The sequence below is a fragment of the Nocardia sp. NPDC050712 genome (genome assembly GCF_040654295.1).
Lineage (GTDB): Bacteria > Actinomycetota > Actinomycetes > Mycobacteriales > Mycobacteriaceae > Nocardia.
On record NZ_JBFAHT010000001.1, the window covers coordinates 1633712 to 1747022 of the forward strand.

The 113311-nt window shown below is 69.3% G+C and carries 113 protein-coding genes and 1 pseudogene (2 of these 114 cut by a window edge); 74 read left to right on the plus strand and 40 right to left on the minus strand.

The genetic code is table 11. The features are described 5' to 3' along the window. The 5 genes from AB0H76_RS07860 to AB0H76_RS07880 form a co-directional block, all read left to right on the plus strand. Nucleotides 1-2795 carry the end of a TIR domain-containing protein gene (locus tag AB0H76_RS07860; protein WP_357318907.1) on the plus strand. Its footprint begins 2941 nt before the window's first position, so 2795 of the gene's 5736 nt are visible here — the last part of the coding sequence; its start codon lies beyond the left edge, outside the window; the stop codon is at nucleotides 2793-2795. Between the two features lie 45 nt (nucleotides 2796-2840). After that, entirely contained in the window at nucleotides 2841-3275 is a 435-nt protein-coding gene (locus AB0H76_RS07865) for an HIT domain-containing protein (protein WP_357318910.1), read from the plus strand. Between the two features lie 57 nt (nucleotides 3276-3332). Continuing rightward, entirely contained in the window at nucleotides 3333-3962 is a 630-nt protein-coding gene (locus AB0H76_RS07870; protein ID WP_357318913.1) for an alpha-ketoglutarate-dependent dioxygenase AlkB, read from the plus strand. Between the two features lie 66 nt (nucleotides 3963-4028). Then, nucleotides 4029-4478: an SgcJ/EcaC family oxidoreductase gene (locus AB0H76_RS07875; RefSeq protein ID WP_357318916.1), complete on the plus strand. Its 450-nt coding sequence runs from the start codon at nucleotides 4029-4031 to the stop codon at nucleotides 4476-4478. A 72-nt stretch (nucleotides 4479-4550) separates the two neighbouring features. Continuing rightward, entirely contained in the window at nucleotides 4551-5420 is an 870-nt protein-coding gene (locus tag AB0H76_RS07880; RefSeq protein WP_357318919.1) for an aldo/keto reductase, read from the plus strand. Between the two features lie 28 nt (nucleotides 5421-5448). Here the strand turns inward: AB0H76_RS07880 and AB0H76_RS07885 are convergent, their stop codons facing one another. Further along, nucleotides 5449-6288, minus strand: coding sequence for a hypothetical protein (locus tag AB0H76_RS07885; RefSeq protein ID WP_357318922.1), 840 nt, complete (start codon nucleotides 6286-6288; stop codon nucleotides 5449-5451). A gap of 143 nt (nucleotides 6289-6431) precedes the next feature. Here AB0H76_RS07885 and AB0H76_RS07890 point away from each other — a divergent pair, with 143 nt between their 5' ends. Further along, nucleotides 6432-7145: an HD domain-containing protein gene (locus AB0H76_RS07890; RefSeq protein WP_357318924.1), complete on the plus strand. Its 714-nt coding sequence runs from the start codon at nucleotides 6432-6434 to the stop codon at nucleotides 7143-7145. Nucleotides 7146-7179: 34 nt separating this feature from the next. On the opposite strand, the gene AB0H76_RS07895 is transcribed toward AB0H76_RS07890, so the two are convergent. Then, nucleotides 7180-8874 (minus strand): ABC transporter ATP-binding protein, encoded by a 1695-nt coding sequence (locus AB0H76_RS07895; RefSeq protein ID WP_357318927.1) that lies wholly within the window; start codon nucleotides 8872-8874, stop codon nucleotides 7180-7182. A gap of 324 nt (nucleotides 8875-9198) precedes the next feature. Here AB0H76_RS07895 and AB0H76_RS07900 point away from each other — a divergent pair, with 324 nt between their 5' ends. Next, the gene (locus AB0H76_RS07900; protein ID WP_357318930.1) at nucleotides 9199-10050 is read left to right on the plus strand and encodes an SAM-dependent methyltransferase; all 852 of its coding nucleotides are present in this window, start codon (nucleotides 9199-9201) and stop codon (nucleotides 10048-10050) included. Nucleotides 10051-10126: 76 nt separating this feature from the next. Here AB0H76_RS07900 and AB0H76_RS07905 read toward each other — a convergent pair whose 3' ends face one another. Continuing rightward, a complete protein-coding gene (locus AB0H76_RS07905) occupies nucleotides 10127-11095 on the minus strand; it encodes a zinc-binding dehydrogenase (RefSeq protein ID WP_357318933.1) in 969 nt (322 codons plus the stop codon). A 108-nt stretch (nucleotides 11096-11203) separates the two neighbouring features. On the opposite strand from AB0H76_RS07905, the gene AB0H76_RS07910 reads away from it, so the two are divergent. From AB0H76_RS07910 to AB0H76_RS07975, 14 genes are all read left to right on the plus strand, one after another. Then, entirely contained in the window at nucleotides 11204-11782 is a 579-nt protein-coding gene (locus AB0H76_RS07910; RefSeq protein WP_357318936.1) for a helix-turn-helix domain-containing protein, read from the plus strand. 466 nt (nucleotides 11783-12248) lie between these two features. Further along, the gene (gene pyrR / locus AB0H76_RS07915) at nucleotides 12249-12878 is read left to right on the plus strand and encodes a bifunctional pyr operon transcriptional regulator/uracil phosphoribosyltransferase PyrR (protein ID WP_357318939.1); all 630 of its coding nucleotides are present in this window, start codon (nucleotides 12249-12251) and stop codon (nucleotides 12876-12878) included. Continuing rightward, nucleotides 12875-13831 (plus strand): aspartate carbamoyltransferase catalytic subunit, encoded by a 957-nt coding sequence (locus AB0H76_RS07920; RefSeq protein ID WP_357318941.1) that lies wholly within the window; start codon nucleotides 12875-12877, stop codon nucleotides 13829-13831. Before pyrR ends, AB0H76_RS07920 begins: the two co-directional genes overlap by 4 nt. Next, a complete protein-coding gene (locus AB0H76_RS07925) occupies nucleotides 13828-15141 on the plus strand; it encodes a dihydroorotase (protein WP_357318944.1) in 1314 nt (437 codons plus the stop codon). The genes AB0H76_RS07920 and AB0H76_RS07925 overlap by 4 nt, the downstream gene beginning before the upstream one ends. Further along, nucleotides 15142-15636 (plus strand): transporter, encoded by a 495-nt coding sequence (locus AB0H76_RS07930; RefSeq protein WP_357318946.1) that lies wholly within the window; start codon nucleotides 15142-15144, stop codon nucleotides 15634-15636. It begins immediately after the preceding gene. After that, nucleotides 15633-16751 (plus strand): glutamine-hydrolyzing carbamoyl-phosphate synthase small subunit, encoded by a 1119-nt coding sequence (gene carA / locus AB0H76_RS07935; protein ID WP_357318949.1) that lies wholly within the window; start codon nucleotides 15633-15635, stop codon nucleotides 16749-16751. The genes AB0H76_RS07930 and carA overlap by 4 nt, the downstream gene beginning before the upstream one ends. Beyond that, entirely contained in the window at nucleotides 16751-20083 is a 3333-nt protein-coding gene (gene carB / locus AB0H76_RS07940) for a carbamoyl-phosphate synthase large subunit (RefSeq protein WP_357318952.1), read from the plus strand. The genes carA and carB overlap by 1 nt, the downstream gene beginning before the upstream one ends. Before the next feature lie 120 nt (nucleotides 20084-20203). Next, nucleotides 20204-21028 carry an orotidine-5'-phosphate decarboxylase gene (gene pyrF / locus AB0H76_RS07945; RefSeq protein WP_357318955.1) on the plus strand — a complete coding sequence of 275 codons (825 nt, stop codon included), beginning with the start codon at nucleotides 20204-20206 and terminating at the stop codon, nucleotides 21026-21028. A gap of 507 nt (nucleotides 21029-21535) precedes the next feature. Further along, complete coding sequence (gene mihF, locus AB0H76_RS07950) at nucleotides 21536-21859, plus strand: integration host factor, actinobacterial type (RefSeq protein WP_194813993.1); 324 nt, start codon at nucleotides 21536-21538, stop codon at nucleotides 21857-21859. 8 nt (nucleotides 21860-21867) lie between these two features. Then, a complete protein-coding gene (gene gmk / locus AB0H76_RS07955) occupies nucleotides 21868-22449 on the plus strand; it encodes a guanylate kinase (RefSeq protein ID WP_357318958.1) in 582 nt (193 codons plus the stop codon). A 78-nt stretch (nucleotides 22450-22527) separates the two neighbouring features. Continuing rightward, on the plus strand, nucleotides 22528-22803 hold the full coding sequence (gene rpoZ / locus AB0H76_RS07960) for a DNA-directed RNA polymerase subunit omega (protein WP_357318961.1): 276 nt from the start codon (nucleotides 22528-22530) through the stop codon (nucleotides 22801-22803). A gap of 44 nt (nucleotides 22804-22847) precedes the next feature. Beyond that, a complete protein-coding gene (gene coaBC, locus AB0H76_RS07965; protein ID WP_357318964.1) occupies nucleotides 22848-24074 on the plus strand; it encodes a bifunctional phosphopantothenoylcysteine decarboxylase/phosphopantothenate--cysteine ligase CoaBC in 1227 nt (408 codons plus the stop codon). Between the two features lie 313 nt (nucleotides 24075-24387). Continuing rightward, the gene (metK, locus tag AB0H76_RS07970; RefSeq protein ID WP_357318967.1) at nucleotides 24388-25602 is read left to right on the plus strand and encodes a methionine adenosyltransferase; all 1215 of its coding nucleotides are present in this window, start codon (nucleotides 24388-24390) and stop codon (nucleotides 25600-25602) included. A gap of 14 nt (nucleotides 25603-25616) precedes the next feature. Next, on the plus strand, nucleotides 25617-28019 hold the full coding sequence (locus AB0H76_RS07975; protein WP_357318970.1) for a primosomal protein N': 2403 nt from the start codon (nucleotides 25617-25619) through the stop codon (nucleotides 28017-28019). A 134-nt stretch (nucleotides 28020-28153) separates the two neighbouring features. Here AB0H76_RS07975 and AB0H76_RS07980 read toward each other — a convergent pair whose 3' ends face one another. After that, a complete protein-coding gene (locus AB0H76_RS07980) occupies nucleotides 28154-28966 on the minus strand; it encodes a GNAT family N-acetyltransferase (RefSeq protein WP_357318973.1) in 813 nt (270 codons plus the stop codon). A 63-nt stretch (nucleotides 28967-29029) separates the two neighbouring features. On the opposite strand from AB0H76_RS07980, the gene AB0H76_RS07985 reads away from it, so the two are divergent. The 3 genes from AB0H76_RS07985 to AB0H76_RS07995 all read left to right on the plus strand — a co-directional run bounded on the left by AB0H76_RS07985 (nucleotide 29030) and on the right by AB0H76_RS07995 (nucleotide 34550). Then, nucleotides 29030-30616, plus strand: a complete 1587-nt coding sequence (locus AB0H76_RS07985) for an amidohydrolase family protein (RefSeq protein WP_357318976.1) — start codon at nucleotides 29030-29032, stop codon at nucleotides 30614-30616. A 96-nt stretch (nucleotides 30617-30712) separates the two neighbouring features. Then, nucleotides 30713-31942, plus strand: a complete 1230-nt coding sequence (locus tag AB0H76_RS07990; protein ID WP_357318979.1) for a helix-turn-helix domain-containing protein — start codon at nucleotides 30713-30715, stop codon at nucleotides 31940-31942. A gap of 193 nt (nucleotides 31943-32135) precedes the next feature. Further along, the gene (locus AB0H76_RS07995; protein WP_357318982.1) at nucleotides 32136-34550 is read left to right on the plus strand and encodes a KR domain-containing protein; all 2415 of its coding nucleotides are present in this window, start codon (nucleotides 32136-32138) and stop codon (nucleotides 34548-34550) included. A gap of 9 nt (nucleotides 34551-34559) precedes the next feature. Here AB0H76_RS07995 and AB0H76_RS08000 read toward each other — a convergent pair whose 3' ends face one another. Next, on the minus strand, nucleotides 34560-34958 hold the full coding sequence (locus AB0H76_RS08000; RefSeq protein WP_357318985.1) for a hypothetical protein: 399 nt from the start codon (nucleotides 34956-34958) through the stop codon (nucleotides 34560-34562). 52 nt (nucleotides 34959-35010) lie between these two features. Then, nucleotides 35011-35844 carry an NAD(P)H-binding protein gene (locus AB0H76_RS08005; protein WP_357318987.1) on the minus strand — a complete coding sequence of 278 codons (834 nt, stop codon included), beginning with the start codon at nucleotides 35842-35844 and terminating at the stop codon, nucleotides 35011-35013. A gap of 76 nt (nucleotides 35845-35920) precedes the next feature. On the opposite strand from AB0H76_RS08005, the gene AB0H76_RS08010 reads away from it, so the two are divergent. From AB0H76_RS08010 to AB0H76_RS08040, 7 genes are all read left to right on the plus strand, one after another. Further along, entirely contained in the window at nucleotides 35921-36493 is a 573-nt protein-coding gene (locus AB0H76_RS08010; protein WP_357318990.1) for a TetR/AcrR family transcriptional regulator, read from the plus strand. A gap of 144 nt (nucleotides 36494-36637) precedes the next feature. Further along, nucleotides 36638-37291 (plus strand): PadR family transcriptional regulator, encoded by a 654-nt coding sequence (locus AB0H76_RS08015; RefSeq protein ID WP_357318992.1) that lies wholly within the window; start codon nucleotides 36638-36640, stop codon nucleotides 37289-37291. Nucleotides 37292-37348: 57 nt separating this feature from the next. Continuing rightward, entirely contained in the window at nucleotides 37349-38377 is a 1029-nt protein-coding gene (locus tag AB0H76_RS08020; RefSeq protein WP_357318995.1) for an alpha/beta fold hydrolase, read from the plus strand. Nucleotides 38378-38577: 200 nt separating this feature from the next. Beyond that, complete coding sequence (gene def / locus AB0H76_RS08025) at nucleotides 38578-39144, plus strand: peptide deformylase (RefSeq protein ID WP_357318998.1); 567 nt, start codon at nucleotides 38578-38580, stop codon at nucleotides 39142-39144. Then, nucleotides 39144-40067 carry a methionyl-tRNA formyltransferase gene (gene fmt, locus AB0H76_RS08030; RefSeq protein WP_357319001.1) on the plus strand — a complete coding sequence of 308 codons (924 nt, stop codon included), beginning with the start codon at nucleotides 39144-39146 and terminating at the stop codon, nucleotides 40065-40067. The genes def and fmt overlap by 1 nt, the downstream gene beginning before the upstream one ends. A 703-nt stretch (nucleotides 40068-40770) precedes the next feature. Beyond that, nucleotides 40771-42315, plus strand: coding sequence for a transcription antitermination factor NusB (locus AB0H76_RS08035; RefSeq protein ID WP_357320507.1), 1545 nt, complete (start codon nucleotides 40771-40773; stop codon nucleotides 42313-42315). 185 nt (nucleotides 42316-42500) lie between these two features. Continuing rightward, nucleotides 42501-42851 (plus strand): MmcQ/YjbR family DNA-binding protein, encoded by a 351-nt coding sequence (locus AB0H76_RS08040; protein ID WP_357319004.1) that lies wholly within the window; start codon nucleotides 42501-42503, stop codon nucleotides 42849-42851. On the opposite strand, the gene AB0H76_RS08045 is transcribed toward AB0H76_RS08040, so the two are convergent. Beyond that, nucleotides 42852-43766 carry an RNA polymerase sigma factor SigF gene (locus tag AB0H76_RS08045; protein WP_357319007.1) on the minus strand — a complete coding sequence of 305 codons (915 nt, stop codon included), beginning with the start codon at nucleotides 43764-43766 and terminating at the stop codon, nucleotides 42852-42854. Beyond that, nucleotides 43766-44185 carry an anti-sigma factor gene (locus AB0H76_RS08050; RefSeq protein ID WP_357319010.1) on the minus strand — a complete coding sequence of 140 codons (420 nt, stop codon included), beginning with the start codon at nucleotides 44183-44185 and terminating at the stop codon, nucleotides 43766-43768. The genes AB0H76_RS08045 and AB0H76_RS08050 overlap by 1 nt, the downstream gene beginning before the upstream one ends. A gap of 135 nt (nucleotides 44186-44320) precedes the next feature. Here AB0H76_RS08050 and rpe point away from each other — a divergent pair, with 135 nt between their 5' ends. Continuing rightward, entirely contained in the window at nucleotides 44321-44974 is a 654-nt protein-coding gene (gene rpe, locus AB0H76_RS08055; protein ID WP_357320510.1) for a ribulose-phosphate 3-epimerase, read from the plus strand. 43 nt (nucleotides 44975-45017) lie between these two features. Here rpe and AB0H76_RS08060 read toward each other — a convergent pair whose 3' ends face one another. Next, nucleotides 45018-45482 (minus strand): hypothetical protein, encoded by a 465-nt coding sequence (locus AB0H76_RS08060; protein WP_357319013.1) that lies wholly within the window; start codon nucleotides 45480-45482, stop codon nucleotides 45018-45020. A 473-nt stretch (nucleotides 45483-45955) separates the two neighbouring features. Between AB0H76_RS08060 and AB0H76_RS08065 the strand changes: the two genes are divergently transcribed. The 4 genes from AB0H76_RS08065 to AB0H76_RS08080 all read left to right on the plus strand — a co-directional run bounded on the left by AB0H76_RS08065 (nucleotide 45956) and on the right by AB0H76_RS08080 (nucleotide 48926). Beyond that, the gene (locus AB0H76_RS08065; protein ID WP_357319016.1) at nucleotides 45956-46579 is read left to right on the plus strand and encodes a riboflavin synthase; all 624 of its coding nucleotides are present in this window, start codon (nucleotides 45956-45958) and stop codon (nucleotides 46577-46579) included. 99 nt (nucleotides 46580-46678) lie between these two features. Continuing rightward, a complete protein-coding gene (locus AB0H76_RS08070) occupies nucleotides 46679-47923 on the plus strand; it encodes a bifunctional 3,4-dihydroxy-2-butanone-4-phosphate synthase/GTP cyclohydrolase II (protein ID WP_357319019.1) in 1245 nt (414 codons plus the stop codon). Nucleotides 47924-47945: 22 nt separating this feature from the next. After that, complete coding sequence (gene ribH / locus AB0H76_RS08075) at nucleotides 47946-48425, plus strand: 6,7-dimethyl-8-ribityllumazine synthase (protein WP_357319022.1); 480 nt, start codon at nucleotides 47946-47948, stop codon at nucleotides 48423-48425. 3 nt (nucleotides 48426-48428) lie between these two features. After that, nucleotides 48429-48926, plus strand: coding sequence for a PH domain-containing protein (locus tag AB0H76_RS08080; RefSeq protein WP_357319025.1), 498 nt, complete (start codon nucleotides 48429-48431; stop codon nucleotides 48924-48926). 31 nt (nucleotides 48927-48957) lie between these two features. Here AB0H76_RS08080 and AB0H76_RS08085 read toward each other — a convergent pair whose 3' ends face one another. Both AB0H76_RS08085 and AB0H76_RS08090 read right to left on the minus strand, forming a co-directional pair. Beyond that, nucleotides 48958-50904, minus strand: coding sequence for a gamma-glutamyltransferase family protein (locus tag AB0H76_RS08085; protein ID WP_357319028.1), 1947 nt, complete (start codon nucleotides 50902-50904; stop codon nucleotides 48958-48960). Between the two features lie 80 nt (nucleotides 50905-50984). Then, the gene (locus AB0H76_RS08090; RefSeq protein ID WP_357319031.1) at nucleotides 50985-51461 is read right to left on the minus strand and encodes a hypothetical protein; all 477 of its coding nucleotides are present in this window, start codon (nucleotides 51459-51461) and stop codon (nucleotides 50985-50987) included. An 86-nt stretch (nucleotides 51462-51547) separates the two neighbouring features. Between AB0H76_RS08090 and uvrC the strand changes: the two genes are divergently transcribed. The 7 genes from uvrC to tpiA all read left to right on the plus strand — a co-directional run bounded on the left by uvrC (nucleotide 51548) and on the right by tpiA (nucleotide 59991). Beyond that, entirely contained in the window at nucleotides 51548-53632 is a 2085-nt protein-coding gene (gene uvrC, locus AB0H76_RS08095; RefSeq protein WP_357319034.1) for an excinuclease ABC subunit UvrC, read from the plus strand. Between the two features lie 154 nt (nucleotides 53633-53786). After that, nucleotides 53787-54704 carry an RNase adapter RapZ gene (gene rapZ, locus AB0H76_RS08100; RefSeq protein WP_357319037.1) on the plus strand — a complete coding sequence of 306 codons (918 nt, stop codon included), beginning with the start codon at nucleotides 53787-53789 and terminating at the stop codon, nucleotides 54702-54704. After that, nucleotides 54701-55747, plus strand: a complete 1047-nt coding sequence (yvcK, locus tag AB0H76_RS08105; protein WP_357319040.1) for a uridine diphosphate-N-acetylglucosamine-binding protein YvcK — start codon at nucleotides 54701-54703, stop codon at nucleotides 55745-55747. The genes rapZ and yvcK overlap by 4 nt, the downstream gene beginning before the upstream one ends. Next, nucleotides 55744-56721, plus strand: a complete 978-nt coding sequence (gene whiA / locus AB0H76_RS08110) for a DNA-binding protein WhiA (RefSeq protein WP_357320513.1) — start codon at nucleotides 55744-55746, stop codon at nucleotides 56719-56721. The genes yvcK and whiA overlap by 4 nt, the downstream gene beginning before the upstream one ends. 241 nt (nucleotides 56722-56962) lie before the next feature. Further along, on the plus strand, nucleotides 56963-57982 hold the full coding sequence (gene gap, locus AB0H76_RS08115) for a type I glyceraldehyde-3-phosphate dehydrogenase (RefSeq protein WP_357319043.1): 1020 nt from the start codon (nucleotides 56963-56965) through the stop codon (nucleotides 57980-57982). A 5-nt stretch (nucleotides 57983-57987) separates the two neighbouring features. Further along, nucleotides 57988-59202, plus strand: a complete 1215-nt coding sequence (locus tag AB0H76_RS08120) for a phosphoglycerate kinase (RefSeq protein WP_357319046.1) — start codon at nucleotides 57988-57990, stop codon at nucleotides 59200-59202. A 3-nt stretch (nucleotides 59203-59205) separates the two neighbouring features. After that, nucleotides 59206-59991, plus strand: a complete 786-nt coding sequence (gene tpiA, locus AB0H76_RS08125; RefSeq protein ID WP_357319048.1) for a triose-phosphate isomerase — start codon at nucleotides 59206-59208, stop codon at nucleotides 59989-59991. Nucleotides 59992-60063: 72 nt separating this feature from the next. Here the strand turns inward: tpiA and AB0H76_RS08130 are convergent, their stop codons facing one another. Both AB0H76_RS08130 and AB0H76_RS08135 read right to left on the minus strand, forming a co-directional pair. Next, on the minus strand, nucleotides 60064-60897 hold the full coding sequence (locus AB0H76_RS08130; RefSeq protein WP_357319051.1) for an META domain-containing protein: 834 nt from the start codon (nucleotides 60895-60897) through the stop codon (nucleotides 60064-60066). Nucleotides 60898-60990: 93 nt separating this feature from the next. Continuing rightward, a complete protein-coding gene (locus AB0H76_RS08135) occupies nucleotides 60991-62403 on the minus strand; it encodes a lipase family protein (RefSeq protein ID WP_357319054.1) in 1413 nt (470 codons plus the stop codon). A 185-nt stretch (nucleotides 62404-62588) separates the two neighbouring features. Here AB0H76_RS08135 and AB0H76_RS08140 point away from each other — a divergent pair, with 185 nt between their 5' ends. Beyond that, nucleotides 62589-63254, plus strand: a complete 666-nt coding sequence (locus AB0H76_RS08140; RefSeq protein WP_357319057.1) for a TetR/AcrR family transcriptional regulator — start codon at nucleotides 62589-62591, stop codon at nucleotides 63252-63254. Next, a complete protein-coding gene (locus tag AB0H76_RS08145) occupies nucleotides 63251-63808 on the plus strand; it encodes a hypothetical protein (protein WP_357319060.1) in 558 nt (185 codons plus the stop codon). The genes AB0H76_RS08140 and AB0H76_RS08145 overlap by 4 nt, the downstream gene beginning before the upstream one ends. A 14-nt stretch (nucleotides 63809-63822) precedes the next feature. Here AB0H76_RS08145 and AB0H76_RS08150 read toward each other — a convergent pair whose 3' ends face one another. Both AB0H76_RS08150 and AB0H76_RS08155 read right to left on the minus strand, forming a co-directional pair. After that, nucleotides 63823-64233 carry a hypothetical protein gene (locus AB0H76_RS08150; protein ID WP_194813961.1) on the minus strand — a complete coding sequence of 137 codons (411 nt, stop codon included), beginning with the start codon at nucleotides 64231-64233 and terminating at the stop codon, nucleotides 63823-63825. A gap of 52 nt (nucleotides 64234-64285) precedes the next feature. Then, a complete protein-coding gene (locus tag AB0H76_RS08155) occupies nucleotides 64286-64555 on the minus strand; it encodes a hypothetical protein (protein WP_357319063.1) in 270 nt (89 codons plus the stop codon). 350 nt (nucleotides 64556-64905) lie between these two features. Between AB0H76_RS08155 and AB0H76_RS08160 the strand changes: the two genes are divergently transcribed. Together AB0H76_RS08160 and secG are read left to right on the plus strand one after the other, a co-directional pair. Then, nucleotides 64906-66516 carry an MFS transporter gene (locus AB0H76_RS08160; protein WP_357320516.1) on the plus strand — a complete coding sequence of 537 codons (1611 nt, stop codon included), beginning with the start codon at nucleotides 64906-64908 and terminating at the stop codon, nucleotides 66514-66516. Nucleotides 66517-66574: 58 nt separating this feature from the next. Further along, the gene (gene secG, locus AB0H76_RS08165) at nucleotides 66575-66808 is read left to right on the plus strand and encodes a preprotein translocase subunit SecG (RefSeq protein WP_357319066.1); all 234 of its coding nucleotides are present in this window, start codon (nucleotides 66575-66577) and stop codon (nucleotides 66806-66808) included. Nucleotides 66809-66914: 106 nt separating this feature from the next. Here the strand turns inward: secG and AB0H76_RS08170 are convergent, their stop codons facing one another. Continuing rightward, nucleotides 66915-67763 (minus strand): SDR family NAD(P)-dependent oxidoreductase, encoded by an 849-nt coding sequence (locus tag AB0H76_RS08170; RefSeq protein ID WP_357319068.1) that lies wholly within the window; start codon nucleotides 67761-67763, stop codon nucleotides 66915-66917. A gap of 86 nt (nucleotides 67764-67849) precedes the next feature. On the opposite strand from AB0H76_RS08170, the gene AB0H76_RS08175 reads away from it, so the two are divergent. Together AB0H76_RS08175 and AB0H76_RS08180 are read left to right on the plus strand one after the other, a co-directional pair. After that, nucleotides 67850-68800, plus strand: coding sequence for an alpha/beta hydrolase (locus AB0H76_RS08175; RefSeq protein WP_357319071.1), 951 nt, complete (start codon nucleotides 67850-67852; stop codon nucleotides 68798-68800). Nucleotides 68801-68928: 128 nt separating this feature from the next. Then, nucleotides 68929-69408 (plus strand): hypothetical protein, encoded by a 480-nt coding sequence (locus tag AB0H76_RS08180; protein ID WP_357319074.1) that lies wholly within the window; start codon nucleotides 68929-68931, stop codon nucleotides 69406-69408. On the opposite strand, the gene AB0H76_RS08185 is transcribed toward AB0H76_RS08180, so the two are convergent. From AB0H76_RS08185 to tkt, 7 genes are all read right to left on the minus strand, one after another. Next, nucleotides 69378-69851, minus strand: coding sequence for a hypothetical protein (locus AB0H76_RS08185; RefSeq protein ID WP_357319077.1), 474 nt, complete (start codon nucleotides 69849-69851; stop codon nucleotides 69378-69380). The two genes, AB0H76_RS08180 and AB0H76_RS08185, sit on opposite strands and share 31 nt — an antisense overlap. A 67-nt stretch (nucleotides 69852-69918) precedes the next feature. Continuing rightward, the gene (locus tag AB0H76_RS08190; RefSeq protein WP_357319080.1) at nucleotides 69919-72078 is read right to left on the minus strand and encodes a thiamine pyrophosphate-dependent enzyme; all 2160 of its coding nucleotides are present in this window, start codon (nucleotides 72076-72078) and stop codon (nucleotides 69919-69921) included. Nucleotides 72079-72191: 113 nt separating this feature from the next. After that, nucleotides 72192-72935 (minus strand): 6-phosphogluconolactonase, encoded by a 744-nt coding sequence (pgl, locus tag AB0H76_RS08195; protein ID WP_357319083.1) that lies wholly within the window; start codon nucleotides 72933-72935, stop codon nucleotides 72192-72194. Continuing rightward, nucleotides 72928-73836, minus strand: a complete 909-nt coding sequence (gene opcA / locus AB0H76_RS08200; RefSeq protein WP_357320519.1) for a glucose-6-phosphate dehydrogenase assembly protein OpcA — start codon at nucleotides 73834-73836, stop codon at nucleotides 72928-72930. The genes pgl and opcA overlap by 8 nt, the downstream gene beginning before the upstream one ends. Beyond that, on the minus strand, nucleotides 73833-75383 hold the full coding sequence (gene zwf / locus AB0H76_RS08205; protein ID WP_357319086.1) for a glucose-6-phosphate dehydrogenase: 1551 nt from the start codon (nucleotides 75381-75383) through the stop codon (nucleotides 73833-73835). The genes opcA and zwf overlap by 4 nt, the downstream gene beginning before the upstream one ends. 5 nt (nucleotides 75384-75388) lie before the next feature. Then, nucleotides 75389-76519, minus strand: a complete 1131-nt coding sequence (gene tal, locus AB0H76_RS08210; RefSeq protein ID WP_357319089.1) for a transaldolase — start codon at nucleotides 76517-76519, stop codon at nucleotides 75389-75391. 6 nt (nucleotides 76520-76525) lie between these two features. Beyond that, nucleotides 76526-78667: a transketolase gene (tkt, locus tag AB0H76_RS08215; RefSeq protein WP_357319092.1), complete on the minus strand. Its 2142-nt coding sequence runs from the start codon at nucleotides 78665-78667 to the stop codon at nucleotides 76526-76528. A 360-nt stretch (nucleotides 78668-79027) separates the two neighbouring features. On the opposite strand from tkt, the gene AB0H76_RS08220 reads away from it, so the two are divergent. Then, complete coding sequence (locus AB0H76_RS08220) at nucleotides 79028-79960, plus strand: heme o synthase (protein WP_357320522.1); 933 nt, start codon at nucleotides 79028-79030, stop codon at nucleotides 79958-79960. On the opposite strand, the gene AB0H76_RS08225 is transcribed toward AB0H76_RS08220, so the two are convergent. Further along, on the minus strand, nucleotides 79953-81374 hold the full coding sequence (locus AB0H76_RS08225) for an FAD-dependent monooxygenase (RefSeq protein WP_357319095.1): 1422 nt from the start codon (nucleotides 81372-81374) through the stop codon (nucleotides 79953-79955). The two genes, AB0H76_RS08220 and AB0H76_RS08225, sit on opposite strands and share 8 nt — an antisense overlap. 85 nt (nucleotides 81375-81459) lie before the next feature. On the opposite strand from AB0H76_RS08225, the gene AB0H76_RS08230 reads away from it, so the two are divergent. Next, nucleotides 81460-82062 carry a TetR/AcrR family transcriptional regulator gene (locus AB0H76_RS08230; RefSeq protein ID WP_357319098.1) on the plus strand — a complete coding sequence of 201 codons (603 nt, stop codon included), beginning with the start codon at nucleotides 81460-81462 and terminating at the stop codon, nucleotides 82060-82062. Nucleotides 82063-82096: 34 nt separating this feature from the next. Next, a complete protein-coding gene (locus AB0H76_RS08235; protein WP_357319101.1) occupies nucleotides 82097-82471 on the plus strand; it encodes a nuclear transport factor 2 family protein in 375 nt (124 codons plus the stop codon). A gap of 123 nt (nucleotides 82472-82594) precedes the next feature. Here the strand turns inward: AB0H76_RS08235 and AB0H76_RS08240 are convergent, their stop codons facing one another. Continuing rightward, nucleotides 82595-83560, minus strand: coding sequence for a quinone oxidoreductase (locus AB0H76_RS08240; RefSeq protein WP_357319103.1), 966 nt, complete (start codon nucleotides 83558-83560; stop codon nucleotides 82595-82597). Between the two features lie 82 nt (nucleotides 83561-83642). On the opposite strand from AB0H76_RS08240, the gene AB0H76_RS08245 reads away from it, so the two are divergent. Both AB0H76_RS08245 and AB0H76_RS08250 read left to right on the plus strand, forming a co-directional pair. Continuing rightward, nucleotides 83643-83990, plus strand: a complete 348-nt coding sequence (locus AB0H76_RS08245; protein ID WP_357319106.1) for a hypothetical protein — start codon at nucleotides 83643-83645, stop codon at nucleotides 83988-83990. 57 nt (nucleotides 83991-84047) lie between these two features. Further along, on the plus strand, nucleotides 84048-84599 hold the full coding sequence (locus AB0H76_RS08250; RefSeq protein WP_357319108.1) for a hypothetical protein: 552 nt from the start codon (nucleotides 84048-84050) through the stop codon (nucleotides 84597-84599). A 29-nt stretch (nucleotides 84600-84628) separates the two neighbouring features. On the opposite strand, the gene AB0H76_RS08255 is transcribed toward AB0H76_RS08250, so the two are convergent. The 4 genes from AB0H76_RS08255 to mptB form a co-directional block, all read right to left on the minus strand. Then, nucleotides 84629-85597, minus strand: a complete 969-nt coding sequence (locus tag AB0H76_RS08255) for a heme A synthase (RefSeq protein ID WP_357319110.1) — start codon at nucleotides 85595-85597, stop codon at nucleotides 84629-84631. A 64-nt stretch (nucleotides 85598-85661) separates the two neighbouring features. After that, nucleotides 85662-86450 (minus strand): ABC transporter permease, encoded by a 789-nt coding sequence (locus tag AB0H76_RS08260; RefSeq protein WP_357319113.1) that lies wholly within the window; start codon nucleotides 86448-86450, stop codon nucleotides 85662-85664. Then, nucleotides 86447-87376, minus strand: a complete 930-nt coding sequence (locus tag AB0H76_RS08265; protein WP_357319116.1) for an ABC transporter ATP-binding protein — start codon at nucleotides 87374-87376, stop codon at nucleotides 86447-86449. Before AB0H76_RS08265 ends, AB0H76_RS08260 begins: the two co-directional genes overlap by 4 nt. A 61-nt stretch (nucleotides 87377-87437) precedes the next feature. Beyond that, the gene (gene mptB / locus AB0H76_RS08270; RefSeq protein ID WP_357319119.1) at nucleotides 87438-89123 is read right to left on the minus strand and encodes a polyprenol phosphomannose-dependent alpha 1,6 mannosyltransferase MptB; all 1686 of its coding nucleotides are present in this window, start codon (nucleotides 89121-89123) and stop codon (nucleotides 87438-87440) included. Nucleotides 89124-89244: 121 nt separating this feature from the next. Between mptB and AB0H76_RS08275 the strand changes: the two genes are divergently transcribed. The 12 genes from AB0H76_RS08275 to AB0H76_RS08330 all read left to right on the plus strand — a co-directional run bounded on the left by AB0H76_RS08275 (nucleotide 89245) and on the right by AB0H76_RS08330 (nucleotide 99355). Continuing rightward, nucleotides 89245-89829 (plus strand): TetR/AcrR family transcriptional regulator, encoded by a 585-nt coding sequence (locus AB0H76_RS08275; RefSeq protein ID WP_357319122.1) that lies wholly within the window; start codon nucleotides 89245-89247, stop codon nucleotides 89827-89829. An 88-nt stretch (nucleotides 89830-89917) separates the two neighbouring features. Next, the gene (locus AB0H76_RS08280) at nucleotides 89918-90937 is read left to right on the plus strand and encodes an alcohol dehydrogenase catalytic domain-containing protein (protein WP_357319124.1); all 1020 of its coding nucleotides are present in this window, start codon (nucleotides 89918-89920) and stop codon (nucleotides 90935-90937) included. Nucleotides 90938-91176: 239 nt separating this feature from the next. Further along, the gene (locus tag AB0H76_RS08285; protein ID WP_357320524.1) at nucleotides 91177-92058 is read left to right on the plus strand and encodes a metalloregulator ArsR/SmtB family transcription factor; all 882 of its coding nucleotides are present in this window, start codon (nucleotides 91177-91179) and stop codon (nucleotides 92056-92058) included. After that, nucleotides 92055-93491, plus strand: a complete 1437-nt coding sequence (gene sufB / locus AB0H76_RS08290; RefSeq protein ID WP_357319126.1) for a Fe-S cluster assembly protein SufB — start codon at nucleotides 92055-92057, stop codon at nucleotides 93489-93491. Before AB0H76_RS08285 ends, sufB begins: the two co-directional genes overlap by 4 nt. After that, complete coding sequence (sufD, locus tag AB0H76_RS08295; protein ID WP_357319128.1) at nucleotides 93491-94696, plus strand: Fe-S cluster assembly protein SufD; 1206 nt, start codon at nucleotides 93491-93493, stop codon at nucleotides 94694-94696. Before sufB ends, sufD begins: the two co-directional genes overlap by 1 nt. Nucleotides 94697-94733: 37 nt before the next feature. After that, nucleotides 94734-95501 carry a Fe-S cluster assembly ATPase SufC gene (gene sufC / locus AB0H76_RS08300; RefSeq protein ID WP_357319131.1) on the plus strand — a complete coding sequence of 256 codons (768 nt, stop codon included), beginning with the start codon at nucleotides 94734-94736 and terminating at the stop codon, nucleotides 95499-95501. Nucleotide 95502: 1 nt separating this feature from the next. Beyond that, on the plus strand, nucleotides 95503-96759 hold the full coding sequence (locus AB0H76_RS08305) for a cysteine desulfurase (RefSeq protein ID WP_357319134.1): 1257 nt from the start codon (nucleotides 95503-95505) through the stop codon (nucleotides 96757-96759). A gap of 3 nt (nucleotides 96760-96762) precedes the next feature. Beyond that, nucleotides 96763-97230: a Fe-S cluster assembly sulfur transfer protein SufU gene (gene sufU / locus AB0H76_RS08310; protein ID WP_357319137.1), complete on the plus strand. Its 468-nt coding sequence runs from the start codon at nucleotides 96763-96765 to the stop codon at nucleotides 97228-97230. Further along, a complete protein-coding gene (locus AB0H76_RS08315; RefSeq protein WP_357319140.1) occupies nucleotides 97227-97607 on the plus strand; it encodes a metal-sulfur cluster assembly factor in 381 nt (126 codons plus the stop codon). The genes sufU and AB0H76_RS08315 overlap by 4 nt, the downstream gene beginning before the upstream one ends. Nucleotides 97608-97714: 107 nt before the next feature. Beyond that, nucleotides 97715-98134: a DUF4189 domain-containing protein gene (locus AB0H76_RS08320; protein ID WP_357320526.1), complete on the plus strand. Its 420-nt coding sequence runs from the start codon at nucleotides 97715-97717 to the stop codon at nucleotides 98132-98134. A 91-nt stretch (nucleotides 98135-98225) separates the two neighbouring features. Further along, entirely contained in the window at nucleotides 98226-98723 is a 498-nt protein-coding gene (locus AB0H76_RS08325) for a DUF4189 domain-containing protein (RefSeq protein WP_357319143.1), read from the plus strand. Between the two features lie 212 nt (nucleotides 98724-98935). Continuing rightward, nucleotides 98936-99355, plus strand: coding sequence for a DUF4189 domain-containing protein (locus AB0H76_RS08330; protein WP_357319146.1), 420 nt, complete (start codon nucleotides 98936-98938; stop codon nucleotides 99353-99355). 59 nt (nucleotides 99356-99414) lie between these two features. On the opposite strand, the gene AB0H76_RS08335 is transcribed toward AB0H76_RS08330, so the two are convergent. From AB0H76_RS08335 to AB0H76_RS08345, 3 genes are read right to left on the minus strand one after another with little or no spacing between them, the layout of a single operon-like run. Beyond that, nucleotides 99415-100077 (minus strand): methionine ABC transporter permease, encoded by a 663-nt coding sequence (locus AB0H76_RS08335; protein ID WP_357319149.1) that lies wholly within the window; start codon nucleotides 100075-100077, stop codon nucleotides 99415-99417. Nucleotides 100078-100079: 2 nt separating this feature from the next. Beyond that, nucleotides 100080-101093, minus strand: coding sequence for a methionine ABC transporter ATP-binding protein (locus tag AB0H76_RS08340; RefSeq protein WP_357319151.1), 1014 nt, complete (start codon nucleotides 101091-101093; stop codon nucleotides 100080-100082). Continuing rightward, nucleotides 101090-101962, minus strand: coding sequence for a MetQ/NlpA family ABC transporter substrate-binding protein (locus AB0H76_RS08345; RefSeq protein ID WP_357319154.1), 873 nt, complete (start codon nucleotides 101960-101962; stop codon nucleotides 101090-101092). Before AB0H76_RS08345 ends, AB0H76_RS08340 begins: the two co-directional genes overlap by 4 nt. A 132-nt stretch (nucleotides 101963-102094) precedes the next feature. Between AB0H76_RS08345 and AB0H76_RS08350 the strand changes: the two genes are divergently transcribed. Both AB0H76_RS08350 and AB0H76_RS08355 read left to right on the plus strand, forming a co-directional pair. Continuing rightward, nucleotides 102095-102958, plus strand: coding sequence for a MetQ/NlpA family ABC transporter substrate-binding protein (locus tag AB0H76_RS08350; protein ID WP_357319157.1), 864 nt, complete (start codon nucleotides 102095-102097; stop codon nucleotides 102956-102958). A 62-nt stretch (nucleotides 102959-103020) separates the two neighbouring features. Continuing rightward, the gene (locus AB0H76_RS08355) at nucleotides 103021-103644 is read left to right on the plus strand and encodes a hypothetical protein (RefSeq protein ID WP_357319160.1); all 624 of its coding nucleotides are present in this window, start codon (nucleotides 103021-103023) and stop codon (nucleotides 103642-103644) included. A gap of 14 nt (nucleotides 103645-103658) precedes the next feature. Here the strand turns inward: AB0H76_RS08355 and AB0H76_RS08360 are convergent. Continuing rightward, nucleotides 103659-104255 (minus strand): annotated as a pseudogene (locus AB0H76_RS08360) (transcriptional regulator); the annotation flags it as partial. On the opposite strand from AB0H76_RS08360, the gene AB0H76_RS08365 reads away from it, so the two are divergent. Then, nucleotides 104196-104516 (plus strand): nuclear transport factor 2 family protein, encoded by a 321-nt coding sequence (locus AB0H76_RS08365; RefSeq protein WP_357319163.1) that lies wholly within the window; start codon nucleotides 104196-104198, stop codon nucleotides 104514-104516. The pseudogene AB0H76_RS08360 and the gene AB0H76_RS08365 overlap by 60 nt on opposite strands. Before the next feature lie 4 nt (nucleotides 104517-104520). Here the strand turns inward: AB0H76_RS08365 and AB0H76_RS08370 are convergent, their stop codons facing one another. Both AB0H76_RS08370 and AB0H76_RS08375 read right to left on the minus strand, forming a co-directional pair. After that, the gene (locus AB0H76_RS08370) at nucleotides 104521-105150 is read right to left on the minus strand and encodes a GNAT family N-acetyltransferase (protein WP_357319166.1); all 630 of its coding nucleotides are present in this window, start codon (nucleotides 105148-105150) and stop codon (nucleotides 104521-104523) included. Then, a complete protein-coding gene (locus AB0H76_RS08375) occupies nucleotides 105147-106082 on the minus strand; it encodes a Ku protein (RefSeq protein WP_357319169.1) in 936 nt (311 codons plus the stop codon). The genes AB0H76_RS08370 and AB0H76_RS08375 overlap by 4 nt, the downstream gene beginning before the upstream one ends. Nucleotides 106083-106227: 145 nt before the next feature. On the opposite strand from AB0H76_RS08375, the gene AB0H76_RS08380 reads away from it, so the two are divergent. Then, nucleotides 106228-107058 (plus strand): hypothetical protein, encoded by an 831-nt coding sequence (locus AB0H76_RS08380; RefSeq protein ID WP_357319171.1) that lies wholly within the window; start codon nucleotides 106228-106230, stop codon nucleotides 107056-107058. A gap of 18 nt (nucleotides 107059-107076) precedes the next feature. Here the strand turns inward: AB0H76_RS08380 and AB0H76_RS08385 are convergent, their stop codons facing one another. The 3 genes from AB0H76_RS08385 to AB0H76_RS08395 form a co-directional block, all read right to left on the minus strand. Next, a complete protein-coding gene (locus tag AB0H76_RS08385) occupies nucleotides 107077-108150 on the minus strand; it encodes a lycopene cyclase family protein (protein ID WP_357319174.1) in 1074 nt (357 codons plus the stop codon). A 191-nt stretch (nucleotides 108151-108341) separates the two neighbouring features. Next, nucleotides 108342-109106 carry an SDR family oxidoreductase gene (locus AB0H76_RS08390; protein ID WP_357319177.1) on the minus strand — a complete coding sequence of 255 codons (765 nt, stop codon included), beginning with the start codon at nucleotides 109104-109106 and terminating at the stop codon, nucleotides 108342-108344. Between the two features lie 99 nt (nucleotides 109107-109205). Continuing rightward, the gene (locus AB0H76_RS08395; protein WP_357319180.1) at nucleotides 109206-109550 is read right to left on the minus strand and encodes a hypothetical protein; all 345 of its coding nucleotides are present in this window, start codon (nucleotides 109548-109550) and stop codon (nucleotides 109206-109208) included. Between the two features lie 280 nt (nucleotides 109551-109830). Between AB0H76_RS08395 and AB0H76_RS08400 the strand changes: the two genes are divergently transcribed. The 4 genes from AB0H76_RS08400 to AB0H76_RS08415 all read left to right on the plus strand — a co-directional run bounded on the left by AB0H76_RS08400 (nucleotide 109831) and on the right by AB0H76_RS08415 (nucleotide 112698). Beyond that, complete coding sequence (locus tag AB0H76_RS08400; protein ID WP_357319183.1) at nucleotides 109831-110856, plus strand: HAMP domain-containing sensor histidine kinase; 1026 nt, start codon at nucleotides 109831-109833, stop codon at nucleotides 110854-110856. 177 nt (nucleotides 110857-111033) lie between these two features. Continuing rightward, nucleotides 111034-111291 carry a hypothetical protein gene (locus AB0H76_RS08405; protein WP_357319186.1) on the plus strand — a complete coding sequence of 86 codons (258 nt, stop codon included), beginning with the start codon at nucleotides 111034-111036 and terminating at the stop codon, nucleotides 111289-111291. A 349-nt stretch (nucleotides 111292-111640) separates the two neighbouring features. After that, entirely contained in the window at nucleotides 111641-112201 is a 561-nt protein-coding gene (locus AB0H76_RS08410; protein ID WP_357319188.1) for a hypothetical protein, read from the plus strand. Continuing rightward, nucleotides 112201-112698: a hypothetical protein gene (locus AB0H76_RS08415; RefSeq protein WP_357319191.1), complete on the plus strand. Its 498-nt coding sequence runs from the start codon at nucleotides 112201-112203 to the stop codon at nucleotides 112696-112698. The genes AB0H76_RS08410 and AB0H76_RS08415 overlap by 1 nt, the downstream gene beginning before the upstream one ends. Here AB0H76_RS08415 and AB0H76_RS08420 read toward each other — a convergent pair. Beyond that, nucleotides 112647-112844 carry a hypothetical protein gene (locus AB0H76_RS08420; protein ID WP_357319194.1) on the minus strand — a complete coding sequence of 66 codons (198 nt, stop codon included), beginning with the start codon at nucleotides 112842-112844 and terminating at the stop codon, nucleotides 112647-112649. The two genes, AB0H76_RS08415 and AB0H76_RS08420, sit on opposite strands and share 52 nt — an antisense overlap. A 49-nt stretch (nucleotides 112845-112893) precedes the next feature. Beyond that, on the minus strand, nucleotides 112894-113311 hold the 3' end of the coding sequence (efeB, locus tag AB0H76_RS08425) for an iron uptake transporter deferrochelatase/peroxidase subunit (protein WP_357319197.1). Its footprint extends 899 nt past the window's final position; the window shows 418 of its 1317 coding nt (coding positions 900-1317); its start codon lies off the right edge, out of view; the stop codon is at nucleotides 112894-112896.

Consider the following 113311-nt stretch of genomic DNA (forward strand, 5'->3'; position numbering starts at 1 on the left):
AGCAGCAGGCGCATGCCATCGGCTCGGGCAGCCTGCTGGTGCGCACCGAGGAGAACCTGTTCGGTTTCATCCACTCCTCGGTGACCGAGTGGCTGGTGGCCAACCACATCGCCGGGCAGTTCGCGGGCGGGACGGCCGCGCCGCCGCAGCTGGCCGCGCGCCCGCTCTCGCAATTGACCGTCGACTTCCTCTGCGACCTGGCCGATCACCGGGCCGCGGGCGCCTGGGCGGAGCGGGTGCTGGCCGATCCGGACGCGGGTGAGCACGCCCGCCGCAACGCCTTGCGGGTGAGCACGCGGCTGGCCACCGCGCCCACGGCCGACCTGCGCGGGGCCATGCTCGCCGGCGCCGATCTGTCCTACCGCGAACTGCGCGGCGTCGATCTCAGCGACGCGAACCTGACCGGCGCCCGGCTGGTCGGGGCGAACCTGACCGGGGCGGTGCTGCGCGGCGCCCGGCTGGTCGGCGCCCGGCTGGACGACGCGGTCCTGACCAACGCCGACCTGAGCGGCGCCGACCTGACGCGCGCGCGGCTGGCCCGCACCGACCTCACCGGAGCCCGCGCCACCGGTACCCGGTGGCGGCGCGCTGCCCTGCTGGAAGTGCGCGGCACACCACTGGATTCGGATTTGCGCGGCGCCGCGACGGTGCCCGGCACCCCGGTGCACACCGAGTTCGCGCCCGCCGCGATCGGGGTGCGGCACGGCTTCCACGCCCGGCACGGGCGCCTGCCGCAGCCGGTGGCCTACAGCCCGGACGGCGGGACGCTGGCCGTCGGCAGCGAGAACGGCGGCGTGCTGATCTACGACACCGAGACCGGACGGCCGCTGCGTACCTTGCAGACCCACCGGGCGCGCACCTTCGCCGTGGGCTACACCGAGGAGGTGCTGGTCACCGGGTCGGGTGACGGCACCGTCGGCCTGTGGGACACCGCGACCGGCGAACTGCGCCGCATCCTGTCCGGCCACGACAACTGGCCGTGGCCGGTGGTGCTGAGCAAGCGCGGCGACGTCCTGGCCACCGGCGACGCCGAGGGCGTGCTGCGGCTGTGGTCGCTGCCCAGTGGCGAGCTGTTGCACGAGTGCCGTCCGGCCGGGGGCGGACGTGAACTCATCTACAGCATGGATTTCTTCGACGGCGTCCTGGCCGCCGCCTACCGCGACGGTGTGGTCCGGCTGTGGGACACCGGAACCGGCGCCGAGACGGGGAAATTCGTCGCGGCCGCCGGCTCGGTGTATCGAATCGCGTTCAGTCCCAGCGGAAACCTGCTCGCGACCGGCGCGGCCGACGGGACCGTGTCGCTGTGGGATCCCGGCACCTGCTTGCGGGTGCGGGAGCTGACCGGCCATACCGGCCGGGTCTACACCCTCGGCTTCCATCCCGGCCTGCCGATCCTGGCCAGCGGGGATACCGAAGGGGGACTGCGGTTGTGGGACATCGAAACCGGCGAGACCCGGCACGCCTCCGCCGAGCACTCCGGCGCGGCCATCTACTGGCTGAGCTTCGATCCCACCGGCGAGCAGCTCGCCTCCGGCGACAGCGCGGGCCGAGTCTGCCTGCACGACAGCGTGTCCGGGCAGCTGCGGCACCGGCTCACCGGCCACACCGGGTCGATCTGGCCGTTCGCCTTCCGGGCCGACGGACGTCAGCTGGCGGTCACCGACGACCAATTCACCACGCGGCTCTGGGATTCGGCGACCGGGGCCTGCCGGCACGTCCTGACCGGGCACGGGCGGCAGGTCACCACGGTGCGCTTCAACTCCGACGGCACCCTGCTGGCCGCCTGCGGCAACGACGGCGTGGTCCGGTTCTGGGATCCGGTGACCGGGCGGCTGACCCGGCGGCTGCTGGGCAGCGAGGATCGGCTGTTCTCCTACGAGGCGGCCAGATTCAGCTCGGTGGATCCGAACCAGATCGCGATCGCCCGCAACGATGGCCGCCTGAGTCTCTACAACCTGGCCAGCGACTCCTATGAGCGGCACATCACCGGTGAGTCGCCTCCGATCTGGGCCACCGCGTACGACCCCACCGGGGAATTCGTCGCGACCGCGAACGACGACGACACCGTCACCCTGTGGATCCGCACCACCGGCGCGGTGCACCAGCAGTGCGCCGAGCATCGCGGGCGGGTGCGGTCCATCGCGTTCAACGCGGCGGGCACGCTGATGGCCACCGGCTGCGACGACCAGGTGGTCCGGCTCTGGGACGTGCGGACCGGGCAGGTGCTGCGCACCCTGCGCGGGCACGCGGACCGGGTGTACGCGGTCGCCTTCCACGAGAATCGGCTCGCCAGCGTCTCCTGGGACACCAAGGTCCGGATCTGGGATGTCGAGACCGGCGAGTGCCTGCACGACATCGGCAGGCACACCGCGCGCCTGTGGGCCGCGGCGATCGACGCGACCACCGGCATCCTGGCCACCGGCGGCGACGATCTGGTGATCCGGTTGTGGGACATGGCGACCGGCCGCCACCTGCACACCCTGGAGGGCCACAAGCGTCAGATCTGGTCGCTGGCCTTCGATCCGGCGGGCCGGACCCTGGCCAGCGGCGCGGACGACGGCAATGTCATCGTGTGGTCGATGGGCGAGCACCCGGCCGACGCACCTGTCATCCGGTCGATCCTGCTCGGCCTGCCGGAGAGCTGGGCGGCCGTCGCCCCCGACGGGCGCTACAAGGTCGACGGCAGCCCGGCCGGGCAGTTCTGGCACGTTATCGGCATGTCCCGCTTCGACATCGGCGAGCTGGATCAATTCCTGCCGGAGGTGCGGCAACTGCTGCCGGACGAGCCGTTCTGAGAGCGGGACAGGCCGGCCGCCGCCGCGCCGACGTATTCTGGGCCGGTGGGGCGTTTCTGTGCGATCTGCGAAAAGCATCGCGGCGCAGGCGAGTTGGTCGGGCCGGTGATCTTCGCCGACGATCTGGTGGTCGTCACGCATCAGCCGCTCGGCAAGGGGTCCTCGCCCGGGTATCTGTTCGTGGAGACGCGCCGGCACGCGGTCACGGTGGCCGATCTGACCGAGGCCGAGGCGGCGGCGGTCGGCTGGGCGGTGACGCGGGCGGCGCGGGCGCTGCGCCAGGAGCTGGCCCCGGAGGCGGTGTTCTCGATGGTCACCGGCCGCTCGGTCGCGCACTTCCATCAGCATGTCTTCGCTCGTCCGCCCGGTACGCCCGACGCGGTGCCCTGGCACGACACCACCTCGTGGCCCGAGCGGCCGCGCCTGGACGAAGCCGGACTGATCGACCTGGTGCGCGGCCTGCGGCGCCGGTTCGCCTGAGAACACGCCGACCGGAACCCGCTAGCACGTATGTTCGATCTGGCGTACATTCGGGCCATGTCGTCACCGCTGCTGCAGGGCTCGCTGCTGGATGGGTTCGGTGCGGTCGAGCTGGGTGAGCTCGGCCCGATCCGGCGTACCGTGCTCTCGCGCGGGGCCTGGGTCGATGTGCTGCCGGGGTGGCTGAGCGGGGCGGATGTGCTGTTCGAGCGGCTGGTCGCGGCCGTGCCCTGGCAGGCGGAGCGGCGGCCGATGTACGACCGGGTGGTGGACGTGCCGCGGCTGCTGCGGTTCTACGGCGAGGCCGAGGAGCTGCCGGATCCGGTGCTCGGTGACGCGCGATCCGCGTTGAGTGAGCACTATCGCGCCGAACTCGGCGAGCCGTTCCGCACGGCCGGAATGTGTTACTACCGGGACGGGCGCGACAGCGTCGCGTGGCACGGCGACACCATCGGGCGCGGCTCCACGCACGACACCATGGTCGCGATCGTCTCGGTCGGCGCCCCGCGCGCGCTGGCGCTGCGCCCGCGCGGTGGGGGCGAGGCGCTCCGGTTCCCGGTGGGGCACGGCGATCTGCTGGTGATGGGTGGATCGTGCCAGCGCACCTGGGAACACGCGGTGCCCAAGACGCGGAAACCGGCCGGGCCGCGCATCAGCATCCAGTTCCGCCCGCGCGGTGTCCGGTAGCTGTGACGCAGCAGACCGCGCCGCGGGATTGACCTCAATATTGGTTGAGGTATAAAGCTGTTCCCCATGAGCACAACAACTTCCGTCGCCCCGACCGTCGACGACACCACGGTCGATCACACCGCCGACATCGCCGCGATCGAGCAGATCGTCCGCGACACCGAGACCGCCTACAACACCAACGACGCCGAACTGCTGACCAGCCCCTTCACCGTCAACGCGACGGTCGTCAACGCCGTCGGCGTGCTGATGACCGGACGGGAGACGCTGCTCGAGGCCAACCGCGCGGGCCTCGCGGGCTTCCTGAAGGACCAGTACGTCCGCTACGACGTCACCGACATCACCTTCCTGCGCCCGGACATCGCCCTCGCCCACAAAGTCGCCCGCGCCACCACCGCCGACGGTGTGCTGATCGACACCGATCCCGCCATGATCGCCCTGTATGTGCTGGTCAAGGAGGACGGCACATGGTGGACGGCGGCCCGGCAGAACACCCTTGTGCCGCAGGGGGAGTGACGGGTGCGGGAATAGGTTCCGGCGGCGCGAAGTTCCCACTCCTCGTTGCTCGAATCGTAGGGAGTGGTGCAGATGGGTACGTCGTTCTTGCTCGGTGGCGAGCTGAAGGTGAACCGGATCGGTTACGGCGCGATGCGATTGGCGGCCGCGCCGGAACCGGGTTTCGAGGCGGGCATGGGCCACATCTGGCGGGCGCCGGTGGACCGGGAAGCGGCCGGGGCGGTGTTGCGCCGCGCCGTCGAATCCGGAGTGAATCTGATCGACACTGCGGACTCCTACGCGCTCGGTGAAAACGAGGAGCTGGTCGCCGAGGCGCTGGCGCCGTACGGAGACGGTGTGGTGATCGCCACCAAGATCGGTGTCACCCGGCCCTCGCCGACCGAGTGGGTGCCCGTCGGCCACCCGGCCTACCTGCGCCAGCAGGCCGAATTGAGCCTGCGGCGGCTGAAACTCGACCATATCGACCTGCTGCAACTGCATCGCGTCGATCCCACGGTCCCCCTCGCGGACCAGATCGGCGCGCTGCACCAGCTGCGTGCGGAAGGCAAGGTCCGCCACATCGGCCTGTCCGAGGTGACCCTGGACCAGCTGCGCGAAGCCGAGCGGATCACCCCGATCGCCAGCGTGCAGAACATGTACAACCTGGCCAACCGCGGCCACGAGGCGGTCGTCGATTACACCGCCGAGCACGACATCGCCTTCATCCCGTTCTTCCCGGTAGCCGGCGGCGCGCACGCGGGCCCGGACAGTCCGGTCGCCGCGGTCGCGGCGGAGGTCGGCGCGTCACCCGCCCAGACCGCGCTGGCCTGGCTGCTCCGCAGATCGCCGACCATCCTGCCGATCCCCGGCACCACCTCGCTCGAGCACCTCGCCGAGAACATCGCGGCCGCCGAGGTGACACTGACCGACGATCAGTTCGAGCGTCTCTCGGCCATCGTCTGAAATTGGTGCGGTCGCGGCGTTCTCGCGATCAGTCTGTCGCGGAACGCTGCTCGGCGGCGTCGGGATAGCGGCGCCGCCGGACGTTCGCGCCGTGCGCCCAGATGCGCCGTTCGAGGTCGGCGGCCGAATCGCCGCGGCGGTGGGCGAGGACTTCGGCGCGGGCCTGGTGCGCAGTCCGTACCTTGCGCCGGTACTGGCGGAAGATCTGGACTTCGCCGTCCCCGTGGTCGTCCAGGTAGAGATAGTCCATGTCGTAGGTGATATCCGCGCCCAAGGTCGCGAGACCGGTCGCCCAACTCCGCAGCTGGTCGGGTGCGCCGACGATCGTGAGCACGCCCCCGAGCCGCTGGATCCGGGCGTGCCCGGTCGGCGGGGCCCAGCGGTAGGCGTTGCGGGCCTCGGGCCGGGACCGCCAGGCCGCCAGCTCCGCGACCGCCGGGCGCAGGCCGAAGGTCTGGAACCGCACGGTGCCCTGCGACTTGTCCCGCAGCGGCAACCGCCGGCGCAGCGCGACGGCGGCGGCCTGGGTGAAGACGGTCCGCTCCGCGGGCACCAGCACGATCGGGTCCGACGGGGCGGCGTCGAACGGGTTCGGGTCCAGGTGCGCCGGGTCGATCACGACCAGCGTGCCGGGGCGGCGCTGGTAGGACAGCCCCCACAGCAACCGGGCCAGCACTCGCGCGCCGCGCCAATCCGAGAGCACATGCCAGGTGTCGTGGAATCGGTTGGTGGCGAAGCGGAAATCGCTGCCGGGGCGCAGGGTGAGCACGGTGTAGACGCGCCCGTCCAGCACCATGGTGCGGCGGTGCAATTTCAGCATGTCGTCGGTGGCCGACGCGGGTCGCGGCCGTTTGTTCTGCGCGGCCACGTGTACCTCCGGTTTCTGCCTCGCTCGGTAATCAGCAGACCACGCGGCCATCGTGGCGGCAACGGATTTTCCGTGCGCGAGAACACAGGGAGCCCGGCGAATAAGTCGCGCGCGCGGAGTGGTGTCCCAGATAGATTGAGCGTATGAGCAATCCTGGGGCGGGGGTCTTGGCCGTGATGCCGCTGCACACGATCAGCGAGGTCTACGGTGAGTCCGGGCTGCGTGATCGATTATTGCTGGAGATCGCCGAACTGGAGGATCCGGAGCGGCTCACCGAGGCGCTCGAGCTGGCCTCGCGGCTGCACGCCGCCGACCGCTACGGGCGCGAGCCCTACCTCAATCATCTACTGCGCGTGACGATTCGGATCATCAGCCACTACGAGGTCCGGGATCCCGACCTGGTGGTGGCGGGCCTGCTGCACGATTCGGTCGAGGACCACCCCCGGGAGCTGGCGGGCGAGAGCGGCGGCGAACCCACCGCCGCCGCGCTCGGCGAACTCGCGCGCCGATTCGGCATCCGGGTCGCCGATATCGTTGCCGCCGTGACCAATCCGGCGCCCGACCCGCGCCAGGACCGGCACGAGCAGTACCGCGAGCACGTCGCCACCAACCTGGATCGCGCACCCTGGGCCCGCGTGGTGAAGCTCTCCGATTTCACCGACAACGGCGTCGGCATCCTCTATTCCACCGGCCCGCACATGCGCAAACTCGCTAGCAAGTACCGCCCGCTTACCGACGTGTACCGGGAACTGGTGACGCGCACCGACACCCCGCTGGCCGAGCACGTCAAGCAGCACATTCTCGAGCAGCTGGACCGCGCCGACGAACGTTTCGAAGCCATCCTCGCCCGCGACTGACGGGGTGCGGGCCGGGTGTTCCCGGTCTTCGCGCTCACCCGGCGCTGAGATCCTCGCCCAGGAAGCCACCGGATTGGTGCCGCCAGAGCTTGGCGTAGACCCCGTCGGCGCGTAGCAGTTCCGCGTGCGTGCCCTGTTCCAGGACGGTGCCGTGGTCGAGCACCACGAGCCGATCCATGCTGGCCACCGTGCTGAGCCGGTGCGCGACCACCAGTGCGGTGCGGCCCGCCATCAGCTCCCAGAGGGCCTGCTGCACCAGCATCTCGCCCTCGGAATCCAGGGCGCTGGTGGCCTCGTCGAGCACCAGGATGGGCGCGTCGCGCAGGATGGCGCGGGCCAGCGCGACCCGCTGGCGCTGGCCACCGGAGAGCTTGACGCCGCGCTCGCCGACCACCGTGTCCAGCCCGTCGGGCAGGGCGTCGGCGAATTCGGTGACGTGGGCGGCTTTGGCCGCGTGCCGCACTTCCTCGTCGGTGGCGGCCGGCCGGGCGAAGCGGATGTTCTCGCGCAGCGTGCGGTGGAACATCGCCGGTTCCTGTGGCACATAGGCCAATAGGCCGCGCAGGTCGGACTGCTGCAGGCGGGTGATGTCCTGCCCGCCGATGCGGATCGTGCCGCCCTGGATATCGGTCATGCGCAGCAGCAGCTGCGTGATGGTGGTCTTACCGCCGCCGGAACGCCCGACCAGGCCGACCCGCGCGCCCGCCGGCACCTCCAGATCCAACCCGGTGAACAGTGGCTTCGCGTCCGGGTAGGTGAACTCGACCTTGCTGAATCGCACACCGAAGTCCTTGGGCCGCAGGGGTTCCGGATTCTCGGGCTCGGCGATCGCCGGTGGGCTGAGCAGCAACTCGGTGAACTGGGCGGCCTCGGTGATCGACCGCTCCAGCCGGCGGTAGATCTGGTTGAACCGGAACATGATTCCGGTCGCGTTCCAGAAGTAGGTGAAGGCCACCACGACCACCTCGACTCCCGCGCCCTTGCTGACCAGCCGCAACGCCAGCGCCAGCCCGAGCACATTGGTCAGCACGAACAGCGGGGCCACCACCAGGTCGATGCGCAGGTTCCCGTAGTCCCAGGAGCGCAACGACTTCCGCCGCGCGTCCGCCACCCGGCGGCTGTGCTCGGCCGCCTCCTGCGGTTCGGCCGAGAAGGCCCGCACGGAATGCATATTCGACACGCTGTCGGAGACATGCCCGGCCACCCGCGCGATGGCGATCTCGCGCTGGTTCACCAGGCGCTGCCGGCGCCGCACCAGCGGCGCGATCACCAGCCCGGTGAATCCGATCGAGCCGACCATCGCCGCGACCAGCAGCGGGTCGTAGCGCCACAGCACCACCGCCGCGAACCCGACCGGCACCAGGAACGCGCACACCTCGAACACCAGCGTGTCGACGAATTCCTCGAACCGCGAGGCGAAACTCAGCGACCGCTTGGTCAGCGAGCCGGCGAAATTATTGTGGAAGAACGCGGCGTCGCGGGCGAGCAACTCGTCCATCGCCGTCACGTACAGACTCTCGATCCCGTACGCGTCGGTCCGGTTCAGGCAGTGGATACCGAAGCGCCAGCACAGTTCCGAACAGATCAGCAGCCCGGCGACGCCGAGCAGATACGGGGCGACGAACTCGGCGCTGACGGTTCCGCTGTCGGCGATCCGCCCGACCAGGGCCGCCACCACCAGCGGCACCAGGTACAACTGGCAGATGTTGCCCAGCGCGGGCGTGAGCATCGCCGGCACCGCGAATTGCGGGCGCCGTCTCAATTCTTTTCCGTAGTAATGAAGTACGAGCCTGACAGCGGTTCTGGGGGTGGGCATGGGCCTCCTTCTCGAATCGTGTCCGAGCAGCCCTCGATCGTCCCGGGGCAGCGCCGGCCGGAACACGCGGAAAGAGGGGGTTGGAGTAGCCCATGTTGCCCGTCCGGCCGTGATCCGGCCACCGAATTTCGACAACCGTGCCGGGATCCGGTCGTTCACAACAGCTTTGCCGATGTTCTGCGCGCGGGCCGATGCTGCGGCTACCGTCGGCTGGGTAGCCGACGTGGGGAGAGACGAATGGCGCAGACACGAGTGCCGATGGGCGGAGTGGCCATGACGGCCATCGGTGTCGCGGTGATCCGGGTGCTGGAATCCGAGCGCTCCGATCGCCTGTACGAAGATCCGCTGGCCCGCAGTTTCGTCGACGCCGCGCGGGCCGAATTCGCCGCGACCGAGGCGGGCGCGCAGCGGTGGGCCCAGCTCGAGCAGCTGGCCGACGCGTTTTTCGCGGGCCGATCCATGACCGTGCGCCTGGTGGACGACGGGGTGCGCGCCGCGCTCGCGCGCGGTTGCCGCCAAATCGTGCTGCTGGGCGCGGGTTTGGACACCCGCGCCTTCCGGATGAACCTGCCCGCCGGGATCCGCTTCTACGAGATCGACCTCCCGGAGCTGTTCGCCTTCAAAGAACCGGTGCTCGCGGCGGCCGGCGCGGAGCCCACCTGCGTCCGCCACGCCCTGGCCGCCGACCTCCGTGCCGATTGGGCACAACTGCTGCGCGACAACGACTTCCACCCCGATGTGCCCACACACTGGATCGACGAGGGCGTCCTGGGCTACCTGAACCGCTCCGCCGCACTCCAGGTCGCCGAAACTCTCACCGACCTCTCGGCCCCCGGCAGTGATTTCGGCGTCGCCCACTTCGACCTCGCCGCCGCCGCTCCGCACTACGCGGAGCTGGGTCGCATCGTCCAGGCCACGCCGGCGGGCGCGTCCGAGCCTCGCGGCCTGGGTCCCGATGCCGGAACCTGGCTGGCCACCCACGGCTGGCACACCGACTTCCGTCCGTGGAACAGCCTGGTGGCGCCCTATGCCCGCGGCCTGGAGACCGACGACCCGTCCGCGGGAATCACGGTGGCCGTCCGTCAGTAGATCCGCCGCCGACCCGGACCGATCGAGCGGGGGAGCGGGCACACCTCCCCCGTGATCCATCGGTCCGGGGCAGGGGTCATGGCCTGAGGAGGACCGCGCCGAGCGGAGTCCGGGATTCGAGGGCGCGGTGCGCTTCCGCGGCTTGGTCCAGGGGCAGGATCGTGTCGATCTGGGGGACCAGGGCACCGCTGGTGACCTGGTGCAGCGCGGTGGCGCGAGCCGCCGCGACCCGGGCGAGCCAGTGCGGGCCGGCGCAGCCGGTGAGGGACAGGCCGCGGAAGAGCAGGTCCGTGGCGGTGATCTGCGCCGGTGCGCCGGAGAGGAATCCGTAGCTCAGGACGCGGCCGCGCAGCGGGGTCATCGCGTCGAGCAGGGCCGCGGCGGTGGGGCCGCCGATCGAGTCGAAGACGAGGTCCAGGGTGGCGTCGCCGAGGATTTCGGGGAGCCGGGACGGCCAGTCCGGATCGTTGTGATCGATCAGGTCGTCCGCGCCCAGTTTGCGGGCCTGGGCGAGCTTGGCGGGCCCGCCGGCCGTGGCGATGACGCGAGCGGCGCCACGGGTTTTGGCCAGTTGGGTCAGCGCGGCGCCGACACCCGTGGCGGCGGCTTCGATCAGGACCGTCTCCGAGCCGGTCAGGGCGGCGGTGTCGAGCAGGGTGAGCGCTACCGAACCACTCATCAGGACCGCGGCCGCGTCGGCGGCGGACAGGTCGTCGGGCACCGGTGTCACCGAATCCGCTGGTGCGCAGACATATTCGGCGTAGGAGCCATATCCCAGGGTGGTGACCGCGACGCGCTGCCCGATCAGGCCCGTGTCGACGTCCGCGCCGGTCGCGGTGACCGTGCCGACCGCCTCGAACCCGAACGTCACCGGCGGTTCGGCCGGCATCGGGAACGCGCCCGAGCGCAGCAGGGTCTCCGGGAACAGCACGGGGATGGCCTCGGCGCGAATCACCACTTCACCCGCGCCCGGTGTCGGCTCCGGTACCTCGCGAGCGACCAGTACCTCGGGCCCACCGGCCCCTGTCATTACGATTGCCTGCACGGCGAACTCCATAACTTGACTAGCGGTCCAATTAGGTCCGACGTTATGGACCGTCGGTCAACTTGTCAATGCCCCTGTGGCTCAATGTTGTTGAAGGAAGCGGGTGAGATGTCCGAAGGGCACCCCAAGGAACGGGCCGACGCCGCACGCAATCGGCGCGCCATCCTGGACGCGACCAGGGCTTTGCTCGCCGAACACGGGGCCGAGGCCATCACCATGGACCGGGTCGCGGCCGCCGCGGGCGTCGGCAAGGGCACCATTTTTCATCGGTTCGGCAGCCGGGCGGGGCTGCTGCACGAACTCGTGGCCGAGCCCGCTCGCACCTTGATGGACGCCGTCACCAACGGCCCGCCCCCGCTCGGCCCCGGGGCGCCTGCCGCCGAGCGCCTACTGGCCTACTTCGAGGCGATGACCCGCGTGGTCATCGACAATGTCGAACTGTTCGTCGCGTATCAGGTCGTCCCGCCGCACCCCGAACGCGAGGAATTCCACGGCTTCTGGGCCGCGCATATCACCGCCCTGCTCCGCGAAGCCCGCCCCGACCTCGACGCCGAAACCGTCGGCGCGCTCCTGCTGGCCCCGCTGGGCAGTGAATTGGTCCCGAACCTGGTCCGAGCCGGTGCCGGCGACCGGTTGCTGTCCGCGGTCCGCGAACTGGTCGAATCCGTGCTCCGGACAGGTGGGTGATCGAACATCGCCGGGGAGATCCGCGCGGCGAGAAGTGTCGTGCCGGAAGGGAGACCGCGGGCGGGTTGGCGCCCGCGGCCCCACCCGGATCAGAAGATGCCGGGGTCCGGGTTGTAGGCGAAGAAACCGAAGATCAATGCCAAGAAATCCATCTCATCCCATCCTGCGTGTGAACGACGCGCAATGTTAGCGCGCGACCCGGGCTAACCGGAGGGGAATCTCGGTGACCGGATGGTTGTGTAGCGCAAGGGAACTCGCGGGTCGGTTTGCCGAGGCGCGAGCTAGCGGTCGGCAAGCGGGCGCCGGGAGCCGGTGCGCGCCGCCGCGTGGCCCGGCTCACAGGCGCGCGCGTGGTGCCGCTCACACGGGATATGCCTGGTGGAAGCCCGGTTCGAGGCGCTGTTAGGCTGCTAGCCGTAAGACATCCTTTAACGGACCGTTCAGTGAGGCGGGGAAGGAGGTCGGCATGGCTGTGCCCGGAGATCGGGTCGCCAAGTCCGGCGAGCAATCGCAGAGGCATACCCCGGAGTGGGTGGCGGCGGGGCGTGAGCTGCTGTCACCGTCCGATGTCAGCCGGACCATCGCGCGCATCGCGCATCAGATCATCGAGAAGACCGCCCTGGATTCCGACGATCCGGCCCACCCGCGGGTGGTGCTGATCGGAATCCCGACCCGCGGCACCACCCTGGCCGCCCGGCTGACCGAGAAGATCGAGGAATTCTCCGGTGTCCGCCCGGCGCTGGGCTCGCTCGACATCACCCTCTACCGCGACGATCTGCGGACCCGTCCGCATCGCCCGCTGGAGCGCACCTCCGTGCCCGAGGGCGGCATCGAGGACGCGCTGGTGGTGCTCGTCGACGACGTCCTGTTCTCCGGCCGCACCGTCCGCTCCGCCCTGGACGGCCTGCGCGATCTGGGCCGTCCCCGCTCGGTGCAACTGGCGGTGCTGATCGACCGCGGCCACCGCGAGCTCCCGATCCGCGCGGACTTCGTCGGCAAGAACGTTCCCACCTCCCGCTCGGAGGACATTTCCGTACTGCTCGCCGAACACGACGGTCGTGACGGCGTCTACCTGCATCAGGAGGATGAGGCGTGAAGCATCTGCTGAGCGTCACCCACCTGAATCGCGCCGCCGCGGTCGAACTGCTCGACGAAGCCGAGCGCTTCGAGCAGGCGCTGCTGGGCCGCGAGGTGCACAAGCTGCCGACCCTGCGCGGCCGCACCGTGATGACGGTCTTCTACGAGAACTCCACCCGCACTCGCGTGTCCTTCGAGGTCGCGGGCAAGTGGATGAGCGCCGACGTGATCAACGTCAGTGCCAGCTCCTCCTCGGTCTCCAAGGGTGAATCGCTGCGCGATACCGCCCTGACCCTGCACGCGGCCGGTGCCGACGCGCTGATCGTGCGGCATCCGGCCTCGGGCGCCGCCCATCAGATCGCGCGCTGGATGGATGCCTGGGCGGCCCAGGAAAACCGTCAGGGCCCGGCGATCATCAACGCCGGCGACGGCATGCACGAGCACCCGACCCAGGCCCTGCTCGACGCGCTCACCCTGCGCCAGCGTCTCGGTGACATCGAGGGCAAGCGGGTCGTCATCGTCGGCGACATCCTGCACAGCCGGGTCGCCCGCTCGAATGTCTTCCTGCTCGCCACCCTCGGCGCCGAGGTCACGCTGGTCGCCCCGCGCACCCTGCTGCCGATCGGCGTGGAGGCCTGGCCCTGCCGGGTCGCGAACTCCCTGGACGCCGAACTGCCCGGCGCCGACGCGGTGATGATGCTGCGGGTGCAGCAGGAGCGGATGAACGGCGGCTTCTTCCCCTCGCCGCGCGAGTACGCGGTGCACTACGGCCTGTCCGAGCGCCGGATGGCGATGCTCGACGACCACACCGTGGTCCTGCATCCGGGTCCGATGCTGCGCGGTATGGAAATCGCGCCCGCCGTTGCGGATTCGGCTCGCGCCGCGATCCTGCAGCAGGTCACCAACGGTGTGCACCTGCGCATGGCGGTGCTGTTCCGCTTACTGGTCGGCACCCAGGAGGCGGTCGCATGACAAAGAAAGGTGAACCCGTGGAACTGGTACTGAAGGGTGTCCGCCCGTACGGCGAAGGCGACCCGGTCGACGTGCTGGTCCGCGACGGTGTCATCGCCGAGATCGGTTCCGGCGTAGCCGCTTCCGAAGACGCCGAGATCATCGACGCGCAGGGGCAGATCCTGCTGCCCGGCTTCGTCGACCTGCACACGCATCTGCGCGAGCCGGGCCGCGAGGACACCGAGACCATCGAAACCGGTTCGGCCGCGGCGGCGCTCGGTGGCTACACCGCGGTCTTCGCGATGGCCAACACCAACCCGGTCGCCGATTCCCACGTGGTCACCGACCACGTGTGGCGGCGCGGCCAGGAGGTCGGCCTGGTCGATGTCTACCCGGTCGGCGCGGTCACCGTGGGCCTGCAGGGCAAGCAGCTCGCCGAGATGGGCACCATGGCCGCGGGTGTCGGCGCGGTCCGGATGTTCTCCGACGACGGCCACTGCGTCGACGATCCGCTGATCATGCGCCGCGCCCTGGAGTACGCGACCTCGCTGGGCGTGCTCATCGCCCAGCACGCCGAGGAGCCCCGGCTCACCGCGGGCGCGGTGGCGCACGAGGGCCCGAATGCCGCCAAGCTGGGCCTGGCCGGCTGGCCGCGCGCCGCCGAGGAGTCCATCGTGGCCCGCGACGCGCTGCTCGCCCGGGACGCCCAGGCCCGCGTGCACATCTGCCACGCTTCCACCGCTGGCACCGTGGAGCTGGTCAAATGGGCCAAGTCGCAAGGTATTTCGATCACCGCCGAGGTCACCCCGCACCATCTGCTGCTGGACGACTCGCGCCTGGAGACCTACGACGCGGTCAACAAGGTCAACCCGCCGCTGCGCGAGGCCTCCGACGCCGCCGCGCTGCGCCAGGCCCTGGCCGAGGGCATCATCGACTGCGTCGCCACCGACCACGCCCCGCACGCCGAGCAGGACAAGTGCTGCGAGTTCGCGGTGGCCCGGCCCGGCATGCTCGGCCTGGAGACGGCGCTGTCGATCATCGTGCAGACCATGGTCGAGCCGGGCCTGCTGGACTGGCGCGGCGTGGCGCGGGTGCTGAGCGAGAAGCCCGCCGCGATCGTCGGCCTCGACGAGCACGGCCGCCCGATCGAGGTCGGCGAGCCCGCCAACCTCACCCTGGTCGACGCGGACGCGAGCTGGACGGTGCGGGCGAAGGAACTCGCCAGCATCTCCGCCAATACGCCGTTCGAGGACATGACGTTCCCGGCGAAGGTGACGGCGACGATGCTGCGCGGCCGGGTAACGGCTCGTGATGGGAAGGCAGTGCGCTAGATGGAAAGAACGCTGTGGGTCGTCGGTCTGCTGGCACTGTTCGCGCTGTGCCTGTGGCTGATGTACCGGAGCTGGAAGAACCGGGCGGCGCGGCAGGCCGAACGCATCGGTGAGCTGCCGCAGGTGCCCGCCGAACTCGGCGCGCAAGTGCTGGAGCCGACCACCGGTCTCTACCTGGGCAGCACCTTCGCGCCCAGCTGGCAGGACCGGATCGCGGTCGGCGACCTGGGGTTCCGCGCCACCGCGGAACTGACCAGGTTCGAGAAGGGAATCCTGCTCGAACGCGACGGCGCCACGGTGCTCTGGATTCCGCAGGAGTCCATCACCACCGTGCGGACCGAGCGCGGTCACGCGGGCAAGGTAATGACACAGGATGGCGTGCTGGTCATTCGCTGGAAGCTGCCGACCGGAACCGAGATAGATACCGGTTTCCGAGGTGACGACAAGACGGTGTATCCGGCGTGGGCACAGAAGTTGACGGGAGACGACGAGTGACGAAGACAGAAGCAGCCGCTCTCGTGCTGGAGGACGGCCGCGTGTTCCGCGGCACGGCCTACGGCGCGGTGGGCGAGACCCTGGGCGAGGCGGTGTTCTGCACCGCGATGACCGGCTACCAGGAGACCCTGACCGATCCCAGCTACCACCGCCAGATCGTGGTGGCCGCGGCCCCGCAGATCGGCAATACCGGCTGGAACGACGAGGACGACGAGTCCGGCAAGATCTGGGTGGCCGGCTACGTCGTGCGCGACCCGGCGCGGCGCGCGTCCAACTGGCGCGCCACCACCACGCTGCCCGAGGAAATGCAGCGGCAGGATGTGGTCGGCATCGCGGGTGTGGACACCCGGGCCCTGGTCCGCCACCTGCGCACCCGCGGTTCGATGAAGGCGGGCATCTTCTCCGGTCCCGCGCTGGCCGGTGACGATCAGCTGGTCTCGCGGGTCACCAATCAGCCCTCGATGCTGGGCGCGGACCTGGCCGACGAGGTCAGCACCAACGAGATCTACACCATCGACCCGGTCGGCGAGGCGCGCTTCACCGTGGTCGCGGTCGACCTGGGCATCAAGACCAACACCCCGCGCATGTTCGCCGAGCGCGGCATGCGGGTGCACGTGGTCCCGTCCAACGTCACCCTGGACCAGATCAAGGAACTCGACCCGGACGGTGTCTTCCTGTCCAACGGCCCGGGCGACCCGGCCACCCAGGACGGCGCGGTCGCGCTCACCCAGGGCGTGCTGTCGGAGGGCCTGCCGCTGTTCGGCATCTGCTTCGGCAACCAGATCCTGGGCCGGGCGCTGGGCCGCAAGACCTACAAGATGAAGTTCGGCCACCGCGGCATCAACATCCCGGTCGTCGAGCACGGCACCGGCCGCATCTCGATCACCGCGCAGAACCACGGCTTCGCCCTGGAGGGCGAGCGGGGCGAGCAGTTCGACACCCCGTTCGGCAAGGCCGAGGTCAGCCACATCTGCGCCAACGACGGCACCGTCGAGGGCGTGCAGCTGGTCGACGGCCGCGCGTTCTCGGTGCAGTACCACCCGGAGGCCGCCGCCGGCCCCCACGACGCCGCTTATCTCTTCGACCGTTTCGCCGGTCTCATGGAAGGAGCCTGATGCCCCGCCGCGAGGATCTCGAGCACATCCTGGTGATCGGCTCGGGCCCGATCGTCATCGGCCAGGCCTGCGAGTTCGACTATTCCGGCACCCAGGCCTGCCGGGTGCTGAAGTCCGAGGGCCTGCGCGTGTCGCTGGTCAACTCGAACCCGGCGACCATCATGACCGACCCGGAGTTCGCCGATTCGACCTATGTCGAGCCGATCACCTGGGAGTTCGTCGAGAAGGTCATCGCCAAGGAGCGCCCGGACGCGATCCTGGCGACGCTGGGCGGTCAGACGGCGCTCAATTGCGCTGTCGCCCTGCATGAGAACGGCATCCTGGAGAAGTACAACGTCGAGCTGATCGGCGCGGACTTCGAGGCCATCCAGCGTGGCGAGGACCGGCAGAAGTTCAAGGACATCGTCGCCAAGGTGGGCGGCGAATCCGCGCGCTCCAAGGTCTGCTTCACCATGGCCGAGGTCCGGGAAACCGTTGCGGAACTGGGCTTCCCGGTCGTCGTGCGCCCGTCGTTCACGATGGGCGGCCTGGGCTCGGGCATGGCCTACAACCACGAGGATCTCGATCGCATCGCCGGCGGCGGCCTGGCCGCCTCGCCCACCGCGAACGTGCTGATCGAGGAATCCATCCTGGGCTGGAAGGAATTCGAGCTCGAGCTCATGCGCGACCGCGCCGACAACGTGGTCATCGTCTGCTCGATCGAGAACGTCGACCCGATGGGCGTGCACACCGGTGACTCGGTCACCGTCGCCCCGGCGATGACCCTGACCGACCGCGAATACCAGAAGATGCGCGATCTCGGCATCGCCATCCTGCGCGAGGTCGGCGTCGACACGGGCGGCTGCAACATCCAGTTCGCGGTGGATCCGGCCGACGGCCGCCTGATCGTCATCGAGATGAACCCGCGCGTCTCGCGTTCCTCCGCGCTGGCCTCCAAGGCGACCGGCTTCCCGATCGCCAAGATCGCGGCGAAGCTGGCCATCGGCTACACGCTGGACGAGATCGTCAACGACATCACCAAGGAAACCCCCGCCTGCTTCGAGCCCACGCTGGACTACGTGGTCGTCAAGGCGCCGCGGTTCGCGTTCGAGAAGTTCCCGGGCGCCGACGCCACCCTGACCACCACGATGAAGTCGGTCGGCGAGGCGATGTCGCTTGGCCGCAACTTCTCCGAGGCGCTGGGCAAGGTGCTGCGCTCGCTCGAGACCAAGGCCGCGGGTTTCTGGACCCAGGAAGACGGCCCGTGGGCGCCGGTCGACGGTGATGTGCGCGGCGCGATCGAGAAGATCCTCGAGGACCTGCGTACCCCGATCGAAGGCCGGATCTACCAGGTCGAACGCGCGCTCCGCTACGGCGCGAGCATCGAGGAGGTCGCCAAGGCCTCCGGTATCGACCCGTGGTTCGTCGCCGAGGTCGCGGGCCTGGTGGAGCTGCGCCAGGAGATCCTCGAAGCACCCGTGCTCGACGAGGACCTGCTGCGTACCGCCAAGCACTACGGCCTCTCCGACCGCCAATTGGCCGCGCTGCGACCGGAATTGGCCGGCGAGACCGGCGTGCGCGTGCTGCGCCACCGGCTGGGCGTGCGCCCGGTCTACAAGACCGTCGACACCTGCGCCGCCGAGTTCGAGGCCAAGACCCCGTACCACTACTCGGCCTACGAGCTCGATCCCGCCGCGGAGTCCGAGGTGGCGCCGCAGACCGAGCGCGACAAGGTGCTGATCCTGGGCTCGGGCCCGAACCGCATCGGGCAGGGCATCGAGTTCGACTACTCCTGCGTGCACGCCGCGCTGACGTTGTCGGAGGCCGGCTACGAGACCGTCATGGTCAACTGCAACCCGGAGACCGTCTCCACCGACTACGACACCGCCGACCGCCTCTACTTCGAGCCGCTCACCTTCGAGGACGTGCTCGAGGTCTACCACGCGGAATGCGAGTCCGGCACGGTCGTGGGCGTCATCGTCCAGCTCGGCGGCCAGACCCCGCTGGGCCTGGCGCAGCGCCTGACCGACGCCGGCGTCCCGGTGGTCGGTACCAGCGCCGCCGCCATCGACCTGGCCGAGGACCGCGGCGAGTTCGGTGACGTGCTGGTGGCCGCGGGTCTGCCCGCGCCCAAGTACGGCACGGCCACCACCTTCCCGCAGGCCAAGAAGATCGCCAACACGATCGGCTACCCGGTGCTGGTGCGCCCGTCCTACGTGCTGGGCGGCCGCGGCATGGAGATCGTCTACGACGAGAAGTCGCTCGAGGGCTACATCTCCCGCGCCACCGAGATCAGCCCGGATCGCCCGGTGCTGATCGACCGGTTCCTCGAGGACGCCATCGAGATCGACGTCGACGCGCTGTGCGACGGCACCGAGGTCTACCTCGGCGGCGTGATGGAGCACATCGAGGAGGCCGGTATCCACTCCGGTGACTCCGCGTGCGCACTGCCCCCGATCACCCTGGGCCGCAGCGATATCGAGGCGGTGCGCCGCTCCACCGTGGCGCTGGCCAAGGGCATCGGCGTCAAGGGCCTGCTCAACGTGCAGTACGCGCTCAAGGACGACGTGCTCTACGTGCTCGAGGCCAATCCCCGTGCCAGCCGGACGGTTCCGTTCGTCTCCAAGGCGACCGCGGTGCCGCTGGCCAAGGCGGCGGCGCGAATCACCATGGGCGCCACCATCGCCGAACTCCGCGCCGAGGGCATGCTGCCGCCGGAAGGCGACGGCGGGCACGTCCCGTTCGACGCGCCGGTCGCGGTGAAGGAAGCCGTGCTGCCCTTCCATCGCTTCCGTCGGGCCGACGGCAGCGGCGTGGATTCGCTGCTGTCGCCGGAGATGAAGTCCACCGGCGAGGTCATGGGCATCGACGCCGACTTCGGCACCGCCTTCGCGAAATCGCAGGCCGCGGCCTACGGTTCGCTGCCCACCGAGGGCTCGGTGTTCGTCTCCATCGCCAACCGCGACAAGCGCGCCATGGTGTTCCCGGTCAAGCGCCTGCACGACCTGGGCTTCCGCATCCTGGCCACCGAGGGCACCGCGGAGATGCTGCGCCGCAACGGCATTCCGTGCGAGCAGGTGCGCAAGCACTCCGAGGAGGGCCCGGCCGACCAGGCCACCATCGTGGAGATGATCCGCGACGGCGATGTCGACATGGTGTTCAACACCCCGTACGGCAATTCGGGCCCGCGCGTGGACGGCTACGAGATCCGCACCGCCGCGGTGGGTGCGAACATCCCGTGCATCACCACGGTGCAGGGTGCGGCCGCGGCCGTGCAGGGCATCGAGGCCGAGATCAACGGCGGCATCGGCGTGCGCTCCCTGCAGGAGCTGCACTCCAAGCTGCGAGGCTGAAGTATTGGCAGCGCCTGCGGCGCTGCGTGTTTGCGGCCCACCGATGTCTCGAACGGTAGGTCGTAAGACTCCCTCCGTGCGGGGAGGGTTGGTATCGAAGGTGAATACAGGAGGTTCGCGGTGACGTCGTTCGGCATGCGCTTGCAACACGCTATGCGGCAGTTCGGGCCGGTGTGTGTCGGGATCGACCCGCACCCGCCGCTGCTGAAGTCCTGGGGCCTGACCGACGACGTGGCCGGCCTCGCGAAGTTCACCGAGCTCTGCGTGGACGCCTTCGTCGGTACGGTCGCCCTGGTCAAGCCGCAGGTGGCGTTCTTCGAGGCCTACGGCTCGGGTGGCCTCGCGGTGCTCGAGCACGCCATCGCCGATCTGCGCGCCGCGGGCACCCTGGTGCTGGCCGACGCCAAGCGCGGCGATATCGGCTCCACCATGGACGCCTACGCCCGCGGCTGGCTCGGTGACGGCCCGCTGGGCACCGACTCGCTGACGGTCTCGCCGTATCTCGGATTCGGTTCGCTGGCACCGGCTCTGGAGCTGGCCGAGCGCAACGGCCGCGGGCTGTTCGTGCTGGCCGCGACCTCCAATCCCGAAGGGGCGCAGGTACAGCGGGCGACCGGCGCGGACGGGCGCACGATCGCCCAGACCATCGTCGACGAGTGCGCCGCGCGCAACGCGGGGCAGGAATTCGGTTCCGTCGGTGTGGTTGTCGGCGCGACGCTCACCGAGGCGCCGGACCTGTCGGCGCTCGGCGGCCCGATCCTGATGCCCGGCGTGGGCGCGCAGGGCGGCGGCGCGGAGTCGATCCGGGCACTGGTGCCGGAATCGGTGCTGCCGCTGGTGGTGCCGAATGTCTCCCGGGAAGTCCTGAGCGACGGACCGACCGTGGCGGCGCTGCGCGCCAAGGTGAGCGCCCTGCAGGAGGACTTCGCGTTCCTGCGCGGGTAACCCCGCCGCAGTGCCCCCGTACCGGCCCCTGTGCCGCACCCAGAACGCGTTCCGGGTGCGGCACAGGGTTTTCCTGTCGGGAGCTCCCGGCCGCGCCCAGCCGGCCGCGGAGGGCGCGCCGAGCCTGTGCGATAGATCGCGTCCCGTGGACATGTGTTCGATCCGACACGCGGACAAAAGCGACGACACGCGGAAAAATTCGAGAAACTTCCTGGTCGCGCGCGTGACGGTTTGCTACGCGGATGTAACAGGTGGTCGCAACTATCCGGCTAACCTGCGCGATTAGCGAAAACTGGCTGGTCCCAACACCTTTCGCGACACCCCGAACAAGATCGCCAGCGTGACCGGGGCGTCCTTCGCATCCACGCGCGCACACCCTTACGACATCGGCGAATCATGCGCTGACCTGGGGGGTGGGTTCGCAATCGTGGGCGGACGTGGGTACGGTCGCTGAGACTGCCGGGTTACTGGCAGGGTTGATGCAATAAACGATGAGACGGAGGAACCGTGGCCCTTCCCCAGCTGACTGACGAGCAGCGCGCCGCTGCTTTGGAGAAGGCGGCTGCCGCTCGCCGCGCTCGGGCGGAGCTCAAGGAGCGCTTGAAGCGCGGTGGCACCGACCTGAAGAGCGTCCTCAAGGATGCCGAGACCGATGAGATTCTCGGCAAGATGAAGGTGTCGGCTCTGCTCGAGGCCCTGCCGAAGGTTGGCAAGGTCAAGGCTGCCGAGATCATGAGCGAGCTGGAGATCGCCCCCACGCGGCGTCTGCGCGGGCTGGGCGACCGGCAGCGCAAGGCGCTGCTGACGCGATTCGACTTCGACGCCTCCTGATTACCAGGGTGATCGAACACACGCGGAAGGGTCGACTGGTTGTACTGGTCGGCCCCTCGGCCGTTGGCAAGTCGACGGTCGTGCGGTGCGTGCGGGAACGTCTGCCGCAACTGGTCTTCAGTGTGTCCGCGACTACCCGGGCCCCCCGGCCCGGGGAGGTCGACGGGCGCGACTACCGGTTCGTGTCCCGAGACGAGTTCGACGCCATGATCGAGGCGGGCGAACTGCTCGAATGGGCAGACATCCATGGCGGGTTGCAGCGCTCGGGCACCCCGGCGGCCCCGGTTCGGGAGGCCATGACCGCGGGACTGCCCGTGCTCGTCGAGGTAGACCTCGAGGGCGCGCGGTCGGTACGTACCGCGATTCCCGAAGCTACGTTGGTGTTCTTGGCCCCGCCGAGCTGGGATGAGTTGGTCTCCCGGCTGGTGTCGCGTGGCACCGAGACACCCGAGGTCATCGAACGCCGGCTGACCACGGCGCGGACCGAAATGGCGGCCTGTGACGAGTTCGACATCGTCATCGTGAACGACGAGGTGACCAGCGCCTGCGAGCAGTTGGTATCCTTGTTCGTTAGCACAAATTCGAGATAGGCGCGCCCCGCCTTCGAATCGTCCGCCGTGCTGGTAAGAAATGCACTGCCCACCACCCGACTCCCAGGAGCCTCCTCAGTGAGCGACATCAAGACTGTGCCCGCGTACGACACCCCGATCGGCCTGACCAACCCCCCGATCGACGAGCTGCTCGAGCGCACGTCGTCCAAGTACGCCCTGGTCATCTACGCGGCCAAGCGCGCGCGTCAGATCAACGACTACTACAACCAGCTCGGTGACGGCATCCTCGAGTACGTCGGCCCGCTGGTCGAGCCGGGTTTGCAGGAGAAGCCGCTCTCGGTCGCGATGCGCGAGATCCACTCCGATCTGCTCGAGCACTCCGAAGGCGAATAGTCTCCCAGTAGATCGTGTCCGTTGATCAGTCAGCCGGAGGGGCAGTGAGCACACGCATCGTCGTCGGAGTCGGCGGCGGGATCGCCGCGTACAAAGCGTGCGCGCTGGTCCGGCGATTCACCGAGACCGGACATCAGGTCCGGGTCATCCCCACCGCCTCGGCGCTGGAGTTCGTCGGCAAGGCCACCTTCGAGGCGCTGTCCGGGAACCCGGTGCACACCGATGTGTTCTCCGACGTGCCCGAGGTGCCGCACGTGCGGCTGGGCCAGGAGGCCGACCTCGTGGTCATCGCCCCGGCCACCGCCGACCTGATGGCCCGCGCCGCGCAAGGCCGCGCCGACGATCTGCTCACGGCCACCCTGCTGACCGCCCGCTGCCCGGTGCTCTTCGCCCCCGCGATGCACACCGAGATGTGGGAGCACCCCGCGACGCAGGCCAATGTCGAAACCCTGCGCAAGCACGGCGCGATCGTGATGGAGCCCGCGCACGGGCGGCTCACCGGCGCCGACACCGGCGCCGGGCGGCTGCCCGAGCCCGAGGAGATCTTCGCCCTCGCCGCGCTGCTGCAGGAACGCCCCGACGCGATTCCGCGTGATCTCGAGGGCCGCCGCGTGGTCATCACCGCGGGCGGCACCCGGGAACCGCTGGACCCGGTGCGCTTCCTCGGCAACCGCAGCTCCGGCAAGCAGGGCTACGCGCTCGCTCGCGTCGCCGCGCAGCGCGGCGCCCAGGTGACCCTGATCGCGGGCAACACCATCGAGATGGCGGCCCCCGCGGCCGTCGAACTCGTGCACGTCACCACCGCCGACCAGCTCAAGACCGCCGTGGACAAGCACGCCGTCGGCGCCGACGCCGTCATCATGGCGGCTGCGGTGGCCGATTTCCGGCCCACCAGCGTGGCCGCGGCGAAGATCAAGAAGGGCGCCGGCGAACCCGACGTCATCAACCTCACCAAGACCGAGGACATCCTGGCCGGTCTGGTGCAGGCCCGGCGCGACGGTCAGCTGACCGATACCGCCATCGTCGGCTTCGCGGCCGAAACGGGTGACGAGCACGGCGACGTGCTCACCCACGCCCGCGCCAAACTGGCGCGCAAGGGCTGCGACCTGCTCGTGGTCAACGCCGTCGGCGAGGGCAAGGCGTTCGAGGTGGACACCAACGACGGCTGGCTGCTCGGCGCCGATGGCACGGAACAGGCTCTCGACCACGGATCCAAGGCGCTGCTGGCGAGCCGGGTGCTCGACGCCCTCGGCCCGTTGCTGCGGAAGTAGGTCCGGATGCTGTCGAGATACCAGCCGACCCTTTCGAGCGACCTGACAAGCAGTCGCAAGCGGTGTCGATGTTGCGACTCCCAATGTCGCTGACTTGCTGAGTAATTAACGATCTGTGGCCGAGCCCGGCGCGATCGATACGAACGCAGCAAAAGCTGCGCCGGAGATGACGGTTCGCCGAATAGTCTCCTGACAGCGATCCGACCTGGGTCGTCGTGTCGATGGTTTGGAATAGTCTGAGAAGGGTCGCGGTTGTGCGAGCACCGCTGAACCGCCGTGACCCATACGAACCCGTTGAGGGAGAGGGAATACTGTGCCCACGTCTGGCAGCCGCCTATTCACCAGTGAGTCCGTGACCGAGGGTCATCCGGACAAGATCTGTGACGCGATCAGCGATTCCATCCTCGACGCGCTGCTCACCGAGGATCCCCGCAGCCGCGTCGCTGTCGAAACTCTTGTGACCACCGGTCAGGTCCACGTCGCGGGCGAGGTCACCACCTCCGCCTACGCCGACATCCCGCACATCGTGCGGGAAAAGATTCTGGAGATCGGATACGACTCCTCCGCAAAGGGTTTCGACGGTAACTCCTGCGGCGTCAACATCGCCATCGGCGCGCAGTCGCCGGATATCGCCCAGGGCGTAGACACTTCGCACGAGGCCCGTGTCGGCGGCTCCGACGACGAGATCGAGAAGCAGGGCGCGGGCGATCAGGGCCTGATGTTCGGCTACGCCACCACCGACACCCCCGAGCTGATGCCGCTGCCGATCGCGCTGGCGCACCGGCTGTCCCGGCGGCTGACCGAGGTGCGCAAGTCGGGCGTGCTGCCCTACCTGCGGCCCGACGGCAAGACCCAGGTCACCATCGAATACGAGGGTGACAAGCCGGTCCGCCTGGACACCGTGGTCATCTCCACCCAGCACGCCGCCGATATCGATCTCGACAACCTGCTCGCCCCCGATATTCGCGAGAAGGTGCTGGAGTCGGTGCTGGCCGATCTGGAGCTGCCCAACCCGCTCGACACCGCCAACGTGCGCCTGCTGGTCAACCCGACCGGCAAGTTCGTGCTCGGTGGCCCGATGGGTGACGCCGGCCTGACCGGTCGCAAGATCATCGTCGACACCTACGGCGGCATGGCCCGCCACGGTGGCGGCGCGTTCTCCGGCAAGGATCCGTCGAAGGTGGACCGTTCGGCCGCCTACGCCATGCGCTGGGTCGCCAAGAACGTCGTCGCGGCCGGCCTGTCCGAGCGCGTCGAGGTGCAGGTCGCCTACGCCATCGGCAAGGCGGCGCCGGTCGGCCTGTTCGTCGAGACCTTCGGCACCGAGCAGATCGACCCGAGCAAGATCTCCGCGGCCATCGCCGAGGTCTTCGACCTGCGTCCGGGCGCGATCATCCGGGATCTGGATCTGCTGCGGCCGATCTACGCCCCGACCGCCGCGTACGGCCACTTCGGCCGGACCGACGTGGACCTGCCCTGGGAGCGGACCGACCGCGCGGACAAACTGCGCGCCGCAGCCGGACTCTAAAAAAACTAGGCCGCGTGGACGACATCGCGGAGCGAACACCGACAACAGCGGGACACCCGATCGCCCGGGTGCTCCCGCTGTTGTCGCCTGCCCACCTGGACCGCGACTTCGACTACCTGGTGCCGACGGAGTTCGACGAGATCGCCCAGCCGGGTGTGCGGGTGCGCGTGCGTTTCGCCGGGCGGCTGGTCGACGGGTATCTGCTGGCGCGGCTCGAAAAGAGCGACCACGCGGGCAAACTCGTCAAACTCGAACGGGTGGTGTCGGCCGAGCGCGTGCTCACCCCGGAAGTCCTGCAACTCGCGATAGCGGTAGCGGGCCGGTACGCGGGCACCCGCGCGGACGTCCTGCGCCTGGCCATCCCGCCCCGGCACGCGGGCGCGGAAACCGGCAAGAAACCGCGGGCCACGAAGAAGAGCGCGAAAAACACTGCGGCACAGCCTGAACCGGTCGATCTGGACGACGAATCGATCGAGGAGGATTCAGGCACGGCCGTCGACACGGTTGCTGTGGATCCCGGCCGAGAGCACACCGGTGCCGGGTCCGCACCTGGTGGGGGGACAAAGGATTCGCCTGCACGCGTGGAGGTGGGGGACGATCCGGCTGTGCGCGCTGGAGTGTCGGGCCGCGAGCCCAGGTCCGAAGATTCGACGGACGGCGAGTCTGCGCCCGGAGGCGAGGGGGAGCGTGCGGTCGAGCCCGCCCACGTGGTGGGCAGCGACTCCGATCCTGCTGAAGCGACCGGAATCGAGTCCGAGCACGTCGGTGTGTCCGAGCCTGTAGCGCCCAGTGCCCCGGCGGACCAGGCGGTTGCGGCGATCGATCCGGAGCCGTGGTCGCGGTATGTCCATGGGGGAGCGTTCGTTTCGGCGCTCGGCCAGGGCAAGGGTGTGCGAGCGGCCTGGCAGGCGTTGCCGGGGGAGGACTGGGCGGCGCGGCTGGCGGAGCTGGCGGCGACCGTGGTGGCCAGTGGGCGTACGGCGGTGCTGCTGGTGCCGGATCAGCGGGATCTGGATCGATTGCTGGCGGAATGTGTTCGGCTGGTAGGGGAGTCGGCGGTGGGGTTGGCGGCCGGGTTGGGGCCGTCGGCGCGGTATCGGCGGTGGTTGTCGGTGTTGCGGGGGAACGCGCGGATCGTGGTGGGGACGCGGGCGGCGGTGTTCGCGCCCGCGAAAGATCTTGGGCTGATCGCGATTTGGGACGACGGCGACGACACCTACGCGGAGCAGCGCGCGCCGTATCCGCATGCGCGGGAAGTGGCGATGCTGCGCGCGCACGAGACCGGAGCGGCCTTCGTGGCGGCGGGGTTCGCGCGCACCGCCGAGATCCAGGCGGTAGTCGAATCCGGCTGGGCCCACGACCTGGTCGCCGATCGGGACGTGCTGCGGCAAGCCACCCCGCGCATCAACGCGCCCGGTGACAGCGACTGGGCACTGGAACGCGATCCGATCGCCAACGCCATCCGCATTCCGGGTATCGCGTTCGCGGCGGCGCGGGCGGCGCTGAAGGAGGGCGCGGCGGTCCTGGTGCAGGTGCCGCGGCGCGGCTATGTCCCCGCGCTGTCCTGCGCGAAGTGCCGTACCCCCGCCCGCTGCCGGCATTGCAACGGCCCCATGGCTTTACCGCAGGGTCCGCGCGCCGACGAGGCGCACAGCCCGAGCTGTCGCTGGTGCGGTATCGCCGAGGCGGCGTACCGGTGCCCGACGTGCGGTTCGCGCGCGTTGCGCGCGGTGGTGATCGGCGCGATACGCACCGCCGAGGAACTAGGTCGCGCGTTTCCCGGGATTCCGATTCGCGGGTCGGGCGGTGGCACCGTGCTCGACACCCTCGAACCCGGCCCGCAGGTGGTGGTCGCGACGGTCGGCGCCGAACCGCTGGTGCGCGGCGGTTACGCGGTGGCGTTGCTGCTCGACGGCTGGGCGCTGCTCGGCCGCGCCGATCTGCGGTCCGCCGAGGACACGCTGCGCCGCTGGATGACCGCCGCCGCGCTGGTCCGGGCGCGCGGCCAGGTCATCGTGATGGCCGAACCGTCGGTCCCGACCGTGCAGGCGCTGATCCGCTGGGACCCGATCGGGCACGCCCAGGTCGAGGTCGAGCAGCGGGCCGAGGTCGGCTTCCCGCCCGCGGTTCGCCTCGCGGCGATCGACGGCACCACCGAGTCCATCGCCGAATTGCTCTCCGAGACAAAGCTTCCCGAGGATGTCGAGGTCCTCGGGCCGGTCCCGCTGCCGCCGGGCGCGCGCAAACCGTTCTCCAGCGGTGACGATCCCGCCGAGGTCGAGCGCATGCTGTTGCGTGTGCACCGCCGCTCCGGCGCCGCCCTGGCTCGCGCGCTCATCGCCGCGCAGGCTGTGCGCAGCACCCATCGCTCGGACGCGCCGCTGCGCGTGCAGATCGATCCGATCGATATCGGCTGAGGGTTTGCTGCGGCCCGCCGCGGCTGCACCGCCTGGTCACCGGCCCGCAAGTCCGCGTACCGTGGGTGTTTCGACACGTCGTGGACGCGATCGGGGGCGATGCGACATGGCAGATTCCGGATGTCCGCCGGTATTCACAGGGGATGGGTGTGACCCGCGGTGAGTGGGCCGGAGACGAGTCGGTAGACCGCCAGCCCGCCCCCGGTTCGCCGGCAGGACACCGCCCGATACCCGCTCGCCATGAGCTCGCGCACGGTGCCGCAGAGGTGGCGGTGCAGTCCGGCGGTGGCGGGCCCGGGGCAGTACTCCCAGTTGTCCGGGATGGCCAGCAGCACGGCGTCGTAGTCGACCCGATCGTCGGGGACGACGCGGCCGGGGATGATGCCGGGCGGGGGGTCGGGCCAGTTCCGCACGGGCGCATCGAGATCCCAGCGGGCGACGATGCGGTGGGTGGGGAAGCCGCGGTCGCGGCCGGTGTCCTCGATCCCGTACATGTTGTCGATGAACTCGTAGCCGCAGGCGCCGATGACGTCGAGGTAGAAGTGCGCGTTGGCGGCACGCAGTGGGTCGTAGGCCCAGTAGATACGTTGCAGCCCACGGCGTATCGCGATGGCGCGCACCTGGTGCATGAGGGTGCGCCCGACACCGGTGTTCTGGCAGTCGGGCCGCACCACGAGCAATTCCATGTAGTGGTAGGCCCGTTGCGCGTCGAGGTGCCCGATCGGGGCGCGGCCCGGGAAACCGTAGCTGAACCCGACCAATTCCCCGTCCAGATGCGCCCCGACAGCAATTCCGCCGTTACGAACCAGCGACACGAGCAGGCGCGGGCTGGGCGCGGGATCGGCGGTACAGAGCCGAAAGACCTGCCGATAGAGGGCGATTGGGTCACGCATGGTGTCGGCGCTGGTCAATTCGCTGACCAATACCTGCCGGACTACCGCGGTCACCCCCTCACCGTACCCACCCGGCCCGGTAATGGGCCAGCCCCAACGGCTTCCAGTTTCCAGGGCGTGACCAACGGCCAAACTGTCGGCAATAACGTGACATTCGACGTGCTGGTCCGGGGCGGAACGCTCTTCGACGGCACCGGCCGCCCCGGCTATCGCGCCGATATCGGCATCGCCGCCGGTCGGATCCACGCCATCGGCGATCTGGCGGCGGCCCGGGCCCGCTCGGAGGTGGACGCGACCCGACGGTACGTACTGCCGGGTTTCATCGACGCGCACGTGCACGGCGAAGGGGCGGTGCTGGATCCGGCGGTGCAGCTCGCGGCGCTGCGCCAAGGGGTGACGACCTTCGTGCTCGGACAGGACGGTCTGTCCTTCGCTCCGGCCTCGCGGGCGGCGCTGCGCTGGGTGGAACGCTATTTCGCGGCCGTCAACGGTCCGGTCCCCGCGGTGCTGACCTGCTCGAACGAGGCCGTGACCGTCGCGGAGCTACTGGCGTGCTACCACCGCACCACCGCGATCAACACCGCGTATCTGGTGCCGCACGGAACAGTCCGCTACAGCGTCATGGGCGGGTCGCCGCTGGCTCCGGACGCGTGGCAGCTCGCCGCCATGGTCGAACTCACCGAGCAGGGGCTGGACCAGGGCGCGGTGGGCGTGTCCTCCGGATTGGGTTATCTCCCTGGACGATTCGCCGACGCGGAGGAGCTGGGAGCGGTCTGCGTACCGGCCGCCCGGCGGGGTCTGCCCTATGTGACGCACATGCGCACCTATGGGGACGCCGCCGACAAGGGCATGTCGGAGGCGTGCGCGGTGGGCCGGATCAGCGGTGCCGCCGTGCATATCTCGCACTATCACGGGCCGGGCGAGGTGCTGGCGGGACTGGTCGACACCGCCCGCGCGACGGGGCAAGATGTCACCTTCGACACCTATCCGTATCTTCGTGGATGCAGCATTCTCGCCAAAATGCTGCCGGATTGGCTGGCCACCGCGGATCTGGACGGCACCCTGGACGCCCTGGCGGACCGCGCGGTGCGCAAGCTGCTCGACACCCAGATCGACGAGCGGCTCTGGCACGCCTGCATTCTCGCCCACGTACCGGCGGGCCGGTATCGCTGGGCCGAAGGGTTGCCGCTGGACGTGGCGGCGGCGTGGGCCGGTGTCCGCCCGGCCGCGTTCTGCGCGGACGTGCTGATCGCCTCGGCGCTGGATGTGGGGATCGTTTTCGATTATCCCGAACGCGCCCTGGAGGATTCGGTGCGCTGCCTGCTGCGGCACGACGCCCACATGGGCGGCTCGGACGGCATCTACCTGGGCGGGCGCCCGCATCCGCGCGGGTACGGCGCGTTCGCGCGGATGCTGTCGCGGCACTGCCGCGAACTCGGCGACTGGACCTGGGCCGAGGCGGGCGTGCACCTGGCCGCTCGCCCGGCGCGGCGATTCCGGCTCACCGACCGCGGCGTGCTGGCCCGGGGCAAGGCCGCGGATCTGGTCGTCATCGACCCGCGCACCATCCGCGACCGCGCGACCTACGCCGCGCCGCGCGAGCCCGCCACCGGGATCGACGACGTGATCGTCGGCGGGGTGCCGGTGCTCGCGGCGGGCCGGCGCACCGGGCGATTACCGGGCACGGTGTTGTCCGCGTGCTGAAAGCTCAACGACAGGAACGCGTTTCAGATACCGTTACCCGCAAGTCCCGCCCCGGGGTGGTCACCCGCCCGGGGCACCCGCGAGGAAGGACTTGACGTGGCAACCACCGGGCGGCCGCTCACCGTAGGCGAGCGGATCGAGATCCGGCGGCGCAGGCTCGGGCTTTCTCGCCGGGTCGTGGCGCAGTTGGCCGGTCGCAGCGAGGAATGGCTGCGGCAGATCGAACGCGGGCATCGCGAACTCGACAGCATCGCGGCGCTCTACCGCATGGCCGAGGTCCTGCACCTGGACGACCCGGCCGCGCTGCTCGGGCACCCCACCTCGAGCCAGTCCGCCGCGCGCGATATCGCGCCCACGCTCACCCCGCTCAATCACGCGATCATGGATCACCCGACCGCGCGCGCCTTCGGCACCGAAACCACCGGGCCGCCACCACCGCCGGAGCAGGTGCGGGCCGAACTCGAGCAGTGCTGGAACGCCTGGCTCGGCGCACCCGATCGCTATACCCGGCTCACCACCCAGTTGCCCGTGGTGCTGCGGTCGGCGCGGTCGCTGCGGGCGGCGACGCGCACCACCGCGAGCGGATCGACGCACGACGCCGGGCTGCTGCTGGCCGAGTCCTATCACTTGGCGCGCTTCCTGCTCACCCGTGTCGGCGACTATCACCTGGCCTGGCTGGTGGCCGACCGCCCGGTCGGCATCTTCGCCGACGCGAAGCAGCCGATTCTGGTCGCGGTCAGCGCCTGGCATGTGGCGGCGGCCCTGAACACCCTCGGCTATCACGCCGAATGCCGCGACTACGCGCTGGCCGCGGCCCGCCGGCTGGCACCGGTGCGGGCAGGGCGGTCGGTGCTCGGCGCGCTGCAACTGATCGCGGCGTACGGGGCCGCGGGTATGGGCGATTCGCTCGGCAGCCAGGATCTCGTCGCGGCCGCCCGGGAGACCGCTTCCCGGCTCGATCCGGACGTCCCCGAGCGGCGCGACGTCTGGTTCGGGGTCGCCGAGGTGGCCATCGCCGAGATCGATATCGCGGTCCGGCTCGGGCGGCTCACCGAAGCCGTGCGCTGCGCCGCGCAGGTGGAGTTGGCCGACACCGCCTCGATCGAACAGCGGGTGCGCTACTACACCACCATCGCCCACGTCTACGGACTGCTCGGCGACGACATCGCCGCCGTCGTCGCGTTGCAGCGGGCCTGCCAGGCCTGTCCGGAGGACATCCGCTACGACTGGCTGGTGCACCGCACCCTGCAGCGGCTCGCGCGCCGCGACCATCATCTGGTGCGCCGCGAGCTCGCCACCTTGCTCACCGTCGCGGGGCTGGCCTGAGGCCCAAATCCATTTGGGGTGCGAAACCCACACGATTTTGGACCCGAGTAAATCCCCAGGAAGTCACCGCTTTTCGGGGCCGGAATGGCCGCCCGGTGCGATAGCGGATCCGGCCCGGAATCGAACTTATGGTCGGTCCGCACGACACCGGTACTGGGCCGATGTCGGCGCCCACCCGCAAAGGAACGGACCGATGAGCACACCCCTGACCAATCCACCCGCCGAGCCCGCGCACCCGATCCACGGCAGCGCCGAGCTGTCGGCGGCCGCGCTCCCGGCGCTCGGCCCCGGCACCCAACCCCGGCCGGATCGCCTCGAATGGCCGTGCCCACTGGACCACCGGCACCGCTACCTGCTCGGTCATCTCTTCGCCGGCCGGCCGGTGCTGTCCGGTGCGGCCTATCTGACGCTGTGGCACGCCGCGGCCCGGGAACTGTCGGGTGCGGGCGAGATCGTCTTGCGCGACATCCGGTTTCGCCAGATGCAGCCGTTGTCCGCGCTCGGCACGGGCACCGTCGACTTGCGCGTGGTGGCGCAGGCCGAGCGGGACGCGTGGCGGTTCCTGGCCGTCGGGCCGGACGACAGCGTGCTCGCGCAGGCCCGCACGGAGGACGCGCCGTCCGGCTACGAGCCGCCGGTGCTGGCCCAGGCGCGGGCCCGGTGCATCCGCTGGCAGGCGGGCGAGCGCTTCTACAACCGGCACTATCTGGCCGGGAACCAGTGGATCGGCGCATTCCGGCGGATCGCCGAAATGTGGTACGGACCAGGCGAAACCGTGGCCCGGATCCGGAGCGCGTCCGCCGAGCACGCGGCGCTCCCGGCGCTGGACGCCTGTCTGCAAACGGTATTCACGCTGCTGCCGACCGCTGCCGACAGCCCGATGATGCTGACCGGGATCGATCGGGTCCGGATCCGGACCGCGACCCCGCGCCCGCAGTGGTGTGTGACGCGCGCGGTGCGCAACAACGACACCGGGTTCGCGGGGGACATCACCGTCTATGACGGAAACGGCACGGCCATCATCGAACTCACCGGCGTGCGGGTGGGTTCGCTGCGGGCCCGGCGCACCGTGGCGCCACCGCCGATCCGGGAGACTCCGCTGCGCGCGTTGCCATCGCATCCGCGTGGCGCCGCGCCGGCCGAACTCCGGCCGGTCGTCAAGGCCGGGCACTCCGAGTTCCGGACAGCTTGGCGCACAGTCGAACTCGGCTCCTACCCGGCGGACGAACCCGGCCGGGTGCTGATCCGGCAGAGCGGAACCCGGATCGATGCGGCGGTGATCGAGGCCCTGCGGCAGGCCGGGCACACCGTGTTCCCGGTGGCGCCGCACGCGAGCGCGGCCGAGATCGAGGCCGATCTCGGACCGGATCAGCAGCTGCGGGCGGTGCTGAACCTGTCGGCGCTCGGTACCGATACCGACGTGAATTCCACTGCCCGGCAAGTGTTGTCGACTGCCGTCGGTTTGTGTGCCGGTGCGCTGGCGACCGCGCGGGCCACGCCGCCCGGTGTCCCGACGATCCTGGTGACCCGCGGTGCGCGCGCGGCCGGGCCCGACCCGCGCTGCGCGGCGCCGTGGCAGGCGGCACTCTGGGGATACGGGCCCGCGCTGGGGCGGGAACAACGCCGCGACGTGGTCCTGGTCGACCTGCCCGAGAACGGCGAAACCACGGTCGCCGAGGCGGCCGCGCTGACGGCCGTCGCGCGCGCCGCGGCGTCCGAGAACCGGCTCGCGCTGCGCCGGAATCGGTGGTGGGCACCACGTCTGGTGCCACTCGACAGTGTCTATCGCCCCGAGCCCGACGCGATCTGTGGTGATATCCGGTCCGGCGTGACCTACCTGATCACCGGCGCGCCCAGTGGGCTCGGCGGCCGCGCCGCGCAATGGCTGGTCGATCGCGGCGCCCGGTCGCTGCTGTTCATCGGCCCCGACGCCGCGGAAGACGCGGTGCCGCACCAGTTGCGGGGCGCCGGCCTGGTGGTGGAACAACACTGCGCCGACATCGCCAACGAACACGCCGTCGCCCGAATTCTGCATACCGCCGATCGCCGGGCCGCCCCGATCGCCGGCGTCGTGCACACCACGCTGTCCCCGCACCCGGCCGCCATCGCGACCGCACCCGCCGACCTGGAACGGACCCTGCGCACCAGGGTCGCCGGCGCCTGGGCCCTGCATCGACTGCTGTCCGCCCGCCCGCTGGACTTCTTCGTCGTGCTGTCGCCGACCCACCCGCGCACCCGGCGCCCGCCCGCCGACGCCGCGGCCGCCGCGTTCCTCGACGCCCTCGCCGACCACCGCCACGCCTCCGGTCTCCCGGCCACGCTGATCAACTGGAGCCCCGCCGGCCACCCCACCCCGGCCCCGCCTCCGGACGCGCACGTCGACCTGGAGAACTATCTGCTGCACCAGATCGCCCGAATGCTCGGCGCCGCAGCCGAAACCCTCGACCGCTACAGCCCCCTCACCAACCTGGGCCTGTCCTCCCTGCACGCCCTCGACCTCATCACCCACCTCCGCCAGGACCACGGCATCGACCTGACCCTGTCCGACCTGCTGGACGCCGCCAGCATCGCCGAACTCGCCCTGCGCCTGCTCACCGGCGCGTCCTGAACCGATCGGCTAGGCGACCTTCGACTCCGGATCGATTGCCGAGGGCCGCAACGGATTGCCCTGCCAGTCGACCTTCACCGGGAGCGGTTCGGCCGTGGTGCACCAGGTGATGAACGCCGCGACGTCGGAGGGATGGATCTCGCCGGGGAGCCCGAAGGCCGGGCACCGATAGCGGCCACTCAGGCCGGGACGGACCGCCCCGCGGAACTCGGAGCCGAGCACCACCAGGTGGCGGGCTTCCTCGGCTTGGTTCAGGGCGTAGTAGAGCAGCATGCGCCGATCGTCGGTCGCGACCGCGAGGGTCGGCGCACCCGGCTGCTGGTAGTTCTCCCAGTCCCGGCGGACCCACCACAGGTATTCGCGATCGCCGACGACGATCTTGCGACGATTCTTCTTGCTGATAGCCATGCCGCAACGCTAGATCGCGGACCGGGTTGGGCGCATTCGGTTTTCGGGGTGGTCAGCGGAAGGCGGGCAGGGTGCGGGCGGCCCAGGCGGCGTAGGGGTGGGGTGCGCGGCCGAGGACCTGTTCGATGTCGGGGCTGATGGTGAGTTCCTCGGGGGTGGGTGCGCCGAGGATGGCCAGGGTGGTGTCGGCGACCTCGGGCGGCATGAACGAGAGCATTTGGGCGCGGGCCTCTTCGGGGGTTTGCTCCACGAATCGCACCGGCTCGCCGAGGAGTTCGCCGAGGACGCGGGCGCGGTCGCGCGGCGACTCCGGTGCGGGGCCGGTCAGGGTGTAGGTCCGGCCGTGGTGGCCCTCGTACAGCAGGGCCGCGGCGGCCATCGCGGCGATGTCCTCCGGGTCGACGAAGGGGATGGCGACGTCGGCGAAGGGAGCGGCGACGACGCGCTCGGCGCGGACCGAGTCGGCCCAGGCGAAGGTGTTGGACTGGAAACCGCTGGGGCGCAAGATGGTCCAGTCCATGCCGGAGTTCTGGGCGGCGAGTTCGATGGCCTTGCCGAGCTGACCGTGCGAGGCGCTGTCGGGCCGGGTGGCCACGCCCTGCGAGGACAGCAGGACGACGTGCCGGACGCCGGAATCCTTCGCGGCCGCGAGGATCGCGGCCGGGTCGGCGGCGTAGGAGGCGGGGGAGAAGAGCAGGAACAGTTTCTCCGCGCCGGCGAAGGGGAGGTCGGCGGCGTCGGTGAGGTCGGCGGCCACGGCCTGCGCGCCGGCCGGGAGGTCGGCGGGCGCGGTGCGGGCCACGGCCGTCACCTTCGCGCCGGCCTCGGCCAGCATCCGCACCAGCGGCTGTCCCACATTTCCGGTTGCTCCGGTTACCACGATCATTGGTCGAGCTCCTTAGTTAGTTGACTGACTAACAAGAAGCTAGCCGATGATCGCGGCGTTGTCTACAGTTAGTTGGGTGACCAACTCAGTGGCCGGTACCAAGCCCGGCAAGCGGGAGCGGCTGATCGAGGCCGCCGTGCGCGTGTTCTACGAACGCGGCGTCGAGAAGACCACCATCGCGGAAATCGCGCGGGTCGCCGACGTCCCGGTCGGCAACGTCTACTACTACTTCAAGACGAAAGACCAGCTCATCGAGGCCGCCATCGGCGCGCACGCCCGCACGCTGGATCAGCTCGTCGCCGAACTCGACCGCCTCGAAACGCCGCAGGAGCGGCTGAAGGCACTCATCGACGGCTGGGTGGGCGAGCGGGAGCTGGCGGCCCGCTACGGCTGCCCGTTCGGTTCGCTGACGGCGGAACTGCACAAGCGCGACGACCCGCTGGAAGGTCGCGCCAGCGAGGTGATGCAGGAACTCGTCGACTGGGCGCGGACCCAGTTCGAAGCCATGGGCCGGCCGGACGCGGCGCGGCTCGCCATCGCGCTGATCGCCTCATATCAGGGTATTTCCTTGCTCACCAATGCCTTTCGCGATCCCGAGCTGATGGTCACCGAGGGGGAGCGACTGCGCGACTGGATCGACTCGCTCTAGCCCCGCACCACCAGAGGCGCGTCCCCGAACCGGGGGCGCGCCTCTTCTGCGTTCGCGGAATTCTCGAAGACACCCTTGCGTTGGATAGATTGTCGATATATCGTCGATAGCGTGAGATACACACGGAAGCCTCAGGAGGCAGACATGGAAAACATCGAAAACAAAGAGTTCGGCCGTCGCGGCCATCGCTGGCACCCCGGCCAAGGAGAATTCGGTCCCGAGCGGGGCATGCACCCCCGGCACGGCCGGCGCGGCGGCTTCGGCCCCGAGTTCGGTCCCGGCGGCTTCGGCCCCGGTTTCGGCCCGCACTTCGGGCGTGGGCGTGGCCGTGGTGGCCGCGGCCGGCGCGGCGACGTGCGAGCGGCGGTCCTGCTGCTGCTCACCGAGCGCCCGATGCACGGCTACGAGCTGATCCAGCAGATCCGCGAACGCAGCGACGACGTCTGGCGTCCGAGCCCGGGCTCCATCTACCCCGCGCTCGCGCAGCTCGAGGACGAGGGCCTGGTGCTCATCGAGAAGGTGGCCGGTCGCAAGACCGCCCAGCTGACCGAGGCCGGCACCACCTACGTCACCGAGCACCGTGAGGACCTGGGCGATCCCTGGGCCGACGTGAAGGGCGATGTGGGCGATCAGGCGATCGACCTGCGCGCGCTGATCGGCCAGCTCATGGGCGCGGCGGCACAGGTCGCGGCGGCCGGAACGCCGGAGCAGGCGACCAAGGCGGCCGAGGTGCTGACCGAGGCGCGGCGGGCGCTCTACCGGATTCTCGCCGAAGACGACAGCCCCGAAAAGTCTTAGGCACGAAACACTCCGCTAGCGCAGGCATTTCACCCGGATTCGTTAAATAATTGGGGTATGGAACAGCCTGAGGGCACGTGGGGTTGGGGTAAGTCACAGATCGGCCGGTTGATGCTGGCCGCCGTCATGGCCGGAGCCGGGTTGATCGGCTCCGGCGCGGCACCCGCCACCGCCGAGCCGGACCCGATTGCCGAAGTATCGATCTATCGTTCGGCGGAGGTGCCGGCGTTTCCCGGTCCGGCCCAGCCGGATCACCTGGCCGCCGCCATCTACCAGAAGACCCACCCGAACGCGGTTCCGGTGGGCGTCAACAACTTCGCCTGCGTCCCGGACCCGGCCCGCCCGCGGCCGGTGGTCCTCGCGCACGGCACCGATTCCAGTGCCTACTCCGACTACTCGGCCATCGGGCCGAAGCTGGTGTCGGCCGGATTCTGTGTCTTCGCGCTGAATTACGGGGGCGTGCCGGGGGCCGGCAGTTACGGGACCGAGGACATGCGGGTCAGCGCCCGCCAGGTCGGCGAATTCGTCGACGCGGTGCTCGCCGCGACAGGTGCGGCCCAGGTCGACCTGATCGGGTTCTCCCAGGGCGCCAATGTCACCCGGTACTGGGTCAATCAGTTCGGCGGGGCGCCCAAGGTCGGGCAGTGGGTCGGCTTGGCCTCGCCCACCTACGGCGGCGTGATGTACGGGCTGGTGCCGGTCGTCGAATCGATCGGAATCCTGGACGTGTTCGTGCGCGTCACCTCGCTGGCGGCGGTGCAGCAGGTGCAGGGCTCGCCGGTGATGACCGAACTCAACGCGGGCGGTGACACCGTGCCCGGGCCGAAGTACGTGACGATCGGCAGCCGGGTAGACGAGATGATCCAGCCGTTCGACAACATCGCGATCCGCGGCCCGAACGCCAGCAACCTGGTCCTGCAGGACCTGTGCCCGAGCAACCTGACCGGGCACTTCCACATGGTCTACGACTCGTTCGTCCAGGAACTGCTGGTCCAGGTGCTGGATCCGGGGAGCCCGGCGCCCGAGTGCCGGGCCGTGCCGCTGGGTACCGGCATCCCGCAGGTGATCATCGCCGGCAATTCCTAGATCCGGGCGGCCGGGCGGAGGGATCTACACCCCGCCCGGACCGCACTGGATTCATACCAGCTCCACGGCCCCGGATCGGGGAGATCCGAGGATTCGGCGGCGCCCAGCGATTCCCCGGGGGTGGTGGTCGGGCGCGGGGCGGCCCCGCGTCCCTCACTAGAATGAGACGACCGCATCCACCAGTTTTCCCGGGAGCCGCCGTGACCATTCAGCCTGTTCGCCTATTCGGCGATCCCATTCTGCGCGCCCGTGCGGCGGAGGTCACCGAATTCGATCGGGAGCTGCGCCAGCTCGTCGAGGACCTGACCGACACCATGTACGACGACGGCGGGGTCGGTATGGCGGCGCCGCAGATCGGCGTGGGGCTGCGGGTCTTCGTCTACGACACCGGCGACGCGCAGGGGCACGTGGTGAACCCGGTCTACACCGTCGAAGGCGACGAGGAACAGGTCGGGCCGGAAGGGTGCCTATCCATTCCGGGGGCGCGCTACGACGTCCGCCGGGCACTGCGGATCCGCGTGTCCGGCGTGGACATGACCGGCAAGCCGGTCGAGTTCGACGCCACCGAGCTGCTCTCGCGCTGCGTGCAGCACGAGAACGACCATCTCGACGGGGTGCTGTTCATCGACCGGCTCGATCCGGGCGACCGCAAGGACGCGATGCGGGGGATCCGGGAATCGGAGTGGTTCACCGCGGGCCTGACCGTCCGCGCCTCGCGCGGCACCGGTGAATCCGGTAAGCCGAACCCGTTCGGGCGGGGTCGCTGATGCGCATCGTCTTCGCGGGCACGCCCGAACCGGCCGTGCCGTCGCTGCGCCGGTTGATCGAGTCGTCCCGGCACGAGGTGGTCGCCGTGGTCACGCGGCCCGACGCCGTCGCCGGTCGCGGTCGCAAGGTCAAGCGGTCGCCGGTGGGGCAGCTGGCCGACGAGCACGGTATCCCCGTGCTCACTCCGCGCCGCCCGGCCGAACCCGAATTCATCGATCAGCTCACCGAATTGGCGCCCGACTGCTGTCCCGTCGTCGCCTACGGTGCCCTGCTGCCGCAGCGGGTGCTCGACATTCCCCGCTACGGCTGGATCAACCTGCACTTCTCGCTGCTGCCCGCCTGGCGTGGCGCGGCACCGGTGCAGGCGGCCATCGACGCCGGTGACGAGTTCACCGGCGCCTCTACTTTCCAGATCGAAGCGGGCCTGGACACCGGGCCCGTCTTCGGCGTGGTGACCGAGAAGATCCGGGTCACCGATACCGCGGGCATTCTGCTGGAGCGGCTCGCCGACAGTGGCGCGCACCTGCTCGAAACCACCCTCGACGGTGTGGAAGACGGCGCGCTGCAAGCGATTCCGCAGCCCACCGAGGGGGTGTCGCACGCGCCGAAGGTGGTCGCCGAGGATGGGCACGTGCGCTGGGACAGCCCGGCGCTGAACATCAGCCGGCGCATCCGCGCCGTCACCCCCGCGCCCGGCGCCTGGACCGAGATCGGCGGCGTCCGTCTCAAACTCGGCCCCGTCGAGATGGTCGAGGAGGAACTCCCCCTGCGCACCATCGAGGTCCGCAAGACCGGCGTCTTCATCGGCACCGCCACCACCGCCCTGCGCCTGGACCAGGTCCAGCCCCAGGGCAAACGCATGATGGCGGCCCTGGACTGGGCCCGCGGCGCCCGCCTCGAGCCCGGCGCGGTGGTCGAATGAGGACGGCGAACAACGGCGTAACCGGTCCGGCCGAGCGGCGACTCGGTGCGGGCAGCGGAAACCGGCGAGCCGCATCCGCGGCCGCGGCACGGACGAGCGGCAGCGAGGTGCGTGCATGAGCGCGGAAGACAGGCGTCGGCGAATCGCCGCGCAGCGTGGAACCGACGCGGGCGCGGCACCCCAGCGGCCGGCGAAAAAGGGCGCACCCCAGTCGAATTCGACCGGTGACGCGGCCCCGCGCCGCGACGACCGCCCCCGCAAACCCGCCGGGCGCAAGCCGACCGCGGGCGCGATCGACAGCGGCTGGCTCTCCCGCGCCCAGAACCCGAAGCGCGCGGCCGCCCGGGACGACGGGACGACCCCGGCCCGCCGCCAAGCGCCCCGCGAGTACGACAGCGGCACCCGCACCGACGACCGCCGCGGTGACGCGCCCCGGAGTCGGCCGGAGCGGCGGGACGTGACGTCGGCGCGCACCGGTGGCGCGGATAGCGCTGCCGATCGCGGTGCCCGGGAACGTTCCGGGCGGAACCAGGCTTCGGACGACTCCCGTCGCGCCGGTGCCACCGGCCGAGCGTCGTCCGGACGCGGGCCTTCGGCAGGTGACTCCGGCAGCGGAATCGTGGCAGGCGGCGATCGGCCGCACAACGGTCATCGGGCCGTTTCCGGCGAGGGAACCGCGACGGCCGACGGCGCGAGCGGATCTGTGTCGCGTGGCGATCGCTCGGCGGGTGCCGGGCGGGCGGGCTCGGCGCAGGGGAGTGGATCGGGGCGGTCGAAGCCGGAACGGGCGTCGGAGGGCGGTGCGCGGAAGAAGACCGGTGCGCCTAAGAATCGGCCTGCTGGTGGGTCAGCCAAAGGTGGTGCCGCCAAGGGCGGTGCGGCGCAGCCGGATCGGGGTAAGGCGCGTAAGCCGGAGGTGGGGGATCCGGTGCGGTTGGTGGCGCGGGATGTGCTGCGGGCGGTGCGGGAGCGGGACGCGTACGCGAATCTCGTGTTGCCGGGACTGCTTCGGGAGCGCAACATCTCCGGGCGGGACGCGGCGCTGGCGACGGAGCTCGCCTATGGGGCGTGTCGTTCGCTCGGGCTGCTGGACGCGGTGATCGCGGCCGGGGCCGGGCGGCCGGTGGCCGAGGTCGATGGTCCGCTGCTGGATGTGTTGCGGCTGGGCGTGTATCAGCTGTTGCGGACGCGGATCGGTGCGCACGCGGCGGTGGATACCTCGGTCGCGCTGGCGCGCGGCGAATTCGGGCAGAGCAAGGCCGGGTTCGTGAACGCGGTGCTGCGGCGCGCGGGCGAGAAGACCCCCGAGCAGTGGGTGGAAGAACTGGCCCCGCAGGATCCGGTGGGCCGCTTGGCTTTCGAGTTCGCGCATCCGGTGTGGATCGCGCAGGCGTTCGCGGACGCGCTCGGGGTGCGGGCCGCGGAACTGCGCGACGCGCTCGAGGCCGACGATGCCCGGCCGCTGGTGCACCTGGTCGCACGACCCGGTGAGATCTCCGCCGAAGAACTCGCGCTCGTTACCGGTGGCACCGAAGGCAAGTGGTCGCCGTACGCGGTCTACCTCGACGGCGGCGACCCGGGCAAGCTCGAGCCGGTGCGGGACGGTCTGGCGAGTGTGCAGGACGAGGGCAGCCAGCTGGTCGCGCTCAGCCTGACCCGCGCTCCGCTGGAAGGTCCCGACGGCGGCCGCTGGCTCGACCTGTGCGCCGGCCCCGGCGGCAAGGCGGCACTGCTCGGCGCGCTCGCCGCGATCGACCAGTTCCACGTCGACGCGGTCGAACCCGCCGAGCACCGCGCCGAACTGGTCCGCAAGTCCACCAAGGGGCTGCCGGTCGAGGTGCACGTCGTCGACGGCCGCGACAGCGGACTGACCCCCGGCTACGACCGCGTCCTGGTCGACGCGCCGTGCACCGGCCTCGGTGCGCTGCGCCGCCGCCCGGAGGCGCGCTGGCGGCGCACACCCTCCGACGTCCGCGAACTGGTACTGCTCCAGCGCGAATTGCTCGCCGCCGCGTGGGAACTGGTCCGTCCGGGCGGCGTCGTCGTCTACTCGACCTGCTCCCCGCACCTGCCGGAAACGGTCTCCGTCGTCGGCGATTTCGTCCGCCGCTCCGGCGCCGAGCAACTCGACACCCGCGACCTGCTCCCGGGCGTCACCGACATCGGCGACGGCCCGGGCGCGCAACTCTGGCCGCACCGCCACGGCACCGACGCCATGTTCTTGGCCGCTCTGCGTAAACCGCTGTAGCAGAAGATAATCGACCCCGACTGAGGTCGGTCTTGTGGGCGGCCCCGCGCCGAGGGGCCGCCCACACTGCTGCCGCCGCCCGCACTGCCGTCACCGAGGCCAGCGGAAAGGGAGCTGGGCTGGAGCAGTCCGAGCGGTTCCAAATGTCCAAGCCGGACGCCCGCCGACGGGGCAAACTGGCAGGTATGGCTATCACCTGGAAAGGCGTCGTCGAGCTGGCGACCGATCTGCCGGGCGTGGAGGAGTCCACGTGGTGGCGCAGTCCGGCGCTGAAGGTGGGGAAGAAGGGGTTCGCGCGGCTGCGGGACGAGGTCGAGGGCGGGCTGGTGTTGCAGTGCGAGATGGTGGAGAAGGAGGCGCTGTTGGCCTCGGGTGATCCGGCCTTCTACACCACCCCGCACTACGACGGGTATCCGTACATCCTGATCGACCTGGATCGCGTCGAGCGCGATCAGCTGCGCGAACTGCTCGACGCGGCCTGGTGGCTGGCTGCGCCCGCGAAACTGCGCAAGCAGCGCAAGCAGCAGCCGGGGTGATTACTCGCGTTCGGACAGTTCCCGCAGGCGGGCCAGGGTTTTGGTGAGGATGCGCGAGACGTGCATCTGCGAGATGCCCATCTGCTTCGCGATCTGGGTCTGGGTCATCGACTCGAAGAACCGCATGGTCAGGATCCGGCGTTCCCGCTCGGGCAGGCCGGCCAGCAGCGGTCTGATCGCCACGTACTCCTCGACCCGCTCGAACTGACCCTCCTCCTCGCCGAGGGTGTCGAGCAGCGACGCGTCGGTGTCGCGGCCGAGCGAGGCGGCGTCGATCGAACTCGGCTGGTAGGCATTGCCGGCGATGACCGCCTGGGTGACCTCGTCCGGATCGACATCGAGATGCGCGGCGATCTCCTTGGCCGTGGGGGAGCGCCCCAGGGTCTGGGAGAGCGCGTCGATGGCGGAGCCGATGCGCAGATGAGTTTCCTTGACACGCCGCGGAACTCGCATCGCCCAGGTGTTGTCGCGGAAGTAGCGCCGGACCTCGCCCATGATGGTCGGCACCGCGAAGGACAGGAAGTTGGAGCCGCGGGCGGGATCGAAGCGGTCCACCGCGTGCACCAGCCCGACCCGCGCGACCTGGGTGAGGTCGTCGAAAGGTTCACCGCGCCCGCTGAATTTGCGCGCGATGTGGTCGGCGAGCGGGATGCAGCGGCTGATCAGCTCGTCGCGCAGCGCGGTGTACTTCGCGGACCCCGGGGCGGCGGCGGCGAGCCGCTCGAACAGCGCGCCGAGATCGTCGTACCCGGAGGACGAGCCGACCTCCTCGACGGTTTCGGCGTCCTCCTCGGCTTCCGCGGGAACCGCTTCGGCTTCCGCACTCGCAGTACTGGGCTCGGATTCGGGCGTTTCGCTGGGGGCCGCCTCGGCTTCCTTGCGCTCCGGATCGAACACAGTCTCGTCTTCCGCCACTACGCCTTCCCCCGGACGCGACGGAATTCGACCGTCGTGGGGTATCCGGAAGCCGCGGAGTCGAAGGGATCCTGTGTCGCCTGCACCGAATCGGTGAGGGTGCGCAGCACATGCCACCCGAAACTGCGCTGGTCCGGCAAGCCCTCGTTGCCCGCGATCCCGCTGACGTGCACCAGCAACTCGGTCTCACCGATGGTGAACCGGCAGGTCAGGCTGGACCCGGGCTTCGCGACCGCGATCAGCGTGGAACACACCTCGTCGACGGCCAACCGGATGTCGGCGACCTCGTCGAGCGTGAATTCGCTGAGTAGCACGAGAGTTTCGGCGAGCCCGCGCACGATGGGCAGCTGTGTGACCGATGCGGCCACCCGAATCTCCACCGGGGAGCTGGTCCCCTGTTCCGCCGAAATATTGATCACCCTGTCAAGGCTACCCATTGCGGCGCCCCGCAATCATCGTTTGCCTGGTGAGAGGGGACAGTCACGGCGTGTGGGCGGTGCTCGGTAGACTCCGGCGTTGTGTCCACACCGACGTTTTCGCGACCGGCTCAGCCGATGATCGCCCCGTCCATCCTCTCCGCCGACTTCGCTCGTCTCGCGGACGAGACCGCGGCCGTCGCGACCGCCGACTGGCTGCACGTCGATGTGATGGACGCGCACTTCGTGCCGAATCTGACGCTGGGCCTGCCGGTGGTGCAGAGTCTGCTGAAGGCGACCGACATTCCGCTGGATTGCCATCTGATGATCGAGGATCCGGGCCGTTGGGCGCCGCCGTACGCGGAGGCGGGCGCACACAACGTCACCTTCCACGCGGAGGCGACCGAGGATCCGGTGGCGGTGGCGCGCGATATCCGCGCGGCCGGCGCCAAGGCCGGCCTGTCGGTGAAGCCGAACACGCCGATCGAGCCGTACCTGGAGATCCTGAAGAGCTTCGACACGCTGCTGGTGATGAGCGTGGAGCCGGGATTCGGTGGGCAGTCGTTCATCGCGAGCGTGCTGGAAAAGGCCCGGATCGTGCGCAACCTGGTGGATTCGGGTGAGCTGCGGCTGCTGGTGGAGATCGACGGCGGCATCAACGCCGACACCATCGAGCAGGCGGCGGAGGCCGGAATCGACTGCTTCGTCGCGGGATCGGCGGTCTACAACACGGCCGACCCCGGTGCCACGGTGGAGAAGCTGCGGCGGCAGGCCGCCGAGCACTGGCTCTGATCGCCTCGGGCGCTGCGGAATTCAGCGCCCGACCAGGTAAAGCTCAGTTGTAGTGCGGTTTCCGGCGGCTGCCGAGGGCCGCCTCGATGACGGCGGTGATCGGCGGCAGGGCGGTCGCGTTCTCGGGCTGCTGCACCCAGACGCGGTGCCCGGTGCGCTCGTCCTCGAAGGAGGGCAGCACCACCTGGGTGCCGGTGCAGGCGACCGTCGCGTAGAGCCGGAAGAGTTCGGCCGAGACGTGCGCGGTGAGCGCCTCCGAGGCGGGCCCGGTGATGAAGGTCCACCGTTCGGCGCGCGGGTGGTGCACGACCGGCGCGGCCAGCTGTGCGGCGGTGAGCTGCTGCTGCACCTGCTCACCCAGCGCGGCCGGCATGGTGACGGCGCCGTACTCCTGGCCGATGTGCAAGAGGATGTGCCGCGAGGCCGGGTCGATCGCGGCGGGCATCTGGAACTCGCGGCGGTACTGCCCGCAGCGAACTTCTAGCGTCGCATCGAGAAGAGTAGTCACGCAGCACCCCCGTTGAGTGGTGGATTAACCATGAAGGATCCGCTTCCAACTGCTGGTAGAAGGCCGTTCGTTGCCGGCTGGCTAACGCAATTCGAACGGTCGGAGTCATGTACATAACAATCTTGCATCCATTTCCGTTCGGATGCAAGGGAAATGTGTAGGTGTGTTTTCTGCTGGGTAGCAGCAAGATTCGGCACTCCGGGCAAATAGTCTTGATTCATTCGTAATGCGCGGAAATTCTGGGCAGTCTGTTTATCTCGCCGTGGTAAACGCCCGGCAATTTCGTATCGGTGTACAGAAACCGACGGTGCTTGCCGGTCACGCGGTCGGTTCCGGCGCCGCGGCGCCCGGGCCGGAACCACGCTGCCGCGCTACGACGGGGCGTCGTTACCCTGGGGGCGAGCGCGGGAATAGCAGCCACGCCCAGCTTGTTCCGCCCACCGACACACGAACGCGACCAGGGGAGTGCACCCATGTTCACAGGCATCGTCGAGGAGCTCGGCGAGATCGTCGCCACCGAGCCGCTGGCCGACGCCGCGCGCCTGACCATCCGGGGCAAGCTCGTCACCTCCGATGCCGGGCACGGCGACTCCATCGCGGTCAACGGCGTCTGCCTGACCGTCGTCGACGTGGTCGACGGCGACAGCTTCACCGTCGATGTGATGCAGGAGACGCTGAACCGCTCCAGCATCGGCGGCCTCGGCGCCGGCGCGCGGGTCAACCTGGAGCGCGCCGCCGCCCTGAACAGCCGCCTCGGCGGGCACCTGGTGCAGGGCCACGTCGACGGCACCGGCACCGTGCTGGCCCGCACGCCCTCGGAGAACTGGGAGGTGGTGCGCATCTCACTGCCCGACCCGATCGCCAAGTACGTGGTGGAGAAGGGCTCGATCACCCTCGACGGCATCTCGCTCACCGTCTCCGGCCTCGGCCGCGACGACGCGCCCGCCGCCGACGGCACTCGGGACTGGTTCGAGGTCTCGCTCATCCCGACCACGCTGTCGCTGACCAATCTCGGCACCGCCGCCGTCGGCACCACCGTGAACCTCGAGGTCGACGTGATCGCCAAGTACGTCGAGCGGCTGCAGCAGCGCGGCTGACCGGCCTCGGGGGCGGAGGCGCACCCCGAAGGCCTTAATGTAGTGAGGCAAGGTGCTCGGCCGCGCCGGACACTTCTTTCGATATGGAGCACAGCTGACGTGACCAGGTTCGACACCATCGAGCGCGCAGTCGCCGACATCGCCGCTGGTAAGGCCGTCGTCGTCGTCGACGACGAGGACCGTGAGAACGAGGGCGACCTCATCTTCGCGGCGGAGAAGGCCACCCCCGAGCTGGTCGCCTTCATGATTCGCTACACCTCCGGCTACATCTGCGTGCCGCTCATCGGTGACGACTGCGACCGCCTCGGCCTGCCGCCGATGTACGCGCAGAACCAGGACAAGCACGGCACCGCCTACACCGTGTCGGTCGACGCGCGCGAGGGCATCACCACCGGCATCTCCGGCGCCGACCGCGCCACCACCATGCGCCTGCTCGCCGACCCGGACGCCAAGGCCGACGACCTGACCCGCCCCGGTCACGTGGTCCCGCTGCGCGCCAAGGACGGCGGCGTGCTGCGCCGCCCCGGTCACACCGAGGCCGCCGTCGACCTGTCCCGGATGGCGGGCCTGCGCCCGGCCGGTGTCATCTGCGAGATCGTCAGCCAGAAGGACGAGGGCCACATGGCCCGCACCGAGGAGCTACGCATCTTCGCCGACGAGCATGATCTGGCGCTGATCTCCATCGCCGACATGATCGCCTGGCGGCGCAAGCACGAGAAGCAGGTCGTCCGGGTCGCCGAGGCGCGCATCCCCACCGCGCACGGTGAGTTCCTGGCGGTCGGCTACCAGAGCATCTACGACGACGTCGAGCATGTCGCGCTGGTCCGTGGCGATATCAGCGACGGCGAGGACGTGCTGGTGCGCGTGCACTCGGAGTGCCTCACCGGTGACGTGTTCGGTTCGCTGCGCTGCGACTGCGGCCCGCAGCTGGACGCCGCGCTGGAAATGGTGGCCGCCGAGGGCCGGGGCGTGGTGCTGTACATGCGTGGCCACGAGGGCCGCGGCATCGGCCTGATGCACAAGCTGCAGGCCTACCAGCTCCAGGATTCCGGCCGCGACACCGTCGACGCCAATCTCGATCTCGGCCTGCCCGCCGACGCCCGCGACTACGGCACCGGCGCGCAGATCCTGGTCGATCTCGGCATCCGGTCCATGCGCCTGCTCACCAACAACCCGGCCAAGCGCGTCGGCCTGGACGGCTACGGCCTGCGGATCACCGACCGGGTCCCGATGCCGTTGCGCGCCAACGCCGAGAACCTCCGCTACCTGCGCACCAAGCGGGACCGGATGGGTCATGACCTGATCGGGCTGGACGAGTTCGACCTCGGCGAGACGGCACAGTGACTTTCCCGAAGGGCGGAAATCGATGAGCGGCACGGGCGTACCCAGCTTCGAGCTGTCGGATGCCAAGGACCTCAAGCTCGGCATCGTGGCCTCGCGCTGGCACACCACGATCTGCGACACCCTGGTGGCGAACGCCGAGCGGGTGGCCAAGGAGGCGGGCGTGCGGCACGTGACCACGGTCCGCTGCGCGGGCGCGATGGAATTGCCGGTCGTCGCGCAGGAATTGGCGCGCACCCATGACGCGGTGGTCGCGCTCGGCGTCGTGATCCGCGGCGGCACACCGCATTTCGAGTACGTGTGTGACGCGGTCACCGCCGGTCTGACCCGGGTCTCGCTGGACGCGGCGACCCCGGTCACCAACGGCGTGCTCACCACCAACACCGAGGAGCAGGCCCTGGACCGGGCCGGGCTGCCCGGTTCGGCCGAGGACAAGGGCGAGCAGGCCGCAAAGGCGGCGCTGGACGCCGCGCTCACCCTGCGCGCGCTGCGAGAGTCGTTCTGACCGATGCCTGTCGAGCGAATCCGGCGCCGTGATCAGCCGGTCGCGGATGCCGCGGCATGGGACCTCGAGGTGCGGCCGCGCCGCGCGGTCCGCACCGCCTGGATTTCCGCGAGCCTGATCTTCGCGGTCTTCACCATCGGCGGCATCTGGCTGCGGTCCGGTTCCACCGGCGTCAACTTCCGGGTCGTGGACCAGTTCGCGATGATCGGCGTCGGCCTGCTCATCGCCGCCGGCATCCTGACCCTGACCCGCCCGCGACTGCGGGTCGGGCCGCAGGGCGTCTCGGTCCGGAACATCCTCGGCGACAACCTCTTCGCCTGGCGGCACATTCGCGGCGTCTCGTTCCTGCCCGGCAAGTCCTGGGCCCGCCTGGAACTCGCCGACGACGAATACGTCCCGCTGCTGGCGATCCGGTCCAACGACAAGTCCCGTGCCGCGGACGCGATGGATCATCTGCGCGAGCTCGGCGCGAAGTACACCGCGGACCAGACCCCGGAGTAGTCCCGGCCGGCAACCGGCCGGGACGCCCCGATCAGCGCGTATCGCCGTAGACGGCTCCCTCACGGCGCGGGTCGGCGCCGCCGACCCAGCCGTTACCCGGGTCGAGTCGCAGTGCGCTCAGACCACTGACCTGTGGCGCCACCGAGACCTGATGGCCCAGCTCCCGCAGGCGGATGACCAGCGGATCGTTGTCGCCCTTGTTCGCGGCGTTGATCGCGGGATGCTCGCCGCCGATCCCGGTGGCCGGGGCGTTGCCCGCGCCGAAGGAGACCGCGGAGACCGCCTGCTGCGGGTCCAGGCCCCAATCCAGCAGGCCGACCAGTGTTTTGACGACGAACTGGATGATCACCGAGCCGCCGGGGGAGCCGGTGACGTGGGTGAGCGCGCCGCGGGTGCCGTCGGCCGCGCGATCGAAGACCAGCGTGGGCGCCATCGAGCTGCGCGGGCGCTTGTTCGGCTGGATGCGATTGGCCACCGGCGCGCCGTCGGTGCCGAGCGGATCGGCGGCGAAGTCGGTGAGCTGGTTGTTCAGGACGAATCCGTCGACGACGTGGAAGGAACCGAAGGCGGATTCGACCGTGGTGGTCAGCGCCGCGGCATTGCCGTACTTGTCGACCACCGAGATGTGGCTGGTGCCGTGCTCGGGCGGCTGCTGGCCGACACCGAGCGGGACCGGGCCGAAATCACCGGGCTGGGCGGTGCCCATGCTGCGGGCCGGATTGATCAGCCCGGCGCGCTGCTTCAGGTAGTTCTTGTCGATCAGGGTCTGCATCGAACCGCCGGGCAGCGGGATGAAGTCCTCGTCGGCCACGTACTTGTTGCGGTCGGCGTAGGCGAGCCGTTCGGCCTCCGAGATCAGGTGCACCGCTTCGGCTTTCGGCTTGCCGCCGTTGGCGTCGAGATTCTCCGGCTTCAGTCCGGACAGGTCGAAGTTCTCCAGGATGCCCAGTGTCGCGGCGACCGTGCTGCCGCCGGAGGAGGGCGCGGGCATGCCGCAGATCTCGTGCGCGCGGTATCCCGAGCACAGCGCGGTGCGCTTCTTGGGCTGGTATCCGGCGAGATCGGCCAGGGTGATCTGGCCGCCGGTGCGCCCGCCGGTGGTGGCGGCCGCGGCGTCGACGATCGCCTGCGCGACCGCCCCGGTGTAGAACGCGTCCGCGCCGTCGGTGGCGATGGCGCTCAACGTCTTCGACATCCCGGGGTTGGTCAGCAGGGTATTGACCTTCTTCGCCGACCCGTCGGGGTTCAGGAAGTACGCCTTGGCCGCCTCGTCGACGGCCAGATCCTTGGCCGACTCCGCGATCTGCCCGGCCAGCCGGGGGCTGATCTCGAAGCCGCGGTCCGCCAGCCCGATCGCCGGATCGAACAGCTCGCGCCAGCCGGTCTTGCCGTGCTCGCGGTGCGCCATTTCCAGCATCCGCAGGATCCCGGGCACACCGATGGAGCGTCCGCTGGCCCGGGTGCTGGGCTTGGGCTCGGTGCGATCGGTGTCGCTGACCCACCGCAGATAGTTCTCGGTGGCCGCGGCCGGCGCGACCTCGCGCCCGTCGTAGGCCTCGACGTTCTTGCTCGCCGCGTCGTAGTAGAGCAGGAACCCGCCGCCGCCGATGCCGGAGGCCTGGGGCTCCACCAGCCCGAGCACCGCCTGCGCGGCGATCAGCGCGTCCGCGGCCGTGCCGCCCTTGTCCAGCACCTCGCACGCGGCCCTGGTGGAGATCGGATTGGCCGTCGATACCGCGTAGGTCTTGGTCTTCACGGCTTTCATGCCGGAGCGGTATCCGGACGCGATCTCCGGATTCGTCGCGATATTGGTTGTCGCGGCGCTCGTTCCGGCGGCCGCCGTCACCGGCGTCCCGTTCGCGCTTTCCCCGCAGGCCCCGCCGGCCTGCTGGTCATCGCCAGAACATCCGGTGACGATCCCGACTACGAGCGTCAACGCCGCGCCAGCGCCAACCCACTTTCCGCGTGTGCGCTTCATGCACGGACTTTAACGCCGATCATCGGCAGCCGCCCGGGATCGGAACGAAAAGGCGTCCGGCGCAAGCACTCCGGCGGCCGCTATCCGGCCGGATAGCCCGGCCGCGGCCGGGCGAACCAGGCGGCCGCCCCCGGCCCGCCGACCAGGCACGCGGTCACGATTCCGACGAGGATGCCGAGCAGCCCCGGCGGCTGCATCGCGGCCATGCCACCGAGCCCGATCAGCGCCTCGACGATCGACAAGGTCAGCGCCGCGGTCCGCGTCCCGGGCCCGGCGCTGCCGAACTGGACGGCCAGCGCGGCGAGGATCCAAGCGCACAGGAAGCCGAAGGCGGCCCCGCCCGCGCGCTCGGCGCCGAAGACCACGCCCTGCAATACCGTCAGGGCCACGCCGAGTCCGGCCATGACGAACGAGATCACCTGGGCCGCGCGCACCGTGCCCGGCATGCGGGGAATCTGCGGCGCAGAGCCGAGTCGGCCACCGGCGGAGGGGATTCCGCCGGGCGGCGGCTGCTGCGAGTAGTGCGTGGGGTACTGCGGGAAATCACTGTCGGACACCGCGTTATTCAAGATCACCCGGGCCCGCTGCGCCAGTGCGAGCCTGGCCGCGCAGGCCTGTCGGTGGCACTCGATAGGCTGTTCGGGTGGCAGATCCAGCGACGTACCGGCCTGGTCCGGGGACGATTCCAGTCGAGCCCGGGGTGTACAAGTTCCGGGACGCGCATCGGCGGGTCATCTACGTCGGCAAGGCGAAGAGCCTGCGCAGCAGGCTGAATTCGTACTTCGCCGACGTGGCGTCGCTGCATCCGCGCACCCGCCAGATGGTCACCACCGCGGCCAGCGTCGAGTGGACGGTCGTCTCCACCGAGGTGGAGGCGCTGCAGCTGGAATACAACTGGATCAAGGAATTCGATCCACGCTTCAACGTCCGCTACCGCGACGACAAGTCCTACCCGGTGCTCGCGGTCACCCTGAACGAGGAGTTCCCGCGGCTGTTCGTCTATCGCGGCGCGCGTAAGAAGGGGGTGCGCTACTTCGGGCCCTACGCGCACGCCTGGGCCATCCGCGAGACCTTGGATCTGCTGTTGCGGGTATTCCCGGCCCGCACCTGCTCCAACGGAGTCTTCAAGCGGCACAACCAGATCGGGCGCCCCTGTCTGCTCGGCTACATCGACAAGTGCGCCGCGCCCTGCGTGGGCCGGGTCAGCGCCGCGGAGCACCGCCAGATCGTCGACGATTTCTGCGACTTCCTGGCCGGCCGGACCGACCGCATGGTGCGTGATCTGGAACGCCGCATGCAGGACGCGGCCGAGGATCTCGATTTCGAGACCGCCGCCCGCCTGCGCGATGACGTGCAGGCCCTGCGCCGCGCCCTGGAGAAGCAGGCGGTGGTGCTCGGCGACGGCACCGACGCCGATGTGATCGCCTTCGCCACCGACGAGCTCCAGGTCTCGGTGCAGGTCTTCCACGTCCGCGACGGCCGGGTCCGCGGCCAGCGCGGCTGGGTGGTGGACAAATCCGGTGACGCCATCGACGCTCCCGAGGCGGGCGGGGAGATGGCCGCCGTGGTCGAGCAGTTCCTCACCCAGTTCTACGGCGAGCAGGTCGCGGTGGCCGAGCTGGCGGCCGAGGAGCAGGCGGCCACCGTGGTGCCGCGCGAGGTGCTGGTCCCGGAGTTGCCCGCCGACGCCGAGCAGATCCAGGAGTGGCTGAGCAAGCTGCGCGGCGCGGCGGTCAGCCTGCGGGTGCCCCAGCGCGGCGACAAGAAGGCCCTCGCCGAGACGGTGCAGCGCAACGCGAAGGACGCGCTGGCCCAGCACAAACTCAAGCGCGCGGGCGATCTGACCTCGAGATCGGCCGCGCTGCAAGACATTCAGGACGCCCTCGAGCTCGACACCGCCCCGCTGCGGATCGAGTGCGTCGACATCAGTCATGTGCAGGGCACCGACGTGGTGGCCTCCCTGGTCGTGTTCGAGGACGGCCTGGCCCGCAAATCCGAGTATCGGCACTTCACCATCAAGGAGGCCGCGGGGGAGGGCCGCTCCGACGACGTCGGCAGCATCCGCGAGGTGACCAGGCGGCGGTTCTGGCGGCTCCGGAAGGAGCGCGAGGAGATGGAAGCCGCGGAATTGCAGGCCGAGGCTCCGCTCGCGCCCGAGTTCGCGCTCGAGCTCGACGCGGACGACGCGCTCGGCGCGGACGAACCGGTGTCCCGTCCCGGCATCGATCCGAACACCGGCCGCCCCCGCAAGTTCGCCTACCCGCCCAACCTCTACGTCGTCGACGGCGGCGCACCCCAGGTCGCGGCCGCCGCCGAGGCGCTCGACGATCTGGGCATCACAGACGTGGCTGTCATCGGCCTGGCCAAGCGCCTCGAGGAGGTCTGGGTGCCGGGCGAGCCCGATCCGGTGATCATGCCCCGCAACAGCGAGGCCCTGTTCCTGCTGCAGCGCGTGCGCGACGAGGCGCACCGCTTCGCCATCACCTTCCATCGCAGCAAGCGGTCCCGCCGGATGACGGCCTCCGCCCTGGATTCGGTGAAGGGCCTCGGGCAGTCCCGCCGCACCGCCCTGGTCACCCATTTCGGGTCGGTCGCCAAACTCAAGGAGGCCTCCATCGAGCAGATCACCGAGGTGCCCGGCATCGGCGTGGCCACCGCGAAGGCGGTGCTGGCAGCACTCAATACGGACCAACCGGACGCGACACGCCAGCCGGCAAGCGACAATTGAAGAAATCCGTGTCGCGTACGTTGTGTGTCTGCGCCCGATACCGGAACCGGTACGGGATGATCGAGAGGCACCCTAGACACAGATCCGGTAGGACATGACACGCGTCGAATCGAACAGTTCTGCGGGCGGCCCCCGTTCGGCCGCCGGTTCCGCCATGCCCGAGTCCGGGGCGCAGTGCAACGTCGAGGTCGTCATCGTCACCGGTCTGTCGGGTGCGGGCCGCGGCACCGCGGCCCGGGTGCTCGAGGATCTGGGCTGGTACGTCACCGACAACCTGCCCCCGGAACTGATCGGCCGCATGGTCGAGCTCGGTACCTCCGCCGATCCGCCGATTCGGCGGCTGGCCCTGGTCATGGACGTGCGCAGCCGCTTCTTCACCGGCAATCTCTCGGTGGTGACCGAGCAGTTGCGGGCGCGCGGCGTGCGCACCCGGATCCTGTTCCTGGAGGCCTCCGACGACGTCCTGATCCGTCGTTTCGGCTTCGCTCGGCGCCGGCATCCGCTGCAGAGCGAAAGCCGGGACGGCACGCTCTCGGCGGGTATCGCCTCCGAGCGGGTCCGCCTTTCCACCGTGAAGACCGCGGCCGACCTGGTCATCGACACTTCGGAATTATCGATCCACCAATTGCACCGCAAGCTCGAGGAGGCCTATGGCGGCGGTACACCCGCCGCATTGCAGTTGACCGTGCAGTCCTTCGGCTTCAAATACGGGGTTCCGCTGGACGCAGACATGGTGTTGGATGTGCGTTTTCTACCCAATCCGCATTGGATACCGGAACTTCGGGAACATTCGGGACAGGAAGCGGTGGTCAGCGAGTACGTGCTGTCGCGCCCTGGCGCGGCCGACTATCTCCGTACGGCGCACCACCTGGTCGACCTGACGACGAACGGTTACCGCCAAGAGGGGAAGCGATACATGACGGTGGCAGTGGGCTGCACCGGAGGCAAGCACCGCAGCGTGGCCATAGCCGAGGCACTCGGCGAACTGATCGGCGCGCAATTCGACGAGCAGGGTGCGGCAGGGGCCCCCGACGTCGTGCGCGTGGTGCATCGGGATCTGGGGCGCGAATGACAGGGTGGGAATCCAATCCCGCCATCGTTGCGCTAGGTGGCGGGCACGGGCTATACGCGACATTGACCGCGGTCCGGCGGCTGACCCGCAAGATCTGCGCGGTCGTCACCGTGGCCGACGACGGCGGCTCCTCCGGCCGCCTACGCGCCGAGCTAGGCGTGCTACCCCCGGGTGATCTGCGAATGGCATTGGCGGCCTTGGCCGCCGATCCCGAAGGCGTCTGGACCCAGTCGATTCAGCATCGATTCGGCGGGACCGGCGCGCTGGCCGGGCATTCGGTCGGCAATCTGATCCTGGCGGGCCTCACCGAGGTGCTCGGCAACCCGGTCGACGCGCTGGACGAACTGGGGAAAATGCTCAAGGTGACCGGCCGGGTCCTGCCGATGTCGCCCATCGCCCTCGATATCGAGGCCGATGTCTCCGGGCTGGAAGCGGATCCGCGGGTGAGCCGCTGCATTCGCGGCCAGGTCGCGGTCGCCACGACGCCCGGCAAGGTACGCCGGGTGCGGCTGATCCCGTCGGATCCGCCGGCCAGCCCCGAGGCCACCTCCGCCATCGAGCACGCGGATGTCGTTGTGCTGGGGCCGGGTTCGTGGTTCACCAGCGTGATTCCGCATGTGCTTGTCCCGGAATTGCGGGACGCGCTGGTCTATACCCGCGCCCGTAAGGTCCTGGTGCTGAACCTGGCCGCGGAACCGGGCGAGACGGCGGGGTTCTCCGCCGAGCGTCATCTGCATGTATTGTCCCAGCACGCACCGGAATTCGTGGTCGACGAGGTTTTGGTCGATTCGGGCTCGGTGCCGGAGGGCCGAGAGCGTGAACATGTGGCCAGGGCTGCCGAACAGTTGCGGGCGCGAGTAACCTTTTCCGATGTCGCCGAAGCGGGAACCGACCGGCATCACCCCGGAAAGCTCGCCGCCGCACTGGATCAGCTGATCCGGCAACCTCGGCCGCAAAAGGCAGGGCTTCGAGTCGAAGGACGGCACATGGGCGCGGATGTGCGGTCCGGGTTGGGTGGAAAGGAGCGCGTCTCGTGGCAATGACAGCCGAGGTGAAAGACGAGCTGAGCAGGCTCACCATTTCACAGGTGAGTTCCCGCAAAGCCGAACTGTCCGCGCTCCTACGTTTCGCCGGAGGCCTGCATATCGTCGGCGGCCGGGTGATCGTAGAAGCCGAAGTAGATATGGGCTCCATCGCACGACGGCTGCGCCGGGAGATCTTCGAGCTCTACGGCTACGGCTCCGATGTGCACGTGCTCGGCGCGGGTGGTCTGCGTAAGACCTCCCGGTACGTGGTGCGCGTATCCAAGGAGGGCGAGGCGCTGGCCCGGCAGACGGGTCTGCTCGACGTCCGCGGCCGTCCGGTGCGCGGCCTGCCCGCACAGGTGGTCGGCGGCAGCATCGCCGACGCCGAAGCCGCTTGGCGTGGCGCGTTTCTGGCGCACGGTTCGCTCACCGAGCCGGGTCGTTCCTCGGCACTCGAGGTGAGCTGCCCGGGGCCGGAGGCGGCACTGGCGCTGGTCGGCGCGGCGCGCCGGCTCGGCATCACCGCCAAGGCCCGGGAGGTGCGTGGCACCGATCGGGTCGTGGTGCGCGACGGCGAGGCCATCGGCGCCCTGCTGACCCGCATGGGTGCGCAGGACACCAGGCTGACCTGGGAAGAGCGCCGGATGCGCCGCGAGGTGCGTGCGACGGCGAACCGTTTGGCCAATTTCGACGACGCGAACCTGCGCCGTTCGGCCCGGGCCGCGGTCGCCGCGGCCGCGCGGGTGGAGCGCGCGCTGGAGATTCTCAGCGACGATGTGCCCGACCATCTCGCCGCGGCCGGCAAACTGCGGGTGCAGCACCGCCAGGCCTCCCTGGAGGAGCTGGGCCAGCTCGCCGATCCGCCGATGACGAAAGACGCTGTGGCCGGCCGTATTCGGCGCTTGCTGTCGATGGCCGATCGGCGCGCCAAGGAACTCGGTGTCCCGGACACCGAATCCGCCGTCACCGCCGAACTGCTCGACGAGGCCTGACAGATTCGGACAAATCCGCCGCTCCGGGGCAGCTCGGAGCGGCGGGCTTTTTTCGTGCCCGCTATCGGTGAAAGATCTGGTGCCAGCGGCGTTCGCGGGCCGCGAACGCCCAGCGTCGTCCGGCCCTGCGTGCTGCCCGTGTGCACAACGGCAGGTGCATGTCGGAGCGGTGGCACCTGGGCATTAGTGTGGTTGTGGCATCCATCGGAATGAATCCGCTTGAAAGCTGAGGAGCGATAACGTGACTGTCCGGGTAGGCATCAACGGCTTCGGTCGTATCGGACGCAACTTCTTCCGGGCGGTGGAGGCGCAGAAGGCGCTCGGCACCACCGACATCGAGATCGTGGCGGTCAACGACCTCACCGATAACGCGTCCCTGGCAACCTTGCTGAAGTACGACTCGATCCTCGGCCGCCTGCCGCAGGATGTCTCGCTGGACGGCGACGACACCATCGTGGTCGGCGATCAGCGGATCAAGGCGCTGGCGATCAAGGAAGGCCCGGCGGCGCTGCCCTGGGGCGACCTGGGCGTCGATGTGGTCGTCGAGTCGACCGGTATCTTCACCGACGCGACCAAGGCGAAGGGCCACCTCGCGGCCGGCGCCAAGAAGGTCATCATCTCCGCGCCCGCCAAGGGCGAGGACCTGACCGTGGTCATGGGCGTCAACGACAGCCAGTACGACGGCAGCCAGAACATCATCTCCAACGCCTCGTGCACCACCAACTGCCTGGGCCCGCTGGCCAAGGTGCTCAACGACACCTTCGGCATCGAGCGTGGCCTGATGACCACGATCCACGCCTACACCCAGGATCAGAACCTGCAGGACGGCCCGCACAGCGACCTGCGTCGCGCCCGCGCCGCCGCCCTGAACATCGTGCCCACCGGCACCGGCGCGGCCAAGGCCATCGGCCTGGTGCTGCCCGAGCTGCAGGGCAAGCTGGACGGCTACGCGCTGCGCGTGCCGGTCCCGACGGGCTCGGTCACCGACCTGACCGTCACGCTGGCCAAGTCGGCCTCGATCGACGCGATCAACGACGCGTACCGGGCCGCCGCGGAGGGTGCGCTCAAGGGCTACCTGAAGTACAACGTGGATCCGATCGTGTCCAGCGACATCGTCACCGATCCGCACTCCTGCATCTACGACGCGCCGCTGACCAAGGTCATCGACGATCAGGTGAAGGTCGTCGGCTGGTACGACAACGAGTGGGGCTACTCCAACCGTCTGGCCGACCTCATCGGCCTCGTCGCGAAGTCCCTCTGACGCGCATGACAGTCAAGACTCTTCAAGACCTGCTGAACGAGGGCGTCGAAGGCCGGGGCGTGCTCGTGCGCTCCGACCTGAACGTCCCCCTCGACGACACCGGCGCGATCACCGACCCGGGCCGGATCATCGCCTCGGCGCCGACCATCCGCGCGCTCGCCGAGGCGGGCGCCAAGGTCGTGGTGACCGCGCATCTGGGCCGCCCGAAGGGCGCGCCGGATCCGAAGCTGTCCCTGGCCCCCGTCGCCGCGCGACTGGGCGAGGAACTGGGCCGCAATGTCCAGTTGGCGGGCGATGTGGTGGGCCAGGACGCGCTGGCGCGCTCCGAGGGCCTCACCGACGGCGATGTGCTCCTGCTGGAGAACATCCGCTTCGACGCCCGCGAGACCAGCAAGGACGACGCCGATCGGTTGAAGCTGGCGCACGCGCTGGTCGAGCTGGTCGGTGACGACGGCGCGTTCGTCTCCGACGGTTTCGGTGTGGTGCACCGCAAGCAGGCCTCGGTCTACGACGTGGCCACCCTGCTGCCGCACTACGCCGGTGGCCTGGTCGCCGCGGAGGTGGAGGTGCTGCAGAAGCTCACCTCCGACACCGAGCGCCCGTACGCGGTCGTGCTCGGCGGCTCCAAGGTCTCGGACAAGCTGGCCGTCATCGAGGCGCTGGCCCCCAAGGTCGACACCCTGGTGATCGGCGGCGGCATGTGCTTCACCTTCCTTGCCGCACAGGGCCTTTCGGTCGGCTCCTCGCTGCTGCAGGAGGAGATGATCGGCACCTGCAAGAAGCTGCTCGACGACTGGGCCGATGTCATCCACCTGCCGCGCGACATCGTGGTGGCGGACAAGTTCGCCGCCGACGCCGAGTCGAAGGTGGTGCCCGCCAACGAGATTCCGGACGGCTGGCTGGGTCTGGACGTGGGCCCGGAGTCGGCGGATCGCTTCGCGGCGCTGCTGACCGAGGCGAAGACGGTGTTCTGGAACGGCCCGATGGGCGTGTTCGAGTTCGAGAAGTTCGCCGCGGGTACCCGCGGCGTCGCCGAGGCGATCGTGAAGGCCACCGAAAAGGGTGCGTTCACGGTGGTCGGCGGCGGTGACTCGGCCGCGGCCGTGCGCGCGCTCGGCCTGCCCGACGACGGCTTCTCGCACATCTCGACCGGTGGTGGCGCCTCTCTGGAATACCTGGAAGGCAAAGAGCTGCCCGGTATTTCGGTACTGGAGGACTGAGCAATGGCACGGACACCGCTCATCGCGGGCAACTGGAAGATGAACCTCAATCACCTCGAGGCCATCGCCCTGGTGCAGAAGATCGCCTTCGCGCTGCCGGAGAAGTATTTCGCCAAGGTCGACGTCACGGTCGTCCCGCCGTTCACCGACATCCGCAGCGTGCAGGCCCTGATCGAGGGCGACAAGCTGCTGCTCACCTATGGTGCGCAGGATGTCTCGGTGCACGAGTCGGGCGCCTACACCGGCGAGATCAGCGGCGCCATGCTGGCCAAGCTGGGCTGCAGTTTCGTCGTGGTCGGGCATTCCGAGCGCCGGCAGTACCACAGCGAGGACGACGCCACGGTGCTGGCGAAGACCAAGCAGGCGCTGAAGCACGGGATCACCCCGATCGTGTGCATCGGTGAGGGCCTGAACATCCGGGAGGCCGGCACGCACGTCGAGTACAACCTCGAGCAGCTGCGCGGTTCGCTCAAAGGCCTGACGGCGGAGGAGATCTCGAAGGTCGTCATCGCCTACGAGCCGGTCTGGGCCATCGGCACCGGCAAGGTGGCCTCGGCCGCGAACGCGCAGGAAGTCTGCGGCGCGATCCGCAAGGAGCTGGCCGAGCTGGCTTCCGCGGAGGTCGCCGCGGGTGTGCGCGTGCTCTACGGCGGTTCGGTGAACGCCAAGAACGTCGGCGAGCTGGTCGGTCAGACCGATATCGACGGCGCGCTCGTCGGTGGTGCGTCGCTCAAGGCGGACGAATTCGCCACGCTGGCCGCGATCGCCGCGGGCGGTCCGCTGCCCTGATCGGCGGCAGTACCTCGATCGGCCCGGTACCGCGCTGCGGTGCCGGGCCGATTGCTGTACCGGACCGGGTGGTTACGGCTGCGCGCGCAGGACCAGGCCGTTGCCCTCGGCGTTCGTCAGGGTGAGGGTGTCGGCGTCGACGGTGGCGGTCGTCTTGCCGTTCAGGGCCCGCAGCACGCCGGTGTCGACCTCCATCACGTCCGGCTGGCACACCATGCGGGTGGTGCCGAAGTCCTTGAAGTCGATGGTGGTGGTGCCGGCGGACTTGTCGATCGGGGCCTTGCCGCTGAAGTTGTTGCAGCCGGCGTTGCCCGAGACGCCGTTGTCCCGCAGGACCAGGCTGGGCTTGGATTCGGTGATCGCGACCGAGGCGGTGCGGGCGGTCGGGGTGATGATCTCGGTGACGCGCCAGACGGTGAACTCGAGCGGCTTGTCCGGGGTGGCGATCTTCTTGTCCAGCAGCACGACCGTCTGATCCTGATTCTTCAGGGTCAGCGTGTTGTCCTTCAGTTCCCAGGACGGCGCGGAGGCGAGCAGGGCGGTCATCCACTCGTCCGCGCGGGCGCGGTCGCCGTCGCAGCCCATCAGGGTGCTCGCGAGCTGCCCGGCGGTGACGGTGTGGTTGTCCAGGGTGACCGGCGCGGACCCGGTGTTGCAGCCCGCGGTCGCGCTGACCCGGCCGTCCGCGGTGAAGGTGAGGGTGAGCGGTCCGCCACCGGGAATCTGCGGCCCCTGCACCTCTTTGGAGATGTAGGTGTGTCCCGTCGGGGTCGGCGGTGCGACCGTGGTCGGGGTGGGGCTGGGGCTCGGGGTGGGGTCGGTGGCTTCGCTGCCGCCGCTGTCGCATGCCGCCGTGGCACAGGCGAACAGCAGGATCGGAACGAATCGCAGGAGTTTGACCGACATGTGCGCGATGCTACCGAGGTGCTCGCCCGGGGGTCGACGACGCGCCTGGATAACGGCATGCCGGAGAGCGTGATCCGGCATGCCGCGCGCCACTCAGACCGGCATGCCCAGGGCCGAGGCCAGCGTCTGCCCCAGGGCGTTGACGACGGCGGCGAAGGCGCCGGGATCGAGAACCTGCAGCGGGACATCCCGATTGGCGCAGCCCTGCGGCGCCGGGATCCCGTTGAGCCGGTCGTTGAGCCACAGCACCGCCGAACCCGCGCCGGAGACGGCCGCGATGCCGTGTTCGCTGATCAGCTCGCGGGTGTAGAAGACGCTGGCGTTCGGGTCCTTGCAGTAGGTGTCGTAGGTCCGGTTGACCGCGTTCACCGGCATGACCTCGTCCAGCGGGGCCTGGTAGAGGTAGATCGGGGCGCGGGGCGTGCCGCGGTGGCCCAGGGTCAGCTCGTCCAGGACGTGCTGGATTTCCGGTGCCCGCATCGGGTCGCCGGGGTAGTCGAACAGGCCCTTGATGTTGACGAACGGGAACGCGGCGAATTGCAATGCCACGCACTGGCCTTCGTGCACCACGCGGATGCCCTTGCCCAGCGGGTTCATGTGGCGCTGGATGAAGCCGTCGACCTCCGGGTACTCGCGTGCGACGCCGAACAGGCCGCCCAGGACCGCGCCGCCGAAGGTGGAGGTGCCGTTGTTGTAGTCGATGGCCGCGCGGATGTCGGCCAGCAGGCCGCCCGCCGCCGAGCCGACCAGGTTCAGCTCGGGTGCGTACTCCGCGTGCAATTCGGCGGCGTGCGCGGTCGGGATCGCGCCGCCGGAGTAGCCCCAGAGGGTGGTGCGGGTGGCTGTCCCAGGCAACCCGGCCGGTGCGAAGTTCTGCGCCGCGCGAATGCCGTCCAGGGTGATCCGACCGCCGAGCGGACCCACCGCGTAGGCGGCGTTGGGGCCCTGGTGATCGGGGATCACCACCGCGTGTCCCAGTTGCAGCATCGCCTGGACTTCGATGAATTCCGCACCGATGACGGGGTTCAGCGGGTTCGGCAGCGAGCCCATCTGCAGGGTGTAGGAGGGTGCGCAACTGATCGACAGCGAATCCTCGGCGAACTGGAACGAGACCAGTCCGCGCTGCCCGGTGGGTGCCGGGCGGTGCGGCACGATGACGGTCGCGACCGCCGGGATCGCCTCGCCGCGGGTGTTGGTGCTGCGGTAGGAGACCTGCCAGGCATTGGTATTGAGCGGGATGAGCCAGAAGTTGGCGAGATTGACCTGCCGGGCGGCGAGGATCTCGCCGGGCTGCGCGGCGGCGACCTCGGCCGGGTCCGGGCTGTAGAAGGCCGGATCGAGATGCGGCGGCGCGGGCGGCATCGGGAAGGGCAGCGGGGGCGCCACCGGAACTGGTTGCGCGGCAACGTCATTGGCCACTACGGGACAAATCGCGACGGTCAGGCCCGCGGTCAGGGCCAGGCAGGCCCGGGTGACGCGCCGGCCCCGTGCGGTGGTCGTACTCATGCAGAAACTCCTCGGCGAATCCGCTGGGCCGGCCGTTCTGAGGGGCGCGCCGCGCGGTAGCTCCACAAAGGGAGCGGTTATTTCCTAACTGGCGTCCCAGACTGTAGATCGCGGCCCGGCACTGTGTCAACGGTCACGCCACCCGGCCGCTGTAACGCCCGGCACGGCGGGCAGGATTGTCAGCCATGACCCGAAGCGCCGAGGGCGCGGATTCCGCGGAGCGCCCACCGGCCGGCTCCCAGCGTCCACGCCGCACACAGTCCGAACGGCGCGCCGCCACCGTGGCCAAGCTGATGGACGCCACCATCGCGGCCATCGGCGAGGTCGGCTATCAGCGCGCGACGGTGCAGGAGATCTGCGGCCGGGCCGGGCTCTCGGTGGGCGCGATGTTCCGGCAGTTCGACAGCCGCCTGGACCTGATCGTGCGCACCTGCGAGGAGATCATCACCCGCCAGATCGCGGCCTTCAGCGTGGTCATGGAACAGCTGGGCAGCCAAGAGAATTCGCTCGACACCGCGCTGCGCTTCCTGCGCGACGCGCAGGCCGGCAACCTGACGCACGCACTGCGCGAGATCTACCTGTCCGCGCGCTCGGACGCCGAACTCCGCGCCCGCATCGCGCCGAACGTCGAGGACTACTACGCGCGCATCGTTTCCGAGGTGGAGCGCACCCGGGTGCTGCACCGCTTCCCGCCGGACAAGCGCGAACCGCTGTTCTTCCTTGTGCTGCACCTGTTCTCGGGGCAGGCGGTGGTCCGCGGGGTGGTCCCGGACCCGGCCATGGACGAGGCGGTGCTGACGCTGATCGAGGACCTGCTCGTCAGCTATCTCGACAAACGCTCCGACGCGTGAGGTTGTGGACCCTGCAGGCGCCGGAGGTCGTCGAGACCCTCCGATCGGCCGGTCACTATCGGGCGGACTGGGAACGGGTCACCGCGAATTGGCGGCCCGCCTTCGAGGACCTGACCCGGGAGCTGGGCCGCCGCGGCATCGATGACGGCGCGGCCCCGCCCGTGTGGTGCTGGCGTGGCCGCGCCCGGCAGCGCCGCGCGGTGCGATCGACGGCGAACTCGCTGCTCGGGCACCATGAATGGGCGCACGGACGCTGGCTGATCACGCTGCGGGTGCCGGACGAGCTGATCCTGGCCACGTCCTACGCGCGATGGAACGACTACCTCGGGTATCGCGGTGGTTACGACGCCACCCTGGTCGAGGGCCCGCACCGCATGGACTGGACGCCGACCCTCCGATCGTCCTGGGACACGCTGCAATACGCGATCCCGTATTTGCGCCTCGACTGGGTCATCCGCGCGCGCCCGTACCCGCCGGACACCGATACGACGGCTCAGATCATGGCGGATCCGCACTGCCGCGCGATCTTCGAGCGCCGCAACCGATCTCGGTGAACGGTCCGGCGGAGTTACGGCAGCACGTCGACTATCACCCGCGGGTCGAGTTCGCGCAGCTTGTCCGGGCGGTCGGTCAAACAGGACCAGCCGCGATTGACCGCCTCCAGCGTGACGTGCCCCGCGGTGACCATGGTGTCGGCATCGCGGCGGCCCAGCAGCGTGGCGCCGACCTGGCGGCTGGCCGGGCCGTCCAGGCCCCGGATGACGGTGTTCGGCAGATCCAGCAGCGCCGAGAGAATGTCGTGGCGGCGCACCGGAATCAGCGCGCGCGCCGCGACCAGCGCCGTCACCGGGACGAGCAGGGTGTTGCCCGCCTCGGAGGTGGTCCACACGACGGACTGGGCGTACATCACCCGGTGCGCCCAGGCGGTCAATGCGGCGGTGTCGAAGACGACCCCGCTGAGTTCACTACGGTCGGTCACGGCATCGCCTCGCTCGCCGCCCCCGCGGCAGTGGTCCCCCGGACGGGCGCCCTCACGCGGCACCGGGTCGGCGCTCGTCGAATTCCTTCTGGGACAACGCCGGCAGGCCCTGCATCGCGCGGGCCCGGTTGATCATCTCCAGCGGCGGCGGACCGCCGATCACCTCTTCGACCTTGGCGAGTGCTTCGACCCGGTCGACTTCGGCGCGATCCATGCGGGTTTTCACCGAGTCGGCGACGTAGGCGGAGACGGAGCTGATCTGACCGCGTTCGCGCCAAAGATCCAGTGTGGCCGCGATTTCCTCGGGGAGGGTGATGGTCACCTTCCTCGTTCTACGCTCCGCAGTCATGCCGAGATTCTAACGGCGGCAAGGCCGCTGAGCGGGGCGTTTGCCCAGTGTTACCGGCCCGGATTACCCGCGGTCCGCGGGGCGGGCGGAATCCGGATCCCGGGACGGCCGTGCAACTTTCGGGCGAACGTGCGTGGCGCGCCGGCGCGGGTGGTCGCCGCCCGGGCCGAGTGGCACAGCCAGCCGTCGACGCTTGTTCCTCGCGGATGTGGCACAAGCTGTCGGCGGAGGCGGTCGGTGGTGGTTGCCGCTTGGCGTACATCCGGCAATCCCGGGTGCCCGGCCCCAAGGCGGCGAACGCGGGATCCGGGCAATCCGGCGATATGCTCTGCCGAGTGACCGCAGCTGACGCGACGACCCCGCTCTCCACCTGGGCCCCTCTACGGTCCCGCGTCTACCGGTCCCTGTGGATCGCGCAGCTGGTGTCCAACCTCGGCACCTGGATGCAGACCGTCGGCGCGCAGTGGATCCTGGTCGACGAGCCGAACGCCGCCGCGCTGGTGTCGTTCGTGCAGACCGCGATCACCCTGCCCGTGATGCTGCTGGCGATCCCGTCCGGCGTCATCGCCGACCTGGTCGATCGGCGCCGGTTGCTGCTGGGCGCGCAATCCACGATGGCGGTGCTGGCCGCCGTGCTGGCCATCACGACCGCGACCGGCCACACCTCACCCGGTGTCCTGCTGACGCTGCTGTTCCTGATCGGCTGCGGTCAGGCGCTGACCGGCCCGGCCTGGCAGGCGATCCAGCCCGAACTCGTTGCGCGGGAGCAGATTCCCGCGGCCTCCGCGCTGGGCAGCATGAACATCAATATCGGGCGCGCGGTGGGGCCGGCGGTGGCCGGTGTGCTGGTGTCGCTGTCCGGGCCGACCCTGGTGTTCGCGCTGAACGCGGTCTCCTTCGTCGGGATCGTGGTGGTGCTGGCGTTCTGGCAGCGGCCGGCCACCGCGCGCAAGCTGCCGACCGAACGGCCGCTGGCCGCGTTGCAGGCCGGGACCAGGTTCATCCGGGCCGCTCCCGCGATCCGTCGGGTGCTGCTGCGCTCGATCCTGTTCATCGCGCCCGCGAGCGCGCTGTGGGCGCTGCTGCCGGTGATCGCGCGCGAGGAACTGGGGCTCTCGTCCTCCGGCTACGGCCTCATGCTCGGCGCGCTCGGCATCGGCGCGGTGCTCGGTGCGCTCGGGCTGTCCCGGATCCGGGCCTGGCTGACGCCTACCCAGCGCCTGACCGCGGCGGCGGTGCTGTTCGGTCTCGCCTCCGCGGGCACGGCCCTGCTCGGCTCGCTGCCACTGGTGCTGGCGCTGCTGGTCGGGGCGGGCCTGGCCTGGCTGCTGGCCATGTCGACGATGAACGCGACCATGCAGCTGCTGTTGCCCGCGTGGGTGCGGGCCCGCGGGCTGTCGGTGTATCTGCTGGTGTTCATGGGCGGGCAGGCGATCGGCTCGCTGCTCTGGGGCCTGGTCGCGCACGAACTCGGCGCGGTGGCCGCGCTGCTCATCGCCGCCGGGCTGCTCGCCTGCAGCGCGCTGACCAGCGTGTGGCTGCCGATCCGGCACAACCTCGAGGATCTGGACCTGACGCCCTCGGCGTACTGGGCCGAACCGGAGCTGGTGGTGTCGCCCGAGCCCGAGGACGGGCCGGTCATGGTGCTGCGGACCTACGACGTGCCCGCCGAGAACGTGGACGACTTCATGGCGGCGATGGTGTTCGTCGGCCGGTCCCGCCAGCGCACCGGGGCCATGGAGTGGCGGCTGTACCGCGATGTCGGCGTGCTCGACCGGTACGTGGAGGCGTTCGTGGTGCGGTCCTGGGCCGAGCACATGCATCAGCATCAGGTGCGGCTCACCACCGCTGATCAACTGCGCGAGAAAGAGGTCACCCGCTACACCCTCGGCGAGGACCGGATCACCCATCTGGTCGCCGTCGGACCGCGGTAGCGGGAGCGGTCGCCGGGTCGATTAGGGGCCTGGGCACGCGTGCCCATACACTGTGGCCATGCGGATGTTCCTGGATATCCTCCTGATCATCACCAGCGTGCTGCTGGTGCTGTTGGTGCTGCTGCACCGCGCCAAGGGTGGAGGCCTGTCCAGCCTTTTCGGTGGCGGCGTGCAATCGAGCCTGTCCGGCTCCACAGTGGTCGAGAAGAACCTCGACCGTCTCACGGTCTTCACCGGTGTCATCTGGTTGATCGCGATCTTGGGCATCGGCCTCGAGATCAAGTACGCCTGATCCCCGCACACCCCTTCCGCATAGTCCGCACCTGACTGCCGCACAGCCTTCGGCGCCACCGCACATCTGCGAGCGCCACGGCCGTGCGGCAGCTTTCTGTGCGGGTCTAGTCGGCGCGGGGGATGCGGCCGTCGACGTCGGTGAAGGTGTAGGCGTCGGCCAGGTCGGCTACGCGGTAGGCGTTGCCGGTGCGGGATTCGCGGTGCGGGTCGGTGGCGAGAGCGACGACGGCGCGGCCGGGGAAGCGGGGGCTTTCGGCTTCGTCGAGGTCGTAGCTGCCTTCGCCGGGGAGGGTGACCACGCGCTTGCCGTCGGCGCCGGCCGGGACCATTTGCAGCAGTTCGGTATTGACGATCCCGGGCCAGAGTGAGACAACCGTCACTCCGGTGTCCGCGAGGTTGTGTGCCATGTCGGCGGTCAGGCGGTCCAGGGCGGTCTTGGCGACGCCGTAGACCGCGTTGTGCATGTACCGCTCGGCGCCCGGCGAGGAGATGTTGACGATCAGGCCGTCGGCCGCGATCAGCAGCGGGGCGGCGAAATAACTTGCCGCGTAGTGCGATCGGACGCCGATATCGAAGGTCTCGTCCCACGCCTTGGGTGGCACCTCCCAGAACGGCTTGCCGAGCCAGCGGGCGGCGGCGGGGGAGTTGTAGACGTTGTTGACCAGCACGTCGAGCTTCCCGTGCTCCGTGCGGATCTGCTCGAAGAGCTGCTGCACGGCGTCGTCGTCGCGGTGATCGCAGACGACCGGCACGCCGGTGCCGCCGAGTTCGTCGATCTGCGCGGCGGTTTCGGCCACCGTGCCGGGCAGCCGTCCGGTCGTGGCCGTGCGGCCGGTGACGTACACCGTCGCTCCCGCCGCGCCCAGTTCCAAGGCGATGCCTTTGCCGATGCCCCGGCTCGCGCCCGTGACCACGGCGATCTTTCCGTCGAGCTTTTGCGCTATTCCACTCACGACTCCGGGACACTACCGTGAAAATAAGAACACGTTCTAAGTTTGGAGACAGAGTGGTTGCAGAGCAGGGGCCGTCGCATCGGTTCGTGGACACCAACGGTGCGCGGTTGCACGTCACGGAGCAGGGCGAAGGTCACCCGGTGATCTTCTGTCACGGCTTCCCGCACACCTGGTACATGTGGCATCGGCAGCTGCCGGCCGTCGCGGCCGCCGGATACCGCGCCATTGCGCCGGACCTGCGCGGTTACGGCAAGACCGAGGTGCCGGACGGGCCGGACGCCTACACCAACCAGGCGGTCATCGGGGACCTGCTGGGCCTGCTCGACGACATCGGCGCGGAGAAAGCGGTCTTCGTCGGCCTGGATTTCGGCGCCCAGCTGGTGTGGGAGCTGGCCTGGCGGGCCCCGGAACGCATCAGCGGCATCATCGTGCTGAACAACCCGATCCAGCCGCGCCCGCCGAAAGCCCCGTCGGAACTGTGGGCGCGCGCGGCGAAACGGCATTTCCTGCACCTGGACTACTTCCAGAAGCCGGGCGTGGCCGACGCCGAACTGGCCGCGGACCCGAAGTCGTTCCTGCGCCGCGTCTACTACTCGCTCAGTGCCGACTACCACTACCTCGATACCTGGCAGCATCCGGCCGAGGGCACCGGATACCTCGATGTGCTGCCCGCGGCGCCCGCGCTGCCGTGGCGCTGGTTCGCCGAGAGCGACCTCGACACGCTCGCCGCCGAATTCGACCGCACCGGATTCACCGGCGGCCTGAACTGGTACCGGGCCCTGGACCGCAACTGGGAGCTCACCGCCGATTACGCGGACGCGAAGGTCACCGTCCCCACCTACTTCATGTACGGCGACCGGGACCCGGACATGGAGGGGTTCAGCGGCCGGGATCCGCTGGGCACCATGCAGGCTCATGTACCCGGACTGCGCGAGGTCACCAAGATCTCCGACGCGGGTCACCTGGTGCAGCTGGAGCGCACCGACGAGGTGAACACCCTGCTCGTCGCGCACCTGCGCGATCTGCTGGGTTCCTGAGGGGCCGGTGCCGGAGGAGTGGGCGGGGTGCCGCCGGATTCTCGCGAGTTGTGCAGATTTCGTGATGGAACGCCGGAGAGGCTGCGCCGGTAGCGATTTCGGATGATCGGCCCGGTTAGGGTCGGCCTGTGATGTCGGAATCCGAGCTGCCGCGGCCGAACGGGGCGAGTGCCTACGCCGCGGCCACCCTCGCCCTGTTCGGTGCGCCGGCCATGGCCGCCGCCAGTTTCCTGGCCTTCATGGAATCGGAGAACACCAAGCCCTACGACGTGGAACGCGACGAGACGCTGCAAGCGTTGGCCTGCTGCTTCGGCATCAGTGCGCTGCTCCTGTTTCCCGGCGCGACCCTGCTGCTGCGCGGCGCACCCGTCGGGCGCGGGCTGATCGCGATCGGCGCGGGGTTCGCGGTGCTCGGGCACGCCCTTGGGTTCTATCTGCTGACCTTCGTCATGAATCCCGGTTACCCGATCGACCAGTCGATCACCCCGACCGCGGCGGCGTTCTTCCTAGCGCTGCTGGCCTTTCCGGTCGTCACCCTGTGGTGCGCGCTCGCCAAGGCGACGACCGTGTGGCTCGGCTACCGGTATTCGCCGTCCAGTGCCGGATAGTCCGACCAGCTGGGCAGGGGCTGTCCCGCGAGGTAGGCGGTCAGACGGTCGAGCAGGTACTGCCAGCGCGGGCCGATCTCGGGGGCGTCGGCAGGGCAGAGGTGGCGGCGGACGAGCTCGAGGTTGGTGAGCACGCCGACCTGGTCGAGATGCAGTTCGAGCAGGCAGCCGTCGAGGTGGAAGACCAGCTCGTGCGGTGCGGCGCAGTGGTCGATGCGCAGGGCGTGCGGGCCCGTGGCCGGACCGTCGAGCGGTGCCAGGGTGAAGGTGCCGCCGCCGCCCGCGACCGCACCGAGCCAGCGGCTCAACTGGCCGCGGTCGGTGCACGCCGACCACACCTCCGGCACCGGCAGGCGGAACGAGCGCAGGTAGTGCAGCAGGACCAGATCGGCGCCGCGCTCGTGTTCGGGACGTACTTCGCCGAGCGTGGACATCGTGGTCATGCGACTGTCCTTTCCCTGCGGGGCGGTGGCCCGTCCACTGTATTTCCCGGGCGCGGCCACGCGTGCCTTATTCGGCGAGCAGTTTGCCCGCCGCGGTCACGATGGCGGCCTCGTCCAGCAGGACGGTCGCGGCCGCCGGGCCGAGCGGGATGAAACTGTCGGCACTGGTGACCCGCGCGATCCGGCCGTCGAACCCGCCGTCCAGCAGCGCCGTGCAGACCGCCTCGGAAACGCCGCCGCTGCGCCGGGTTTCGTCGACGACGAGCACCCGGCCGGTCGCACGGGCCTGCGCCAGCAGATCGGTCACCGGCAGCGGCGCCAGCCAGCGCAGGTCGAGAATGCGGACGCCGTGCCCGTGCTCGTGCAGGCGATGCGCCGCCCGCAGACTCATCGGAACTCCGTTGCCGAAGGTGACGATGGTGAGGTCGGCGCCGTCGCCGTAGCTGCGGGCCCGGCCCAGCTCGACATGGTCACCCGTGCTCGCCGCGGGCCAGACATCGTCACCGATGTGCAGGTCGCGGGTGTGATACAGGGCGATGGGCTCGACGAAGACGCAGACCCGCCCGTCCACCCGGGCGGCGGCGACGCAGGTGCGCAGCATCGCGGCGGCGTCGTCGGCCCGGGCCGGGACCGCCAGCACCAGCCCGGGGATATCCCGCAGGGCCGCCAGCGCGTTGTCGTTGTGGAAGTGCCCGCCGAAGCCCTTCTGATAGGCCAGCCCCGCGATCCGCACCACCATCGGATTGCGGAAACGGCCGTGCGAGAAGAACGACAGCGTCGCCGCCTCGCCCCGCAACTGGTCGGCGGCATTGTGCAGATAGGCGAGATACTGGATCTCCGGGATCGGCACGAAACCCGCCAGCCCCGCGCCCAGGGCGGTACCGAGCACGCTCTGCTCGTCGAGCAAGGTATCGAACACCCGCCGCGATCCGAACCGCTTCTGCAACCCCTTCGTGACGCCGTACACGCCACCCTTGCGGCCCACGTCCTCACCGAACACGAGGATGTCCGGGTCGCGGTCGAGCAGGTCGGCGAGCGTGTGATTGATGGCCTGCGCCAACGTCATTCGGTCCGCGCCCGCAGCCTCGCTCGGACCGGTGCGGACGGCGTCGGCGCGGATCTCGTCCGGGTGCGTGGGGGCGAGCGGGGCGATGACCGCGCCGGCCGAGGCCAGTTTCGGCTCGCGCCAGACCACCTCGGCGGTGTCGGTGACGCGCTGGGCGATGTCGTCGTAGCGGGCGAGAAGCTGGTCCGCGGTGGCGATTCCGGCGCCGATGAGGATGCGCGCGGTGGACAGGACCGGGTCGCGGTCCAGGTCCGCGCTGATCTCGGCGGGGCGGCGATAGGCGGATTCCACGTCCGAACCCGCGTGGCCGAGCAGGCGTACCGTCCGCAGCCGCAGGAACGCGGGCTTGCGATGCTTCCGAACCCAGTGTGCGGCAGCGGAAGCCGTGGTGAGCGTGTCGATCAGGTCGCAGCCGTCGGCGTAGAAGTATTGCAGGCCGAGGCGGACACCGTAGGCCTGCTCGATCCAGTCCGGCGGGGTGGGCACGCTGAGCCCGATCCCGTTGTCCTCGCACACGAACAGCACCGGCATCGGAACACCCTGGTGCGCGGTGTGAATCGCGGTGTTGATCGCGCCCACCGCGGTCGAATGGTTCGCCGAGGCGTCCCCGAAACTGCACAGCACCACCGAATCCGCGGGCCACTCCGACGAGATCCCCAGCCGCGCGGCCCGTTCCAGCGCGAAGGCCAGACCGACCGCCCGTGGCAGATGCGAGGCGATCGTCGAGGTCATCGGAATGATGCCGGCGGGCTTGCTCCCGAACACCTTGTGCCGCCCACCGGAGATCGGATCCGCCACGGCCGCCACCACTCCCAGCAGCACGTCCCGGATCGGATCCAGCTCCGGCAGCTGCCGGCAGCGCTGCACGAAGAAGCCCCCGGACCGATAGTGCAGCAACGCCGGATCGCTCACCCGCAACGCCGCCGCCACCGCGGCGTTCCCCTCGTGCCCCGAGGACCCGATGCTGTAATACCCCCGCCGCTCGACCCCGAGCCGCCGCGCCGCCAGATCCAAATGCCTGCTGGTGGCCTGCGATTCGAACAGCTCCACCAGTTCGGCCCCGCCGAAACCGGCTAGCGCCGTCGCGCCCGCACGCCCCGCCTCCACCGCCGACACCGCGGTGCGGAACCGCTCGTCCAGATCGACTCGCTGCTCGGTCATGCAGCGATCATCGCCGACAAGACCACCCGAAGTCAGCAGATTGCCCCGCGATCTCCGGAAATATCCCGACCGGTGCGGATCGGACCGGAATATTTCCGAAGGACGCGGGGTGGTCAGCCGAGGTCGGCGGCGGCTTCCTTATCGAGGATCCAGGTGGTGGATTCCTGGCCGCGCGCCCCCGCGGAGGGGATGTCGGTCGGCTCGGCGCCGCCGATGGCCGCGGCCACCGCCTCGGCTTTGCCCGCGCCACCCACGACGAGCACCACGTGGCGCGAGCGCCGGACGGCGGGCAAGGTCAGGGTGACGCGCACCGGCGGCGGCTTCGGGGAATTCGATACCGCGACAACGAGTTCGTGCGCTTCGCGGACCGCGTCGGTGTCGGGGAACAGCGAATTGATGTGCCCTTCGCCGCCCATGCCGAGCAGGTGCAGGTCGAAGGACCCGTGCTCGGCGAGGTAGGCGTGCACGGTGGCCGAGTACTCGGCGGCGGCCTCGACCGGGTCGGGGTACTCGCCGTCGGAGGCGGCGACCGGATACACGCGTGCCGGGTCGACCGGGACGTGATCGAGCAGGGCCTCGCGGGCCTGGAGCTCGTTGCGTTCGGCATCACCGGCGGGGACGAAACGCTCATCGCCCCAGAAGACGTCGAGCTTCGACCAGTCGATGGCACCGGGCGATCGGCGCACCTGCTCCAGCAGGCCGATGCCGGTGCCGCCGCCGGTCAGCACGACCGAGGCCGAGCCGCGCGCGGCCTGGGCGGCCACCACGATCTCGACGAAACGGGCGGCGGCCGCGGCGACGAGCGCGTCGGTGCCGGGATGGACTTCTACGGTGTCGGCGGGAATGCGGTCAGTCATAGATCACCTTCTCGATTCCGGAGAGGGCCTCGACGTAGATCTCGTCGGCGTCCAGCCGGCGCAGTTCCTCGGCGAGGCAGTCGCGGGTTTCCCTGCGCGCCAAGGCGATGCGCTGATCCGGATCGCCGGTGCGGGTCAGGGTGGCGGTGGTGCCGTGTTGCGGTCGCTGGATGGCGATGGAGACCGAGGAGCGGTGCAGTTCCACCCGCAGCTCGCCGGTCTGGCGATGCACGGGGCAACCGAGCCGTTCGGCCAGCCAGCCGGCCAGCATGTCCAGCGCGGGTTCTTCGCGCAGACCCGAGATCAGAACCCGTTCGATCGGCTCGTACGGGGGCTCGTCCAGCGCGGCGGCGAGCAGCGCGCGCCAGTAGGTGATCCGGCTCCAGGCCAGATCGGTGTCACCGGAGGCGTAGGAGGCCAGGCGCTTCTTGATGGTGGCCTGCGGGTCCGGTGCGAAGGTGGCGTCGGTGATGCGGCGGGTCGCCAGGCGGCCGACCGAATCCTTGGACGGGAACTCCGGCGCGCCCCGGGGCCACCAGGCGACCACGGGGGTATCGGGCAGCAGGAACGGGATCACCACGCTGGATTCGTGATTGATCAGCTCGCCTTGCAGCCGCAGCACGATCACCTCGGCCGCGCCCGCGTCGCCGCCGACCCGGATCTGGGCGTCCAGCTTGGTCGGCGCTTCCCGATCGCCGCGCGCCAGCACGACGACGCGGCAAGGGTGTTCGCGGCTGGCGTCGTTGGCGGCGTCGATCGCGTCCTCGGCCTCGGAGCTGTCCAGCGTGCACACCACCAGGGTGAGCACCCGGCCCATGGTGATGACACCGTTGCTCTCGCGCAGCTGCACCAGGCGCTTGGTGACCGCGCCGGTGGTGGTGTCGAGCATGTCGACGATCACGGGCGCCGCCATTCGCGGCCGGTGCGCTCCAGCATTTCGTCGGCCGAGGCCGGACCCCAGGTACCCGCCTCGTAGGCCTCGGGCTTACCGCCCGCGGCCCAGTGGTCGAGCACCGGATCGAGGATGCTCCAGGACAATTCGACCTCCTCGTTCACCGGGAACAGCGACGGCACCCCGAGCAGCACGTCCAGGATCAAGCGCTCGTAGGCCTCGGGGGAGGACTCGGTGAACGCCTCGCCGTAGCTGAAATCCATATTGACGTCGCGCACCTCCATGCTCGACCCGGGCACCTTGGACCCGAACCGCATGGTGATGCCCTCGTCCGGCTGTACCCGGATGACCAGGGCGTTCTGGCCGAGTTCCTCGGTCATGGTCTGATCGAAGGGCAGATGCGGCGCGCGTTTGAACACGATCGCGATCTCGGTCACCCGGCGCCCCAGGCGTTTTCCGGTGCGCAGGTAGAACGGCACCCCGGCCCAGCGGCGGGTGTCGACCTCGAGGGTGATCGCGGCGTAGGTCTCGGTGCGCGACTGCGGATCGAAACCCTCCTCGTCGGCCAGCCCGACCACCTGCTCACCGCCCTGCCAGCCCTCGGAGTACTGACCGCGCGCGGTCGTCTCGTCCAGCGGCTCGACCAGTTTCGTCGCCGAGAGGACCTTGATCTTCTCGGCCTGCAACTGCTTGGGCTGGAAGCTGATCGGCTCCTCCATCGCGGTGAGCGCGAGCAGCTGCAGCAGGTGGTTCTGGATGACGTCGCGCGCGGCGCCGATGCCGTCGTAATAGCCGGCGCGCCCGCCCAGGCCGATGTCCTCGGCCATGGTGATCTGGATGTGGTCGACGTAGTTGGCGTTCCAGATCGGGTCGAACAGCTGGTTGGCGAAACGCAGCGCCAGCAGGTTCTGCACCGTCTCCTTGCCGAGGTAGTGGTCGATACGGAAGACCGTCTCCTCCGGGAACACCCCGTTGACCAGCGCGTTCAACTCGACGGCGCTGTCCAGATCGTGGCCGAAGGGCTTCTCGATCACCACCCGCCGCCACGGCTTGCTGCCGTCGCTGCGGGTGGACTGGGCCAGATCGTGCTCGGAGAGCTGATCGAGCACCACCGGGAACATGGCCGGCGGAATCGACAGGTAGAAGGCGTGATTGCCGCCGGTGCCGCGCTCCTTGTCCAGGTTCGCCAGGGTCTCGGCGAGCCGGGCGAAGGCCGCGTCGTCGTCGAAACTGCCCTGCACGAACCGGAAGCCCTCGGCCAGGTGATCCCAGACCTCCTGGCGGAACGGCGTGCGGGCGTGCGACTTCACCGCGTCGAGCACGACCTGCGCGAAATCCTCGTCCGCGTAATCGCGCCGCGCGAAGCCGACCAGCGCGAAACCCGGGGGCAGCAGCCCCCGGTTCGCGAGGTCGTAGATGGCCGGCATCAGTTTCTTCCGGGACAGATCACCGGTGACCCCGAAAATCACCATGCTGCACGGGCCCGCGATCCGCGGCACCCGCTTATCCCGCTCGTCACGCAGCGGGTTCTTCCTGACCTCTGCTGTGCCGGCCATCGGTGTCAGTTGCTCCCAGCTCCACGCAGCTCTTCGCCGGTGGCGGTCAGCAGTTCCGCCCAGGACTTCTCGAACTTCTCCACGCCCTCGCGCTCGAGCACCTCGAACACGTCGGCCAGGTCGATGCCGACCGCGGTGAGCTGATCGAAGACCGCCTGCGCGGCGTCCGCTGTGCCGCTCAGGGTGTCGCCGCGGGTCTCGCCGTGATCGGCGAAGGCCTCGAGGGTCTTCTCCGGCAGCGTGTTCACCGTGTTCTTCGCGACCAGTTCGGTGACGTAGAGGGTGTCGGAGTAGTCCGGGTTCTTCACGCCCGTCGACGCCCACAGCGGCCGCTGCCGGTTGGCGCCGGAGGAGGCCAGGTGCGCGTAGGTGGAGGTGTGCTTGCCGCCGTCGAACACGTCCTCGTATTCGGCGTAGGCCAGGCGGGCGTTGGCGACGCCGGCCTTGCCGCGCAGCGCCAGCGCCTCCGGGGAGCCGATCGATTCCAGGCGCTTGTCGATCTCGGTGTCCACCCGGGAGACGAAGAACGAAGCGACGGAATGGATCTTGGCCGGATCGTGGCCCGCGATCTTGGCCTTGTTGATGCCCTCCAGGTAGGAGCCCATCACCGCGCGGTAGCGCGCGACCGAGAAGATCAGCGTCACGTTGACGCTGATGCCCTCGGCGAGCACCGCGCTGATCGCGGGCAGGCCCGCCTCGGTCGCGGGGATCTTGATGAACAGGTTCGGACGGTCGACCGTCTTCCACAGGTCGACGGCCTGGGCGGTGGTCTTGTCCGCGTCGAAGGCGAAGCGCGGGTCGACCTCGATGGAGACCCGGCCGTCGACGCCGCCGGAGGCCTCGTAGACCCCGGCCAGCACGTCGCAGGCGGCGCGCACGTCGTCGGTGGTGATGGTGCGGATCGCCGAATCCACGTCCGCGCCCTGTGCGGCAAGCTCTTTCACCTGCTTGTCGTAGGCGTGACCCTGGCTCAGCGCACCCTGGAAGATGGTCGGGTTGGTGGTGACGCCGACGACGCCGCGGGTGCTGATCAGCTCGGCCAGATTGCCGGACTGGATGCGGTCCCGGGAGAGATCGTCGAGCCAGATGGAGACGCCGGCCGCCGACAGGGCGGCGAGATTCTCGTTCTGCGACATAGGAATTTATCCCTTCACGTTTTCGAGCGTGCGCTGCGCGGCGGCGACAACAGCTTCGGTGGTGATGCCGAACTCGCGGAACAGGGTCTTGAAGTCGGCCGAGGCGCCGAAGTGCTCGATCGAGACGATCTCGCCCGCGTCGCCGACGAAGCGGTGCCACGGCATCGCGATACCGGCTTCGACCGACACCCGCGCCTTGACCGCCGGCGGCAGCACCTCGTCGCGGTAGCTCTTGTCCTGTGCGTCGAACCACTCCACACACGGCATCGAGACCACGCGGGTGCCGACGCCCTGCGCCTCCAGCGTAGTGCGCGCGTCGACGGCGAGCTGGAGCTCGGAGCCGGTGGCGATCAGGATCACCTGGGGGGTGCCGGTGGAGGCCTCGGCCAGCACGTAGCCGCCCTTCTTGACGCCCTCGTAGCTGGTGCCCTCCTGGACCGGCAGGTCCTGGCGGGTCAGCGCCAGCGCGGACGGGCCGTCCTGATGCGCGGGCTCCGACACCGAGAAGTGCGAGGTGTGCTCGGAGGAATCGCGCTCGAGGATGGTGCGCCAGGCGTAGGTGGTCTCGTTGGCGTCGCCGGGGCGCACCACGTTGAGGCCGGGGATCGCGCGCAGCGCGGCCAGGTGCTCGATCGGCTGATGCGTCGGGCCGTCCTCGCCCAGGCCGATGGAGTCGTGGGTCCAGACGTAGATCGCGGGCACGCGCATCAGCGCGGCCAGGCGCACCGCCGGGCGCATGTAGTCGGAGAACACCAGGAAGGTGCCGCCGAACGGGCGGGTCGGGCCGTGCAGCGCGATGCCGTTGAGGATCGAGCCCATGGCGTGCTCACGCACACCGAAGTGCAGGGTGCGGCCGTACGGGTCGGCCTTCCACATGCCGGTCGAGATCGACTCCGGGCCGAAGCTCGCGGTGTCGGGCATGGTGGTGTTGTTGGACTCGGCCAGGTCGGCCGAGCCGCCCCACAGCTCGGGCAGCACCGGCGCGAGCGCGGCGAGCACCTTGCCGGAGGCCTTGCGGGTGGCGACGCCCTTGGGGTCCACGTCGTAGGTGGGCAGGCTGTTGGCCCAGCCCGCGGGCAGATCGCGCTTGGCCAGCCGGTCGAACAGGGCCTTGTTCTCCGGGTTGGCGGCGGCCCAGGCGTCGAACTGCTGCTGCCATTCCTTGTGCTCGGCCTGGCCGCGCTCGATCGCCTTGCGGGTGTGCGCGATGACCTCGGGGGCCACGTCGAAGTTCTTCTCCGGATCGAAGCCCAGGATCTTCTTGGTGGCGGCCACCTCGTCGGCGCCCAGCGCGGCGCCGTGCGCGGCGCCGGTGTTCATCTTGTTCGGGGCCGGGTAGCCGATGATGGTGCGCAGCACGATGATCGAGGGCTTGCCGGTCTCGGCCTTGGCCGCGGCCAGCGCCGACTCGATCGCGACGACATCCTCGCCACCCTCGACGACCTGCACATGCCAGCCGTAGGCCACGTAGCGCGCGGCCACGTCCTCGGTGAAGGCGATGGTGGTGTCGTCCTCGATGGAGATCTTGTTGTCGTCGTAGATCAGGACGAGGTTGCCCAGCTGCTGGGTGCCCGCCAGCGAGGACGCCTCGGAGGTCACACCCTCTTCCATGTCACCGTCGGAGGCGATGACGTAGATGAAGTGATCGAACGGGCTGGCGCCGGGGGCGGCGGCCGGATCGAACAGGCCCCGCTCACGCCGGGCGGCCATCGCCATGCCGACCGCGGAGGCCAGGCCCTGGCCGAGCGGGCCGGTGGTGATCTCCACGCCGTCGGTGTGGCGGAACTCCGGGTGACCCGGGGTCAGCGAGCCCCACTTGCGCAGCTGCTGCAGGTCGTTCAGCTCCACGCCGAAACCGGCCAGGTAGAGCTGGATGTACTGGGTGATGCTGGAATGCCCGCAGGACAGCACGAAGCGGTCGCGGCCGACCCAGCTCGGATCGCTCGGGTCATGGCGCATGGTGCGCTGGTAGAGCGAGTACGCCAGGGGCGCCAGGCTCATCGCGGTACCGGGATGACCGTTTCCGGCGTTCTGGATCGAATCGGCGGCCAGCACCCGTACTGTGTCGACGGCCTTGGTGTCCAGATCCGTCCAGTCGTCCGGGTAGTTCGGCTGAGTGAGGGCGCGGATGTCGTCTGTCACTGACACGACCGAGGTTCTCCTGACATTGGTTTCGTCGACATGGGAGTGTGTCCACACCACCCTAGAGGCGCGCCCTGACCGGCTGGGAGGGAACCCGGGTTACCGGCGGGTTTTACCGACTACCGACCGGTCGATACGGCGACAGGCCCGGCCCCCGAGCGGGGGCGCGAGCGGGAGCACCACCGGCTAGGGTCTACCATCCTCTGTAGTAGTTGCCGCGCCGCTGGGGCCGCACACTGCTACTTCCATGGCCGGATGCGATGCACAAACGTGCGAGGAGAGACAGTGCGGATTGGGCAACAGCCGGGTGACAATCCCGCTCCTGCGCCGGCGAATATTGCGGACGCGCACGGCTCTTCGACGGCGCTGGCCGATCGGTTGCAGGGTGACGGGCTCGTTTCGCGACTACTGCGTCGTCCCCTGGCCTATATCGCGCTGACCAAGCCGCGCGTCATCGAACTGCTGCTCGTCGCGACCATCCCGACCATGCTGCTCGCCGATCGCGGCAACATCGATATCCGGCTGATCCTGGTCACCCTGTTCGGCGGCTGGATGGGCGCCGCGAGCGCCAACACGCTGAACTGCGTGGCCGACGCCGACATCGACAAGGTGATGAAGCGCACCGCCAAGCGGCCGCTGGCCCGCGAGGCCGTGCCGACCCGCAACGCCTTCGTCTTCGGCGTGCTGCTCGGCCTGGCCTCCTTCGCCTGGCTCTGGTGGCAGGCCAACCTGCTCAGCGGCGCGCTGGTCGTCGCGACGATCCTGTTCTACGTCTTCGTCTACACCCTGGGGCTCAAGCGCCGCACCTCGCAGAACGTGGTGTGGGGCGGCGCCGCCGGCTGCATGCCCGCCCTGGTCGGCTGGTCCGCGGTGACCGGCGGCATCGGGTGGCCCGCGATCGCGCTGTTCGGTGTCATCTTCTTCTGGACGCCGCCGCACACCTGGGCGCTGGCGATGCGCTACAAGGAGGACTACCGCGCGGCCGGGGTCCCGATGCTGCCGGTCGTCGCCACCGAGCAGGTGGTCACCAAGCAGATCGTCATCTACACCTGGCTGACCGTGCTCACCACGCTGGCCTTGGTGCCCGCGACCGGCGTCGTCTACGCGGCCGTGGCGCTGGTCGCCGGTGCGTGGTTCCTGCTCATGGCGCACCAGCTGTACTCCGGTGTGCGCCGTGGTGAATCGGTGAAGCCGCTGCGCCTGTTCCTGCAGTCCAACAACTATCTGGCCGTGGTGTTCTGCGGCCTCGCGGTGGACTCGGTGCTCGGCTGGGACACGATCGGCAGCTTCTTCAGCTGAGTTCGCGACTCTGGAGGTAGCCGTCGGGGCGTACTCGAACGACGGTGCCGTCCTGCGCGCGGTAGGCCGCGAAGGCGTGCCCGTCCACATCGACGACGTAGCGTCCGGTAGCGGTGCTGCCCGGGCGGACTACCGCGTACGACTCGACCCCGGATTGCGCCGGGAGCGTGCCGGTTTCGCCGAAGTGCAGCGCCGTCGAATGTGGCCCACGGAACAGGTCGAACAGGCGGACCGGTTGGCCTGAGGCGTCTTTCAGCGGCGCGTCCGGTGCGCGATCGCCCGCGACCAGCGGCCCGGCCTCGGTGCGGTAGCTGATGTCGAGCTGCTGGGTTTCCGGGCCCCGGTCCATGGCGTTCTCGTCGCCGTCGACCAGCTTGTCCAGCAGTTCGCTGCTGACTCCGAGCACCCGCGCGGCCACGGTGCGGCGTTCGGATTCGTAGCTGTCCAGCCAGGATTCGTCGCCCGCCAGCGCCGCGGCGAGCTTCCAGCCGAGGTTGTAGCCGTCCTGGATACCGGTGTTCATGCCCTGGCCGCCGGTCGGCGGGTGGACGTGGGCGGCGTCACCGGCCAGGAAGACCCGGCCGTCCCGGAAGCGCTGGGCCAGGCGGATATTCGGCCGCCAGACGGTGGCCCAGGTCAGGTCGGAGAGCTGGATGCCGGCGCGGGCGGCATTCCGATCGACGAATTCCTGCAGGGTCGCCAGGGTGGGGTCGACATCGGCGGGCAGTGGTGCGGCGAGCTGGAAATGCCGGCCACCCGGCAAGGGGGACAGGGCGATTCCCGTCATCGGCGCCTCGGCCGAGGCGGCGAACCAGTAGCCGTATTCGTGGTCGAGGGCGTCGGCGCGCACGTCGCCGAGCAGCATCCGGATCGTGTCGTCGGTGCTGCCTTCGAAGGGGATGGCGAGGGCTTTGCGGACCGTGCTGCGTCCACCGTCGGCGCCGACCAGATAGGCGGCCCGGACGGTTTCGCCCGCGGTGAGAGTGGCGGTGACCCCGGTCGCGTCCTGCTCGAACGACTCGAGCGCGGTCGAGAGTTGCACGTGCACACCGAATTCCGCGAGCCGGTCGCGCAGGATCGCCTCGGTCCGGGATTGGCCCAGCACCCAGAGATTCGGGTAGGGGACCGCGGGCGTGGGCGGCACCGGCTCGGCCATCCGGCGTTCGCCCGCGAATTCGCCGCCGAAGTAGGCGCGCATCACCGGGGCCGGGATACCGGCCGCCAGCACCGCGTCGAGGACGCCGAGATCGTCGAACACCTCCAGGGTGCGCGGCTGGATACCGTCGCCGCGCGAGCCCGCGAAGAACTCGCGCGCCTGGTCGATGACGCGCACCGGCACGCCGCGCCGGGCGAGTTCGAGGGCGACGGTCAATCCGGTGGGTCCGGCTCCTACTACGAGTACCAGGTCCGACACGGTTCCTCCTACGATGAATCTATATTCAGTGAATGTAGATTCAGTATGTTAGTTGGTAGGTTTCCGTGTCAAGGAGGTACTTCCGATGACCCAGAGCCGGCAGGAGAAAGCGGCCGAAACCCAGCAGGCGCTCAAGACCGCCGCCCTGCGGGTCTTCGCCGACCGCGGTTATCTCAACACCAAGATCACCGACATCACCGCGGCCGCCGGGCGCGCGGCCGGCTCGTTCTACAACCACTTCGCGAGCAAGGAAGAACTGCTGCAATCGCTGCTGCAGGACCTGGCCGCGGCGGGAGACCGGCACGCCGAAGCCGACGACCACAGCCCGGATTTCAGCGACCCGGACGCGGTCCGCTACCACGTCGCCGGGTACTGGACCTTCGCCCGCGACCACGCCCCGGTGCTGCGCGCGGTCAGCCAGGCGGCGCTCGTCAGCCCGGACTTCGCGCGCATGATCGGGCACTTCGCGGTCCAGCAGCGCGCCGACATCGCCGATCACGTGGAAGGGTTCGCGGACAAGGGTTTACAGCTGCCCAGCACCCCCGACGCCACCCTCGCGATGATGTTCCTGCTCATCCAGAGCCTGCTGAGCGCGGTGGAGGAGGGGTCGGTCGAGTTGACCGACGAGCAGGCCGTCGACGGTCTGACACGATTCGTTTACCGGGGTATTACAGGTCGCGACTATTGATGCCGAGGCGTCGCGTGCCGCTTACCATCGGAAAATGACCAGCGGTACAGCGGAGATTCGGGCGGTCGCGCGAGCCTGGGCCGACGCCATGATTTCCAACGACGCCGAACGGATCGGCCGGTTCATGGCCGAGGAGTGGGTGATCGTCGCCGACTCCGGCATCACCGGCCGGGCCGACTTCCTGGCGCTGATCACCGCGGGCGGATTGACCCACTCGGCGATGGACGAGGTGGGGGAACCTCGAATCCAGGTGCACGGGGACATCGCGATTTATACGGCGCGGGTGACGAATACGGCGCATTACCAGGGCGAGCGGTTCGAGGCCGACGAGTGGACGACGGATATCTTCGTCCGCTCGGCGGCCGGCTGGCGCTGCGTGCACAGCCACATCACGAGCGCTGCGGGGTAGGCAGTCTCCGGCCCTGACCGGTCTCGGCGTTGCCCGGGGTTGGCAAAATCGTGCACTCTGCCGTGGAATCCGGCGAGAGTCGGCCGTTTCGGGGCGTGAAGTGCACGATTTTGCGTACCCCAGTCAGGGAAGCAGGACGATTGACCCGGTTGTCTTCCGACCCTCCAGATCCCGGTGCGCCTGGGCGGCATCGGCCAGGGGATAGGTAGCGCCGATGCGAATGTTCAGGGTGCCGTCGGCGATGGCGTTGAAGATATCGCCTGCGCGCCAGAGGATTTCGGCGCGGTCGCGGGTGAAGTCGCCGAGCTTGGGGCGGGTGACGACCAGCGAGCCCAGGCCGTTGAGACGCTGGAGATCGAACGGGGGAACCGGGCCGCTGGCCGCGCCGAACAGGGCCAGGGTGCCGCGCACGCGCAGTGCGCCCAGGCTGGATTCGAAGGTGTCCTTGCCGACGCCGTCGTAGACCGCGGCGACGCCGGTGCCGTCGGTGAGTTTACGGACCTGCTCGGCGAGGTCGTCGGAGTAGCGCAGCACCTCGGCCGCGCCCGCCTCGCGGGACAGCGCCTCCTTCTCGTCCGAGGAGACTGTGGTGAGGACCCGCACGCCGCGGGCGGCGGCCAGCTGGGTCAGGATCAGGCCGACGCCGCCCGCACCCGCGTGCACCAGCACCGTCTCGCCGGGCTCCGGCTTGTAGACCGATTCCACCAGGTAGTGCGCGGTCATGCCCTGCAGCAGCGCGGACGCGGCGACCGGGGCGTCGACGCCGTCCGGGACCGGGATGGCGGCCGCCGCGTTCACGGCGACCTTCGACGCGTACGAGCCGGGCGCCGCGCACCAGGCGACCCGGTCACCGGCTTTGAAGTCGGTGACGTTCGCGCCTGCCTCGGCGACGACACCGCTGGCTTCCGAGCCCGGGATATAGGGCACGGCCTGCGGATACATGCCGGTGCGGAAGTAGGTGTCGATGTAGTTGATGCCGATCGCCTCGGTGTCGACCAGCAGCTGGTCGGGGCCGATCCGCGGATCCGGCGCGTCCACGGACCGCAGGACGTCGGGACCACCGTGCTCGGAAACCTGAATGGCGCGCATGAATTCAGTTCTAGCACTGCCGCGGAGTGACCTGTACCCCGCAGGTATGGACTGAGGCCTACTGGTCGGTAAAGTAAGGCCCATGAGCGTTGAAGCCGCCACCCCTGTGAAGCTCTCGGGCTCCGTTGTCGAATCCGTCAAGGGTTTCGTCGCCGAGCACGGCGGTTCCGCCACCGCCGTCCTGCAGCCCATCGGCCGCATCGGCGTCCGCGTCACCCTGGTCGGCCAGGACGGCATCCTCGGTGACCGCGTCGTCGGCTCCCTGGCCGAGGCCAAGCAGCTCGTCGAGGCCATCGACGGCCTCACCGAGGCCGACGAGTGGGACCGCGAACTCACCTCCATCGTCACCCCCCGCAAGAGCCACTTCGCCCAGATGGCCGGCTGGGTCGCCCGCCAGCGCCGCTTCCCGAAGGCCCGCAACGAACGCTGACGCCGCCCGGCGTTTATTCAGTGGCAGACCAGCACCCGCGCGTACGACCATGTCGGAATGCGGATGTTCGTCTGCGCCGGTTGCGGAGCGCCGCTGAGCGCGTCTGTGCGCGAGGTGCCCTATCCAGACGAGCCGTGCACCTTCGGGCACGGCCCAGAACTCCCGCCCAACCGGATGCAGCCCGGCACCTACTCGTCCCGCTGCTATCCGCCCCGTCGATGGGAACCGGGTCCCCGTCGACTTCGGGAGCTGCCGCCTCGCGACCCCGAAGGCGCGCACTATGTCCTGGCTCCGGGCGACGGGCGCGGCACCGCGCTGATCATCCCGCGCTGCCATATCGGGTGCTGGGGTCTCGACGGGCGCGACGGACCCAATCTCGCTTGTAGTCGGTGCGCGGCCGAGGTCGGCTTCCGGCTGGATGACTGTCTGCGTTGGCAGGAGACGCTGCTGATCGCCTCCGCTGTCCGCGTGGTCGACGCCTCGGACCAGGAGCGGAGCGCCGCGCCCTGCGCGCCGCCCTACCCGGAAATCCTTACCGCGGCCCTGCGTCGAACGCAGTGGTCACAACGCGACGCTGCCGCCTTCTACCGAGACGAACTGCCCGGTTGAGGCCCAACCGCCCGGCGTGACCTGCGCGGTCAAGCCGACTGGTGGACCGGGGTATCGGCCGGGATGCTTTCGCGGGTGCGCAAACTCGCCCAGAGGGCGGCGGTGGCGGCGACCGTGGCGCCGGCGCCGGCGACGTGCAGGACGACCAGGGCGGCGGGGACGTCGGTGAAGTATTGGACGAGGCCGACCAGGGCCTGGGAGCAGACCACGGCGATGACGACGAACAGGCGGGTGCGGACCGGTTTGGCGATGCCGACGGCGTAGAGGCCGAAGGCGAGGCCGATCAGCAGGGCCAGGTAGCCGACCAGGAGCTGGGAGTGCAGATGCACCAGGGTGACGATTTCGACCTCTAGGCGGGCGACGGGTCGTTCCAGGCTCTTGTCGCCGGCGTGCGGACCGGCCGCGGTGACCAGGGTGCCCGCGACCAGGACGCCGGCCATGGCGACGGCGCTGAGGGCGGTGAGCCAGCGCAGCGGCGCCGGGGCCTGCACGACTTCGACACCGTCGTCGGGTTCGCAGATCTTCGCGTAGAGCACGGTGGCCAGCCACACCATCGCCATCGAGGCCAGCAGGTGCACGGCGACGGTCCACCAGAGCAGGCCGGTGCGCACGGTGATGCCGCCGATGATCGCCTGCACCACGGTGCCGGCGGGCATCAGCCAGGCGTAGACGAGCACGTCCCGGCGACGGCGGGCGCGGGTCACGGCGAGCACGATCAGCCCGGCGAACAGCGTGACCACGAAGGTCAGCAGGCGGTTACCGAATTCGACGGCCTGATGGAAGCCCGCGACCTCGGCGACGGCGACCGGGGTGAAACTGCCCGGAAAGCATTGCGGCCAGGTGGGGCAGCCGAGACCGGAGGCGGTCACCCGGACGACGGAACCGGTGACGGCGATACCGGCCTGGGTCACGACGACCGCGATGGCGATCAGTCGTTGCACCCGCAGCGAGGGGAGCGGGAGGCGGTCGACGACTCGCAAGAAGGCGCGATACAGCACTCGACGATGTTAGCGGCCGCGCGGAACCCGGTTGCACCCGGTCTACTACATGCTGTCGTGGAGATCAGTGGAAGCGGAAGAACCGGGTGGCCAGGAACCCGCACACCAGGCCCCACCCGGCCAGCACGGCCAGTCCGAACCAGTCGACACTGCTGCGCAACGCGTGCTCGAGGGCCACCGCCAGCGCACCCGACGGGATCAGCCGGGCGATCACGTCGACCGCGGTGGGCAGATCGTCGGAGGCGAACACGATGCTCGCGATGCCCAGCATCACGAACCAGAGAATGTTGGCCAGCGCCAGCACGATCTCGGCTTTCAGCGTGCCGCCGAGCAGCAGCCCCATGGCAGCGAAAACGGCGGTGCCCACGGCGATCACCAGCGCGCCGAGGATCAGCCCCCCGAGCTCGGGCCGCCAGCCGAGCGCCACACCGATGGCGCCCAGCAGGATCGCCTGCAGCACCACCACGATCAGCACCGCCGCGCTCTTGCCCGCGATGATGCCCCAGCGCGGCAGCGCGGTCGCGCCGAGCCGTTTCAGCGCACCGTAGCGCCGGTCGAACCCGACCGCGATGGCCTGCCCGGTGAACGCGGTGGACATCACCGCCACCATCATCACCGCCGGCACCAGCTTGTCGATGCGGTCCTGCCCGAGGTTGCCGAACGGCAGCAGCGTCAGCCCGACCAGCAGCGTGATCGGGATGAACATGGTCAGCAGCAGCTGTTCGCCGTTGCGCAGCAGCAGGATCAGTTCCATGCGGGTCTGCGCGGTGAGCATGGCGGCGCGGCCGGCCGGCCGGGGATCCGGGCGGAAGGTGCCCGGCTCGAAACGGTTTCCGGTGGCTGCTGGGTTCATCCGCGTAGGTCCCGTCCGGTGAGTTCCAGGAAGACGTCTTCGAGGCGGCGCTGATCGATGCGGATGTCGGTGGCGAGCACGTTCATCCGGGCGCACCACGCGGTCACCGTCGCCAGCACCTGCGGGTCGATCTCGCCTTCCACCAGGTAGTTGCCCGGTGTCGTCTCGCGCGGCGCGAACCCTTCCGGCAGCGCCGTTTTCAGCAGTTCGAGATCGAGTTTCGGTGCGGCGGTGAAGCGTAGCTGCCCGGCGGCGCCGTGCGCGGTCACCTCGGCGGGCGTGCCCGAGGCGACGATCCGGCCGTGGTCGATGATGACCAGCTGGTCGGCGAGCTGTTCGGCCTCGTCCATCACGTGCGTGGTGAGCAGCACGGTGACGCCGTCGCGGCGCAGCGCGTCGATGAGTTCCCACACGATCAGGCGGGCCTGGGCGTCGAGCCCGGCGGTGGGTTCGTCGAGGAAGACGATCTCCGGGCGGCCGACGAGCGCGCAGGCCAGGGCCAGGCGTTGCTGCTGACCGCCGGAGAGCCGCCGGTAGGGCGTGCGCCGATTGTCTTGCAGCCCAAGGGTTCGCAGCAGCCAGTCCGGATCGATCGGGTCGGCCGAGTAGGAGGCGACCAGGTCGAGCATCTCCCCGGCGCGCGAGCCCGGATACGCGCCGCCGCCCTGCAGCATCACGCCGATGCGCGGGCGCAGCCGGTCGGAGTCGGCGCGGGGATCGAGCCCGAGCACCCGGACCGAGCCCGCGTCCGGGGTGACGAACCCTTCGCACATCTCCACGGTGGTCGTCTTGCCCGCCCCGTTCGGGCCGAGCAGCGCAAGCACCTGCGCGCGTTCGACTTCGAAGGACAGGCCGTCGACCGCGAGGGTTTCGCCGTAGCGTTTGACGACGCCGTCGATCCGCAGCGCGGGCCCGGAAGAACTCACGACTCCGCCTCGACGACGCTCGGCTTCGCTGCCGGCTCTACGGTTCGCTCGCTGCGCTCCCTCACGGGGACACACGGTAGGCCGTCGGTTCCTGTGACGGAGCCGACACCCCCGGCTGCTGCGCCCGCCAGGGCAGCGCGTTGCGCGTCAGGACGATGAACAGCACGCACACGATCGCGGTGGCGATCGCCGAGCCGACGATCTGGAACACCTCGAAATCACCGCCGCGCGGCATCTGCAGCACGCTGACGATCGCCGAGAGCACGATCGCGGGACCGCGGAAGATCGGCCTGGTCGCCCAGGCGGCCAGCGGCACGATCGCCCAGAGCAGATACCAGGGCTGCACCACCGGGAACAGCAGCACGATCGCGCCGAGCGAGACGCCGAGTGCCCCGACCGGATGCAGCCGGCCGGTGCCGGCGGCCACCAGCATGCGCACCGTCACGTAGGCGGCCACCGCCGCGGCGATCGGCCGGGTGATGCTGAGCAGGGCCGTGGTGTGATCCCCGAGCCCGAGCAGGACCCCGCCGAAGCCGGTGATGATGCCGATCGCCGTGGGCAGCGACATCCAGCTGCGCACCGCGTTGGCGGTGCCCAGCGTGTGGATCCAGCCGAAGCCGAGATCGCTGAGCGAACTGATCAGCGCGGTGACGCCAAGGGCGATGCCGCCCAGCATCGCCGCCGAGGTCACCAGGGTGCGTAGCCCGCCGTTCCAGCGGCGGGCCAGGGCAACCCAGACGAATCCCATGGCGATGATCGAGGTGACTTTTATCGATGCCGACAGCGTGATCACCACCGCTCCGGCGATGAGCAGTGCGTAGGCCCGCCCGTCGAACACGGGGATGTCGTCGATCGCGCGCAGGCACAGCTCCAGGCCCGCCAGCATCAAACCGAGCATCAGCGCGTCGTTGTGCACGCCGCCGACCAGATGGAACAGCACGAGCGGATTGGCCGCGCCGAGCCAGAGCGCGCTCACCGGCGCGACGCCGCAGCGCACCGACAGCCGGGGCAGCGCCCACACGATCAGCGCCACGCCGCCGAGGGCGAGCAGCCGGTGCATCCACACGCCGACCAGGATGTTGTCGCCGGTGATCTGGGCGATTATTCGGCCGGCCCAGAGGAACAGCGGTCCGTACGGGGCGGGTGTCTCACGCCAGATGTTGGGCACATTGCGGGTCAGCACGTTGTCGTTGCCGAGCGCCTGCGACGGCCCGACCGTGTACGGGTCCAGCCCGCGCGCGCTGATCTCGCTCTGTGCCAGATACGAGTAGACGTCGTTGCTGAACATGGGCGGCGCGATGGCCAGCGGCAGCACCCACAGCAATAGCGTGCGATCCATCTGCGAGCGGGTCAGCCGGTGCAGCAGGGAACCGCCGAGCCCGCCGACGGCGAAGCGCCCCAGCAGCAGCCACGCCAGCACGACCAGCGTGGTGCCGACCATGCACACCGCCAGCGACGCGGTGTGCGCCCGCCCGAAGATGGCGAAGATCCGCATCCCCGAGACGGGGTTCTGTAGCACCGGCTGCGCGCCCACCCCGAGCGCGCTGATCACCATCAGCACCGATCCGGTCGCGCCCATCAACCGAATTCGGTTGAACTGCGACATCTCCCGCGGATCGAGCTCGGGCAGGGCCCGCTCGTCCCGATGCAGCACCGCGACCGTGTGATCGGAAGCCGGCACGTCCAGGCCCAAGGCCCGGCGCCCGACCGCCAACGTCCGGCGCCGCGCGCCCTCCAGTACCGCCACGACCCGAAGCCTAGTGCGCGCACCGGAACCAGCCGACCCGCAACCCGCCGGGCCTGGGCGGGCCCGGTCGCCGGGTGAGCGCGCGCACCGGGTCGAGCGCGGGCAGCGCACAATCGAGCACATGGTTTCGGAGTCCAGACGGCGGATCGAGGTGGCGGCGGCGGGGTTACTGGCGCGCCACGGGTATCACGGGTTCGGCTTGAAGAAGTTGAGCGCGGCGGCCGGTTTGCCGTACGGGTCGATCTACCACCACTTTCCGGGTGGGAAGGAGGAGATCGCGGTCGCGGCGATCACCGGGACGGCGGTGCTGTCGAGCCGGATCATGGCGCAGGCGCCGGGCGATGTGTTCGCCACGACCGAGACGATGTTCGGCTTCATGGTGACCAAGCTGGCGGGTTCGGACTGGACCGACGGCTGCTCGGTGGGGACGCCCGCGCTGGACGGCGGCAGTGACGTGGCGGCGATCCGGGTCGCCTGCGGGGCGGCGTTCGAGATGATGGAGCGGGCTTTCGCCGGGCTGCTGACCGAGGTGGGCCTGCCGGCGGAGGAGGCGCGAGAGCTGGCCACGACGGTGGTGGCGGCCTATGAGGGGGCGACGATTCTGGCGCGGGTGCGCCGGTCGGACGCGCCGTTGCGGACGGTCGCGGCGGGCATGGAGCGATTGATCCGGGCGACGCTCGCGGATGCCGGACTGCCCGCGGCCTGAACCGGAAAAGTTCCGGAGATCGGTTGTCGGCCAGCACCGTTCACCTTTCGGCATTGACTAGAAAGAACGTTCTAGCGAGACTCGGAGCATGAAGCGTTTGCTGCTGTCCGGCCCCGGTGCGCTCACCTGGGACGAGGCCCCCGAGCCCGAAATCACCCACCCCGCACAGGCACTCGTGCGACCGATCGCCGTCGCCACCTGCGATATCGACCCGGCCGTGCTGCGCGGGGCGTTCCCGCTGCCCGGGCCGTATCCGTTCGGGCACGAGGGCGTCGCCGAAGTCGTCGCGACCGGCGAGCAGGTGCGTTCGGTGCGGGTCGGCGACCGGGTGGTCGTCCCGTTCCAAATCTCCTGCGGCGTCTGCAAAGCCTGCCTGCGCGGCAGGACCGGCAACTGCACCAGCCATCCGCCGCTGTCCACCTTCGGGCTGGGTGCCCTCGGCGGTCTGGACTGGGGCGGCCTATGGGCCGACCTCGCCCTGATCCCGCACGCCGACGCCATGCTGGTCCCGCTCCCGGCGGGGGTCGACCCGGCGGCGGTGGCCAGCGCGAGCGACAACCTGCCCGACGCCTACCGCGCCGTCGGCCCGCAACTGGCCGACGATCCGGGTGCGGAGGTTCTGGTCATCGGCGGTCCCGCCGCGCCCTCGATCGGGCTCTACGCCGCCGGGCTCGCGGTCGCGCTCGGCTCGGAACGCGTTGTCTACCTGGATGACTCCGCCGAGCGCCTGGCGATCGCGCAGAAGCTGGGCGCGGAGGTGATCGAGGGCCCGCGCGACGCCCGGGTCGGCCGCTTCCCGATCGCCGTCGAGGCGGCCGGCGGCGCGAAGGCGCTGCGCGCCGCACTCGCCGCCGCGACCTACGACGGCTACTGCACCAGCGTGAGCGTGCAGACCAAAGATGTCGCGCTGCCGGTCTTCGACATGTACACCCGCTGCTGCACCTTCCATACCGGCCGCGCCCATGCCCGCCCGGTCATCCCGGCGGTGCTCGACCTCGTCGCCGCGGGCCGTTTCGACCCGGCCCTGGTGACCAGCGTGACCGTGCCGTGGGCCGATTCGGTCGACGCGCTGCTGGAAACCCCGCTGAAACTGGTGGCAGTCCGATAGTTTGTGCGCCAAATCGCACCACCGAACTTTCCGCCTGGGTGCTGTGTTCCGGCGAACTGCTGGATACCGTCGATTCCGGCTGGACATGTGTCCGAATCGCCGGAATCGAGCCCGATGATGCCGTCTGATGTGCACTGATAGTCGATCTACCGGACTGTGCGATGGGTCACTATCGCGGTCTGTCGGGTCTGCCGCGAACCCCCGGCATCTCGGGTTTTGCGCCTGCCGGGCCGTCGGTCATGATCAAATGCCGAGCTCGGAGGCCTTTTCCAAGGGCACCCTTATTAGATTTAGGGAACGAATTCCGCCACACTGGTGTTGTGAAAACCATGGGTTTGCGGAATGACGACGAAAGGGCCGGTCGCAAGGCTGGTACCGCGTCGGCGCCTGCGCCCGCCGCGGTGGGCGCCGAAGGCCACACCCGGGCCGCCATCGTCCAGCTGCTGCTGGAAGACGGCCCGATCACCGCGACCGCCATCGGCACCAGGCTGGGGCTCACCCCGGCCGGCGTGCGCCGGCATCTCGACGCCCTGATCGATTCGGGTCAGGCCCGGGCCAGCCGGTCCGCGCCGTGGCAGCAGAAGGGTCGCGGCCGTCCGGCCAAGCAGTACCAGCTCACCGCCGTGGGCCGGGGCCGGCTCGGTCACGCCTACGACGACCTCGCGGGAGCCGCCATCCGGCAGCTCGGCGAGATCGGCGGCGAGCAGGCGATCGCCGAGTTCGCGCGGAAACGGGCACGGACTATCGTGGCCGGTATCGACGCGGTCGAGGAGCACACCGCGCACAACACCGAGGCCAAGGCCGAGGAGATCGCGGAAGCCTTCACCGACGCCGGGTTCGCCGCCTCCACCCGCAAGGTGGGCGCGGGCGTGCAGATCTGCCAGCACCACTGCCCGGTCGCGCACGTCGCCGAGGAGTTCCCGCAATTGTGCGAGGCCGAACTCGAGGCGTTCCGGGACCTGCTCGGCACCCATGTCCAGCGGCTTGCGACGATCGCCAACGGCGATTGCGCCTGCACCACGCACGTGCCGCTACTACCGATACCGAAAAAGTCTGCTCCACAAACCGCCGCACAGCCCGCGCCGGTACGAACGAACGACTCCGGAAGGAGTGCCGAATGACGACGACCACCGACCAGGTGCAACCGCTCACTCAGGAAGAGACCATCGCTTCGCTGGGCAAATACGGTTACGGCTGGGCCGATTCGGATGTGGCCGGCGCCGCCGCGCAGCGAGGTCTGTCCGAGGCGGTTGTCCGAGACATCTCGGCCAAGAAGAGCGAGACCGAGTGGATGCTCGAGCAGCGGCTCAAGGCCCTGCGCATCTTCGATCGCAAGCCCATGCCGAACTGGGGTTCCAACCTCGACGGCATCGACTTCGACAACATCAAGTACTTCGTGCGCTCCTCGGAGAAGCAGGCCGAGACCTGGGAAGACCTGCCCGAGGAAATCAAGAACACCTACGACAAGCTCGGCATCCCCGAGGCGGAGAAGCAGCGCCTGGTCTCCGGTGTCGCCGCGCAGTACGAGTCCGAGGTCGTCTACCACTCCATCCGTGAGGATCTGGAGAAGCAGGGCGTCATCTTCCTCGACACCGACACGGCGTTGAAGGAGCACCCGGAGCTCTTCCACGAGTACTTCGGCTCGGTCATCCCCGCCGGTGACAACAAGTTCTCCGCGCTGAACACCGCGGTGTGGTCGGGTGGCTCGTTCATCTACGTGCCGCCGGGCGTGCACGTCGACATCCCGCTGCAGGCCTACTTCCGGATCAACACCGAGAACATGGGCCAGTTCGAGCGCACGCTGATCATCGTCGACGAGGGCGCCTACGTGCACTACGTCGAGGGCTGCACCGCGCCGATCTACAAGTCGGATTCGCTGCACTCCGCGGTCGTGGAGATCATCGTGAAGAAGGGCGGCCGCTGCCGCTACACCACGATCCAGAACTGGTCGAACAACGTCTACAACCTGGTCACCAAGCGGGCCAAGGCCGAGGCGGGCGCGACCATGGAGTGGGTCGACGGCAACATCGGCTCCAAGGTCACCATGAAGTACCCGGCGGTCTGGATGACCGGTGAGTACGCCAAGGGCGAGGTCCTCTCGGTCGCGTTCGCGGGCGAGGGCCAGCACCAGGACACCGGCGCGAAGATGCTGCACCTGGCGCCGCACACCTCTTCGAACATCGTCTCGAAGTCGGTGGCGCGCGGTGGCGGCCGGGCCTCCTACCGCGGCCTGATCCAGATCAACAAGGGCGCCTACGGCTCCAAGTCGACCGTGAAGTGCGATGCGCTGCTGGTCGATACGGTCAGCCGCTCCGACACCTACCCCTACGTCGACATCCGCGAGGACGACGTGACGATGGGCCACGAGGCGACCGTCTCGAAGGTGTCCGAGGATCAGCTGTTCTACCTGATGAGCCGCGGCCTCACCGAGGACGAGGCGATGGCGATGGTGGTGCGCGGCTTCGTCGAGCCGATCGCCAAGGAACTGCCGATGGAATACGCGCTGGAACTCAACCGGCTCATCGAGCTGCAGATGGAAGGAGCCGTCGGCTGATGGCGACAGGTGTCATTGGAGCGGTCGAGGGCGAGAACGCCAAGCCGGTTCAGAACCCGGGTGCCGGAGCCGCGCTCAACAAGGGCGAGGTGTTCACCTCGTTCGACGTGAACGCCTTCGAGGTGCCCTCGGGCCGCGACGAGGAGTGGCGCTTCACTCCGCTGCGCCGCCTGCGCGGCCTGCACGACGGCACCGCCGTGCGGGACGGGCAGGCCACCGTCGAGGTCAACGCTGTCGAAGGGGTCACGGTCGAGACCGTGGGCCGGGACGACGCGCGCCTCGGCCAGGCCGGTGTGCCCGCCGATCGTGTTGCCGCGCAGGCGTATTCGGGCTTCGAGTCGGCGACCGTCGTGTCCGTCGGCCCGGAGCTCGAGATCGCCGAGCCGGTCGTGCTCACCGTGACCGGCCCGGGCGAGGGCAAGACCGCCTACGGCCACACCCAGATCCGGCTGGCGAACTTCGCCGTCGCCACCGTGGTCGTCGACCAGCGCGGCAGCGGAACCTACGCCGAGAACGTCGAATTCGTGCTCGGTGACAGCGCCAAGCTGACCGTCGTGCACGTCCAGGACTGGGCCGACGACGCGGTCAACACCACCGCGCACCACGCCAAGGTGGGCCGTGACGCCACGCTGCGCCACATCAACGTCACCCTCGGTGGCGACCTGGTGCGGCTGACCGCGGGCGTGCGCTACGACGGTCCCGGCGGCGACGCCGAACTGCTCGGCCTCTACTTCGCCGACGCGGGCCAGCACTTCGAGCAGCGCCTGCTCATCGACCACGCGGTCCCGAACTGCAAGTCGAACGTGCTCTACAAGGGTGCGCTGCAGGGCGATCCGAGCTCCAAGAAGGGCGATGCCCGCACCGTGTGGGTCGGCGACGTGCTGATCCGCGCGGCCGCCGAGGGCACCGACACCTTCGAGGTGAACCGGAACCTGATCCTCACCGACGGCGCCCGCGCCGACTCGGTGCCGAACCTGGAGATCGAGACCGGCGAGATCGCCGGCGCCGGCCACGCCAGCGCCACCGGTCGTTTCGATGACGAGCAGCTGTTCTACCTGCGCTCGCGCGGCATCCCGGAGGACGCCGCCCGTCGCCTGGTCGTGCGTGGTTTCTTCCACGAGATCATCCAGAAGATCGCGGTCCCCGAGATCCGGGAGCGGCTGGAGTCGGCCATCGAGGCCGAACTCGCCGCCATCGGCGTCTGACACGAACCCCATTACCCCGCAAAGGAACGCACATCCGATGACCACCCTGGAAATCAAGGACCTGCACGTCGAGGTCGCTACGCCCGAAGGCGAAGCCAAGGAGATCCTCAAGGGCGTCAACCTGACCATCAAGTCCGGTGAGACGCACGCCATCATGGGCCCCAACGGCTCCGGCAAGTCGACCCTGTCCTACGCGATCGCCGGTCACCCGAAGTACACGGTGACCTCCGGCTCGATCACCCTCGACGGTGAAGACGTGCTGGAGATGTCGGTCGACGAGCGCGCTCGCGCCGGCCTGTTCCTGGCCATGCAGTACCCGGTCGAGGTGCCCGGCGTCTCGATGACCAACTTCCTGCGCACCGCCGCCACCGCGGTCCGTGGCGAGGCCCCCAAGCTGCGCCACTGGGTCAAGGAGGTGAAGGAGTCGATGAACGAGCTCGAGATCGACGCCGCCTTCGGTGAGCGCAGTGTGAACGAGGGCTTCTCCGGCGGCGAGAAGAAGCGCCACGAGATCCTGCAGCTGGGCCTGCTCAAGCCGAAGATCGCCATCCTCGACGAGACCGACTCCGGCCTCGACGTGGACGCGCTGCGCATCGTCTCCGAGGGCGTCAACCGCTACAAGGAGCGCGAGAACGGCGGCGTGCTGCTGATCACGCACTACACCCGCATCCTGCGCTACATCCAGCCGGAATTCGTGCACGTCTTCGTGGGCGGCCGCATCGTCGCCGAGGGCGGCGCGGAGCTCGCCGAGGAACTCGACTCGAACGGCTACACCAAGTTCATTCCCGCGACCGCTGGAGCCTGATATGACCGCCATGGTCCATGACACTCTCGACGTGGCCCGTATCCGGGCCGACTTCCCGATCCTGGGCCGCACGGTCCGCGACGCGAAGCCGTTGGTGTACTTGGACTCCGGCGCGACTTCCCAGCGGCCGCTGGCGGTGCTCGACGCGGAACGCCAGTTCCTGATCGAGAGCAATTCGGCGGTGCATCGCGGTGCGCACCAGCTGGCCGAGGAAGCGACCGACGCCTACGAGAACGCGCGCGCCGATATCGCGCGTTTCGTCGGCGTCGATGCCGGAGAGATCGTGTTCACCAAGAACGCGACCGAATCGCTGAACCTGGTGACCTACACCTTCGCCGACCCGCGGTTCCCGCATCATGTGGGCCCGGGTGACGAGATCGTGGTCACCGAGCTGGAGCATCACGCGAATCTCGTGCCGTGGCAGGAGCTCGCGCGGCGCACGGGTGCGACGCTGAAGTGGTACGGCGTGACCGACGAGGGCCGGATCGATCTCGATTCGCTCGAGTTGTCGCCCGCCACCAAGGTGGTCGCGTTCACGCACCAGTCCAACGTGACCGGTGCGGTCACCGATGTCGCCGAGATCGTCCGGCGCGCCAAGGCAGTCGGCGCGCTCACGGTGCTCGACGCGTGCCAGTCGGTGCCGCACATGGCGGTGGATTTCCGCGCGCTCGACGTCGACTACGCGGCGTTCTCCGGGCACAAGATGTTCGGCCCGTCCGGCGTCGGCGTGCTCTACGGGCGGCGTGCGCTGCTCGAGCAGATGCCGCCGTTCATCACCGGCGGCTCGATGATCGAGACCGTCACCATGGCGGCCAGCACCTACGCCCCGCCGCCGCAGCGGTTCGAGGCCGGCGTGCCGATGACCTCGCAGGTGGTCGGCCTGGGTGCGGCGATCCGGTACCTCGAAGAGCTCGGCATGGACAACATCGCCGCGCACGAGCACGCATTGGTCGCGCGGGCGCTGGAAGGCCTGAGCGCGATCGAGGGCGTGCGGATCGTCGGACCGACCGACAACGTCGATCGCGGTTCCGCGGTGTCGTTCGTGGTCGAGGGCATCCACGCCCACGACGTCGGCCAGATCCTGGACGACGAGGGCGTGGCCGTGCGCGTCGGGCACCACTGCGCGTGGCCGCTCATGCAGCGCATGGGGATTCCCGCCACCGCGCGGGCGTCCTTCGCCGCCTACAACACCCTGGACGAGGTGGACGCGCTGGTCGCAGCGGTGCGGAAGGCTCAGAAGTTCTTCGGGGTTGTATAAGACATGCGCATGGAGCAGATGTACCAGGAAGTGATCCTGGATCACTACAAACACCCGCATCACCGCGGGCTGCGGGAGCCGTTCGGCGCCGAGGTGCACCACGTCAACCCGACCTGCGGTGACGAGGTGACGCTGCGCGTGAACATCGCCGACTCCGGCGAGGTCACCGACGTCTCCTACGACGGCCAGGGCTGCTCGATCAGCCAGGCCGCCACCTCGATCCTGGCCGATCAGGTCATCGGGTTGCCGGTGCTGGAGGCGCTGAAGGTGGTCGACTCCTACAACGAGATGATCTCCAGCCGCGGCACCGTCGAGGGTGACGAGGACGTGATCGGCGACGGCATCGCGCTGGCCGGTGTTTCGAAGTACCCGGCGCGCGTGAAGTGCGCTTTGCTCGGCTGGATGGCGTTCAAAGACGCCGTCGTGCGGATAACCTCCGAGAAAGAGGCCACGAATGGGGACCACGCATGAGTGAGACAACCGAAACCAGCACCACCGAGACTCCGGTCGCCCCGGTCGAGCTGTCCGCCGAGGAGCTCAAGCACCTCGACGACCTCGAAGAGGCGATGCGCGACGTCGTCGACCCCGAACTCGGCATCAATGTCGTCGACCTCGGCCTGGTCTACGGCATCCGGGTGGAGAACGAGGTCGCCAAGCTCGACATGACGCTGACCTCCGCGGCCTGCCCGCTCACCGACGTCATCGAGGATCAGACCCGCAACGCCCTGGTGCGCAGCGGCCTGGTCGAGGACCTGGAGATCACCTGGGTCTGGATGCCGCCGTGGGGTCCGGACAAGATCACCGAGGACGGCCGCGAGCAGCTGCGCGCCCTGGGTTTCACGGTCTGACACCGGTTTTCGGGCGCTTGGTAGCCGTTCGATACTGGACAACCCCGCCGAGCTGAAGAAAGATCGTCCCCGGTAACACGTTCCAAACGGGGAGTTTTCTCTTGTCTGTGCTCGGAAAGTCAGCCCTGGTCGTCGCGGTCACATCCTCGGCCGCGGCCACCGTCTTCGCCGCCGCCCCCGCCGAGGCGGCCGGAAAATACTTCGGCACCTTCGGCATCTCCTGGAGCACCGGTAGAACGACCGGCTCGGTGGATCATCCGTCGAAGGTGGCCGCCGATGCCGCCGCCATTCGCGAATGCGGTGTCTACGACTGCGAACTCGTGCTGCGCATCGTCGACGGCTGCGGCGCCATCGTACGCGGCGCGGACGGCAAGTGGGGCTGGGCCGCCGGCGGCTCCCTCGAGGGCGCCGAGCAGGCGGCCATCGCCTCGCTCGGTGAGTCCGCGCCGCCCTTCCCCGATCTGGGCAGTTCCCAGCCTCGGGCGGCCGCCGTCGTGACCTCCGCGTGCACCAAGAATGTGCGCTGACCGGCGCCGCTTAATACTTGGACAATCCGGACCCACTGGGCAATGATCGTCGCTGACATCACCTTTGGAACCGGGGAGGATTCTTTTGTCTTTGTCTCGTAAGGTTGCCGCCGTCGCGGTCGCGTCCTGCGCGTCCGCGATCGTATTGTCCGGCATGGGCCCGGCCGGCGCGACCGCGCAGAGCGGCGTGGAGATCATGGAGATCGAGGGTTACCACGCCACGTCCGTGGACGGTGGCTTCACCGCCGCGCGCGGCGATCTCTATGGCGCGCTAGCGATTTCGCGCAGTACCGCCCGGGTCGCCTCGGCCGTCAACTACGGCAGCTGGGGCGCGGCCGAGCAGGGTGCGCGGGCCGAGTGCGCCCGCCGCGACTGCGACGTCGTGGTCACCTTCCGCAACGCCTGCGGTTCGGTCTCGCAGGGCGCCGACTACCGCTTCGGCTGGGCGTGGGCGGCCAATCGCGCGGAGGCCGAACGGTATTCCAACGAGGTGCTCGGTATGAGCGCCCCGCCGTTCCCGGATCCGGGTAGTGCCGCGCCGCGACCGGCCCGGGTCATCCTGTCCGCCTGCACCGCGAACGCGGGCTGATACGTAAGACCATCCGGCTCGGCACGATTCGCCTTTCGCGCATCGTGCCGAGCTTTTTCATGTCCCGTTCCCGGTGAAATTTGCATATCGGACATTCCGGTCCGAAGTAGTCGAAAATACTGTGTGACAACGGATTTGAATTAATTATTGGAATACCGCAGTATTCAGCCCGGAGATATTACTGCAACCGAGGGGAACCTCCAATGTCACGTATGGGCAAAGCTGCCCTGACCCTGTTCGCGTCCGCGGCGGTCGTCGCGCTCGGCGCGGGCACCGCGGCCGCCGACGCCGGCGAGTACGGCTCGCTGGCGCTGGGCACCAGCGCCGACAACGTCATCGTCGGGACCGGCTTCAACTACCCGGACCAGGAGGGCGCCGACGTCCGCGCGCTCGTCGAATGCGGCGTCTCGAACTGCGAGATCCTGGTGCGCTTCCGCAACGCCTGCGGCGCCGTCGCCATCCGCGGCAACAAGGTCGGCTGGGGCGGCGGCTACACCCGCTTCGAGGCCGAGCAGGCCGCGCTCGGGCAGCTCGGGCCGGACCCGACCTCGCCGCTGCTGATCAGCCTGGGCAGCGCGCGTCCGCAGCCGGCCAAGGTGCTGGGCTCGGAGTGCTCGGGCAGCGCGCGCTGACGCACTGACGCGAAAAAGGGGTGCACGGCGCGAGCCGTACACCCCTTCTTCTGTGTTTCCTACCGGCGCAAGACCTTCCGGGCCACGAAGTTGCCGAGGAACTGAATGCCCTGCACCCCGGCGATGATGATCAGCGTGGCGACCAGCGTGACCTGCCAGTCGAAGCGCTGATAGCCGTAGACCAGGGCGAAGTCGCCCAGCCCGCCGCCGCCGACCGTGCCCGCCATCGCCGACATGTCGACGATCGCGATCACCACGAAGGTGTAGCCCAGCACCAGCGGGCCCAGCGCCTCCGGGATCAGCAGGGTGAAGATGATGCGCAGCGGGCCCGCGCCGACCGCGCGCGCCGCCTCGATCACGCCGGGGTCCACCGTCACCAGGTTCTGCTCCACGATCCGGGCGATGCCGAACGAGGCCGCGACGATCATCACGAACGCCGCCGCCTCGGTGCCGATGGTGGTGCCGACCACCTCCAGGGTGATCGGGCCGAGCGCGGCGAGCAGGATGATGAACGGGATCGGCCGCACCACGTTCACCAGCACGTTGAGCAGCACATAGATCGGCGCGTTGGCCAGCAGTCCGCCCTTGCGGGTGGTGTAGAGCGCGGTGCCGAGCAGCAGCCCGATCACGCCGCCCACCACGAAGGTGAGCAGCACCAGATAGATGGTGGTGCCGATGGCCTCGAACAGCACCGGCTGGAGTTTGTCCCAATCCGTCTGCACGCCTACTCCTTTCCGGCGGTTTCGAGTTCGCCGACCACCTTGGCGACGGCGTCGTCGGGGCCGTGCAGCGCCAGGGTGAGGCTGCCGAAGGTCTTGTCCTGCAACGTCCGGACGCCGCCGTAGACCACCTCGAACCGGACGTCGGCCCGGGCCGCGGTGGCCAGGGCCGCGCCGACGCCGCGCTCGTCATCGATGGCGACCGTGACCAGCCGGCCGCCGTGGCGTGCGCCGAGCGACTTCAGCTCGGCCTCCGAGGGCTGGTCGTGCAGAACGGTTTCCACGAAGGACCGGGTCGACACGGCCTGCGGGGTCGCGAAAACCTCGAAGGTGCTGGCCAATTCGACGATCCGGCCCTCGGCGAGCACCGCCACCCGATCGGCGACCGCGCGGATCACATCCATCTCGTGGGTGATCACCACGATGGTGACGCCGAGCTCGCGGTTGATCTTGCGCAGCAGGCGCAGCACCTCACCGGTGGTCTCCGGGTCCAGGGCCGAGGTCGACTCGTCGGCGAGCAGCAGCGACGGGGAGGTGGCCAGCGCGCGGGCGATGCCCACCCGCTGCTTCTGCCCGCCGGAGAGCTGATCCGGGTAGCTGCGGGCTTTGTCGGACAGGCCGACGAATTCCAGCAGCTCGGCCACCCGGGCCTTGCGCTCGGCGCGCTTCCAGCCCGCCACCTTCAGCGGATATTCGATATTGCCCGCGGCCGTGCGCGACCGGAACAGGTTGAACTGCTGGAAGATCATGCCGATATCGCGGCGCAGCCGCCGCACCTCGCGCTCCGGCACCCCGGTGATGGGGGTGCCGGAGATCTCGACGGTGCCGCTGGTCGGCTTCTCCAAGGCGTTGATCAGTCGCACCAGGGTGGACTTGCCGGCGCCGGAATAGCCGATGACGCCGAAGATCTCGCCCTGCTCGATGCGCAGATCGATGTCCGCCAGGGCGACCTGACGCTGCTCGCCCTTGCCGAAAACCTTGGTGACCGAGCGGAATTCGACGGCCGGGGTTTTGCTCACTTGCCGTCGCGGGTGCTCTGCTGCACCCGGGTCAGGATCTGCTCCAGCTCGGCGGCCGGGCGGCTCACCGCGACCGCGGTGCCCTTGGTGACCTCGGCGTGCGCCGCGGCGACGGCCGGGTCCTTCCAGATCTCCACCAGCTGCTGGTAGACCGGGTTGGTCTTGTCCTCGGCGCGGGTCACGATCACGTTGATGTAGGGCTCGGCGTCCGGGTTGTTCGGATCGTCCTTGTACAGCGCGGATTTCGGGTCGATGCCCGAGCGGTCCAGGAAGGTGTTGTTGATGACCGAGCCGTCCACCGAGGCCAGCGAGAGCGCCGTCTGCGCGGCGTCGACCGGGGTCACCTTGACCTTCGAAGCGCCCTTGTCGATATCGGCGGGGGAGGGCTGACGGCTGGTGGAGGACAGCTTCAGCAAACCGGCGGCCTGCAGCACGAACAGGGCCCGCGCCTGGTTGGTCGGGTCGTTCGGGATGGCGATCTCGCCGCCGGCCGGGATGTCGGCCAGGCTCTTGTGCTTCTTCGAGTACAGGCCCAGCGGCACGATGTAGGTGGACCCGATGGGGGTGAGGGTGTCGTTGCTGCCGACGTTGTAGGCGCCCAGGAACTGCAGATGCTGGAAGAGGTTCACATCGATCTGCTTCTGCGCCAGCGCCAGGTTCGGCTGCTTGTAGTCGGAGAAGTTGGTGATCTTGAGGGTGATGCCCTTGTCCTTGGCCTTCTGCTCGAAGACGTCCCAGGCCTTGTCCTTGTCGGTGGTGCCGATGCGTACTACCGTTCCGGTGGAGCTCTCGTCTTTACCGCAGGCGGTGAGGGTGAGGGCCGCGGTGGCAACGAGGACCGGGATCGCCAGTGCCCGAGTGAACTTCACAACTGCTCCTGAATGCTTGTGGCCGATACGAACCCGGTAATCCAAGCGGGGCAATGGTGGGTCGCACAAGTGTTCAAATTGTTCTGAGCAAAACTCTGGCGAATACCTGGACGTGCGTCTAGGTTGCCTGCAATGCGAAAAATGCGCCGAGCGCTGGTGATACCCCTGCTGTTCGCCCTGGTCGCCGCGGTCTCCTGTGGCCGCGAGCACAACGAGGATGTGGTCCGGGTCGGTGTGAACGATCTCGCACAGCCGCACTGGGAGGTCTTCAAGAAGAAGGCCGCCGAGCAGGGCATCGAGGTCGAGTACGTCAACTTCACCGATTACAACCAGCCGAACCCGGCGCTGGCCCAGCGGCGCATCGACATCAACAAGTTCCAGCATGTGCGATACCTGGCGAACTACAACGTCCGCAACAACGACACCCTGGTGCCGATCGGCGCGTCCGAGATCTTCCCGCTGACGCTGTACTCGCGCAAGCACAAGTCGGTCGCCGACATCCCGCAGGGCGGCCAGATCACCCTGAGCAACAATCCGGCCAACCAGGTGCGGCCGCTGCTCGGGCTGGCCGCGGCGGGCCTGATCGTGCTCGAGGGTGGCGCGAGCTGGGATTCGAAGATCGAGGACGTCGACACCGGGGCGTCGAAGGTCAGCCTGAAGACCATCGATCCGACGCTGACCGCGCCGTCACTGGACAGCGTGGACGCCGCGTTCGTGGACGACACCTTCGCCCAGCCCGCGGGCCTGACCCAGAAGCAGGTCATCTACACTGATGATCCCGAGCGGCCGGAGCTGAAGCAGTACATCAACATCTTCGCCGCGCGCGCCGAGGACAAGGACAATCCGCGTCTGCTCGCGCTGGCCAAGGTGTACCACGATCCCGAGGTGCAGGCGGCGGTGCGCGCCGAGACCGGCTATCAGGGCATCTTCAAGACCAACGACCCCGCCGATCTCCAGGCGACGCTGAAGGAGCTGGAAGCGAAGTTCCGCAAGTAGGTTCATGTAGCAGCTGGACCGAAACGGGTGTATCGGACGTCCGCACCGGAGATGATTTCCGGGTGGACGAGGCAAAGTACCGGGAAACCAGGGAATCGCTGCACGCCGTCGCGGAATTGCTGATCGCGGGGCCGCAATATCGCGAGTTCGGCACCATCCGGCTACGGGTGGTGCTGGGCGGGTTCGGCGGCGCCAAGCTACCCGTGTCGGTGACCGGAACCGGGCTGGTCGGACCGGGTGGCGGGCGGGTGCCGCTGGAGGGCACCTACAACCAGATCGCGAAGGCCGCCGGGATCGGGCCGGGCGCGCCGGAGGGGCTCTACGCCGACACCACCGGCCGCCAGCTCGACGACGAGGTGCACGTCGACGCGGAGGCCGCGACGCTGCTCGGCGACTGGTTCGCTACCGGCGACGCCGCGCTGCGCTGCCTGGCGCCCGACGTCACCCCGGTGCTGTGGCCGGAGCATTTCGATCTGGCCAGCAGCCGCGCCGAGGTCAACTTCGGCGTCTCACCCGGCGATGCCGCCCACCCCGAGCCCTACGCCTACGTCGGCCCGTGGACCCCGCGCACCGGCGAGTTCTGGAACGCCTCGTTCGGCGCGCTGCGCTCGCGCGCGGAGCTGCCGACCGCCTCCAGCCTGCTGGCGTTCTTCGAGGAGGGACGCGTGCTCGCCGAGGAAGGCTGAGCCAGCGCGTGCAGGTAGTCCGCGGTCGCGGCGTCGGCGGGGAAGTAGGCCTCGATCGCGATCTCGTCGAGCGTGACATCGAAGGCCGCGCCGAAGGTCGTGATGGTGTTGAAGAAACACAGGTCCGCGTCGCGGTGCCGGAGGTCGATGCGCATCGCGATCTCGGCGGGATCGATGCGCGCCGCGCCGGTCTCGGTGGCGTAGCCGCTCAGCTCCTCGTGCAGCGCGGCCAGTTCCCCGTCGCCGGTGCGCGCGGCCTGGCGGGCCAGGCGGGGCAGCAGAAACCGGCGCAGCTGGTCGGGGTTGCGCAGCCGGGGCGCGAAACCGTCGGGGTGCAGGCCCAGGCGCATCATGTTGACCGGCGGCCGCAGCAGTTCCGGCGCGACGCCGTCGAAGAAGATCTCGGCCGCCGAGTTCGCGAGCAGCAGATTCCAGCGCCGATCCACGGCCAGCGCCGGGAAGGGCTCGTGCGCCCGCAGCACCCGCCGCACCGCGGCGTGCGCCTCGGTCAGATCGGGATCGTCGAGCGGGCGCTCCCGGTAGACGGGCGCGTGGCCGGCCGCGATCTCGAAGTCCTGCGCGACCTCCTGGCCGAGGACTTCATCGAGCACAGTCCCGGCAACCCGTCCGGCCGGGACGCGTTCATGGACTTCATCGTGGACTCGCCGGTGGCGGGTGCGCGGCTGGAGATCAAGCGCGTGATCGCCGACGACGAGTACGCGGTCGTGCACTACCGCATGGTCGAGGCCGGCGACGTGCGCGGCAAGGCCGTCATCGACGTGTGGCGGCTGGTCGACGGGCGGATCGTCGAGCACTGGGACGTGGTGCAGCCGGTGCCGGAGGCGGACCAACTGCCGCACGGGATGTTCTGAGCGGTCAGCGCGTGGCGCCGCGGCCTTCGCCCGCCAGGCGGCCGCGGCGGATCAGCGAACGCTTGGTGCCGGGTGCGATCGGCGGCAGCGGCTCGTCGGAAACATCTTGCGGCTCTTCGGGGTTCGGGCGGACGAACAGGGTGACGGTGGCGGCGGCGGTGAAGCCGCTGCGGGTCATCAGGGCGGCCGAGGCGGCGTTGCGCTCCTCGACATCGGTGACGATGCGGCGAGCGCCCGCCGCGAACAGCGCCGCCGAACAGGCCTCGACCAGGCGCCGGGCGATCCCGTGGCCCTGCATGTCCGGCGCCACCGCGATCCACTCCAGATAGCCCCAGTCGTCGCGCAGCTCGAACTCCATCGACCCCAGCACGAAACCGGCGACCCGATCCGAGTCCAGGGCCACCCAGCAGGCGTTGTCGTGGCTGTCCAGGTGTTCGGCCACGCTGGTCAGGGACCAGGAGGTGTAGGGCTTGGCGGTGGTGTCGAAAACCTCGTGCCCGAGGTCGAGCACTTGGCGTAGGTGACCGAGGCCCATCGGGACGATCGCTATGGCGGGGTCCATGCCGCCAGTTTGCCAGGAGTGCGCGGCCAGGGTGGCCGCGCCGCTCCAGGGTGGGAATGCGTGTTTGCTCACGCGCCCTTGCGGGTGGCGGTCTTCTTCGCTGTCTTCTTGGCCGGCTTGCTGTCGGCTTTCGCGGTGGACTTCGTCGCCTTGGCGGCGGCTTTCTTCGCCGGCGCTTTCTTGGCCGGTTTCTTTTCCGCGCCGTTGCCGGAAGCCGAACGACGGCCGCTGGCTTCCAGGCTGCGCTGCAATGCGGCGACCAGGTCGACGACCTCGGCATCCATTTCCGCGGGGGCCGCCTCCGGCTGGCTCTGCACCTTGCCGGTGCCGCTGGCGATCGCCTCGTCCAGCAGCCGCTTGAGTTCGATCTGGTATTCGTCCTTGTAGAGATCCGGATCGAAATCATCGGACATGGTGGCGACCAGCGTTTCGGCCATCTTGATTTCCTGCGGGCGCGGCGCGGCGGCATCCTCGAGCGATTCGAATTCCACCGCGCGCACCTCGTCCGGCCACAGCAGCGTTTGCAGCACCAGCACGCCCTCACGCACCCGCAGGGCCGCCAGCCTGGTCTTCTGCCGCAGCGTGAAGTGCACGAGCGCGGTCCGGTCGATCTGCTCGAGCGTGGTGGCCAGCAGCACGTACGCCTTGGGCGTGGTGGAATCCGGCTCCAGGTAGTAGCTCTTCTCGAACAGGATCGGATCGATCTGGTCGGACGGCACGAACTGCAATACCGGAATCTCGTGCTTCTCCGCGGCCGGGAGTTTCGCGAAATCCTCGTCGGTCAACATGACCTTTTCGCCCTCCGGCGATTCGTAGGCCTTGTCGATATCGGCATATTGCACGGATTTACCGCAGACCGTGCACACGCGGTCGTATTTGATCCGCCCGCCGTCCTTGGCGTGCACCTGGTGGAACCGGATGTCATGGTCCTCGGTGGCGGTATAAACCTTGACCGGGACGTTGACCAGCCCGAACGCGATCGAGCCCTTCCAAATAGCTCGCATCTGTCCATGATGGCGCAAGCAAATCGAATAGGCGAGCGAATCGGACTTCCGCGCGTCGCCGGTCGGTGCGCGTACCGGTAGGGTCGGACGCAGCCGAGGCGCGCCCGCGTGATGGGACGGGCGCCGCGGTGCAGGAAGGACAGCGATGACGTATCCGCCTGGGTTCGGTGGCGGACCCTACCCGCAGCGGGACCCGGACCGGTGGGGGCAGGAACCCGAGTGGGTGGCGTGGCCCGATGACACGGCGAAAGCCGTTGCGGCGCCGGTATATTCGGCCACTGCCCTGGCTCTGGAGCCGGTAGCCCCGGAAGTCGCGGCGCCGGAACACGATTCCGCACGCGGGCCCGGCCGATTCGTCGCGCTGGGCTTGGCCGCGTTGCTGGTGCTGACGGCGGGCAGCGCCTTCTTCCTGTTCCGGAGCAACGACGCGAGCACGCCGGTCGCGGCCGGCACGACCAGTGCCACCGCCGCGAACACCGTCATGCCGAGCCTGCCCAAGTCCGCGCCGGTGAAACCGGGCGACCGCTTCAGCTACACCGAATTCGGCATGGACGCCTGGGATTTCAAGCTCGGCACCGTCGAGCTGCACGCCGAGTGGGTCGAGGGCCGCGACTACGACAGCTGCCGCGACGTCGAACGCGACGCGAAACTGACCGCACTGGGCTGCCAGTACGCCTCGGAACTCGTCTACCGCACCGAAAACGGCGCGCTCATGCTCACCCAGTTCGTCCTGACCATGCCCGACGAGCACACCGCCGCCGCCGCCGCACAGAACAAGTTCGCCGGCAAAGACCTCCGCCTGCGTCCCGGCGCCTACGTCGCCAACTACACCCTCGGCAAATGGAAGACCGAAGCCAAGAAGAACTTCGTCGTCGTCACCGTCGCGACCGCGACCGACGCGGTCGCCGAGGCCACGGTCGACAAGTATCTGCGCTACCGGCACACCGATACCGCGCTCGCGTTGACGTTCCGATAGGGGCCCTCGGCGCGTGAGCTAACCGCGGCGGGGGAGGACCGCGGTGGCCAGGGTGCGGCGCAGGCGCGTCGGGAGGGCGGCGAACAGGGTTGTCATGGTGGCGGCGGTGCCGCGCAGGTCGGTGCGGCCGGAGAGGTAGACCTGTTGCCGGTGCGGGGGCAGCGTGAAGAAGGCGTCGAAGAAGACCGGGGTGTCGCCGGGGGGTAGGGCGAGTAGCGCGCGCAGCCCCGCGGCGCGCAGTGTGTGGACGGCGCGGGCGGACAGTGGTGACGCGGAGGCGCCCGCCGCTATCGAATCCGCCGCGGTGAGCGCGGCCGCGACGCTGTAACCCGTTGCCGGGTGGATGAATCCGCCCGCCGCGCCGAAGCGGTCGGGGCCGGGGCGGGCACCCTCGACGGAGAACCGCACCCGCTCGACCGGCTCGTCGCCGCCGAGTTCGATACCGCGGGACCGTAACCGGTGCAGCAGCCGGGTGCGCAACTCGCCCGAGTCGAGCGCGGGTCGCCCTGCCAGGCAGGTTTCCTCGAGCAGCATCCGGCCGCCGCCGAGCGGGATCGCGTACAGAAATGACCGTGTCGCAGTGCGATTCGCGCCGTTGTCGGGCCGCCAATCCATGAACAGTGGTTCGAGCCCGGCGGACCGCTGTGCGTCGACTATGACGCCATAGGCGGTCTGCTCGGCGCGCTGTGGAGAACGTCCCAGCCCCCGGGCGTCGATCACCCGCGCACCGCTAACCACCGTCCCGGACTCCAGCACAGCCGATCCCGGCTCGATCTCGACCGCGCGTTCCGAAATGACCTGTGCCCCGGCAATATCGAGCGACTGCTGCAAAGCGTCCGTATCGAGCACCGCATACATCCACGGCAACTCGTGCCGCCGCACCCCCCACGCCACCGGCCGGTCCACCTTCGCCGCCACCACACCGGCATCCAACCACCCGGGCAACTCACTCATCCACGCCGCGTAAGTCGCCGTCCACCGCCGCCGCGGCGCCGGATCGACCACGACCACCGACAGCCCCCGCGCCAGGCAACGATGCGCCAGCGCCCGCCCCGCGGGCCCCGCACCACACACCACGACGTCCACTGTCATGCGCGCGAGCCTAACGCCCGCGACTCACCGCGCCGCTCCGCACGACCACCCCGCCTGTGCACCGGCCCGCCCACTAAGCGACCGCCCCAACTGTGGCTCAGCTGCCTTCGACGCAGGCCCGGACGTTGATCCTTGCGGCCGCGCCGGGAGAACAAATAGGCCCGGTGCGCGACCGCTCGGAAAACAACCGCTCAGAGCCCGCCGGTGGACAGCAGTCCGCCGTCGACGCGCACGGTCTCACCGGTGATCCAACCGGCTTCTTCGGAGGCCAGGAAGGCGATCAGTCGCGCCACGTCCTCCGGGGTCCCGAGACGCTTCATCGGGTACACGCTGGCGGCGCGCTCCTCGTCGGCGGAGTACAGGGCGTCGGCGAACTTGGTCTTGATGACGCCCGGGGCGACCGCGTTCACGCGGATCTTGGGGCCGAGCTGCCAGGCGAGTTCGTCGGTGAGGCGGATCAGGGCGGCCTTGGAGGCGCCGTAGGCGGCGATCACGCCGGTCGAGCGGATGCCGGCCACGCTGGCGACGTTCACCACGGCGCCGCCGTGCTCACCCATCCACGCCTTGTAGGCCTCCTGGATGTATCCCAGCGCCGCGACGACGTTCACGTCGAAGATCTTGCGCACGGCGTCCAGGTCGGCTTCCATCAGCGACCCGAACACGGGGTTGATGCCGGTGTTGTTGATCAGGATGTCGATCGACCCGAACTCGGCGACCACCCGCTGCACCGCCGCCGCCCGGCTCTCCGCGTCCCCGGAGTTCCCGGCCAAGGCGATGACCTGCCCCTTGTACCCCAGCTCCCGCAGCTCCGCGGCGGCCTGCTCCAGCGGCTCGGGCTTGCGCGCGGTGATCAGCACATTCGCGCCCCGCCGCAGCAACTCCGCCGCCACCGCCTTGCCGATACCCCGGCTCGCGCCGCTGACCAGTGCACTCTTGCCCAACAGGTTTTCGCTCATGTGACGGCACGCTACTTCAGTCACCTGAACTGCGCACATTCGCCCACGCCGACAGCTTGCCGGTGCGCGAGCCGACAAGCTGCGGTTCGTGGGGTGCGGCTAGTGCATCGAGCGCCAGCAGAAGATGTCGGTCACCTGTCGCGGCTGGTGCCGTTGGGTGGGGCAGGCAGCCAACTGCTCGGAGAGCTTTATCTGCCATTGGGTCGCGGTCAGTGCGCCGTGCCAGCCGGCTCGGGCGGGGGAGTACGGATCCTCGAGCATCGCCAGCGCGACGTGCTCCATCCGAACCTGGCGGTGCCCGGCGGTATTGGCGATGTCGACCGCGCGTTGCAGTACCAGCTCGAGGTCTTCGGTGATCCATCCGTCGATTCGGGTGGGGTTCAGCGCCGAGCTGGATTCCGGGGGTGTGGGGCCACTGATGCTGGGGCTTGCGGTCGTCGTCACTCTGGCCTCCGGTCGCGTGGATGGGCTGGCGGGGTTGCCAGGGACTGGAGCAAGAGCCGCGGTAGCCGAACAGGTCCAACGAAATCGCTTGATCAGCAAGGTAGTCAGGTCATTGTCCGCCGGGCAGGCGCGAAACCCTACAAACAAACGGCAAGGGTGCGTGACAGGGCCGATACCCGGAGCGGTCGGCTCTTTCTGCTCCCGGCGCGACCGTGGCACGGAATAGTTGTCAGGGCGCGGGTTTCGTGCACGGGGCCGGTCGCGGAGAACGGAGTCATCGATGCCTGAGAACACCGTTCAGCTCATCGCCTACGCCCTCGCCTGCTCCGCGCTGGTCGTGCTGATCGGCGCGTTGGCGCTGCGTGCGGTCAGCGAGCGCTCGCTCACCATGAGCATGGCTGTGCTGGTGCTGATTCCGACGCTGGCGACACTGTCGGGCGTGATCGGCGTCAGTGGCCTGATGGTCACCGACGAACTCGAGCGCACCGCGGTGGTGTTGGCCGTCGTCGCCGCTGTCACCGTCCCGACCGCGATTGTGCTGGGGCGTGAGCAAGCGCGCAAAACCGTGTGGGAGAAGCAGATCCGGGAGCAGGAGCGGGCTGCCGAACGCTCCAGGCGGGAACTCGTCGCCTGGGTCAGCCACGATCTGCGCACCCCGCTCGCCGGTATTCGCGCGATGGCCGAAGCGCTGTCCGACGGTGTCGTCACCGCCCACGCCGACGTCGCCCGGTACGCCGAGCAGATCGGCTGTGAGACCACTCGGGTGGCGCGCATGGTCGACGACCTGTTCGAGATGTCGAAGATCAACGCGGGCGCGCTGCGGCTCGAGCTGGAGCCGGTCGACCTGCGCGAAGTGATCGATGAGATCTTCGCCGCCAATCGGCCTACCGCCGAACGCGCCCAGGTCGTCTTGCGCGCGGTCCAACCGGAGAATCGAATCATCGTGTCGGCCAGCGATCACGCCCTCGGTCGGGCACTGACCAACCTGGTCTCCAACGCGATCGCGCACACCCCACCCGGCGGCGAGGTCGCCCTCTCGGTGGGTGCCTCCGGTGGGCAGGCATGGGCGCGCGTCGACGACACGGGGCCCGGCATCGCCGCCGCGGATCTGCCGCGGATTTTCGAGGTCGCCTATCGAGGCACCACTACTCGGTCTCCGGTCGACGCCGACGGGGTGCCGACCGGCAGCGGACTGGGGCTGGCGATCGCCGCCGGGTTGGTCGAGGCGCATCGCGGCGGCATCACCGCCGAAAACCGTGACCAGGGTTGCCGTTTCGAGGTTCGTCTGCCGTTGTCGGGAACCTGAGCCCGCCGCGCGACCGCGGTCACTCCCGGCGCGGGGTTTCGAGATTCTGTTGCCGGTGGTTCAATGGGACTTGCGCTCCTCGGCGCAATCAAGCTACCGCGGCACTGCTCTGGCCCCTGGCAGTCGGCCCATCCGATGCACGGACACACCACTGGTCTACGAGTTCAGGAGCCAGCCATGGCAGTACTTTGCCCTGCGCCCGCCGAGTCGATGCCGCTTCGCTCATCGCCCGAAGTGGACAGCGCGGCCGACGTCGCCGAACCGTGGCCGTCCGGATTGCCGTGTGTGCGGGCGCGGCGGGTCGGTACCGCACTGGACTTCTATCTCTCGCTCGGCTGTGAGGTGCGCCTGGCCGCCGATGGCTGGGTCGTGCTCGGCCTCGGGACCACACTGTTCGTGCTCGCCCGAAGGGCCGAATCCGCGCATTCCGGCTGAGCCGAAAACCACGTCGACGCCCGCGTCAGGTCGGGCACCACAATCGAATTCATGGAGAAATTGATCCCCGTCGATCAATTCTTCGGTGTGTCGAAAGGATCGCTTACCGGCTAATAGTCGGCGACACGGATTTCGGACAGCGTCGAATTTTTCTCATAATGACCAAACCGCGGCCATCTCGGTAGCGAATTGACTCTCGACCACACCTGACAACCAAAAGGGGTTGAGATTCATGGTCATCTATCGCAAAACCGCTGTAATCGCCGCAATTGCCGCATTGACATTCGTGCCGTTGGCCGCGTGCTCCAGCGATGACAACGCGAGCACATCCAGCAACAGCTCCACCACCATGTCGACCACGGCAATGCCGAAGCCGGCCGCCCAAATCGACGCGCTGACCGGTAAGAGCACAGCGGTGGCCCTGGACAAGGGCTTCACCGACGCCCTGACCAGCCTCGGGCTGACCCCGGGCATAGTCGGCGGCGCCACCCTGGACAACGGATCGGTCAGTTTTCCGATCACCGGCGGACAGGTGAAGTACTACACCCCCGGCACCGTCAATCCCTACGTACAAGGCGACATCAAACACAACGGCAGCGGATTGTCGCTGGCCGCGGGGGCTACCACGGTCGAGCTGACCAACTTCGACATCGACCCGGGCACCTCGGTGCTCTACGGCGATGTCAGCGTCAACGGCGCCCCGGCCGCGTCGCATGCCCTGCTGTTCAACCTCGACGGCAGCACCTTGCAGCCGCTGCAGAACGGGCCCGACAGCACCGCCATCCTCCAGGGGACACGGGTGCTGGTTTCCGCGGACGCCGCCGCCCTGCTGAACAAGACCTTCAACACCGACGCCGTCAAGGCGGGCCTGCTCGTCGGCATCGCGACAATCACCCTCAACACCAAGTAATGCCGGCAGCCCGCGTCTACGGCGCGGCACCTCAGCACGTGCTCGCCGTAGTGGGCTGTTTCGCATTCGTCGGCTACGTCATCGCCGTCGTCGGTCCCGGGGCCCTGTGGAATTCCGAGCGGTGGTGGCAGTCGGTCCTCATCTGGTTTCTCGGCGCTCTCTTCGCCCACGACCTGGTGGTGTCGCCCCTGAGCGCCGCTCTCCGCCCGCGAATGCGTAAACGCCGACCAAAAGTCGCACTTCTCAACTACATTCGTGTGCCATTCCTAGGCAGCGGGCTGCTATTGCTGGTTATTTTTCCTGGCATCATCCGGCAAGGGCAAACCACGACCCGGGAACCCTATCTCCACTGGTGGCTGCTGCTGACCGCGGCGATGTTCGGCGTCAGCGCAGCCGCGTTCGCCGTACGGTGGGGCATCGTCGCGAAACGATCACCGGCGGACGGTCAGGCCGGCAAATGCACCGATTCCACGACGGGCTCCGGGACGACCGGCTGATCGATCTTCCGCCAGAAACTGGGCGAGTAGATCTCCACCCCGCCGTCGCCTTTGATCACCTTGAGCGCCCCGCTCTCGATCGAGAACGTGTCTTTGTCGTGGTAATCGCGGACGGTCGCGTCGGCGAACTCAACGGTGAACTCCATGTGCGCCACACTATCTCGGCCGGTGGCCCGCACCGAGGATTTGCGGGGCTCAGGACTCGAACAACCGCTGTCCCCACCACTCGCCGCTCGCCAGTCCGGGCGGGCAGGCGTAGAGGGCGGTGCCGGTGTGGGTGATGTATTCCATCATCGCGTCGTGTGCGGCCAGGGCGCGCTGCATGGGGACGAACTGCTTGTGCGCGTCACGGCAGTAGGCCAGGAAGAACAGGCCCGCGTCGAGATGGCCGAAGCCGTCCGAGCCGTCGGTGAAGTTGTAGCCGCGGCGCAGGAGCTGGACACCGTCGAGGTTGTCGGGGTGGGAGAGCCGCACGTGCGCGGTCTTGTCGATCACCGGGGTGCCGCGCGAGGTGATCAGGAAGTCGGGATCGTCGAATTCCTTGCTCTGCCCCAGCGGGGCGCCCTCACCCTTGGTGCGTCCGATGATCTGTTCCTGCTCCAGCAGGGACGCG

Coding starts and splice junctions, on each gene's coding strand:
- tpiA (WP_357319048.1), top strand. CDS start 59,206: ATGGCACGGACACCGCTCATCGCGGGCAACTGGAAGATGAACCTCAAT.
- AB0H76_RS07870 (WP_357318913.1), top strand. CDS start 3,333: ATGTCGTCACCGCTGCTGCAGGGCTCGCTGCTGGATGGGTTCGGTGCG.
- AB0H76_RS07900 (WP_357318930.1), top strand. CDS start 9,199: ATGGCGCAGACACGAGTGCCGATGGGCGGAGTGGCCATGACGGCCATC.
- whiA (WP_357320513.1), top strand. CDS start 55,744: ATGACAGCCGAGGTGAAAGACGAGCTGAGCAGGCTCACCATTTCACAG.
- AB0H76_RS07910 (WP_357318936.1), top strand. CDS start 11,204: ATGTCCGAAGGGCACCCCAAGGAACGGGCCGACGCCGCACGCAATCGG.
- AB0H76_RS08245 (WP_357319106.1), top strand. CDS start 83,643: ATGAGCGTTGAAGCCGCCACCCCTGTGAAGCTCTCGGGCTCCGTTGTC.
- AB0H76_RS07880 (WP_357318919.1), top strand. CDS start 4,551: ATGGGTACGTCGTTCTTGCTCGGTGGCGAGCTGAAGGTGAACCGGATC.
- AB0H76_RS07930 (WP_357318946.1), top strand. CDS start 15,142: ATGGAAAGAACGCTGTGGGTCGTCGGTCTGCTGGCACTGTTCGCGCTG.
- tal (WP_357319089.1), bottom strand. CDS start 76,519: ATGTCGCAGAACGAGAATCTCGCCGCCCTGTCGGCGGCCGGCGTCTCC.
- AB0H76_RS08390 (WP_357319177.1), bottom strand. CDS start 109,106: ATGAGCGAAAACCTGTTGGGCAAGAGTGCACTGGTCAGCGGCGCGAGC.
- AB0H76_RS08000 (WP_357318985.1), bottom strand. CDS start 34,958: ATGGCTATCAGCAAGAAGAATCGTCGCAAGATCGTCGTCGGCGATCGC.
- rapZ (WP_357319037.1), top strand. CDS start 53,787: ATGCCCGAGTCCGGGGCGCAGTGCAACGTCGAGGTCGTCATCGTCACC.
- AB0H76_RS08235 (WP_357319101.1), top strand. CDS start 82,097: ATGACCAGCGGTACAGCGGAGATTCGGGCGGTCGCGCGAGCCTGGGCC.
- AB0H76_RS07995 (WP_357318982.1), top strand. CDS start 32,136: ATGAGCACACCCCTGACCAATCCACCCGCCGAGCCCGCGCACCCGATC.
- AB0H76_RS08380 (WP_357319171.1), top strand. CDS start 106,228: ATGACGTATCCGCCTGGGTTCGGTGGCGGACCCTACCCGCAGCGGGAC.
- AB0H76_RS07895 (WP_357318927.1), bottom strand. CDS start 8,874: ATGCTCACGCCCGCGCTGGGCAACATCTGCCAGTTGTACCTGGTGCCG.
- sufB (WP_357319126.1), top strand. CDS start 92,055: ATGACGACGACCACCGACCAGGTGCAACCGCTCACTCAGGAAGAGACC.
- ribH (WP_357319022.1), top strand. CDS start 47,946: ATGAGCGGCACGGGCGTACCCAGCTTCGAGCTGTCGGATGCCAAGGAC.
- AB0H76_RS08285 (WP_357320524.1), top strand. CDS start 91,177: ATGATCAAATGCCGAGCTCGGAGGCCTTTTCCAAGGGCACCCTTATTA.
- sufC (WP_357319131.1), top strand. CDS start 94,734: ATGACCACCCTGGAAATCAAGGACCTGCACGTCGAGGTCGCTACGCCC.
- AB0H76_RS08160 (WP_357320516.1), top strand. CDS start 64,906: ATGCTCTGCCGAGTGACCGCAGCTGACGCGACGACCCCGCTCTCCACC.
- yvcK (WP_357319040.1), top strand. CDS start 54,701: ATGACAGGGTGGGAATCCAATCCCGCCATCGTTGCGCTAGGTGGCGGG.
- AB0H76_RS08315 (WP_357319140.1), top strand. CDS start 97,227: ATGAGTGAGACAACCGAAACCAGCACCACCGAGACTCCGGTCGCCCCG.
- AB0H76_RS08240 (WP_357319103.1), bottom strand. CDS start 83,560: ATGCGCGCCATTCAGGTTTCCGAGCACGGTGGTCCCGACGTCCTGCGG.
- secG (WP_357319066.1), top strand. CDS start 66,575: ATGCGGATGTTCCTGGATATCCTCCTGATCATCACCAGCGTGCTGCTG.
- sufD (WP_357319128.1), top strand. CDS start 93,491: ATGGCGACAGGTGTCATTGGAGCGGTCGAGGGCGAGAACGCCAAGCCG.
- AB0H76_RS08415 (WP_357319191.1), top strand. CDS start 112,201: ATGCCGGCAGCCCGCGTCTACGGCGCGGCACCTCAGCACGTGCTCGCC.
- AB0H76_RS08250 (WP_357319108.1), top strand. CDS start 84,048: ATGCGGATGTTCGTCTGCGCCGGTTGCGGAGCGCCGCTGAGCGCGTCT.
- AB0H76_RS08005 (WP_357318987.1), bottom strand. CDS start 35,844: ATGATCGTGGTAACCGGAGCAACCGGAAATGTGGGACAGCCGCTGGTG.
- AB0H76_RS08085 (WP_357319028.1), bottom strand. CDS start 50,904: ATGAAGCGCACACGCGGAAAGTGGGTTGGCGCTGGCGCGGCGTTGACG.
- pyrR (WP_357318939.1), top strand. CDS start 12,249: ATGGCTGTGCCCGGAGATCGGGTCGCCAAGTCCGGCGAGCAATCGCAG.
- AB0H76_RS08140 (WP_357319057.1), top strand. CDS start 62,589: ATGACCCGAAGCGCCGAGGGCGCGGATTCCGCGGAGCGCCCACCGGCC.
- AB0H76_RS07925 (WP_357318944.1), top strand. CDS start 13,828: ATGACAAAGAAAGGTGAACCCGTGGAACTGGTACTGAAGGGTGTCCGC.
- pgl (WP_357319083.1), bottom strand. CDS start 72,935: ATGACTGACCGCATTCCCGCCGACACCGTAGAAGTCCATCCCGGCACC.
- AB0H76_RS07890 (WP_357318924.1), top strand. CDS start 6,432: ATGAGCAATCCTGGGGCGGGGGTCTTGGCCGTGATGCCGCTGCACACG.
- sufU (WP_357319137.1), top strand. CDS start 96,763: ATGCGCATGGAGCAGATGTACCAGGAAGTGATCCTGGATCACTACAAA.
- AB0H76_RS08065 (WP_357319016.1), top strand. CDS start 45,956: ATGTTCACAGGCATCGTCGAGGAGCTCGGCGAGATCGTCGCCACCGAG.
- AB0H76_RS08275 (WP_357319122.1), top strand. CDS start 89,245: ATGGTTTCGGAGTCCAGACGGCGGATCGAGGTGGCGGCGGCGGGGTTA.
- AB0H76_RS08375 (WP_357319169.1), bottom strand. CDS start 106,082: ATGCGAGCTATTTGGAAGGGCTCGATCGCGTTCGGGCTGGTCAACGTC.
- fmt (WP_357319001.1), top strand. CDS start 39,144: ATGCGCATCGTCTTCGCGGGCACGCCCGAACCGGCCGTGCCGTCGCTG.
- AB0H76_RS08405 (WP_357319186.1), top strand. CDS start 111,034: ATGGCAGTACTTTGCCCTGCGCCCGCCGAGTCGATGCCGCTTCGCTCA.
- AB0H76_RS08080 (WP_357319025.1), top strand. CDS start 48,429: ATGCCTGTCGAGCGAATCCGGCGCCGTGATCAGCCGGTCGCGGATGCC.
- AB0H76_RS08400 (WP_357319183.1), top strand. CDS start 109,831: ATGCCTGAGAACACCGTTCAGCTCATCGCCTACGCCCTCGCCTGCTCC.
- AB0H76_RS08420 (WP_357319194.1), bottom strand. CDS start 112,844: ATGGAGTTCACCGTTGAGTTCGCCGACGCGACCGTCCGCGATTACCAC.
- AB0H76_RS08130 (WP_357319051.1), bottom strand. CDS start 60,897: ATGTCGGTCAAACTCCTGCGATTCGTTCCGATCCTGCTGTTCGCCTGT.
- AB0H76_RS08120 (WP_357319046.1), top strand. CDS start 57,988: ATGACAGTCAAGACTCTTCAAGACCTGCTGAACGAGGGCGTCGAAGGC.
- AB0H76_RS08040 (WP_357319004.1), top strand. CDS start 42,501: ATGGCTATCACCTGGAAAGGCGTCGTCGAGCTGGCGACCGATCTGCCG.
- AB0H76_RS08410 (WP_357319188.1), top strand. CDS start 111,641: ATGTCGACCACGGCAATGCCGAAGCCGGCCGCCCAAATCGACGCGCTG.
- AB0H76_RS08135 (WP_357319054.1), bottom strand. CDS start 62,403: ATGAGTACGACCACCGCACGGGGCCGGCGCGTCACCCGGGCCTGCCTG.
- AB0H76_RS08190 (WP_357319080.1), bottom strand. CDS start 72,078: ATGACCGAGCAGCGAGTCGATCTGGACGAGCGGTTCCGCACCGCGGTG.
- AB0H76_RS08350 (WP_357319157.1), top strand. CDS start 102,095: ATGCGAAAAATGCGCCGAGCGCTGGTGATACCCCTGCTGTTCGCCCTG.
- zwf (WP_357319086.1), bottom strand. CDS start 75,383: ATGGCCGGCACAGCAGAGGTCAGGAAGAACCCGCTGCGTGACGAGCGG.
- AB0H76_RS08020 (WP_357318995.1), top strand. CDS start 37,349: ATGGAACAGCCTGAGGGCACGTGGGGTTGGGGTAAGTCACAGATCGGC.
- AB0H76_RS08260 (WP_357319113.1), bottom strand. CDS start 86,450: ATGAACCCAGCAGCCACCGGAAACCGTTTCGAGCCGGGCACCTTCCGC.
- carB (WP_357318952.1), top strand. CDS start 16,751: ATGCCCCGCCGCGAGGATCTCGAGCACATCCTGGTGATCGGCTCGGGC.
- AB0H76_RS07875 (WP_357318916.1), top strand. CDS start 4,029: ATGAGCACAACAACTTCCGTCGCCCCGACCGTCGACGACACCACGGTC.
- rpe (WP_357320510.1), top strand. CDS start 44,321: ATGATCGCCCCGTCCATCCTCTCCGCCGACTTCGCTCGTCTCGCGGAC.
- AB0H76_RS08280 (WP_357319124.1), top strand. CDS start 89,918: ATGAAGCGTTTGCTGCTGTCCGGCCCCGGTGCGCTCACCTGGGACGAG.
- AB0H76_RS08015 (WP_357318992.1), top strand. CDS start 36,638: ATGGAAAACATCGAAAACAAAGAGTTCGGCCGTCGCGGCCATCGCTGG.
- AB0H76_RS08330 (WP_357319146.1), top strand. CDS start 98,936: ATGGGCAAAGCTGCCCTGACCCTGTTCGCGTCCGCGGCGGTCGTCGCG.
- AB0H76_RS08230 (WP_357319098.1), top strand. CDS start 81,460: ATGACCCAGAGCCGGCAGGAGAAAGCGGCCGAAACCCAGCAGGCGCTC.
- AB0H76_RS08385 (WP_357319174.1), bottom strand. CDS start 108,150: ATGACAGTGGACGTCGTGGTGTGTGGTGCGGGGCCCGCGGGGCGGGCG.
- AB0H76_RS08305 (WP_357319134.1), top strand. CDS start 95,503: ATGACCGCCATGGTCCATGACACTCTCGACGTGGCCCGTATCCGGGCC.
- AB0H76_RS08185 (WP_357319077.1), bottom strand. CDS start 69,851: ATGACCACGATGTCCACGCTCGGCGAAGTACGTCCCGAACACGAGCGC.